Genomic DNA, 110682 nt, shown 5'->3' with positions numbered 1-110682 from the left:
CGTGGCGGCGGGCAAGGTCGTCTTTGCCGACTGGCTCCGCGGCTTCGGCAACCTGCTCATCATCGACCACGGCAGCGAGTACCTGTCGATATACGGCAACAATGAAGCGGTCCTGCGCCACGTGGGCGACGACGTCAAGAGCGGCGATATCGTCGCCAACGTCGGCGCCACGGGGGGCCAGTCCGAATCGGGCCTATACTTTGAATTGCGGCACCGCGGCGCGCCTTTCGATCCTCTCAAGTGGGCGTCGTTGCGCTGATCCACCGGACACGGATATCCTGATCACCCGGCGCGACCTATCCGCGTCATCATTCATCAATTCGATATATCGAGAACCCGAGCGGCCTCCAGGGTGTCAAACAGCCACCACCCTGCCAGGGCCCGGAGGAATACATGGGCAGCAAGAGTAAATTTCGCAGTATCGGCCTGATCAGCCTGGGCATCGTCGCCGGGGTGCTGATCAGCGTCGGCATCACCGCCGTCGCTCAGCGGGAAACCCGCGGTCCCCTGCCGCTCGAGGAAATCCGCCAGTTCTCGAATGTCTTCGCGACCATCAAGAGCAACTACGTCGAGCCGGTCGAGGACAAAAAACTCATCGACGGCGCGATCGCCGGCATGCTGTCCGATCTCGATCCGCATTCGGCCTATCTCGACGCCGAGGCCTACCGCGAGATGCAGACCGCCACCCAGGGCGAATTCGGCGGCCTGGGCATCGAGGTCGGCACCGAGGACGGGTTCGTCAAAGTCATCTCGCCCATCGAGGACACCCCGGCCGCGCGGGCGGGCGTGAAGGCGGGCGACCTGATCATCAGAATCGATGACAAGTCCACCAAGGGCCTGCTGCTCAATGACGCCGTCAAGCTGATGCGGGGCAAGCCCAAGACCTCGATCACGCTGACCCTGATCCGCAAGAACGAGGCGCAACCCATCGTCGTGACCATCGTCCGCGACATCATCAAGGTGCAGAGCGTCCGCAGCAAGATGCTGGACGACAACACGGCCTATGTGCGGATCGCCCAGTTCCAGGAACAGACCGGCGCCGATCTGGCGACCCACCTGGAGCGGCTGGCCAAGAGCGGCGCGCCCAAGGCACTGGTGCTCGACCTGCGCAACGATCCGGGCGGCCTGCTGCATAGCGCCATCGCGGTCTCGGCGGCCTTCCTGCCGCAGAATACGCTGGTGGTCTCGACCGACGGCCGCACGCCCGATGCCAAGCGCAAGTACCTGACGGTGCCGGCCGACTACCTGCGCAGCAGCGACGACTACATCAAGCGCCTGCCTTCGTGGACCAAGACGGTGCCCATGGTGGTGCTGGTCAACGCCGGTTCGGCCTCGGCCTCCGAAATCGTGGCGGGCGCCCTCCAGGACCAGAAGCGTGCGAAAGTGCTTGGCGCCCAGACCTTCGGCAAGGGCTCGGTCCAGGTCATCCTGCCCATCTCTCGGGACTCGGCCATCAAGCTGACCACCTCGCGCTACTACACGCCCAGCGGACGCTCGATCCAGGCCAAGGGCATCGTGCCGGACTATCCGGTGACCGACACACCCGAAGGCGACCTGTTCGACCGGCCGCGCGAGGCCGACCTGGCCAAGCACCTGCTCAACGACAAGGACCCGAACGGTGAAATCAAGTCGGGGGCGCATGACCCGGCCAAGGCCGCCGAACGCAAGGAAATCAAGCCTATCGAGTTCGGCAGCACGGACGACTTCCAGCTTGCCCAGGCGCTGAACCTGCTGGCGGGCCGGCCCGTCCAGCTGGCCAAGGCCGAGGAAGTCGCCAAGGACGCCGCCGAGGTTGCCGAACGCAACAAGACGCCGGCGGAAAAGGCCAAGGAAGGCACCAAGGACGAACAGCCGGCCACCCCGCCGGCACCGCCCGAGCAACCCGTGCCCGCGCCCGCCAAGTGAACGACGAGCAGTTACTGCGCTACTCGCGCCATGTGCTGCTCGACGAAATCGGCATCGAAGGGCAGCAAAGCCTCCTCGACGCCCGCGCCCTGATCGTAGGCGCGGGCGGGCTGGGCTCGCCGGCGGCGTTCTACCTTGCCTCCGCCGGCGTCGGCAGCCTGGTGCTGGCCGACAACGACACGGTAGACCTGACCAACCTGCAGCGCCAGATTCTCCATACCACCGACCGCGTCGGCCGCTACAAGGCAGAGTCCGGCAAGCAGACGCTGGGCGCGATCAATCCGGAAATCGCGGTCCAGGCACTGACCGAACGGCTCATGGGCGACGCCCTGGACAGCCAGGTAGCGGCAGCCGACGTGGTGCTCGACTGCACGGACAACTTCGCGACCCGGCATGCCATCAACCGCGCGTGCGTCAGGCACCGCAAGCCGCTCGTCTCCGGCGCCGCGATCCGGTTCGATGGCCAGGTCAGCGTCTTTGACTTGCGCCAGGATGACGCGCCCTGCTATCACTGCCTGTTTCCCGACGGCGAAGACGTGGACGAAGTCAATTGCGCCACCATGGGCGTATTCGCACCGCTGGTCGGCATCGTGGGCGCGACCGAAGCCGCCGAAGCCATCAAGCTGCTGGCCGGAGTGGGCACCAGCCTGTCGGGCCGGCTCCTGATGCTGGACGCGCTGGCCATGAAATGGCACGAAGTGCGCGTGGGCCGCGATGCCGGCTGCCCGGTGTGCGGCGGACACCGGCCCGGCGCTTGACCGCGGCGTAGGTGGCCGCCATGCCGCCTGGTTCAGGCGAGCATGATCTGGATCTGCACGTCGATGAATTCCGACGGCGATTTTTTCCAGCCGCTCTTGGCATAGCGCTGCCAGCGCCCCAGGATGAAGTGCAGGATGAGGCTGGCGCGTGCGTGGATGTCGTCGGTAGGTGGCAGTTCGTTCAACGCCAGCGCGTTGCGCAGGCACTGCCGCAGCGATGCTTCGATGCGGTCGATGAACTGGTTCATGCGCTCCTGCAGACGTTCGTCCTCGGATACCAGTGCGTCACCGATCAATACCCGCGTCATGCCCTTGTTGCGCTCGGCGAAGGTGAGCAGCATCAGGATGGCCTTGCGGGCCTGTATCAGGCCGCTGGTTTCCGATTCGGAAATGACGTTGAACAGACCGAACACCGAATTCTCGATGAACTCGATCAAGCCCTCGAACATCTGCGCCTTGCTGGCGAAATGCCGGTAGAGCGCGGCTTCGGAAACCTGGAGACGGGCGGCCAGCGCCGCCGTGGTGATACGTTCGCCCTTCGGATGCTCGAGCATTTCGGCGAGCATCTGGAGGATCTGGGTCTTGCGTTCACCCGACTTGCTAGCAGCCATGTGGCGGTTGAATTCCTTGCAAAGGGGACGAATCCCGAAAAGAGCCGCTCCCTCGGGCTGCCGCCCGGCGGACGGTCAACCGCGACGCAGAGAGCGACGCTGTAACAACAAGTGACTGACCGAGTTTACTTGAAGGTCGATAAAAAGCGGACGCCCCCGGTGTGACTTTGCAAAGGGAGTACCCGTATGCCGCACGTATACCGTGCGCATGCCGACCTTTCGTGCACCCCGCAGATTGGCCGAAGTGTCTTCGACGAGCACGGATCTGTGAGCGCTCACTCCTTCCATGGCCATTACGTGACGTAGTAGCGAGGGAGAGGGCTTGACCTTGAAATCGCCGTGGAAGTACATGTCCTCGACGGCCCAAAGGCTGTCGAAGCAATGAAGAATGCCCAGGTGGCTGAGAATCGTGCGCGCGTAATTGTGTGGCGCATTTGTCAGTAGGATCTTGCGGCCGGGGAGGCGTGACAATCGGTTACGCAGGTCCTTGTCGGCCCGCACGAGCGGCCGGATGTCGAAACTGTGGCTGCGATGCAGGAACTCGGACGGGGACACGCCATGGTGCTTGACCATGCCGATCAGCGTCGCCCCGTAGCGCTGCCAGTAGCGCTTGCGCAGCTCGTGGGCCTCTTCTTCGGACACGTCCAGGGTCTCCATGACCGCTTGGGTCATGGACAGGTCGATGTGCGAGAAAATCGCGTGCGACGCGTCGTGCAGCGTATTGTCGAGGTCGAAAAACCATACGGGCTCCGATCGGCCCGCCGCCGGCAAGGGCCTGCGCGTCGCCCGCACCCGGCTCAGGGGCCGCCGTATCTGCCGCCGCTGCGCCAGCGACGGCACCCCCGTCACCGCCGCCGCCACCTCACTGACATAAAGCGTACGTGCCATCGAATCCTCTAGGCACCAAAAAAATACGTGCCCCCGGACGGCCCCTGGCCGCGCCCAAGGAACACCGTAGACGAGACGGCCCGAACCACGATGTCGCGGTCCGGGATGCGGTGGACCCGGCTGCGCCGGTCCACCCGCATCGCCCCCTGGGGGGCGCGCGTCAGCGCGTAGGGGCAGGCCATCAGTGCGAGCGGATCATCGTGCCCACGCCCTGGGCGGTCAGGATTTCCAGCAGCAGGCAGTGCTCGACGCGGCCATCGACGATGTGCACGGAATTGACGCCGCTCTTGGCGGCCTCGAGCGCCGACGAGATCTTGGGCAACATGCCGCCCGAGATAGTGCCGTCGGCGAACAGCTCGTCGATCTTGGCGGCGGTCAGGCCGGTAAGCAGGTTGCCGTTCTTGTCGAGGACGCCCGGGGTATTGGTCATCATGATCAGCTTTTCGGCGCGCAGCACTTCGGCCACCTTGCCCGCCACGAGATCGGCGTTGATGTTGTAGGCCATGCCGTCCTCGCCGAAGCCGATAGGCGAAATCACGGGAATGAACTGGTCGTCCTGGAGCGCCTTGACCACCGAGGGGTCGATCGAGGCGATCTCGCCGACGAAGCCGAGGTCCAGGCTGGCGCCGGGATTGTTCTTGTCGGGCATCAGCATCTTGCGGGCGCGGATGAGTCCGCCGTCCTTGCCTGTCAGGCCGACCGCCTTGCCGCCGAACTCGTTGATCATCATCACGATGTCCTGCTGCACTTGGCCGCCCAGCACCCACTCCACCACTTCCATGGTTTCGGCATCGGTCACGCGCATGCCCTGCACGAAGGAGCCCTGCTTGCCCACGCGCTTGAGCGCGTCGTCGATCTGCGGACCGCCGCCATGGACCACGATGGGATTCAGCCCCACCAGCTTGAGCAGCACGACGTCGTGCGCGAAGCTGCGCTGCAGGCGCTCTTCCGTCATGGCGTTGCCGCCGTACTTGACCACGATGGTCTTGCCATGGAAACGGCGGATATACGGCAAAGCCTCTGCCAGCACGCCGGCCTTGATCCGCGGCGTGAGAGTGGCCAGCGGCCCCTGCTGATCGGAAGAAGAAGCTTCGGCTTGAGTGATGTCGGTCATGGCGGCGCGCCCGAAAAAATGGACAAACAGCCTCAATTGTAGCGACTGTGCGACGCGGCTTCCCAGATGGACTGCCTTGCGTTGTCCCCAGGCTTGCCCACCGGCTGTCCACGGCTTGCCCACATGCTGCGCACACCCTTGCCCACACGCTTGTACACAGTTTTTCCACTGCCTATCACGGGGTTTTCCACACGATATCCCCGCACCGTCCACAACGTTCCCACAGCTTGCCCACAGGGATGTCCACCGCTTCTCCACAGGCTTGTCCCCTGGGTATCCACATCCTTGCCCACAGATTTATCCACTCGGCCGGCGGACACGCGCTTGAAAAACGGGCCGTCCGCCTTGACATGATGTCAAGGCCTACAATGACGTAGGAACAAGGCGCAGCAGGAGAAGCCCATGCAGCCACTGAACATCGGACAGGCCGCCGATGCGTCCGGCGTATCGGCCAAGATGATCCGGCACTACGAATCGATAGGATTGATTCCGCCTGCCCATCGCACCGACGCGGGCTACCGGCTATATGGCGAAAGCGACGTGCACAGGCTGCAGTTCATCCGCAACGCTCGCGACCTGGGTTTCTCCATCCCGCAGATCGCCACATTGCTGGAACTGTGGAACGATCGCAGCCGTCCCAGCTCGGAGGTAAAGCGACTCGCTTGCGCGCACATCGCCGAGCTGGAGGAAAAGATACGGGGACTGCAGGCCATGAAGGCCACGCTGGAACAGTTGGCTTCGCACTGCCACGGCGATCACCGGCCCGACTGCCCCATCCTTACCGGCCTGGCGACGCCCGGCCTGGGAGGCAGGAGCGTGCATCCCTCATCCCATCTAACGCCGAACGTCCATCAATCATGAAGACCACGACCCCACCCAACCTGCGGCGCCGGAGCCTGCTGGCGTTGACCGGACTGGCCCTGCCCGCTTTCGCCGCGGCAAGACCGGATGCGCTGCCTCGCATCACCGTGTACAAGACTGAATTCTGCGGCTGCTGCAAGGCCTGGATCAGCCACCTCGAGCAGGCCGGTTTCCCGGTCGAGGCAATCAATGTGGCCGATACGTCGAGCTGGCGCGCCAAGCTGCGCATGCCGGACACCTACGGTTCGTGCCACACCGCCATCGTGGATGGTTACGCGGTCGAGGGACACGTTCCCGCAGCCGACATCAAGCGCCTGCTGGTTGAAAGGCCGCGCGCCATCGGGCTTGCAGTGCCCGGCATGCCGGTCGGTTCGCCGGGCATGGAAGCCGGCGGCCACAAAGACCCTTACGATGTGCTGCTGGTGACGGCCGACGGCCGCTCCAGCGTCTATCGCGCTTATCGCTAGAAGGAGAATGCAGTGAAACGTCTACTCGCCCTGACCGCCACGGTAGCCGGACTCGCGCTGACCGTGGGCGCCGCGCTTGCGCAGGCGCTCAACGCCGAAGGCGAGGTGCGCCGCATCGATACTGCCAACGGCAAGATCACGCTCAAGCACGGGCCCATCCCCAACCTCGACCTGCCCGCCATGACGCTGGTGTTCAAGGTAGCCGACCCGGCCATGCTGGGCCAGGTCAAGCCAGGGGACACCGTACGCTTCGCCGCCGCCCGGGTCGGCGGCCAGTACACGGTAACGGCAATACAGCCGAAATAGCGCCGCGCCCCCGCGGCCTTACAGCACGTAGCGCGCCAGATCCTGGTGCGCCGCGGCCTCTTCGAGCTGCTTGTTCACATACTCGGCGTCGATGCGTACCACGTCTCCGCTGCGGCGGGAGGCGTCGAACGACAGCTCTTCCAGCAGCTTTTCCATGACGGTATAAAGCCGGCGCGCGCCGATGTTCTCGGTCTTCTCGTTCACGGCGAAGGCCAGTTCCGCCAAGCGCTCGATACCGTCGTCGGTGAACTCCAGCTTCACGCCCTCGGTTTCGAGCAGCGCGGTGTACTGCTTGATCAGCGAGGCGTCGGTATCCGACAGGATGCGGACGAAGTCCTTGGCGGAAAGCGACTCCAGCTCGACCCGTATCGGAAAGCGCCCCTGCAACTCGGGAATCAGGTCGGAAGGCCGCGACAGGTGGAACGCGCCGGAAGCGATGAAGAGAATGTGGTCCGTGCGAACCATGCCGTACTTGGTGTTGACGGTCGTGCCCTCGACCAGCGGCAGCAGGTCGCGTTGCACCCCTTGGCGCGAGACGTCCGAGCCGCCCACTTCCTGCCGGGTCGCGATCTTGTCGACCTCGTCGAGGAAGACGATGCCGTTCTGCTCGAGGTTGGCCAGCGCCTTGGCCCGCAGCTCTTCTTCGTTGACGCGGCGGCCGGCTTCCTCGTCCACCAGCAGTTTGAATGCTTCCTTGACGCGCAGCTTGCGCGTTTTCTTCTTGCCCTGGGCCAGCCCGGCGAACATGCCGCGGATCTGCTCGGTCATCTCTTCCATGCCGGGCGGCGACATGATCTCCATCTGCGGCACGGGCTGGGCCACCTCGATCTCGATTTCCTTGTCGTCGAGCTGCCCTTCGCGCAGCCGCTTGCGGAAGGTCTGGCGGGCAGCGTTGTCTTCACGCTGCGGATTGCCCATGGCATCGCGCGCCGGCGGGACCAGGACGTCGAGGATGCGGTCTTCGGCGGCGTCCTCGGCCTGCGTGCGCACGCGCCGCATCTCGGCCTCGCGCACCTGCTTGACCGCCACTTCGGCCAGGTCGCGGATGATGGTGTCGACGTCGCGGCCCACGTATCCGACCTCGGTGAACTTGGTGGCCTCGACCTTTACGAACGGCGCGTCTGCCAGCTTGGCCAGACGGCGCGCGATTTCGGTCTTGCCGACACCGGTGGGGCCGATCATGAGAATGTTCTTGGGATGGATTTCCTGGCGCAGAGGATCGGGCACCTGCTGCCGGCGCCAGCGATTGCGCAGCGCAATCGCCACGGAACGCTTGGCCCGGTCCTGGCCGACGATGTATTTGTCCAGTTCGGAGACGATTTCACCCGGTGTCATCATGTTCATTCCAACACCTCGACGGTGTGATGCTGGTTGGTATAGATACAAAGATCGCCCGCGATCGAGAGCGACTTCCTGACGATGTCTTCGGGGGCCATGTCGGTGTTCTGCAGCAGCGCGAGCCCCGCGGCCTGGGCATAGGCGCCGCCCGAACCGATGGCGGCCAGGCCATGCTCGGGTTCAAGCACGTCGCCGTTGCCGGTCAGGACCAGCGTCGACTCGCGGTCGGCCACGATCAGCATGGCTTCGAGCCGGCGCAGCACGCGGTCGGTGCGCCAGTCGCGCGTGAGATCCACCGCCGCGCGCAGCAAATGCCCCTGGTGCTTCTCGAGCTTGCCCTCGAAACGTTCGATCAGCGTAAACGCATCGGCCGTGGCGCCGGCAAAACCGGCGAGGACCGAATCCTTGTAGAGGCGACGCACCTTGCGCGCGCTTCCCTTCATGACGATATTGCCGAGGGTGACCTGGCCATCGCCCCCCAGGGCGACCCGGTTGCCGCGGCGCACGCTGATGATGGTCGTGCCGTGAAACTGTTCCATGTGCTTTCCTGATAAGACTCGCCCACCGGCGGACGCCCGCCGGGGGCCGCGCTGCCGCACCGGCAGGGCCGGTTCCACTGGCCCGCAACGATTTGCCAGGCGGGGAGCGGGAGACGATTCTTGGAATAGTGGGGGCTGGACGTCCCCTCTTCAAGGGGCAGGGGGAGAAAATGGCAGGCCGTCGACACCGCGCGGCAGGCCTTCGACCCCCCTCCAAAAAAAACGGCGCCCGCAGGCGCCGCCGTTCGGTGAGCCTGGCGCTTCAGTCGCCGTAGAGCTTCTGCCTCAGCTCGCGCCGTTGCTGCGCTTCCAGCGACAAGGTCGCCGTGGGCCGTGCCAGCAGGCGCGCGATGCCGATGGGTTCACCGGTTTCCTCGCACCAGCCGTACTCTCCCGACTCGATGCGGGCCAGGGCCTGCTGGACCTTCTTGAGCAGCTTGCGCTCGCGGTCGCGCGTCCGCAATTCCAGCGCGTGCTCTTCCTCGATCGTGGCCCGGTCGGCAGGATCGGGCACGAAGGGCGTCTCGCGCAGATGCTCGGTGGTCTCGCCGGCATTCTGCAGGAGCTCGCGTTCGATTTCCTGAAGCCGGCTCTTGAAAAAGGCGAGCTGGGCTTCGTTCATATAGTCGGCCTCGGGCATGGCCAACAACTCTTGTTCAGAGAGCACGGCCCCGGCCGGCTTGGTCATCACGTTTTCCAACGCGTCCTCCTGAGTGACTCTTAAGGTTTTGCTTGACGCTTTCGTTGCCATGAAATGCTCCGCGCGAATCATAATTCCTAGCCGATGTTCCACAGCACCCATCAACCCACGATCAAGTCTCGCAAAAAGCGAGCCTTCTCTTCCCAGGGCAACGCGGGTCCGCCTTCGCCGGTCCGCCAGTGCCGCCCCCCGGGAGGCGCGCGCATGCGCGTAGGGGGGTTAACTGGCCAGGCATTGCTCCAGACCGTGCATGAACACGTCGCGGGGCAGGTTGCGGCCGATGAAGACCAGCTTGCTGCCGCGCTTTTCCCCCGGCGCCCACGCCCGGCCGGCATCGGCCCCCATGAGCATGTGTACGCCCTGGAACAACATTCGGCGGTTGACGCCACTCATGTACAGAATACCCTTGTACCTCAATAAATCGGTTCCGTACACCTGCACCACCCCCCCGAGGAATTCCTCCAGACGCATGGGATCGAACGGCTTGTCCGACTTGAAGACGAATGCCCCGATCGCGTCGTCGTGATGGTGGTGATGATGACCGTGGCCATGGTGATGGCTGGGGTCGGTGCACCCCTCGGCCTCGCAATGCTCGCCATGTTCGTGGCCATGACCGTGATCATGGTGTTCGTGATCATGATCATGCTTGTGGGCCGCCGCATCGGGATGCTCTTCAGCCAGGAATTCCGGATCGATGTCCAGGATGGCGTTCAGGTTGAAGCCATTGATGTCCAGGATTTCTTTGAGGTCGACCTCGCCGAAGTTGACGGGCGTGACCGGGGCGCGCGGGTTGATGTGCACCAGCCGCGACCGCAGCGACTGGTACTCGGCGTCGGTAACGAGGTCGACCTTGGATACCAGGATGCGGTCCGCAAAACCGACCTGGTTGAGCGCTTCGGGCTGCTCGTCCAGCGTCTGCATGCCATGCTTGGCGTCCACGACTGTAATGACGGCGTCCAGCTTGAAAAAGCTGGCGACTTCGTCTTCCATGAAGAAGGTCTGGCACACTGGGCCGGGGTTGGCCATCCCGGTGGTTTCGATAATGACGCGTTCGAAATTGAGCGCGCCGGCACGGCGCTTGTCCTTGAGGTCGATCAGGATGCGGACCAGGTCGCCGCGTACCGTGCAGCACACGCAGCCGTTGTTCATCTCGACGATTTGTTCGTCGCGATCCTGGATCAACAAGTCGTTGTCCACGCCTTCCGGCCCGAACTCGTTCTCGATGACCGCGATCCGGCGACCATGGTACTCGTTGAGGATACGGTTGAGGAGCGTGGTCTTGCCCGCGCCCAGGAACCCCGTCAGGACAGTTACCGGAATCTGCTTCGGTGTGGTATCCGCAGCCTTCATCTATACAACTCCTTGCACATGCGTCTTGGACGCGTCAATGCGTTTTGCGCCGCGTGTCGGCCTGCCGGCCGGAGCGAACGCAGGCGGGACAGCGCCCGCGCACAACCATTTCCACATCGCGCCCCTCGAACCCCTCGGGCAGGCGATCGAGATTCTGCTGGATGCCGACCGGCGCGTCGATGCAAAACATGCGGCGGCAGACATCGCACTGAAAATGCCCATGCGGATCGCCATTGTGGTGATGCGCATCGTGAGAGCCGGCATCGTCGCCGGACCGGGCGACACTGAAACGCCACACCCGGTCTTCCCCGGCGATGCGGTGCGCCAGCCCCGTCTGTACCAGCCACTCCAGCACCCGGTACACGGTGACCCGATCGACGGAGAACGACGATCCGATGCGGTCGAACAACTCCTGGTGCGACAACGCGCTCGCCGCCTCCATCAGGGTTGCCAACACATGCACCCGGGTGGCGGTGACTCGCGCTCCCTGGGCGCGTATCGCCTCGCGGGCCAAATCCTCCACGCGTCACTCCTTCTTGCGTCCGGCCGGACGAGCGGGGCCGGATTACAGCACAAGCCGCTTCCCCGGGGCAAACCCGGGCTTACCCCCGGTGGCCCTGAAGCCGGCAAAAAAACACCGGACGGTGTAACACGAATTGCCTTCGGCAAACGTGTCATATGGGCCCAATTTGGGGGAATTCAAGGCCCGGACGGGGTTTGGTAACCCTTTGTAGGCGATACGGCCCGCTATACCCGCTGCAGAAGCAGCCCCTTGAGGTATTCGCCCTCCGGGTGGGTCATACGCATGGGATGGTCTATTCCGGCCGCCAGGCGCTCCAGCAGCACGAAATCCTCGCGGGAATCGATGGCAGCTCCCGCGACGATCTTCTGGAACAAGTCCACGCCGATGGCACCCGAACACGAAAAGGTCAGCAGGTAGCCGCCGGGCTTGACCAGCTTCATACCCTTGAGGTTCACGTCCTTGTAGGCCCGCGCCGCCTTGTCTACATGGTGCGCCGACGGCGCGAACTTGGGCGGGTCCAGCACCACGATATCGAACAGCCGCCCCTCGGCGGCCAGCGCCTTCTGGGCGTCGGCCACCTTCGAGACCCGGCATTCGAAGGCGGTCGCAGCCAAGCCGTTGCGGGCGGCATTGCGGGCGGCCATCGCCAGCGCGTCGGCCGAGGAGTCGACCGACACGGCGTGCGCGGCCCCGGCGCGCAAGGCGGCGAGCGAAAACCCGCCCGTATACGAAAAGCAATTCAGGATAGTAGCGTCCGGCCCGCACAGCGCGGCAAGTTCGGCCACGCGCTTGCGGCTCTCGCGCTGGTCGAGGTAGAAACCGGTCTTGTGGCCGTGGATCACATCCACCCCATAGCGGACGCCGTCCTCGATGATCTCGACTTCGGCAGGGGGCTCGTCGCCGCGCAGCACGCCGGTACGCGCAGCCAAGCCTTCGCGTTCGCGAGCGGCGGCATCGGAGCGTTCGTAGACATTGCCGCAGCCCGTGGCGGCGACCAGCGCGTCGACCAGGGCTTCGCGCCAGCGCTCGACCCCGGCGGCCAGAAACTGGACCACCAGCTGGCCGGCATAGCGGTCAGCCACGAACCCCGGCAGCGCATCGGCTTCCCCAAACACCAGCCGGACAGCATCGGTGCGGGCGGCCAGGCTGGCACGGCGGGACACGGCGTCGGCGACGCGCGCCGCCATCCAGCCGGTATCGATGCGATCGCTTTCGTGGAAACTCCAGCACCGCACCCTTATCTGGGATTCGGGGCTATAGGCGCCCCACGCTAGAAAGTTGCCCTGGCTATCGACCACCCGGACGGTATCGCCGGCCAGCGGCCTGCCTACCGCCTGTGCGACCGCGGTTGCGTAGACCCAGGGGTGGCGCCGCAGCAGGGACTTTTCCTTGCCGGGCTTCAGTACTACATCGTTCATGACGTCCTTGGCCTGGACGCGGGCGGGTCCGCCGGCTCTCTGGTGCGTTTTGCGAATCCGAGAGTCTATGAAGAAAAGCCGCGGGCCGCAAATGCTGCCCGGGGCTGCGGTCCCTAGACGAACAGCACGGACTGCCCGGCAGCGCGGGTCGCCATGAACCATTCCAGCTTGCGCGTGAAGTAGTTCCAGGAATGCTCGATATGCACCGGCGTCATGATCTGCGCATTGCGCCGCGCGCGAATCGCCGGCCCCGGCATGCTTGCCCTGCCCCCGACCGCGCTGGCCTCGACATGGATGCGCGCGGCGCGCTCCAGGAAGACGCCCACGCATACGGCATGCTCGATGGACGTGCCGCAGAACGTCACGCCATGGTTGGCCATCAACACCGCAAAGGCGGAGCCGAGGCTGTGCGCGAGGGCTCGGCCCTCCTCTTTCGTGGTTACCAGGGCTACCTCGTCCTGGTGGCGGGGAATCTCGTGGAAATAGTCGGCGTCCAGCGTGAAGGGCAGTATCGGGCCGTCGATCGCCGACAGGATGCTCGCATATCTGGCATGGGTATGCGCCACCACCTGCACGTCGGCGCGCTCGCGCAATATCTCGGAATGAATGGGCCATTCCGAATGGCGGCCGCCTTCGCCGGCGAGCTTGTTGCCGTCGAAGTCCACCAGCACGAAGTCGCGGGCGTCGATGATTTCACCCAGGCCGACCCGGTTGCGCTTCATCCAGAAACCGCGCCCTTGCGGATCCCGCAGGGAGACATGCCCCAGCGACATGTCGCCGTGTCCCTCCAGCTCGAGGATGCGGCTGCCCACGGCCAATTTGTTCAACAATGCTTCGAGTTCGGGATCCATAATGTCACTTCTGTAAATCGGCCCAGCGCAGGATCCGGCGCCGCACTGCTGTCTGCAGCAGGTCCAGCGCCAGCCCGACCAGGCCTATCATTACGATGCCTGCGTACAGTTTGTCGGAACGGAAGGACGTCCCGGCATAACCGACATAGAAGCCCAGGCCGTGCGTGTCGCCGATCATCTCGGTCACGACCACTACGGTGATTCCGATCGGCAGCGCGATCCGCAATCCGCCCATGATGCCGGGGAGCGCCGCGGGAATCAGCACGTGGCGCAGCAGCGTCCAGCCGCGCAGGCCCATGTTCTGGCCGGCCCAGACGATCTCGCGCGCGGTCCCCCGGGTCGCCAGGTGGGTGGCGACCACGACCGGATACAGGCATTCGAGCGCGGCAAAGGCAATCTTGGATGGGGTTCCGATGCCGAAGATGAACGTGAAAATCGGAAACAGCGCGATCTTGGGAACGGGGTAGCCGGCGAAGAAGACCGGCTCGAACAGGAACTCGAACCAGCGCAGCCGCGCGAGCACAAAGCCTATCAGCACCCCCGCCGCCGAACCGATGGCAAAACCGATCAACACGCGGTAGATGGTGATGCCGGCGTGATAGAGCAGGTCGCCCGACAGCACATCCTGGACCAGCGCCGTCAGTACCAGGTCCAGCGAAGGCAGGACCCGCGGCGAGACGACGCCGGACATCGCGACCAGTTGCCAGACCACGAACGCCAGGGGCACCGAGTACCAGCTTGCCGCGGAGCGCAAGGACCGCTTGAGGATGTTCATTGATCCGCCTCCTGGGTACCCACCAGCGAACCCTTCAGCACGCGCTTGCGGACCTGCAGCAGCAACCTGTCTGCGATGAAGCCCAATATCGCATAGCCGACGATGCCGACCAGCATGATGTCATAGCGTATCCATTCTTCGCCCTCGACGATCAGGCGGCTCAGGCCGGTCTTGGCGCCGATCAGCTCGGCCGCGAACAGCACCACGAAACTGAGCGCGAGACCCACGCGCAAGCCGGCGAACACGCCCGGCAGCGCGGCAGGCAACACCACACGGAACAACAAGGCGGGCGAGGACATTTCGAAGTTGCGGGCCACCCATATCAAGTGGCGGTCCACCATCAGGACAGCCTGCTGGGTGCCAAGAAACACGGGAAAGGAAACGCTGAAGGCCACGATGGCGATCTGCGCGCTGCTGCTCAAGCCGAACAACAGCAGCACGATGGGCAGGAAGGCTATCTTGGGTACCGGATTGACGAAGGCCACCAGCGGATCGAGAAACCCCCGCGCGCCTCGGGACGTCCCGGCGACCAGCCCGGCGGCCACGCCGATAGCCGAGCCCAGCGCAAAGCCGCACACCAGGCGCAGCAGGGTATCGCGCAGGTGTACCCACAATTCGCCGTCGCCCGCGAGCTCGGCCGCGGCCTGCGCGATTTCGCCCGGATACGAGAGATAGTGGGGCAGCCGCAGCGAAGCGCCCAGCCATTGCCAGAGCAGCAACACCAGCACCGGAACCGCGGCGCGGCCCGCCCACCACAGGAGTGCGGATCCAAGGCCGCCTTGTGCACGCCGCTTCATGCGCCGGCGTCCTCCTGCCTCGCCTTGAGCACTTCCTCGCGCAACGCTTCCCACAGTCGGGTGCGCAGCTCGAAGAACTGCTGCGACTTCCTGAACGCCACATAATCGAGGTCGCCGCGGTCGACTCGCACGTCGAGCTTGATGCGGCCCGGCCGCGTCGTGAACACGACGATACGGGTGGCCAGCGCCACCGCTTCGTCGATATCGTGCGTGACGAACATGACGGTGCGGCGGTAGCGCGCCCAGATCTTGCCCAGTTCTTCCTGCAGCAGCTCCCGGTTCTGCGCGTCCAGTGCGCCGAAGGGCTCGTCCATCAGCATGACGCGGGGCTCGAGCGCCAGCATGCGCGCCAGCGCCACCCGCTGCTTCATGCCGCCGCTGAGCTGGCCAGGATAGAGATCGCCGCCGGCGGGCAGCCCGACCATGGACAGCAGCTCCTTCACGCGCTGCGCGCGGGTCGCTTCGTCCACGCCGCCCACGCGCATCGGCCAGGCGATGTTCTCCGCGACGGTGGCCCAGGGAAACAGGGAGTATCCCTGGAACATCATGCCGCGGTCGCGGCCCGGTCGGTTCACGACCTTGCCGTCCACCAGGATCTGGCCCGCGTTGAGCGGTTCGAAGCCGCCGACTATGTGAAGAAAGGTACTTTTGCCGCAACCCGAAGGTCCGAGGATGGCAAGAAACTCCCCCTCGTTTACCTCCAGGTCAAAACCGTCCAGCGCACGGATCTCGCCCGCCGGCGTGCGAAAGGCCTTGACGACGCCTGCCGCCTTCAAAATCGACATCGATCACTTCCCGGGCAAGTACGAGAGGTCCACCAGTTTTTCTACATCGACGGCCTTGCGCTGGAAGCCCTTCTCGACGAGGATCTTCTGCATGTCGCGCAAGGCGCCGACGTCGACCCGCGCCGAAGGATCGCGGTAGTAATCGGACATGGGCAGGTAGATATCGGGCGAGATGCGCACCAGCTTGGCGGAAATCAGCTCCTTGCGCGCGTCCTGAGGATGCTGGATGTAGTAGCGGGTCGAGGCAACCAGGTCGCCCAGCAAGCCCTTGATGGCATCGCCCTTGGACTTCAATGCATCGGGCGAGGCGATCAACACCATCAGTTCCTCGTCGAACGGTACGCCGTCCTTGGAGGTGAACAATTGCCGCACGCCGCCGCGCTTTTCCTCGGCGGTCGCGAAGGGCTGCGGAAACGCGCCGATATCTATCTTGCCCGACCGAAGCGCTTCGCCCTGCGCGGGAAAGCTGACGGGCGTGAAGGTCACGTCGCGATCGGGATTGAGGCCGTTCTTTTCCAGGACCATCCGGGCCCACAGGTGCGTGGAGCTGTTCAGCGCATTAATGCCGATGGTCTTGCCCTTCAGGTCCTGGACGGTCTTGATGGGCGAATCCTGCTTGACGAAGTACTTAGTCGCAAAACCTTGCAAGCTTTCCCGCGACAGCGAGGCGATGATACGGAAATCAGCGCCTTCGGACGCGGCCAGCATGGCCGAATTGGCGCTCGCGGTCGCGACATCCAGCGCGCTGGCCTCGAGCGCCTGGAACCGCTTCTCGGCTCCCGCAAAGCGCGTCACGTCCAGCGTATAGTGCTTGCCCTGGGCGGTCCCGACATCGGGCTTGGCCTGCAGCAGCCACAGCTGCTCCTCGGCAGCGCCCCCCGTACCCAGGCGCAGCGTCGTGGGCTGAGCCGCGACAGCGCCGCACGCCAGGGCGCCGCCGAGCAACGCGAACAGGGCCAGGCGACGGCGTGCCGCGTAGAAGATTCTTTCCAGCATGCGTTTCTCCAATCAGGCAAGCCTTCCCCAAAGGGACGGTCCAGTGGCAAAAGACGGCATTCTGTTGCAGCCCGCAGCCGTTGTCTAATATGGTTTTATCGGTCGATTAAGACGTTTTGGATATTATGGAACTTCGCCAGCTGCGCTATTTCGCGGTCGTCGCCGAAGAGCTGCACTTCAGCCGGGCCGCGGCGCGGCTCAACATGTCGCAGCCGCCGCTCAGCCAACAGATCAAGGCGCTCGAAGCGGAAATCGGCGCCGAACTGTTCCATAGGACCAAGCGGGTGGTCACGCTGACCGCGGCAGGCCGCGATTTGTACGAACACCTCCTGCCCTGGCTGGCGACGCTGGGCGACATGTGCGAGCGGGCACGGCGCATCGCCAGCGGGGAGGAAGGAAAGCTGAACGTCGCATGCAGCTTTTCCACCACGCAGACCTTGCTGCCCACTATCGTGCGCCGATTTCGGGAACGCTATCCCAAAATCACTTTGCGCCTGATCGAGATGGCTGCCGATCCACAACTCGATGCCCTGGCGCGCGGCATGATCGACCTTGGCATCATGCGGCTGCCGGTGGACGAATCCCGGTTGCGCGCCCACCCCCTGTACGACGAGGCGCTGATGGTGGCGCTGCCGACCGGCCACCGCCTGGCCCGCCGCAAGCAGCTCGGCCTGGGCGATCTGCGTACCGAGACCTTCCTGAAAGCCAGCCGCACGTCGGCTCGGCTATTCGAATCGATCGAGGCCACGTGCCGCCGTGCCGGGTTCGAAGCCCAGGTGATCGAGGTTTCTTGCAATCTCAATACGGCACTGGGACTCGTGGGCGAGAACCTGGGCATTGCGCTCGTACCCGAATCCATGAAATGGACTCGGCCTCGCAACGTCGTCTACCGCCCGCTGCGCGATTCGCCGCGGTCCACCGTGGGAACGGTATGGCGCCGCGACGACGATTCGCCGGTGGTCAGGATGTTCGTGGAACTGGCGCGCGAGCTGGCTGCCGGGCACTGAAAGCGGGGGCCGGGCGCGATAAGAACGAAGGAAGCGCCGGCGAAGAAAGAGGCGCCACTCTTTATATTAAGAGCCGCCGCTATTTACTATTTATTAAGAACCGCCGCTATTTCTTGCTGCGCCCGGCCCGCGGATGCGCCTTATCGTAGACCTTGGCCAGATGCTGGAAATCGAGCCGGGTATAGATCTGGGTTGTGGAAATGCTGGCGTGGCCGAGCATTTCCTGGACCGCGCGCAAATCCTCGGCGGATTGCAATACATGGCTGGCGAAGCTGTGCCGGAGTACGTGCGGATGCACGTGGGTAGGTACGTCGGCGGCCTGCCCGCGCTTGGCGAGCTGCGCCTGTACCACCCGGGCGGAAATGCGGCGTCCGCGCAAACCGAGAAAAAGCGCGTGCTTATCGGCTCCATCGCGGCCGGCCAACAGCACTGGCCTGGCGGCCAGCCATGCGCGCAGCGCCTCGCAGGCCTGGCTGCCGACCGGCACGGTCCGGCGCTTGTTCCCCTTGCCCAGCACGCTGACCTCGGCCTCGGCCAGATCCAGCCAGCTGGAGGACTCATAGCCGGCTTCGCGCACGTACGCCACGTCGAGACTGACCAGTTCAGACAGCCGCAGTCCGCTGGAATAGAACAACTCGAACATGGCCGTGTCGCGCAGCGCGATGGCGCGCCGCTGCTCGGCGCTCTGTCCGGACACTTCCGCCACCGGCGGGGCATGATCCAGCAAGGCCTGAGCCTGTTCGACCGACAGCGCCTTCGGCAGACCGCGGGGGGCTTTGGGTCCGCGCACACCCGCGGCCGGATTGCCGGGCATGCCCGCTTGCGGCGCCCACCATTGGTAGAAGCCGCGCCAGCTCGCCAATAGGCGGGCGAGGCTGCGCGGACTCATGCCCTGCCCATGCAGCAATCCCAGATAGCGCCGGACGTGGCCCTGCGATATGCGATCGATAGGCAGGCCGTCGGCGAGTTCGATCAAGTGGGCCAGGTCGCGTCGGTAGGCCGCCAGCGTGTGGGCGGAATAACGACGGCCCGAGTTCAGGTGCTGGAGCCACTCCAGCATGGGCGCCGGCAACGCCGCCGCCCGGGGAAGTCCCTCCGGCGCGGCGTGGAGATCGGCGGCCATGGCGGCACCTTCAGGCCTGAGGAGCCTCGGCCAGCAGGCGCGACAACGACGCGCTGGCCAGCTCGCCGATACGCGACAGGAAAGCCGTACCCATGGAAGGTGTAAAGCGTTCGGCGTCGGGCGAGGCCAGCACCAGCAGGCCGAATGCCTCGGGCGCGATGCCGACGCGCAGCGGGATCAAAGCCAGCGACCGGGCCTCGCCTTCCACCCAGCTGGCCGCTTCGAAGCCCGAATTGGGACCGCAATAGGGCGACATCAGGCCATTGGCGAAGGTACGTCCGTCCGCGGAGACCTCTCCGCGCCACGGCGCCTGGTCGTCGCCCTGCGCGGTATCGGCCCAGATGCGCAGCGCCACGTCGGGCACGCTGAAAATCTCGGCCAGCCCTTGCGTCACCGCGGCAGGCAGCGCCTGCGGGTCGCGCTCTTTGAGCAGGCTGCGGCTCCAGAGCAGGAGCCGGTCGGAGATGTGCTCGTTCTCGGACGCGGCCCGCACCAGTTCGGCGACCCGCAGCTCCATGCCGCGTACCCGGTCGCGCAGGGCCAGCACTTGGCGCTCGGCCAGGGACACCGCCTTGCCCTCATGGGGATGCGGCACCTTCATGGACACGAACAGCTCGGCGTGCCGCTCGAAAAAATCAGTGTTTTCCTTCAGGTATTGCGCGACTTCGTTAGCGTCCATGTGCTTGCGGATTTCCTCATTGCGTGGTTGGTGCCTGGGGACAGGCCGGCGGCGCGTTCAGCCCAGCAGGCGATCGACGTCGACCGTACCTTCGAATACGGTAACGGCAGGACCGGTCATCAGCAACTGCTCGCCGTCCCATGCGATGGTCAATACGCCTCCCCGGGTCTGGACGCGGACCGGGGAATCGAGCAGCCCCCGGCGTATGCCGGCGGCCACCGCCGCGCATGCGCCGGTCCCGCAGGCCAGCGTTTCCCCGGCGCCGCGCTCGTAGACGCGCAGGCGGATATTGTGCCGGTCGACGATTTGCATGAAACCGGCATTGACGCGGCGGGGAAAGCGCGGGTGGCTCTCGACCCGCGGCCCCACGCTGGCCACCGGCGCGGCGTCGACATCGTCGACCACCTGCACCGCATGCGGATTGGAAATGCCAACCACGGATACCCAGACGATGCGTTCCGGCTCGCCGGGCGCCGAGACATCCAGCGGCCACAGGCTGTCTTCGCCTTCGCGGCGAGGCGCGAGGCCGGCGGGATCGAACGGCACGGCGGCCGGATCGAAACTCGTCCGTCCCATGTCGACGCTGACCTCGCCATCCTCTTGTTCGTTCAGGACGATGATGCCGGTGCAAATCTCGGCGCGCACGGGATTGCGGTCGGTGAGCCCCTGTTCGTGTACGAAGCGCACGAAACAGCGGGCGCCGTTGCCGCAGTGCTCGACTTCGCCGCCATCGGCATTGAAGATGCGATAGCGGAAATCGGCGTCGGACCGCGTGGGTCGCTCGACCAGCAGGATTTGATCGGCCCCGATACCGAACTGGCGATGGGCGAGCTTGCGCGCCCGCTCGGGGGTGAGCCGGATATCTTGGCGCACGCCGTCGAGGACCACGAAATCGTTGCCCGCGCCGTGCATTTTGGTGAAGTGCCAGTTCATTGGAAGATTATAGCCGGGCAGCCGCGGCCGCCTTTCCGGCCGCTGCCCGGACGCCGCGGCAGGAAACCGGTGCCACCGGACCGGCAAGCGTCGATGCCTCGCTGCCTTGGTATCCTGAGGGCTCGCCGGTTTTCTGGATATTCCCATGGCACGCATCATCCCCGACGGCTGGCGCGAAATCAGCGCCACGGGCGCCGCCCGCCGCGAGATCGAAACCTTGGCGGTACTCGAACGCGGCCTGCCCGACTCCTATACCGTCTACCACGCGGTCCACTGGACCAACGTGGAACAGGGCTTTTCCGTTTACGGCGACATCGACTTCGCCATCGTCAATGCGGCCGGCGACCTGCTGCTGATCGAACAGCTCAGCGGCTTTCTGGAGGAAACGCCGGAAGGCCTGTGCAAGAAATACCCCAGCCACAGCACCAACGTGCCGGTGCAGATCGCCCGCCAGCTGGCGGTACTGCGCGCACGGCTGGCACGTCGCCCGCACCTGGATGCCATCCGCGTCGAATACCTGCTCTACTGCCCCGACTACACGGTACGACACCCCGAAACCGCCGGGCTGGCCCCCGAGCGCATCGTCGATGCGTCCGAACGAGACCGGCTATGCGCCGTCATCCAGCTGGCGCTGCCGCCAGCGCCGTCCACGCCGGCAGCGGCGACCGTGAAGCGCTTCCTGGACGACATCATCCAGCTCGAGCCCGACGCCAACGCCCTGGTGGGGCAGGCGCGAGCCCTGGTGACGCGCATCTCCGGCGGTCTTGCCCATTGGGCACGCCGGCTGGACTTCGAACCATTCCGCCTGCGCGTCATCGGCACGGCAGGATCAGGCAAGACCCAGCTCGCCCTTGCGGAATACCGGGCCGCTATCGACGCCGGCCGGCGGCCGCTCTACGTCTGCTTCAACCGTCCCCTGGCGGACCACTTCAACAGCATCGCTCCCGAAGGCGGCCTGGCCTGTACCTTTCATACCCTGTGCGACAAGGTCCTTCATGCAGCCGGCCAGCCGGTCGATTTCTCGGCGCCCGACGCCTTCGCCCGTCTCGTGGGGCGGGCGGCGCGGGAGGCCGTGCCCGACCACCTGCGCTTCGATACCATCATCGTCGACGAGGGCCAGGATTTTTCCGACGAATGGCGGGACCAGGTCTTGCGCCATGCCCGCGACCATGCACGGATGATCTGGCTCGAAGATCCCATGCAGAACCTGTATGGCAAGCCGGCCGTCGAGCTGCCCGGATGGGTGACGCTGCGGGCGCAAAGCAATTACCGCAGCCCGCGCAGCATCGTGAAACTGCTGGACAGGCTGGTGCCCGACGACCTGCACATCGAGCCGCGCGGCCCCATCGCTACAGGTGGCCTGTCGGTGCTGGTCTACAACGACGAAGCGGAACTGCTGGCCCACACCAAGAAGGCCATCTCGCAGTGCCTGGCGGCGGGCTTCAAGCGCGCCGACATCGCGGTGATCAGCTTCCGCGGCCGGGATAGCTCGGTCCTGCTCGGCCAGGCGCAGCTGGGACCGCATTCCATGCGCACGTTCACCGGCCGCTACGACTTGTTCGGCAAACCGGAGTTCTCGGCGGGCGAAGTGCTGATGGAATCGGTCTACCGCTTCAAGGGACAGGCCGCGCCCGCCGTGGTCCTGACCGAGATCGACTTCGACCAGCTCGACGAGAAAACGGCGCGCAAGCTCTTCGTCGGCGCGACGCGGGCCATGCTGCGGCTCGAACTGGTGGTGTCGCGCCACGCGATGGAGCATGGCCTGCAAGCCATACTGGAAGACGGCCGCTAGACTGCGCCACGAGACAGCCGGCGGGCATGACGAATCGCCCCGGCGCTGCGCGCGGCTTACTCGGCCGGCGCCTTGACACCGGCCCGCGCGATCACTTTCCCCCACTTGGCCGTATCGGCCGCGATAAGCGCCGCGAACGCCTCCGGCGTATTGGCGACGGTTTCCCCGCCGACTGCCGTCATGATCTGGCGCTTGACGTCGGGGTCGGCCAGTATCTTGGCAAGCGCCGCGTGCAGCGTCCCGATCGCCGCCTCCGGCGTGCCGCGGGGCGCGACCAGCCCATACCAGACGCTGGCCTCGAAGCCCGGCACGCCCGATTCGGCCACCGTGGGTATCGACGGATACCCGCTCAGGCGCTTCTGCGAGGTCACACCCAGCACGCGCGCCTTGCCGGCGTTGACGACAGGCATCACATCGTTACCGAAGGTCATCTGGATGACGCCTGCCGCCATCTCGTTGTTGCGCGTGGCAGTGGCCTTGTAGGGCACGTGGACGGTCTGCACGCCCGCCATGTCGTTGAACAGCTCGGCGGCAAGATGGGACGACGTGCCATTGCCCGAGGAACCGACATTCAGCGTACGCGGCTGCCGCTTGGCGAGATCGATCAGCTCGGTCACCGTGCGGGCCGGAACGGCTGCATTGACCGCCAAGAAGAAGGGCGTGGAGGCCACCACGGTGACCGGCGCGAAGTCCTGGACAGGGTCATACCGCAAGTGCCCGTACAGCGAGGGGTTGATCGACAAGGTCGTAACCGTGGCCATGAGCAGCGTATAGCCGTCGCCCGGCGCTCGCGCGACGTACTCGGCCGCCAGCATCGTACTGGCGCCGGGGCGGTTTTCGACGATGACGGTCTGGCGCAGCGCCTGGCCCAGCTTGTCGGCCACGATGCGCGAGAGTTGGTCGGCCGCTCCGCCGGGGGCATGGGCGCATACGATGCGCACCGGCTTGTCGGGATAGTCGGCACGGGCGGCGCCGGGGGAGACCAGCGCCAGACACGCCGCCAACGGAAATAGATACCGCGCAGGAGGATTGCAGCCCTTCATGATCGATGTCTCCGGTGGTTGCTGTTATAGTCGGTCGGTCCCCGCGCACCCGGCATGGCGAGATGCGCGGCAAGGCCTAATGTGTAAAAGAAGCGGCCCGCGCACAATGCATTTAATCTCATGAGGGTGTGAGTTTTCTTCATACGATGCGACGGCTTCCTCCCCTCAATGCCATCCGCGCCTTCGAAGCGGCGGCGCGGCATCTGAGCTTCACCAAGGCTGCCAATGAACTTTGCGTCACGCATGGCGCGGTCAGCCGCCAGGTCGCCGCGCTCGAAAGCCACCTGGGCCTGCCGCTGTTCCACCGCCTGAACCACCAGATCCAGCTCACCGACGAAGGCCGCGCGCTGCTGGCCGAGGTCGGGCCAGCGCTGGACCGTATCGCGCTGTCCACCTACTCCCTCACGCGCAAGGCCGGCCGGGTGGTGCTCGCCGTCAATGCGCCGCCCACTTTCACCATGAAGTGGCTCATCCCCCGGCTTTCGGGATTCCAGCGGCTGCATCCCGAGGTGGAGTTGCGCATGACGACCAGCATCGCGCCGGTGGAAACCATGGCGCTGCCGGAACTCGATGCGGTGATCCGCCGGCTTGGCGCGCCGCTGTCCCGGTATGAATGCCATGAATTCCTGCGCACCAATCTCATTGCCGTGTGCGCCCCCGAGATCCTGGAACGCGCACCGGTACGCGGCCCCGCGGACCTCAGACAACATACGCTCATCAATGCCTCGACTCATCCCCAGGCCTGGGAACAGTGGTTCGCGGCGGCTGGCCTGGAAGCGGTCGTACCGGCCGGCACGCTGATGTTCGAGGAGATGTACTTCGCACACCAGGCGGCCGTCGACGGCCTGGGCATCGCACTGGTGCCGGAGCCCCTGGCCATCGACGACATTGCAGCGGGGCGGCTGACCGCCCCGCTCGGTGCGCCGCGCGTATACGACCCCAGCTACTTCCTGATCGCTTCTCCCCACACCCGCCGCCATGCCTTGCTGGAAGACTTCACCGCGTGGCTGCGCCAGCAGGGAGAGGAGTCGGATCGCCTGTGTGCGGAGGTGCTAGGCCCGGTACGGCCCGATCAACGCGGATCGCCCCAAGACGCAGCCCGCTTGCCTGCGTAGTCGTCCGCCGCCCCTGCCCGCGCCGCCGCTGCCCGGCATCAGACCAGGCGCGCGTAGCCCACCAAAGTCTTGCCGAATTGCGACTCGCACTGCGCCTGGCCCGCGTCGTCCAGCGATACCTTCAACTCGTCGCCCGGGCAGACAGGAGCAATGAACTTGACCGAGATCTCGCCCCGGTAGTGCCAGTCCTTGCCGTACTTGCGCGCGGCCAGGTCGGCCACGTAGCCCAGGTACATCAGGCCGTGGCCCAGCGTGCCCCGGAATCCTCGCTTGCGGGCGTAGTCGTCGTCGTAATGGAGAATATCGTTGTCGCCGTTCAGGCGGCCGTAGGCATCGAACATTTCCTGGGTCTGCGGGATGACTCTTTCCATGGCGGTCCTCATTCGGGAAAAGCGGACGTGTGGAGAATGCGCGTGAGCTTCTGGCCATCGGCGCGGGCGAACTCCACGGAATAGCAGATGTACTTCCTGCCCTTTTTCTCGTATTTGTCTTCCAGCTTGCCGGTGCCGATCACCTCGGTGTCTTCGTCGGCCCAGATCGGATGATAGAAAGTAAAGGTGTTGCCTATCATGATGCCGCCTTGCTGCGGCGGGTACTTGCGGTACATCACCGCCATCAGGTAGACCGCCACCACATTGGGCGGTGCCGCCCGCCGGCCGTCGATCACATAGGCTTCGGGCGTCGCGCTCACCACCGACATGTATTCGTCGATGACGTCGGGCGTGATGGTGAAGCGCAACTCGGGAAACTCCGCCCCCACCTGCCAGTCCTTGTACAAGGCCGCCGGCAGGTCGCCTTCGCGCGGTTTCACTTCGCTGGGTCGCGTCATGTTCGTCCTCCTTCGTAAATGACACGTTGTCGAGCCAGGTTGTCGATCACGGCATCGTCATAGCCGCACAGTCGGCGCAACAGGTCTCGGGTGTCGGCCCCGAGTGCCGGCGGATAGGCCAGCGGCCGCGCGCCTTCATACTTGAATGGGTTCCCCAGGAATTTGAGCGACCGGCCCGAGCGCGGGTGCGGCACCTCTTCGACCATGGCGCGCAGCCGGGCCAGCGGCTGCTCGACGGCGTCCGCCACCGTATGGACGGGTGCCGCCGGCACGCGGGCCGCGAACAGGTGCTCGCCCCATTGGTCGGAAGTCCGCGAAGAGAACACCTCGTTCAGGATCCCGGTCAGGGCCTCGACGTTCTCGATGCGATCCTTCGCTTCCTTGAACCGTGGATCGGCGGCGAGGTCCTCGCGTCCGATCGCCTGGCAGAACGTGCGCCAGAACTGCTGGCCGGTGGGCGATACCGCGATATAGCGGCCGTCCAGGCAGGGATAGATGTCGCTGGGCGCGATGACCGGATGGCGCGCGCCGTTGGCGGCCGGCACCTCGCCGGACAGGAAGTAGTTCTGCGCCTGCCAGGTCAGCAAGGCCAGCTGGCAGTCGAGCAACGACACCTGAACCAGCTCGCCGCGCCCGTCGCGCAAGGCCTTGAGCATGCCGCCTACGCAGGCCAGGGCCAGATACAGGCCCCCTGCCAGGTCGGCGACCTGGTAGCCGGCTCGGACGGGCTTGCCGCCACGCTCGCCGGTGATGCTCATCAGGCCGCTGAGCGCCTGCACGATCAGGTCGAAGGCGGGCGCATTGGCAAAGGGGGGCTCGTCATGCAGTCCGATCAACTGCGCAATGCATAGCCGGGGATTGACCGCCAGCAACGAATCCTTGTCGAGCCCCAGGCGTTTGGGCACGTCCGGCGCGAAGCCATACAGCACGGCATGGCTGCGGCGGACCAGGTCGTAGAAGACATCGCGGCCCTGCGGATGCTTGAGGTCCAGGGCCAGGCTCGCCTTGCCACGATTGACCGAAAGGAAGAACCCCGGGTCGCCCTCGAACTCCAGCGCGTGGCGCGAGACCTGGCGCGCCAGGTCTCCTTCCAAGGGCTCGATCTTGACGACCTCCGCGCCCAGCTGGGCCAGCAGCTGGCCGGCAAAGGGTCCGCCCAGCACCCAGGTCAGGTCCAGTACGGTGAACGATGAAAGCATGGTCTCCTCGCGCTTGCATGATGGCTGGCCGGCACGCGGGCGTATCGGCCAGGGCAATCATGCGCAGCGGGAGACGTGCGCTCAATCGAAATAGTGAAGGAGGGCTGTGAGGGAAACTCACATGCTGGGCGGCGCTTCCCCGCGCGGGGCCTTGTACCGGTTGTAGCCCCACAGGTATTGCTCGGGGCAGCGGCGGATCATCTTTTCCATGCCGGCGCTGACCCAGGCCGCCTGGGCTTCGGGCGTCTCGGGCACGGGCCCCGGCAGGCGCGTGAAATGGATCTTCCAGCCCTGGGCATCGGGCAGCCGTTCGCCGGCCGCCAGGATCACCGCCGCGCCGGTCTGGAGCGCCAGCCGCCCCGGCAGCACCATGGTGAATGCGGGCCGCCCGAAGAACGGGGCCCAGACCCCTTCGCCGTTGCCCGGCACCTGGTCCGGCAGGATGCCTATCGCTTCGCCCTTGCGCAGTGCCCGCACCAGTTGTCGCACGCCCTGCAGGTTGGCCGGCGCGGTATCCAGGTTGGGCCCGCGCCGCCCGCCTTCGACCAATTGCGACACCCAGGCCTTGCGCGGCGGCCGGTACAGTACCGTGATGGGTCCGCCGCGATAGGCGTAGTAGCGGGCCGCGACTTCGAAGCACCCCAGGTGCGGCGTCAGGAACAGGATGCCCTTGCCCTCGTCGAGCGCGCCCTGCACGACGTCCCAGTCATCGGTACGGCATTCGGCCAGCGCCTGGCCCGGCTTGAACCATACTCTCGGAATCTCCAGCGCCCCCTCGCCGGCGGCCGCGGCCGCCCGCTTCGCGAACGCCTCGCCTTGGTATCCCGCGAGCGCCGCATTGGCGCGCAGCCTGTCGGCGTACTCCCGCGAGCAGCGATACACCAGCAGGCCCAGCCAGCGCCCCAATCGATGCAGCCAGCCCAAGGGCAGCCGCGCAAGCAGACGATAAAAAGCGAGAAGCATCGAACGATTCAGACCCCAAAAGACACACCGCGGACCGCCGCGCTGACTCCACGGCCCCCACCCCTTCGGGATTTTCCCCTAAAATAGCCTCGATCGCCGAGTTAACAGACAACTTGCGGGGCGATCGCGGTGCCGGGCTTCCGGTGCCCGCATAAATGCCGCTAAAGCGTCGCTGCTCGAAACAGGTCCATGACCCCTACGTGCAACACGCCGCGGAACCGATAGCCGGCGTGCCTGCCGGTCAGCTTTTAAAGGACTATCGAGTGGCCAATTCCTATCTCTTCACTTCGGAATCCGTCTCCGAAGGACACCCCGACAAAGTCGCCGACCAGATTTCCGACGCCATCCTGGACGCCATCCTGGCGCAGGACCCGACCTCGCGCGTGGCGGCCGAAACGCTGTGCAATACCGGCCTGGTCGTGCTGGCCGGAGAAATCACCACCCGCGCCAACGTGGATTACATCCAGGTGGCCCGCGATACCATCAAGCGCATCGGTTACGACAACACCGACTACGGCATCGACTACAAGGGCTGCGCGGTGCTGGTCGCCTACGACAAGCAGTCGCCCGACATTGCCCAGGGCGTGGACCGCGCGTCGGACGATTACCTGAACCAGGGCGCCGGCGACCAGGGCCTGATGTTCGGCTATGCATGCGACGAAACGCCGGATCTGATGCCCGCCCCGATCTGGTATTCGCACCGGCTGGTCCAGCGCCAGAGCGAACTGCGCAAGGACGGCCGCCTGCCGTGGCTGCGCCCCGACGCCAAGTCGCAGGTCACGTTCCGCTACGTGGACGGCAAGCCGGTCGAGGTCGACACCGTGGTGCTCTCGACCCAGCATTCGCCCGAGGTCAGCCAGGAAACGATCCGCGAGGCGGTCATCGAGGAAATCATCAAGAAGACCTTCCCTGACGATTTCATCACCGACAAGACCCGCTACCTGGTCAACCCCACCGGCCGCTTCGTCATCGGCGGGCCGCAGGGCGACTGCGGCCTGACCGGCCGCAAGATCATCGTCGACACCTATGGCGGCGCCTGCCCGCACGGCGGCGGCGCGTTCTCGGGCAAGGACCCGTCCAAGGTGGACCGGTCGGCCGCCTACGCCGCCCGCTACGTCGCCAAGAACATCGTTGCCGCCGGCCTGGCCACGCGCGCGCAGATCCAGGTCAGCTACGCCATCGGCGTGGCCGAGCCGATCAACATCACGGTCCATACCTTCGGTACCGGCGTCATCCCCGACGACCAGATCGCCAAACTGGTGCGTGAGCATTTCGACCTGCGGCCCAAGGGCATCGTCAACATGCTGGACCTGCTGCGTCCGATCTACCAGAAATCGGCCGCCTACGGCCATTTTGGCCGGTCCGAGCCCGAGTTCACCTGGGAAGCGACGGACAAGGCGGCGGCGCTGAAGAGGTAAGCCTGCGCGCCGGCGCGAGCTCCGAATGCCGGGCCCGGAGCGGTGCGGCGGGACTGGCCTGGCCTTCCCCGCCCCTTCCTGGCCCGGCCCGGCCGCCACGCGCTTTTTCAGTTCTTGGAGAGGTTCAGTACGGTGGGGTGGAAGAGCTCCTCCGGCGCGACCTGGCGCGGCGACAAGCCCTGCTCGTGGTGGTAACGGGTGAAAGTCTCCAGCACGTGCCGGTTGGCATCCAGGCCATAGCTCCAGAAATCGTCCCCCATCAATGCCCGCGACTCATGGTATTCGGCCACGCCCCAGGGCAGCGACGCATACAGGTGGCCGATCTGCGCGAGTTCTTCCATGGCCAGGCGCTTGGCTTCGACGAATGCCTTGAAGACGCTGACAGGCAGCCACGGATGCTTTTCGACCAGGGAACGGCGAATGCCCACGACGTGCATGATGGGAAAGATGCGCGTGCGTTCGAAGTAGCTACGCTCGACATCCTTGAACTTGGGAAACAGCAGGCCGACGTTCGGAGCACCGCGGGTGAAGCACGACGGCGCCTTGGCGCTGAATACCGCGTCCAGCTCGCCCGACTCGAGCAGGCTCGAGAGCGTCTCCGTATTGGGAATCTGCTGCAGGTCGATGTCGGGCGGCAGCTGAAGCGGGGCGCGCTCTTCGCGTCCCGGCTGCTCGACGCCGCCGCGCCGCCAATGGACTTCGTTGACCTTGACGCCATAGTCGTCCTGCAGCATGCCGCGTATCCATACATTGGCGGTAATCTGGTATTCAGGGACGCCTATTTTTTTCCCCCGAAGCGCTTCGGGCCGGTCGATGCCGCGGTCGGTGCGGATATAGATGCCGGAATGGCGGAAAACGCGGGATACGAAAGCCGGGATCGCCACGTAATCGGTCTGGCCCCGGGCCGTCATCACCGTGTGGCTGCTCAGCGAGAGCTCGCAAACATCGAACTCGTGCCCGTTGAAGGCGCGGTGGAAGATTTCCTCGGGGTGAAGGGCGAGCGGAACCACGTCGCATCCTTCGATGGCGACCCGGCCATCGAACAGGGCCCGGGTCCGATCGTAGTCGCAGCAACCGAGACTGAGTTGCAGTTTAGACATCGTGCGTCCTTGAAGGGGTAAAGAAAACAGACCGTCCCGAGGCCGCGACGGCCCGGGGACGGCAATACGGGCGGCAATGGCCGCAGGCCTTACTCCGCCTGGATACCGGCTTCCTTGGCGACCTTGGCGTACTTCTCGTAGTCGGCGCGGACCAGCTTCATCATGTCGGTCGAGTTCATCACCAGCATGTCCAGGCCGGCCTCGTTCAGCCTTTTGCGCACGTCCGGCATCATGGCGACCTGGCGCACGTCGGCCTCGATCTTCTTCAGTACCGCGGCCGGCGTTGCCGGAGGCGCCATGAAGCCGTAGTAGTTGTCCAGAGCAAAGTCCTTCAGCTCCGGAATGCCCGATTGGCGGATCGTGGGCACGCCCGGTGCCGAATCACCGGGTTCGCTCGAGAACAGGCCCAGCGCGTTCAAGCGGCCGTTCTTGGTGAAGGCGATGGCGGCCGGAGCGGATACCGCCGCGGCATGGACGTGGCCGGCCAGTACGTCGGCCACCGCGGGCGTGCAGCCGCGATAAGGAACATGCAACGCCTCGATGCCCATCGCATGCTTATACATTTCTAGGCCGAAGTGGTGAGGGCTGGCCACGTTGCAGCTGGCGATCTCGTACTTGCCCGGGTTCGCTTTCAGGAGCTCGGTGAATTCCTTCATGTTCTTCACCGGCAATGCGGGATTGGTGACCAGCATCATGGGCGACGAAGTCACCAGCCCCAGAGGCGCGAAGTCCTTGGTGAAGTTGAACGAGAGGTTGGGATACACCACCTGGTTGATGATGTGCGTATTGGTCGCAAGCAGCAGCGTGTAGCCATCGGCCGGCGAGCGCAGCACCGCTTCGGCGCCGATCGAGCCGCCCGCACCGGGACGGTTCTCGACCACCACGGCTTGCTTCCACAGCTCGGCCAGTTTTTCGGAGAAGATGCGCGCCGTGACATCGGCCGCACCGCCGGGCGTGAAGGTCACGACGACTTTCACGGGGCGGTTGGGATAGCTCTGAGCATGGGCGAGGCCGGGCGACAGCAATGCGGCGAGCGCCAGACAAAAGAATCGGAGGGAACGGCTCATGGTGACCTCTAAACGCGAACGTTGATGAATCCCGTCGTCTCTTTTTTTAGACAGAACGAGTCAAAAAAACCGCCCTATGCTGGCGCGTAACTATCACCAGACCAGGGCAGACCTGCATTCCAACACCCAGCGGGCGGGAATGCCGTGCAGAAACCAATACTGCAGCCTGTTGTGAAGCAATTGGCAGGCCAGGTCTTCCACGAGCGCTTCCGGCAACGCCGGACACCGGCTGCTAGTGGCCTGCCCTGGAAACGCCTTTGGTGCTGGCTTATTTCCGAGGCCGAAAACTAGGCCGGTTCTGTGTCGTTGCGGAATATGCCATAGATTTCGCGCGGATTGTTCACCAATATTTGTTGGCGCACCGCAGCATCGTCGCACCAGGTTTCCAGCAGGTCGAACAGGTCGCCGTCGTTCGGCATCTGCCTGCCCTGCATGTTGGTGTGCGGCCAGTCGCTGCCCCACAACAGGCGTTCCGGCGCATGCCGCACCAGCGCGCGCGCCACGGGCGTCACCGAGGCATAGGGATAGTTTTCGGCCGTGCAACGCATGGGCCCCGACATCTTGACCCATACCCGGCCGGTATCGAGCAAGGCGAGCAGGCGCTGGAAGGCCGGCTGCTCCACGCCTCCGCTGGCGGGAATGCAGGCGAAATGGTCCAGCACGATGCGATTGGGCAAGGCGATCAGCGCATCCGCATGGTCCAAGAGATCGGTGCCGTGGGGATAGAACTGCACGTGCCAGCCGAACTCCGCGATCAAGCCGGCGACGCGAGGCGAAAGCCGCGGCAGCGCGCCGGCATGGCCGGCGCTGACAAAGCGTGCGCCGCGCACGCCCAACGCGTCGAGCCTGGCCACGTGTTCGCGCTTGACATCGTCCGGCAGCAAGGCCACGCCGCGAAAGCGCGTGGGAAACCGTTGCAGGACCTCGGCCAGGTGATCGGTATTCGGGCCGTAGCCGGCGCCGCTGACCACCACCGCACCGGCCAGGCCCAGCGTGTCCTGCAACGCGATATTGGTTTCGGGCAGGGCATCGGCCGAACGGTACTTGCTGCCCGGATGAAAGGGATAACGGCTGACCGGCCCGAACAAATGGACGTGGCAGTCGATGGCGCCGGGCGGCGCCGCCAGCCTGGGACGGCGGGGGTGAGGGTCGGGGGGCGGCGTCAGCGGGGGCAAGCGGGAGTCGGGCATAGGTCGTTCTTTCAGTTGGCGGTGATGCGCGCGCGCCGCACCACGTCTTTCCATTGGGCGATCTCGGCCGCGATCATGGTGCCGAAGGCTTGCGGCGAAGTGGTGCGGGGTTCCACGCCGGCTGCCTCCAATTGACGTACCCATGCCGGATCGCGCCCCGTCTCCTCGACGGCACGATGCAAGGTATCGATCACCGCGGCAGGCGTACCCGCCGGGGCCAGCACGCCGAGCCACAGGATGCCCTCATAGCCGGGCAGGCCCGACTCGGCGATCGTCGGCACATTGGGCAACAACGGCGAGCGCTTCAGGCTGGCCACGGCCAGCGGCTTGATCCGGCCGCCGGCAAAGTGCGGCTGGGAGGTGGTGATGGTGTCCATCTTGAGCGCAATCTGGCCGCCCAGCAGGTCGTTGAGCGCGGGCGCCGCGCCCTTGTACGGGACGTGGACCACATCGAGCCCCAGTTTCAGCAGCAACAATTCCATGGTCACGTGGGGTAGCGTACCGTTGCCCGCCGAACCATACGTGAGCTTGCCGGGATGCCGGCGCGCGTAATCCACGAACCCCGGGAAATCGTCGAACGGCTGGCCGCCGCTTGCGACCAGCAGCTCGGGGACCTGCGCCACCAGGCCGATGGGCGCGAAATCCTTTTCGGTATCGAAGCTCAGGTTCTTGACGATGGCCGGATTGATGGTGTGGTTGGGCGTAGCGAAGAGCAAGGTGTGGCCATCCGGCGCCGCCCGTGCAACCCGCTGCGTGGAGATGACGCCGCCGGCGCCCGGAACGTTTTCGACCACCACCTGCGCCTGGAGCCGCTTGCCAAGCTGCGCGCCCAGCATGCGCGCCACGGCGTCGACCGACCCGCCCGCGGGAAACGGCACCACCAACGTGATGGGCTTGGCCGGATAGCCGGCGGCGGCGGCCGACGCCGCCAGCAGCAAACCTGCCGCCAGCGCCGGAACGACGCGCCAGCGCGGTCTCCGGACGGCAAATTCGAACAGCATGGTATGTGTCCCCTCCACGCAAGCAGGAAAAGCGTGGGACGAAGAGCTTAGGGGCTTGCCGGCATCGGGCTCAAATGATTGTTTTGCACCCTTTCATGAATACCTTGCATGTCCGCCGGCGGGTGCCGATCATGTCGGGCTGACCGCTTCTGGTGGAGGGACATTCATGCAAATCGACTTTCTCGGCATGCAGGCATTCCTGAGCATCGTCGAGCAGGGCGGCTTTCTGCCCGCCGCAGCGCATCTGAACCTGTCGCAGACGGCAATCAGCCACCGGCTGCGCAAGCTGGAAGACAGCCTCGGCATGAAGCTGCTGACTCGCACCACGCGCACGATCACCCTGACCGACGCGGGGCGTGCGCTGCTGCCGCGCGTGCGCAAGGCCATGCAAGAACTGGAGTTGTCGTACGACACCGTGCGCCAGCATGCCCAGGCCGCGCCGCGGTGGCTGGTGTTCGGCTGCCTGCCGACCCTGGCCGCCACGCAGCTGTCGCCGGCGCTGCGGCACTTTGCTGCGCAGTATCCCGACATGGCGGTGCGCGTGCTGGACGATTCCATCGGCGAAATCGCCGAGCACGTCAACAACGGCACCGCGGCCTTCGGCGTTTCGCTGGCAAGCTCCAACCGGTTCGGGCTCGACATGCAAGTCTTCGCCGAAGAGCCCTTCGTGCTGGTATGCCCGGCGCGGCACCGGCTCGCCCGGCACAAGCGGCTGGAATGGGAGCAATTGCGGAACGAAGCCTTGATCCGCATCAGCCTGCCCGCCGGCAACGCCGCCACGATCGACGATGCGCTGGGCGAGCGCCGCCTGCAGTTCCGCTGGACGTACGAGGCGCAACGCACCTCGATCGCGCTGGACCTGGTAGCCAACGGCCTGGGATTGACCGTGGTGCCGGCACTCTGCGCCCTCCATGCCCATGGGCTGGTCATGCGCCCCTTGCGCGGGCCGCGCGTCACCCGGCATCTGGCCATCGTAAGCCGCCGCGACACGGCACCGGCGCCCGCCGCGCAGGCGATGCGGGACATCCTGACCGATCAGATCCGCCAGCAGTTGGCGGTCATCGATGAACAAGGCGAATAAATCGACCAAACAATTCATTTGCCGCCCTGACGCCGGCTGCCTAGACTGGCGCCACATCGACGGCCTCCCCGCGCACCCGGCAGCGGTCCCGGCCGCGCCACGAGGAGACAGCCATGAAGCCGAGCGCCACACAGCCACGTTCCATCCGCGCCGGGCTGGCCATGCCGGCATGCGCCGCAGTCCTGGCGTTCGTGGCCGCCCCGCTCCAAGCCCAGGACGATAAATATCCCGAGCAGCCCATCCGGGTGGTGGTGCCGTTCGGGGTGGGAGGATTGGCCGATATTTCGCTGCGGCTGGTCACGCAGCGCCTGGCCGAGCGCCTGGGCCAGCAGGTCGTCGTCGAGAACAAGCCCGGCGCGGGAGGCGTAGTGGCGGCCAACGCCGTGCTCGCGGCGCCGCGCGACGGATACACGCTGGCCGTTTTCGCCAACGGAACAGCCATCAGCAAGACGCTGTTCAAACTGCCTTACGACCCGGAGGCGGACTTTGCGCCCATTTCCACCGTGGCCTATTTCGACCTGGTGCTGCTGACCCGCGCCAAGGGGCCGCTGCAGTCCCTGCCTGCCCTGCTGGCCGAAGGCAAGCGCCGCCAGTTGGTGCTGGGCACCATCAATCCGGGCAGCACGCAGAACCTGTCGGCGGAGCTGTTCAAATCCATGGCCGGCACCAACGCCATGATCGTCCCGTTCAAGAGTACGCCGGAAGTGCTGACGGCCCTGCTGCGCGGCGATGTCGACGTCATGTTCGAATCCTATGCCGCCCTCAAGGGCGCCATCACGGCGGGACAGGCAACCCCGATCGCAGCCACCGGAAAGAGCCGCTCGAGCTGGCTGCCCGACGTGCCGACGGTCGCGGAAAGCGGCGTACCGGACTACGAGGTGACCGGCTGGAATGCGCTGTTCGCGCCCGCCGGCACGCCGCCCGCCCGCATCGCCCGGCTGAACGCGGCCGTGAACGAGGTGCTGCGCGAACCGGCCATACGCCGGCGCCTGCAAGAGCTCGGGACCCAGGCCCAGGGCAGTACCACCGGCGAACTTGCGGCAGTGTTCAAGCGAGACATCGATAAATGGGCCGACGTGATCCGCAAAGCGGGCATCCCCATGCAACAGAACTAGGAGCCTCCCGTGACCCTTGCCTCCGCCCCGGCCGATACCGTGCTGGTCGATACCCACGTTCACGTTTTCAAGCAGGACATGCCGCTGGTCGCGAACCCGCGCCACCGTCCGGACTACAGCTTCACGGTCGAGCAGCTGCTCGGCACCATGGACCGGCATGGGGTGCACTACGCAGTCATCGCGGCCGCCAGTCCCTGGGGCGACTACAACGACTACGTCATCGAGTCCCTGGGGAAGTCGCCGCGCCTGCGGGGCACCATCATTGCCGACCCGTCCATAGAACGGCTGGTGCTCGACCACATGCATGCCGCCGGCATCCGGGGCGTGAGGCTGCCCTTCATCAGCCTGGACCGCCTGCCCGACCTGGAGTCCTGGGATTACCGCAAATTCCTGCGCCGCCTGGCCGACCTGGACTGGCACGTCCACCTGCATATCGAGGGGCCGCGCCTGCCCGAGGTCCTGCCCACGCTGGAGCGCTCCGGCGTGAAGATCGTGATCGACCACATCGGGCGTCCCGATCCGGTGGCCGGCGTCGACAGCGACGGCTTCCGCGCCATGCTGCGCTCCATCGAGAAAGGCCGCACGTGGGTCAAGCTTTCAGGCGCGTACCGGCTCGGCGCGAATGCCCGCGACTGTGCGCGGGCACTCTGCAAGGAAGCGGGATACGACCGCCTGATGTGGGCCAGCGATTGCCCCTTCGTCGGCGCCGAGTCGACCATGACCTACGCCGCCGCGATCGCCTGGCTGGAAGACACCATCGAAGATGCTGCGGCACGCCGCCGGGTGTTCGGCGCCAACGCGCTGTCTTTCTATTTCTCGTGACCGGCGTGCCGGGGTGCCGCCCCGGCACGGGCCTGGCCGAAGGCCCGAAGGTTGGCGCTACACTGGCGCCCTATGACCGCCAAGCTTTCCGACGCTCATCCGCTCCGCCCCGCCTCGGCCGCCGATTCTCCCTGCGTAGCCGTGTGCTCAACGCTGTTCGACGACATCTGTCGGGGCTGCGGGCGCACCGCGATGGAGGTAGCCAACTGGGTGTCCATGAGCGACGAAGAAAAACAGGCGGTATGGCAGCGCATCCGCGCCCAGGGGTATCCGCGCCGCAAAGGCTGACCGGCACCGGGGGCGTAACGGGCGGCCGGGCCCGTCATGACAGTCTTCAGCTTGTCATCTGCGCCGGGCTAAATAGCGCCATCGCACCGACCCGCAAGGCCCATGCGCATCGTCCTCGTCACGGATGCCTGGCATCCCCAGATCAACGGCGTCGTCCATACCTGGACGTATATGCAGAAAATGCTGACCGCATGGGGCCACGAGCTCATCGTGGTCAGTCCCGCCGGCAGCCGCACCATTCCCACACCCACCGAGCCCGACGTGCGCCTGTGCGTAGAGCCGCGGCGCCACCTGCTGCGCACGCTGGCCGGACGGGAGCCGGACACCCTCCATATCGCCACCGAAGGGCCGCTGGGCCTGGCGGCGCGCCGGCTGGCGCGGCAGCGGGGATGGCGCTACACCACCTCGTTCCATACGATGTTCCCCGACTACCTGCAGGCCCGGCTTGGCATCCCCGCCAGCTGGACCTGGCGCTTCATGCGCTGGTTCCATCGGCCTTCGCAGCGGGTGCTGGTGCCGACCCCAACCGTGCGCGACACCTTGGCGGCGCGGGGACTGCGCAACCTGCACATCTGGTCGCGCGGCGTGGACACCGAGCGCTTCCGGCCCGACGCCGGCGAACCGCTGCCTTATCCGCGCCCGGTTTTCCTGAGCATCGGGCGCCTGGCCAGGGAAAAGAACCTGGACGCCTTTCTGTCGCTGGACCTGCCCGGCACCAAGGTCGTGGTGGGCGGCGGCCCGGACGAGGCCCGGCTGCGCCGCAAGTTTCCCGACGCCGTGTTCCTCGGCATGAAGCCGCACGACGAACTGGCCCGCTACTACGCCGGCGCCGACGTGTTCGTCTTTCCCAGCCTGACGGACACATTCGGACTGGTGATGCTCGAGGCCATCGCCTGCGGGACGCCCGTGGCCGCCTATCGCAGCGAGGCACCGCTGGCGGTGGTGAGCGACGGCCGCACCGGTATCCTGCACGATGACCTGCGGGTAGCCTGCCTGAAGGCCCTGGAACTGTCGCGCGTCGATATCCGCGAGTCCGCGCTCGAGCACGGCTGGGCGGCCATCGCGTACCGGCTGCTGGACCTGCAGGTGCCGGCCGATCCGCGCCGGCAGAAGGCCGACCTGGACTGGTATCCGCGCGACGTGCCCCAGCCCGGCATCTGAAACATCGGCATGCCCCCGGCCAGAGCCTCCACGGCTTGGGAGCGCGGCCTGGAACGGCTACAATGCGACGACCTGAGGAGCGTTGCGACAGCCGGCGTCATGCCCGGCTGCCAGGCTCAGGTAACAGATCGGCCGCGAACCTCGGCGGGCCGGTCCGCGACAACGGCGCTCGCCCCACATCCTGCCCCTTGCAGGCCACGCGGCGAGCCCTCCGGGCTCACGCCGCGGCGTCACAGGGCAAGCACTTTGGAGTCCCCATGAACGCTGTACCGAACGCCCAGACCACCGACTACCGCATCGCCGACATCGCGCTGGCCGACTGGGGCCGCCGCGAGATCAGCATCGCCGAAACCGAAATGCCCGGCCTGATGGCGATCCGCGAGGAATTCGCCGCCTCCCAGCCCTTGAAGGGCGCCCGCATCGCCGGCAGCCTGCACATGACCATCCAGACCGCGGTGCTGATCGAGACGCTCAAGGCGCTCGGCGCCGATGTCCGCTGGGCCTCGTGCAACATCTACTCGACCCAGGACCACGCCGCCGCCGCCATCGCTGCCTCGGGCACGCCGGTATTCGCCATCAAGGGCGAATCGCTGGCCGACTACTGGGAATACACCCACCGCATCTTCGACTGGCCGGCCGGCGGCTACGCCAACATGATCCTGGACGACGGCGGCGACGCGACGCTGCTGTTGCACCTGGGCACCAAGGCCGAACAGGACGCCTCCGTGCTGGCCAACCCCGGCAGCGAAGAGGAAGTCGCGCTGTTCGATTCGATCCGGGCCACGCTCAAGCGCGATCCCAAGTGGTATTCGACCCGTCTCGCCCAGATCAGGGGCGTGACCGAGGAAACCACGACCGGCGTGCACCGCCTCTACCAGATGTCCAAGAAGGGCGAGTTGGCCTTTGCCGCCATCAACGTCAACGACTCGGTCACCAAGTCCAAGTTCGACAACCTGTACGGCTGCCGCGAATCGCTGGTGGATGGCATCAAGCGCGCCACCGACGTGATGGTTGCCGGCAAGATCGCCGTCGTGTGCGGCTACGGCGACGTCGGCAAGGGCTGCGCCCAGGCGCTCTCCGCGCTGAGGGCGCAGGTGTGGGTGACGGAAATCGACCCCATCTGCGCGCTGCAGGCCGCCATGGAAGGCTACAAGGTCGTGACCATGGACTATGCGGCCGACAAGGCCGACATCTTCGTCACCGCCACCGGCAACTACCATGTGATCACCCACGATCACCTGGTGGCCATGAAGGATGAAGCCATCGTCTGCAACATCGGCCACTTCGACAACGAAATCGACGTCGCTTCGCTGCGCCAGTACCAGTGGGAAGAGATCAAGCCCCAGGTCGACCACATCATCCTGCCCTCGGGCAAGCGGATCATCCTGCTGGCGCAGGGCCGGCTGGTGAACCTGGGCTGCGCGACCGGCCACCCGTCGTTCGTGATGTCGTCCTCGTTCGCCAACCAGACCATCGCGCAGATCGAGCTCTGGTGCCACAACGACAAGTACACCAAGGGACAGGTCTACGTGCTGCCCAAGCATCTCGACGAAAAAGTGGCGCGCCTGCACCTGAAGAAGCTGGGCGCCGAGCTCACCGAGCTGCGTGCCGACCAGGCTGCCTACATCAACGTTCCGGTCGAAGGGCCCTACAAGCCCGAGCATTACCGCTACTAATCGTCCCGCCCCGTGCCCGGGCGGTTCCGCCCGGGCCTTCACCCCCATCCTGTCAAGGAGTTCGCGATGACCCTGTTACTCGTCTGGTTGCTCAACGCCGTGGCGCTTCTCGTGGTGGCATATCTGCTGCCCGGCATCACGGTAGCGAGCTTCGGCTCGGCGCTGATCGCGGCGCTGGTGCTCGGCCTGCTGAACTCCTTGGTCAAGCCGGTCCTGGTGCTGCTGACGCTGCCGATTACCGTGGTCACGCTCGGACTGTTCCTGATTGTGCTGAACGCGCTGCTGTTCTGGTTCGCGGGCTCCATCCTGAAGGGATTCCAGGTCAACGGTTTCTGGTGGGCGGTCATCGGGGCGCTGCTCTACAGTCTGATTTCGGGTCTGCTGTCGGCCCTCGTGCCGAACTGACCCGCCCACACCCCTAAGGTGGCCCCCAAGTGAGTTTGTCTGCTCCCCTCGTCCCGGCGCCCGCCGAATCCGCCCCCGTCTTCAGCGTGGAGTTCTTCCCGCCGCGCGATATCGCGGCGCAGGAAAAGCTGGTGCGCACCGCCAAGCAATTGCACGGTCTGCACCCCCACTTCGCCAGCGTCACCTTCGGTGCCGGCGGCTCTACCCGCGATGGCACCATGCTGGCGGTATCGCTGCTGCAGAAGCTGGGCTATGAAGCGGCGCCGCATCTGTCGTGCATTGGCTCGACCTCCGAAAGCCTGCGCGACATCCTCCAGGCCTACCGCCAGGCCGGCATACGCCGGCTGGTCGCATTGCGGGGCGACATGCCCTCCGGCATGGGCGATATGGGCGAACTGCGCTATGCGCGCGATCTCGTCCGGTTCGTTCGCGAAGAGACCGGCGACTGGTTCCACATCGAAGTAGCGGCCTATCCCGAAATGCATCCGCAGGCCCATGACCCCGAAGCGGACCTGAACCATTTCGTGGAGAAAATGCGGGCCGGCGCCAATAGCGCGATCACGCAGTATTTCTTCAACGCCGATGCGTATTTCGACTTCGTGGACCGTGCCGTGGCCAAGGGCGTGACGGCCCCCATCGTGCCGGGCATCATGCCTATCACCAATTACACGCAACTGGCCCGGTTTTCCGATATGTGCGGCGCGGAAATCCCCCGCTGGATACGGTTGCGCCTGGCCTCCTACGGGGACGACAAGGCCTCTATCCGGGCGTTCGGGCACGATGTCGTGGCAGCGTTGTGCCAGACGCTGCTGGATGGCGGAGCGCCCGGCCTGCATTTCTACACCATGAACCAGGCCGAGGCGACACAGGCCATCTGGAAAGAACTGGAGTGCTGAGCCCTCAGCGGGAAGAAGGCGCCACGACTCCCGCGTCGGTCACGATGGCGTCCAACCGCATGTCGTGCGGTTCCGGGACGTGCACGTCGGGCGGCAGTTGCCCGCAGGCATAGGACACGCCCAGGGCCAGGAGCGGCCGGCCGGTGGCGCGCAAGGCGGCCAGCGTGCGGTCGTAATAGCCGCCGCCGTAGCCGATGCGGTCGCCATCGACAGTGAAGCCCAGGGTAGGCACCAGGACGATGTCGGGCGTCCGCGGCGGCGCATCCTGCGGTTCGGGTATCCGGTAGGCGCCGGGCGCCATGTCCGTGGCCGGCGTCCAGAGCCGGAACTCCAGCGGTGCGGCGACGGTCGAGACGACGGGCAAGGCAAGCTCCAGCCGCGCGTCCCCCGACCACCGCGCCAATGCCGGCCGCAGGTCCGGTTCGTCCCCGATGGGCCAGAAGGCCGCCAGCACGACCCGCCGATTTCCCCAACGGCCGCCGGCAAGCGACTCGTGTATTCTGCTTTCCAGCAGATCGGCGATACGGACGTCGGCGGCGGCACGCGCGGCGGCCGGCATGGCGGCACGCACGGCGCGCAATTGCGGGCGCAAGGCCGCCGCGGTGGGGGCGCCGCCTTCTTTGGGTTCTCTGGGTTTACCCGATGCTATTCTTGCTGCCATGGCCTATTCAGCTCTCCTCGATCGACTCCGCATTACAGCATTTGCTGCCGTCATGGCAAGCGCCGCCATCGGCCCGGCGTGCGCGCAGGTTTCTGCGCCCGCCTCCGACGAAGCGCTGGTAGCGGCCCGCACGGCAGCGCAGACCGGAAACTGGGACATCGTCCGTTCCCTGCTCCCCCGCGTCCAGAGCCATGTGCTGGCGGCCTACCCCCACTACTGGTGGCTGCGGCGGCAGCTGAACGACCCCGACAAGCCGCTGCCCGAAGCCGAATTGAACGAGTTCGTCAGCACGCACCGCGGCACCTACCTGGCTGAACGGCTGCGCGGCGAATGGCTGCTGGCCGCCGCCAAGCAAGCCGACTATGCCACCGTGCGGACGCTGGCCGATACCACCGTCAATACCCCGCAGGTCGATTGCGCCGTGCTGCTGGCCATGCACGCACGAGGCGAACGGGTCACGCCACAGCAGGCCATCGGCAAGTTCTCGCCCGGCGAAAGCTGCTGGGCGCTGTATGACCGCCTCCAGGCCGACGGCGTCATGCCGTGGGAGATGTTTGCCGCGCAAATGCGCGACCTGCTGGAAACCAACTCGCTCGCCAATGCGCAGCGCATGGCGCGTTACGTATTCGACACCGACCAGCTCAAGACGCTCAACCGTGTGCTCAACCAGCCCATGGTGTGGCTCGCCAGGCAGAACGGCGTGCCGCGCGACCGGGCCGAGCGCGAGCTGGTCGTGGTCGCGTTGACCCGGCTGGCGCGCAACGACATGCAGGTCGGCTACGACTATTTCGAACGCAACTGGGCGCGGCAATTACCCGCGGCCGACGCCGGCTGGGTACGCAACCAGTTCGCCCTGCAGGCCGCGTTCAAGCTCGATCCCATTGCCGCGGCCTGGTATCGCGCGGGCGAAGGCGGCCGGCTCACCGAATACAACCAGGCTTGGCGGGCGCGCATGGTGTTGCGCCAGCAGCCCGTCGATTGGCGCACGCTGAACCGCTACATCGAACAGATGCCGCCATCCATGCGCAGCGAACCCGCTTGGGTCTATTGGCATTCGCGCGGCCTGGTGGCCCTGGGCGCGGAGCAAGCCGGGCAGGAAGGCTTCCGCAGCATCGCCAGCCAGTTCAATTTCTACGGCCAGCTGGCGGCCGAGGAACTAGGCATCGCGACCACCATTCCCACCTCGAGCGCCCCGGTTACGCCCGAGGAGCTGGCCCAGGCGCAATACAACCCGGGGCTGCAACGCGCCATCGCGCTTTTCCGCCTGGGTTGGCGCACGGAGGGCGTGCGCGAATGGAACTACGCGCTGCGTGGGATGAGCGACCGGCAGTTGCTGGCAGCCGCCCAGCTCGCGCACCGCGAGAACCTGTACGACCGCGCCGTCAATACGGCCGAGCGCACGCGTGAACAGCACGACTTCAATCTGCGCTTTCTGTCCCCCTTCCGCGACCAGCTGGTGGACAAGGCGCGGGAAATCGGCGTGGATCCGACCTGGGTCTACGGCCTGATCCGCCAGGAATCCCGCTTCGTCATGGATGCCCGCTCCAGCGCCGGGGCGTCGGGACTGATGCAGCTGATGCCAGCCACAGCCAAGTGGGTGGCGCGCCGCATCGGGATGAGCGATTATGCCCAGCACCGGGTCAACGACATGGACACCAACCTGACCCTGGGCACGAGCTACCTGCGTATCGTGCTGGACGACCTGGGCGGCTCGCCGCTGCTGGCGTCGGCGGGCTACAACGCCGGCCCCCGGCGGCCCCACGCGTGGCGTTCGACGCTGGCCGGCCCCATAGAAGGCGCCATCTTCGCCGAAACCATTCCTTTTACGGAAACCCGCGATTACGTCCAGAAGGTCCTGTCCAACGCCACGTACTACGCGGCCTTGTTCACAGGCCAGCCGCAGTCGCTCAAGGCCAGGCTGGGAACGGTCGTCCCGCAGGCGGTGGAGACCACCGCCATTCCCTGAGGAAGTACAACGCCATGTCCATGATCTACCCGCGCATACTCGTACTAGGCGGTTCGGGCTTCATAGGCAGCCACTTGGTGGCGCGTCTTGCGGCCCAGGGCCGCAAGCTGCTGGTTCCTACCCGGCGCTACATCAACGCCCGCCACCTGTTGCCGCTGCCGACCGTGGATATCGTCGAAGCCGACCTGTTCGACGATGCCGCGCTGGCGCGGCTGCTGCAGGAGCAGGACGCGGTCATCAACCTGGTCGGCGTCTTGCACGGCGACCGCGGCACGCCCTATGGCAAGACGTTCCGCAAGCTGCACGTCGAACTCCCGGAACGCATCGCCCAGGCGTGCGTGGCCAAGGGGGTGACCCGGTTCCTGCACATGAGCGCGCTGGGCGCGGACTCCAAGGGCGCAAGCATGTACCAGCGGTCCAAGGGCGATGGCGAAGCCGCCGTGCGGCGCGTGTTCGATGCCTGGCCGGATGGCGCGCTGACCATCTTCCGGCCGTCGGTCGTATTCGGGCCGGACGATCGCTTCCTCAACATGTTCGCCTCGCTGGCCCGGTGGCTGCCCGCACTGCCGGTTGCGGGTGCCTCGGCGCGGCTGCAACCCATTTATGTCGGTGACCTTACCGAAGCGATGGCCAATGCGCTCGACGATCGCCGCACCTACGGCAAAGCGTATCCGTTGGCCGGGCCGCAGGCCTATACGCTACGGGAGCTGATCGAAAAAGCGGCGGCCTGGAGCGGTCACCGGCGGCGAGTGGTGCCGCTGCCCATGGGACTGGGCAAGCTGCAGGCGGCGTTCATGGAAATGCTGCCCGGCACACCGCTGATCTCGCGCGACAACCTCGATTCGCTCGCGACGGACAACGTGCTGGAGAGCCCGCTGGCCCCCGAGCTGGGCGTCCACCCCAGTTCGCTGGAGGCGCTCGCGCCCGATTACCTGGCCCGGGGGGAACATACCCGGTTCGATCTTTTCCGCATGCGCCATGGCAGACGCTGACGGCGGAAAACCGATCCCGGACCGCCCCCTGCCCGCCCCAGGCAAGGATCCGGCCACGGACGGGCTGGCGGTTTTCGTGGTCGGCGGCGCTGTCCGCGATGCGCTATTGGGCCTGCCGGCGGGGGACCGCGACTGGGTCGTGGTGGGCGCCGCCCCGGAAGAAATGTCCGCGCGCGGGTTCGTTCCCGTAGGGGGGGACTTTCCGGTGTTTCTCCACCCGGTCACTCGCGAGGAATACGCGCTGGCCCGCACCGAGCGCAAATCGGGCCGCGGCTACAAGGGCTTCACCTTCCATACCGGCCCGGACGTCACGCTGGAAGACGACCTGAGACGGCGCGACCTGACCATCAACGCCATTGCACAGGCACCCGACGGCCGGCTGATCGATCCGTATGGCGGCGCGGCCGATCTGCGTGCCAGGCGCTTCCGGCATGTCGGCCCGGCATTTGCCGAAGATCCGGTGCGTATCCTGCGGCTGGCGCGTTTTGCTGCGCGTTTTCACGACTTCAGCGTGGCCCCCGAGACCTTGGAGCTATGCCGCCATATGGTCGAGCAAGGCGAAGTCGATGCCCTCGTGCCGGAACGCGTATGGCGGGAAATATCGCGCGGACTGATGCAGGCCGCCCCGTCGCGCATGCTGGAAGTCCTCGCCGAGACCGGGGCCCTGCCGCGCATCGCGCCCGGCCTGGAGGTCGACGCAGGCATCCGCGCGCTCGTTGATGAAGCCGCGCGCGCCGATTTGCCGCTGGCCTCTCGCTATGCGCTGCTATGCTCGGCCAGCCCGGCCTGCGAAGAACTGAGCAAGCGGCTGCGGGCCCCCAACGACTGCGCCGACCTGGCACGGCTGCTGCAGGCGGCCCTGCCCGACTTGTCCCAGGCCACGCTCGACACCGATCGGACCCTTGCCCTGTTGGAGCGGTCCGATGCGCTGCGCAAGCCGGCCCGTTTCGGCCAGCTGATCCGCGCCGCGCAACTGCTCGCGCCGATTGATCCGGCCCCCTGGCACGCATGGCTGGAGGCGGTCCGGTCGATCGACGCCGGCGCTATTGCCAAGCGCCATGCCGATCGGCCGCAAGCCATCAAACAAGCTGTGCGGCAAGCCCGGCTGGCCGCCCTGGAAGAGGCGCGCGCCGGTTGAGCCGGCCTCGGCCTTCGAACTGAGAACACCATGAAAGAAACTGCTCGCGTCTACATCGGCTTCGACTATAAAGAAGTGATCGCTTACCACGTCCTATGCCACAGCATCCTGGAAAAGAGCTCCATCCCGGTCACCTTCACGCCCATCGCCCTCAATAACATCAAGGACGTTTTCACCCGGGAAAGAAACCCGCTGCAATCGACCGAATTTTCGTTTACGCGATTCCTGGTGCCCTACCTGAGCGGCTACGAAGGCTGGTCCCTGTTCATCGATTGCGACATGCTGATGCGCACCGACATCGCCAAGCTCTGGGCCTTGAGGGACGACCGCTATGCCGCGATGTGCGTCAAGCACGACTACGTTCCCAAGACCGACACCAAGTTCCTCGGGCAGGTCCAGACCAAGTACGAGAAGAAGAACTGGTCGAGCGTCATCCTCTTCAACAACAAAAAGTGCCGCAAGCTCGACCCGGGCTATGTGAACACCGCGAGCGGCCTGGAACTGCACCAGTTCAAGTGGCTCGAATCGGACGACCTCATCGGCGAGCTGCCCGCCAGCTGGAACTGGCTGGTCAACGAGTACGACTACTTGCCGAACGCTGACCTGGTCCATTTCACCGACGGCGGCCCCTATTTCGACGAATACAAGGACGACGACTATGCCGAGGAATGGTTGGCCACGCGCGATCGCGTCCTGAAGGTCACGCAGCGGACGAAGTAGGCGCGCCGGGGACGGTCGACGGCGGGCGAGCCTCCCACTGCGTTGCTGTCCAGAGCGGGATGCCGGTTTCTTCGGCAACCATCGGGTCGGCGGTAAAGATGGGCTGGCCGGCCGCGAGCAAGCGTTGCAGAATGGTCTTGTCCATGTGTACATGCAGCCGCGCGAGACCGGTATCGTTATACGCGTGCCCGGAAGAATTGGGATTGATGCCGCTGATGATGACGGCCGGCGCGTGGTGGTAGAGGGCGAACAGCACCGCATAGACGCCGTTGGAACATTTGGACTCGGCATTGAGCTCCAGCGAACGCACGCCGGCCACCTTGTCGAGCAGCGCCATCCGCTCGTAGCGGTCCACGATATAGAGATGTTCGTAGCCGTAGTCGAACGCCTTCAGTCCGCGCTCCAGACGCGCGCGCTCTTCTTTGCGCCACAGCAGTACGAAAAGGGCGCGCGTGCGCTGCCCGGACAGCACGCGCCGCACCTCGCGCGCATTGTGCGTGGTCCCCTCGATCTGGTTGAACATCATCATCGTGATGTCGGGCACCGTGATGCCCCATTTCGCCGTCACGGACTGGGAGCCGTTCACGGTGATCACGGAGAAACGGTGGTCGAGGCCCGCCGGAGGATGGGATACCGGCGCGGATCCGACCACGACGACAGGTCCCGCCAGGTCAAAGGGCGCGGGGGGCGGCAGCGGGCGTGTCAGGCGGAACTTGATCCATCGGTACACACCCTTTTTCGTATCCGTAAGCAATCGCCCCCACTCGGACATAGCCTGCACCCACCTCATCCGTACTTCCGACATGTCGTTTAAACTCCGGGGCATGGCGCTAGAGCGCGCCGCTCCGGTCGCCCCGGCTGAATCCGGCCAGCGGTTGCCGCAGCCCCCGGCCGACCGCGAGAACCTTGAACAATTCGCCCATTTCGGCCGGCGACAACAGCTTTTGCACCGGCCCCACCGCCCGAGCATACGACGCGGCATCAATGCCGGGATCGAGCGGGGCAAGCAGGTCCGCCAGCCCTGCGTTCATGAGGAACACGGCCTGCGAGGCATACCCCAGCACCTCCAGTCCGCCTTCCACCGCTGCTTCGGCCATGGCGGTGAAATCGACGTGCGCGGTGATGTCCTGCACACCGGCCGCAACCAGCGGATCGGCGTGGGCGACGTGCCGCAAATGGCACATCAGCGTGCCTTCCATCCGTTGCGGATGGTAGTACTCGCGGCGCGTGAAGCCATAATCGACCAGCAGTGCCGCACCCGCCTTCAACCATTGGCCCATGCCGCGCATGAAGGCCTCGGCCTGCAAATTGACTTCCGACACATAGCCCGGCAGCGCAGGCATGCGGGCAGATACCGCATCGACGAGGTCCTGCGGCGCGGGACGGTCTTCCCACACGAAGCGCTGGTCCGCGGCCAATGCCACGCCGCGCTCGAGCAAACCGGAACCGGTCCAGCGGAATAGCCGGACCGGCATGGCGTCCAGCACTTCGTTGCCCAGCACGCAGCCCACGAACGAGGCGGGCAGCGTATCGAGCCAGGCCACGCGGCCGCCATAGGAGGCGAGCCGGGTGCGCTGCCGCTCGCGCAAGTCTGCCGAAACCTCGACGATGCGATAGGACGCCGGAATGCCGGCTTCGTCCAAGGCGGCGAGCAGGCCCTCGGCCAGCGCCCCGGTGCCCGCGCCGAACTCCAGCACCTCGGTGCTGCCGCAGTCCTCCAGCACCTGCGCCACCTGGCGCGCCAAGGTACGGGCGAACAAGGGAGTGAGTTCCGGCGCGGTCACGAAATCGCCCGCGGGCGCAGCCCCGCCCGCCGCCAGTTTCTGGTTGCCGGCCGCGTAGTAGCCCAGGCCGGGCGCATACAGGGCGAGCGACATCCAGCGCTCGAACGGCAGCCAGCCTCCGGCCTTGCGGATCTCGTCGGCGATGAAGCCGGCCACGCGCCGGGAATGGGCGCTCGATTCCGGATCGAGTTCAGGCAGATTGGTCATAATGGAATTGTCCCACGTCCAGCCTGCCGTCTGCCTACCCGAACGGCCGGCCTTGCTAAACTTGAGGTCTTTGCCGCCACCCGGATTTCGTGCCGCCATGAGCGAAACGAACCCTGCCGCTTCCCGCCCCGTCGCGCTCGTTACCGGTGCCGCCCGCCGCATCGGGCGCGAGATCGCGCTCGCCCTGGCGCGGGCCGGCTGGAACGTGGCGGTGCATTATGGCACCTCCCGCGATGCGGCCCAGGAAACGCGCGAGGCGCTCCGCGCGCAGGGAGCCGAGGCGGAAATCTTCGCTTGCGACCTCGCCGATCCGGCCGCGGTGGCGGACCTGGTGCCCGCCGTCCTGGCGCATTTCGGCCGCATCGACGCCGTGGTGAACAACGCGTCGACCTTCGAGTACGACGACGCCCGCACTTTCGATGCCGGCATGCTGCAGGCGCACATGCTTCCCAACCTGGCCGCGCCGGTGCTGCTGGCGCGCGGGCTGGACGCCGCCCTATCGGCCCGGGGCCCCGGGGCGCGAGGGGTGGTGGTCAACCTGCTGGACCAGAAGCTCTGGAACTACAATCCGGACTTCTTTTCCTACACGCTGAGCAAGGCCGCGCTGGAAGCTGCCACGACCATGCTGGCGCAAGCGCTGGCCCCCACCGTACGGGTGGTGGGCGTCGCCCCGGGCCTGACCATGATCAGCCACCTGCAGACTCCCCAGCAATTCGCCCGCACCCACGCCATGGCGCCGCTGGGGCATGCCAGCCACCCCGAGGACATTGCGCACGCGGTCTTGTTCGCCGTGCAGAACCGCTCGATCACGGGCACCACCGTGTTGGTCGATGGCGGCCAGCACCTGGTGGGCTTCGAGCGCGATTTCAGCCTGATGAACCCGCCGTCGGACCCCGGGTCCGGCGGCACCTCTTGAGCACAATCATGGGCACACGCCGCATTTTCTTCAACCGCCTGGCCATCGATGCGCAAATAGGCATACTCGATCACGAGCGCGGCGCCACCCAACCGTTGCACGTCGATGCCGAAATCGACCTCGTGGACGTGGAACGGCCCCGCCACGACGGCATCCAGGAAGTCCTCGACTACCGGCGCCTGCGCGAATGCATCATCGACGAATGCACGCGCACCCACGTCAACCTGATCGAGACCCTGTGCGACCGCCTTGCCGCGCGCCTGCTCGCGCAGTTTCCCGAGATCCGCGACGTGCGGCTGCGCGTGTCCAAACCCCAGGCATTCGCCGACTGCGCCGCCGTCGGCATCGAGGTCTCGGCAAGCCGCAGCATGGAAGCCTGACATGAACGCGATCGTTTCCCCCCACGTCCACGAACGGGATGCCGGCCGCGCCCGGCTCAGGCTCGAGCGCGAACGCAACAAGCTGGACAAGCGCCTGATGCGCGAGGCCGGCCGCGCCATCGCCGACTTCAACATGATCGAGGCCGGCGACCGCGTCATGGTATGCCTGTCGGGCGGCAAGGATTCCTACGGGATGCTCGACATCCTGCTGAAGCTGCGCGAACGGGCCCCCATCGATTTCGAGATCGTGGCGGTCAACCTCGACCAGAAGCAGCCAGGCTTCCCGGACGACGTGCTGCCCCGCTACCTGGAAGGGCGCGGCGTGCCCTTCCATATCGAAACGCAGGACACCTATTCCATCGTCACCCGGGTCATTCCCGAGGGCAAGACGATGTGCTCGCTGTGTTCGCGCTTGCGGCGCGGCATCCTGTACCGGGTCGCCGACGAGCTCAAGGCCACCAAGATCGCGCTGGGCCATCATCGCGACGACATCCTCGCCACCTTCTTCCTGAATCTGTTCTACGGCGGCCAGTTGAAAAGCATGCCGCCCAAGCTGGTCTCGGACGACGGGCGCCACACGGTGATCCGGCCGCTGGCCTATATCAAGGAGGAGGATCTCATCGCCTATGCGCAATGGAAAGCCTTCCCCATCATTCCGTGCAACCTGTGCGGATCGCAGGAAAACCTCAAGCGCCAGGAGGTCGGCCGCCTGATCGACGAATGGGAGCGCGCCTTCCCCGGGCGGGTCGAAAACATCTTCAATGCCTTGTCGCGCGTGACGCCCTCGCATCTGCTCGACCGCGGCCTGTTCGATTTCGTGAACCTGCGGCCGACCGGCGTGCCCGATCCCGACGGCGATACCGCATTCGACCAGGTCGATCCGCAGCCCGCCGGTGCCGGATGCAGCGACGCGGACGAACAGCCCGCCGAACGCACGGTCCGGTTCTTCCGCGACGACACGGTCCGTTGAGCACGCCGCCGGTCCTGCAAGCGCAAGGCGTCGGGCGGCGCTTTCCCAACGGCGTGGAAGCACTGTCGCCCCTCGATCTTGCAGTGCATGAAGGCGAATTCGTCACGCTGCTGGGCCCGTCCGGCTGCGGCAAGACGACGCTGCTGCGCATCTTCGCGGGGCTGGATACGCCCAGTTCGGGCGTGCTGCGCCGGCAAGGGGACATCGACCGCTTGTCGTACGTCTTCCAGGACGCCACGCTCATGCCCTGGGCATCGGTGGCCGCCAATGTGCGGCTGCCGCTGGACCTGGAACGCGGCCGGCCGGGCATGGACATCCGGCGGCAGAAAGTCCGGCACGCGCTCGAACGCGTCGGCCTGGCCGACTTCGCCGACGCCTATCCACGCGAGCTGTCCGGCGGCATGCGCATGCGGGTCTCCATTGCGCGCGCGCTGGTTACCGAGCCCACGCTGCTCCTGATGGACGAGCCCTTCGGCGCGCTCGACGACATCACACGCCAGCACCTCGACGATGAACTGCTGGGCCTGGCCGCGACACAGAAACTGACCGTGGTCTTTGTCACGCACAGCATCTTCGAAGCCGTGTACCTGTCCGACCGCGTCGTGGTCATGTCGGCCCGGCCCGGGCGCATCGTGGCCGACATCCCGATCAAAGCGCCGCGCCGCGACGCCTCCTTCCGGGTATCGCCGGAATTCGCCATGCAGGCGGCGCGGCTGCAGGCCGCCCTGCTGGAGGGCCGGCAATGAGGCGGGGCACCTCCATGAACGCCGGCCTGCGCCTGGGCGCGCCGGTGCTGGTCGCGCTGCTGCTGATCGCGCTCTGGCAGGGGCTGGTCCGGTTCTTCGACGTGCCGGTCTACCTCGTCCCGTCGCCGGTCGATGTGGCGCACACGCTGGTCCGGGACTGGGACCTGCTGTCCGGATCGCTATGGGTCACGCTCGAGATCACCGGCCTCGCCCTGCTGGCAGCCACGGTCGCCGGCGTCCTGCTGGCCTTCCTGTTCGTGCAGAGCCGCGTCATCGAGGCCAGCCTCTTTCCCTATGCCGTGCTGCTGCAGGTCACACCCATCGTGGCGATTGCGCCGCTCATCATCATCTGGGTCAAGAACACGCTGGCGGCCTTGACCCTGTGCGCCACCATCGTGGCCATATTCCCCATCATCAGCAATACCGTGCTGGGCCTGCGCAGCATCGATCCCGGACTGCTCGACTTCTTCCGGCTCAAACGTGCCACGCGCTGGCAGATCCTCTGGCGGCTACGCCTGCCCTCGGCCCTGCCCGCCTTCTTCGGCGGCCTGCGCATCGCCTGCGGCCTGGCGCTGATAGGCGCGGTGGTTGCCGAGTTCGTCGCCGGCACCGGCGGCTCCCAGACCGGCCTCGCCTACCAGATCCTGCAGGCGGGCTACCAGATCAACATTCCGCGCCTGTTCGCCGCGCTGTTCCTGATCACCGTCGCGGGCGTGGTCCTGTTCGCCGCGATGACGCTGCTGTCCCGCCTGGCTCTCTCCCGCTGGCACGAAATGCGCTAGCGCCGCGCCAGGCTCCAACCGCCGCGGGCCCGCGGCCCTGTGGCGACGACCGGCATCCGCCGCTACCATGAGCGACATCCCGTTTTTTCCTACGCCCGGAGCACGCAACATGCGTAACGCCCCCTCCTTCGCGCGGCCGCTGCTCAGCGCCGCCTCGCTGGTCCTGGCCCTGGCCGGCGCCGCCCACGCACAGTCGTCCGGCGGGGCCCCCGTCAAGCTGGTATTCGGATCGAACTGGTACGCCCAGGCCGAGCACGGCGGCTTCTACCAGGCGGTTGCCGAAGGTCTCTACAAGAAGCACGGCCTGGACGTCACGATCAAGATGGGCGGCCCGCAGATCAACGTATTGCAGCTACTACTGGCCGGCCAGTACGACGTCGCCATGGGCGACGACCTGCAGACCTATAAAGCCGTCGAGCAAGGCCTGCCCCTGGTCACCGTCGCGACGACGTTCCAGCAGTCGCCCACGGTGCTGGTGTCCCACCCCGGCCCCAAGACCCTGGGCGACCTGAAAGGCAAGACGCTCTATATCGGGCAGGCGAGCGAAACCACGTACTGGCCGTGGCTCAAGAGCAAGTACGGCTTTACCGATGCCCAGAAAAAACCCTACACCTTCTCCGTCCAGCCATTCCTGATCGACAAGAACTCCGCCGTGCAAGGCTACTTGGCCTCCGAACCCTACACGGTCGAAACCCAGGGCGGCTTCAAGCCCACGGTGTTCCTGTTGGGAACCTACGGCTACCCGCCTTATGCACAGACCATCGTGGCAACCAAGGCCGGGCTGGACGCCAAGAAGGACGCTATCCGGCGTTTCGTGCAGGCCAGTGCGGAAGGATGGAAGAGCTACCTGCAGAATCCGGCGCCGGGCAACGCCCTGATCATGAAGGACAATCCCCAAATGACGCAGGCGCTGCTGGACTACGGCGTGAAAGCGCTGCGCGACGCGCGCCTGGTCGACGGGGGCGACGCCCGCACCCGGGGATTGCTGACCATGACGGACACGCGCTGGAAGCGCACCTACGATTTCATGGTGCGCGAAAAACTGCTCGATCCCAAGGTCGATTACCGGTCGGCGTTCACGACCGAGATCGTCGACCAGGTCCGCGTCCTGCCCTGACGACCGCGGACTCGCCATGCACAGCGACGAACTGGACTGCTTCTACCAGGTCGCCCTTTGCGGCGGCATACGCAAGGCGTCGGAACGGCTGGATCTGGCGCCCTCGGTGGTAAGCCGGCAGATCGGCCGCCTGGAAGCGGAGTTGCAGATCAAACTGTTCGACCGCAACAGCCGCAGCATGACGCTGACCGCCGCCGGCGAGGTCTACCTGAATTACGTCGAGAGCATCCGGCAAAGCCGGCAGCTTGCGCTGGAAGAACTGGATGCCCTCAAGGGGCTGCGCACCGGGCACGTGCGCATCAGGACCATCGAGGGCTACGCCGCTGAGCTCGCCGCTTCCACCATCGTCGCGTTTCGCCGCGAACATCCCGGCATTACCTTCGAGCTGGCCATGGACGGCAGCGACGAGATCATGGCCGCCGTCGAATCGGGGCAGGCCGACATCGGCATCGCGCTGTCCCCGCGCGCCGCCAGCGGCGTCGAATGTGCGCTGCGCATGCCGGCGCCGCTGTGCGCCGTGGTCTGGCCGGGACATCCGCTGGCGCACCGGCCTTCGGTGTCGCTGGCCGAGCTGCTGGCCTATCCCATGGTCCTGCCCGCGCCCGATACGGGCATCCGGCACCTGCTCGATACGGTAGCGCGGATCGAGAAACTGCAGCTCGCGCCGGCGCTGGTCACCAGCTCCATTGCCGCCATGCAAGCTTTCGTACGGGGCCAGGGCGGCGTCGCCATCCTGCTGAGCGTATCGCTGCACCGGCAGGGCGAAGCGGAACACGTCGTCGGCGTGCCCTTGGCCGATCCGCTGCTGGGCCGGACCACGCTGGACATCTGCGTACTCGGACGGCGGCGCCTCGCGCCCGCGGTCAACGCCTATCTACGCCACCTGCGCGGGCAGGCCGCCGCCGGCGCGCGCTGATCAGTCCAGCGTCACCCCGGCGCGCTTGATGAAACCGCGCCACTTCTCGGTGTCCTTGCGCACGAACTCCGCCAACTCTTCGGGCGAACTGGTTGCCAGCTGAGCACCCTGCTCCGAAAGACGCCGCATGACTTCCGGAGACTGCAGGCTCGCCACGACCGTGTCGTGCAAGACCTTGACCACCGGCTGCGGAATGCCCGCCGGCCCCATGACGGCGTACCACAGCGAAGCATCGAATCCCGTCAGCCCTGCCTCGGCCAGGGTCGGCAACTCGGGCAACACCTCCGACCGGACGGGCGTGGTCACCCCAATCGCGCGCAGGGCACCGCTGCGTATGTGCGGCAGCATGGTCGGCAAGCTCTCGAAAGCCATCTGGACGCGCCCGGCCAGCAGGTCGACGACGGCCGGCGCCGTTCCCTTGTAGGGCACGTGCGCAGTCTGCACGCCGGCCAGCTGGTTGAACATCACGCCGGACAGGTGCTGGATAGACCCCGCGCCGACCGACGAGAAATTGAGCTTGTTGGGATTGGCCTTGGCGTACGCGACCAGCTCCTTGAGGTCGGTGGCGGGCACCGAGGGGTGCACCACGAGCACGTTGGCTACGGTCGCCACCAGCGTGATGGGCGTGAAGTCGGCGACGGGATCGTACGAGAGCTTGCTGTAGATGGCCGGCGCGGTGGCGTGAGTCGCCGCGCTGGCCAGCGTCAGCGTATGGCCATCCGGCGCGGCGCGCGCGACCTGGGCGGTTCCTATGGTGCCGGTGGCGCCCGGGCGGTTTTCCACCACCACCGGCTGGCCGAGCCGGCTGGACAACTGTTCGGCCAGGGCGCGCGACAGGATGTCGTTGCCGCCCCCTGCGGTCCATGGCGAGACCCACTGGATGGGCTTGGCGGGGAAAGCCTGTGCACCCGCGCGCTGCCCGGCGCCCAGGCCGGCCGCCATCACCAGCAAGGCAATCAGCGCCCGGGTTGCCACGGTGGAGAATTTTCCTGCTTGGTCCATGATCGGCTCCTCAGTCGGCATCAAGCGCCCGCCGCACGAAATCCAGGCGATCCTGCCCGAAGAACAGCTCGCCGTCGATGATGAAACCCGGTACGCCGAATACCCCCTGGTCGAGGGCTTCCCGGGTATGGCGTTCGAAAAGCTCCCGGCAAGCCGCGCTCTCGCCGGCGGCGACCAGTTCGCGGCCGGGGTATCCCGCTTCGTCGGCGATGTCCACCAGCGTGCCGGGATCGGAAATATCCAGGTCCCGTACCCAGACCCCCGCGAGGATGGCCTGGGCCAGGGGCCAGACGGGCTGGTCCGCGCGCTCGGCGGCCAGTACCGTGCAGGCCGCGTGGGTTTCGTCGACAGGATGATGCCGCGGCTGCTCGCTGATCGGCATCCCCAGGTGCGCGGCCCAGCGGCGGCGCTCGACGGCACGGTAGGCGCGGCGCGACGGATGGAGGCTGGCCAGCGGCGCGCCCCCCGTTTCCCGGAAAACGCGCAGCAAGTCGATGGGCCGATAGATGATGCGTGCATCCGCCTCGGCCGCCAGCGCGTGCAGCCGCGGACCGGCCATATAGACCCAGGGCGACAGCAGGGAAAAATAGAACGTCAGGCTCTTCACGCCCGTTCCCCTTCGCCGGCTCCGGGCCGGGCGATCAGCACGGCATCAAGCGCCGCGGCGCCGCGGCCCGCCTCGAATACCCGGAAAGGATTGATGTCGATGGACTCGACGCAATCGGCATGGACGTCGGCGAAAACCGACAGCCGCACGATGGCGTCCACCAAGGCGTCCAGATCGGCGCGAGGCCGGCCGCGCGCCCCAGCGAGCAGCGGAAAGGCTTTCAGCTCGCGGATCATCTGCCGGGCCGTCCGTTCGTCGACCGGCGCGATACGCAGCGCCACGTCATCGAACACTTCTACATAGATCCCGCCCAACCCCACCAGCACCACCGGCCCGAACACCGGGTCGCGCTGCACGCCCAGGATCATCTCCACGCCTGGGGCAGCCATGGGCGCCACCAGCATGCCCTCGATCCGCGTCCGGGGCGCCGCATGCGCCACGCGGTCGAGAATGGCCGGCCAAGCGGTCCGCAGCGCCGCTTCGTCCGGAATATCGAGCACGACCGCGCCCAACTCGCTCTTGTGCACGATATCCGGCGACAGCGCCTTGAGCACGACCGGGTAGCCCACTTCTTGCGCCGCGCGGCATGCCGCCTCCACGTCGCGCACGGCGCGTTCCGGCAGCATCGGGATGCCGGCCCGCGCCAGTGCCTGTTTGGCTGCGTGCTCGTTGTCCGATGCCAGCCGCGGCAGGCGCGGAACCGACGGCAGGCGCGAGCGGTCCACCGGGCCGGGGCTGGGCAGGGACAGCACGCGCAAGGCCGCCAGTGCGCGGATGGCGCGCGAGGCGTCCTCGATCAGCAGATAGCCCTGCTCGGCCAAGGTCTCCTGCAACGCGGGCGGCGCCAGCATCGACAGCACCAGCGCCGGTTCGGGAAACTCGCGGCGGAGCTCGCCGAAGATCTCGACCAGCGGCTGTTGCAGCGGCGGCGAATAGGGCATGGCCGTGAGGAAGAACACCACGGCCTCATAGCGGCCTTCCCGCAGCATGGTCTGCAGGAAGCGCCGGAACAGTCCCAGGTCGCTCCATATCTGCGCCGTGCCATCGACCGGGTTGCGCACGGCGGCCAGCGGCAGCATGGCGCGCAAGCTTTCCTGCGCCGGCTGCGGCAGCGGCGCAAGGTCCAGCCCGCTATGTTCGGCCACGTCGGCCATCAGCACGCCTACGCCACCGGACACGGTGAAGACGCCGACCCGGCCCTCGGTCATGCGTACTCCGCTGCCGGCGGCATACGCGGCGTCGAAGAAGGATTCGATGGAATCGGCGCGATAGACGCCGTATTGCCGGAACAGGCTGTCGAAAACGAAATCGTTTCCGGCCAGCGCGCCGGTGTGCGACTGCGCCGCAACCTGGCCGATAGCCGAACTGCCCGCCTTGACCATGACCACCCGCTTGCCGCGTTCGCGCGCCAGCGCCAGCGCGTGCACAAGCTTGTCCGGGCTGCGGCAGCCCTCCATGTATCCCATGATGACGTCGGTCTGGTCGTCGCGCGCGAAATACGCCAGGCAATCGGCCATCTCCACATCGCATTCATTGCCGGTGGTCACCCAGGCGCCCAACGGCAGGCCGCGCCGCCGGGCCATTACCAGGGCCTGCCCGCCGAACGCGCCGCTCTGGCTGACCAGGGCCGTCCGCCCCACCCGGGGCAGGCCCAGGTCCACCATGAAGGCAAAGCTGGCGATCATGCCCAGGCGGAGATTCATCACGCCCATGCAATTCGGGCCGATGATGCGCATGCCGCTTTCCTGCGCCAGTGCCGACAACTGCGCCTGCACCGCCGCGCCCTCCAGGCCCACTTCGGCAAAGCCGGCGCTAAATATGGTCATGGCCCGGACGCCCCGATCGGCGCATGCGCGCGCGGCGCTGAGCACCGCCGGCGCGGGCAGCGCGAGGATGGCGTGATCGACGCCCTCGGGTAACTCATCCACGCTCCGCAAAGCGGGCAAGCCCTGGATGTCTCCTCCCTTAGGATTCACGGGGTAGATCGATCCGGCGTAACCGTGCGCCTTGAGGAACTTGATCGGGCGGCCGCCTATCTTGAGCGGGTCGGCCGACGCGCCCAGCACCGCGATCGATGCAGGCGCGAAAAGCGGGTCCAGGGAGTCGGCCGCGCGCGCGCGGACCGGCGACTCAATGCTGTCCAGCATGATGCAAGGGTCCTCCGAGCAGAGCGGGATAGCCGCAATCCTTGACGGCGATAACGTCGATGAACTCGGCGCGCGTGGCCCAGCCTTCCGCCAGGCAGGCGCGCGCGGCCGCGGTCCAGGCGCTGCCCATAGACGCCGCGGCACCGGCCGCGCGCAGCCTCGCGGCTATGCGCGCCCGAGTCGCGGCATCGGGCGCGTCGGGCGCCTTGGCCAGCGCGCGTTCGGCGAAGAACAGATACAACAGCGCCCGCGCCTGGGAACTGGCGGCAAGCCGGGCAAAGCACGCGCGCTCCGCTGCGCATCCGTGCTCGAAGGCCAAGGTGCTGGCGGAAACGATGAGGTCGACCGCTTCGCGTGCGGCCAGCCTGCCGGGAAAGCATTGTTCGGCCACGGCCAAGTAGCGGTTGCGAAGGGCTGCGCGGACCGGCTCGGCAAGCTGCAGGGGCAATTCGGAGGTTCGTCGCCACGGCAGCCTGCCGCCGGCGATATCGAGCGCGCGGCGCGACGCATCGGCCACCGGGTCGACGCCTACCTCATCGAGCAATCCCTGACGCAGCGCCTCGCCGGCTTCCAGCGCCCGGGCCCGCACCACCATGTCGAGCGCCGCCTCCACCCCGACCAGCCTCGGCAGGCGCTGTGTTCCGCCTGCGCCGGGCACCAGGCCGAGGTTCAACTCCGGCAGCATCAACAGCGCGTCATCCGACGCGACGCGGGCATGGCAACCCATGGCCAGCAACACCCCGCCACCGATGCATTTGCCGTGCATGGCCATCACGGCAGGCTTGGCGCCGGTTTCTATGCGCCGGGCCAGATCGGCCATGCTGACCGCTCCCGGCGGGTCCAGCCGTCCGATCTCGCGTAGGTCGCCGCCGCCGGAGAACATCTTGCCCGCGCCCGCGATCACTACGGCACGCACCTGCGGGGCGCGCTCCGCCTCGTCGAGCGCCCGCGCCAGGGCGGCACGGACGTCGGCGCCGATGGCGTTGACCGGAGGATGATCGATCGTCAGGACCGCGACACCATCGCGGTGGACGGAAGAAACCAAGGAAGATTGCACGGGACCGCCGCGAAAAATTCACGGGCTCATTCTGGCCGGGCGTGCGCACCCGGACAATGACCGGCGGCGGAACACCGCGTTGCTGCCGGCGCAACAGCGGCAGCAACGTTGGATGGGCTAGCTTGCCGGCCGTTCGATCTTCGCCACGACCTGGTCGAGGAAATCGCCGTCGGCTTCGTTCGACAACACCCGCACTGGCAGCCAATCGTGGCCGGGCGCCAGCCAGACCTCGACCTTCTGGCCATCGTCGTGATCGCGCTCACGCACGAGGTGCACGGCTTCCATATTGCCCATGGGCGTGGACAGCGTCTCCTTGCCTACGACCCGGAAACGCCAGTTGTCGGACCGGCTGGATCCGGCCACCCGGAACGGCAGCACCTTGCCCGCCGCGAACGCGCCGGCATCGGCCCGCCCGATGGCGGCCAGCTGCAGCAGCACCGACATGCGGTCCTGGGTGCCGGGCTCCAAGGTTTCCTCGTCGCCGCTGGGCAGGCGCAGGCGTCCCCCCGCGGCGTCGAACTCGGCGGTCTTGACGCGCTTGTTGCGCGTTTCCTGGTAGCGGACCGGCTGCAAACCGCCGGCGCCGACCTTGCCGGTGCTTTCCCAGACGAAGCTGAAGAACATGAAGCTGCCGCGGTTCACCAGTTTGTAGTCGCTACCGGTGCGCAGCCACTCCAGCGTGCTGTCGACATTGATCTTGAAACCTTTGGCCGAGGCGTTGAGCTTGTAGGTCAGCACCGCGGAGGCAGGCGGCGAATAGCGCTCGGCGGCCTGAAGCGGCAGCGCGCCCGCGGCAAGCGCAAGAGCGGCGCAGCCATGGAGGAACGCGCGGCGGGCGGGACGGAAAGAGGCATGCATGATGGACCTTGCCGGCCTGGACGCCGGGCTTCGATACGATGACGTCCTCTATCGTACCGGAGGCGGCCTGCCCGGCTGTTAGCGACTGCTACGCTTCCAGGGCTGGCCCGTTCCGCGTCATGTTACTGTTTGGCATCGTATTTCTTTTCGGTAGCCATGAAACTTGCCACCTATCGCGACGGCTCGCGCGACGGCCAGTTGACCGTTGTGTCGCGGGATCTGCAGTACGCCCATTTCGCCACGGAGATCGCCCCCACCCTCCAGCGGGCGCTGGACGACTGGAACTTCATTGCGCCGCAATTGCAGGACCTGTATGACGCGCTGAACGCCGGCCGGGCGCCCCGGCCCTTCGAGTTTTCGCCGGAGCGCTGCGCGGCGCCCCTGCCGCGCGCCTACCAATGGGCGGACGGCTCGGCCTACGTCAACCACGTCGAACTGGTGCGCAAGGCGCGCAACGCCGAGATGCCCGAAACCTTCTGGACCGACCCGCTGATGTACCAGGGCGGCAGCGACGATTTCCTCGGCCCCACCGACGACATCGTATGCGGCGCCGAAGCGTTCGGCATCGACTTCGAAGGCGAGGTGGCGGTCATCACGGGCGATGTGTCCATGGGCGCGACGCCGGCCGAAGCAGCCGACGCCATCCGGCTCGTCATGCTGGCCAACGACGTGTCGCTGCGCAACCTGATTCCGAACGAACTGGCCAAGGGCTTCGGCTTCTTCCAAAGCAAGCCGGCTACGTCTTTCTCGCCGGTGGCCGTCACGCCCGACGAACTGGGCGAGGCCTGGCGCGACGGCATGGTGCACCTGCCGCTGGTGGTCACCTGGAACGGCAAGGTCGTCGGCCGCCCTCACGCCGGCACCGATATGGTGTTCAATTTCCCGCGCCTCATTTCGCATATCTGCAAGACCCGCAACTGCCGCGCGGGAAGTATCGTCGGCTCGGGTACTATTTCCAACAAGGACCCTGACGCCGGCTACGCGTGCATCGCCGAACAGCGGTGCCGCGAAATCATCGCCAGCGGCTCGGCCAGCACCGAGTTCATGAAATTCGGCGACACTATCCGGATCGAGATGTTCGACCAGGCGGGCGCCAGCCTGTTCGGCGCCATCGAGCAGGTCGTCGCCGCGCCCGCATAGCGCTCCCGACCAAGGAAACTGCCATGGCTTCTCAATCCGCCAACGCTTCGGGCCCCGGCAATCCGTTCGGCATTCCGGGCATGCAGCTTCCCGGCGGCGACGCCAACATCGCCAATCCCGTGCTGCAGAGCATGGAGATGATGCGGCAGGTCTGGAACAGCCTGACCACGCTGTCCCAGACCGCGCCGGTTTCGCCTTCCATGGGGCTGGACGAGCTCGACCGGCGCATCACCGACCTGCGCGCCATCGAGAACTGGCTGAACCTGAACCTGGCCATGTTGCGCGGGAGCATACAGGGCCTGGAAGTGCAGCGTGCGACCATCTCGACGCTGCGCTCCTTCGTCCAGACCGCAAACGTTGCCCAGGGAGACACGAGCGCCCCCGCAGCCCCGCCCTCGCCCCTGGAAGTCGCGCTGGGCTTGCGTCGCCCCCCGGCCGGCGACGCAGCGGCCGACGCAGCAGGCACGCAGGCAGAAAAGCAAGGCGCGTCCTCCGGCGAACAGGATGAGTCGGCTGCCGCGGGCACGCGGCAGCCGGACCCGTCCGCCGCCGGCCTGTGGTGGAATCTGCTGCAGGACCAGTTCCAGCGCATGGCCGCAGCCGCATCGTCGATGCCGGGCGCGCCGCGGCCCGCCGACCCGGCGCCCGCCCCGCAAAACAAGAAAACGGCCCGGGCCCCATCGAACACGCGCAAAGCGGCGGCCAAGCGCACCGCTAATGGCCGGCGCAGCCCCAAGCCCAAGGCCTAGCCATGAGCCGGCAGTTCCCCTGGGCCCATGCCACCCATCCGGACTGGCGGATGTCGGCTGCGCTCTGCCTGGCTCAGATAGAACGGGCCAGCCGCGTCGGCGCGGGTGCCGGTGCCACGCTTGGCTTCCTCTACTTGACGGACCACCACGCCGGCGACGCGGCCGACATACTGGCCTTCCTGCGCGACCGCACCGGCGTCACCCATTGGACCGGCGCCATCGGCGTGGGCATTGCGGCCGGCATGGCCGAATACATCGACGAACCGGCCATGGCGCTCATGCTGGCCGACTTCCCGCCCGACGACTTCCAGGTGTTCTCCGGCGCCGCGCGTCCGCCCGACCGGACGGCACGGACACCCGACGGCCGCCGCGCCGCCTGGACCGCGCTGGTCCATGCCGATGCGGCGACCCCCGACCTGCCTGACCTGATCCACGACATGCAAGGCAAGCTCGCGGGCGCCGCCGTCTTCGGCGGCGTCTCGAGCAGCCGGCATCCGCAGACCATGATTGCCGATACGGTGCTCTCCGGCGGCTTGTCGGGCGTGGTGCTGTCGGAAAACGTCACCGTCGTGAGCCGCGTCAGCCAAAGCTGCCAGCCCATCGGGCCGGTCCACCGCATCACGGAATCCACGGGGCATCGCCTGAACCGCCTCGACGGCGAACCGGCACTGGACGTGCTGCTGCACGACATGGGCATGCCGGCCGACATCCGCCAACGGCGGCCTGCCTCCGGCGACGCGCCTGCCAACCTCGCCGCGGTCCTGCTGCAGGGAACCTTCGTCGGCATGGGCACGGGCGACGCCTTCATGCACGGCGACTACCTCGTCCGCCCGTTGATCGGGGTCGATCCGCATGAACGCGCCCTGGCCATCGGGACCGACCTGGAGTCCGCCGACCACGTGGTCTTCTGCCGGCGCGACCGCGCGGCGGCGCAAGCCGACCTGGTCCGCACCTGCACCGCGTTGCGCGAGCACATCGAATCCCGGCATGGCGGCATGGAGCGCGTCCGCGGCGCCCTCTACATTTCCTGTCTAGGGCGCACCGGCACGTTGTTCGGCGGTCCGTCGGCCGAAATGCAGCTCGTCCAGCAGCAATTGGGCGACCTGCCGTTGATCGGCCTTTATGCCAACGGCGAGATCTGCAAAGACCGGCTATATTGGTATGCGGGCGTACTGGCCGTCTTCCTCTGACCACGCCGCACCCATCGGGAGTCTCATCATGAAGCCATCCCACCGCGTCCTGTCCCGCCCGGTACGAAGCTCATGGCAAGGGCCGGCCTTTGCGCTGGCCGCCGCCCTCGCGGCAGCGGCATGGGCGGTCCAGCCCTCTCCCGCCCGCGCAGCCGATCCGGCCGGCGGCTCCCCAGCTGGCGCGGGCCCGGCTGCCAGCTGCCCGGCGCTGCTCGACGTGAGCTTCCCCAGGCTGCAGGACGAATCTCCGCAGAATCTTTGCCAGTACCGCGGCAAAGTCCTGCTGGTGGTCAATACCGCCAGCTATTGCGGCTACACGCGCCAGTATGAAGGGCTGGAGAAGATCTATTCCCGCTACCGCGACCGCGGGCTGGTCGTGCTGGCCTTCCCCTCCAACGATTTCGGCCAGCAGGAGCCAGGCAGCAAGGAACAGATCGCCGACCTCTGCTTCAACACCTACGGCGTCAAGTTCCCGATCTTCTCGAAGTCGGTGGTCTCGGGCGCCCAGGCCAATCCGCTGTTCGCCACACTGGCCAAGGCGACGGGGCAGGCGCCGAAATGGAACTTCCACAAGTACCTCATCGACCGCAATGGCAAGCCGATAGCGGCGTTCCCGAGCGCGGTCGAACCTACCGACACGCGCCTGACCCGGGCAATAGAAAAACTGCTGGCCGGCTGAGTCCGACGGCCCACCTACGATGCGGCGCGCTGTTTCGACAGCGCCAGGAAGTCGGCCGCCAGCGCGCGCAGGCGTTCCCGCGCCCTTTCCCGCTGGGCCGCGGTTGCCAGGTTGAACAGATCGGCCGTCAATTGGGCCCGGGCATGCATCCCGTCTTCGTGGCGCGTACGGACCTGCGTGGCGGCGGGCCGATCCAGCTCGGCGAAGAACGCGCGCAACCTGGCAGCTGTCTGCGGCGCCGACCGGTCCCGGATCGCGGCATCCACAATGCCGACAAAGACGCGTTGGCGCTCCTGCCGCCGTCCCAGCCACGAAGCCGCGTCCGAGCTCCCCGCATCCACCCATTGCTCGATGCGGTCCCGCTGCGAGGGCGCCAGCGGACCGAGCCAGAACGCATAGCGATCCACCAGGCGATCGATGCGGCGCTGGCGTATCCGGGCCGGATCCGCCTCGAGGTACTCCTCGCGGAACTCCTCGTTGTCCTCCTCCAGGCGCGCCAGCAGGCGCGTCCGCTGGGCCGGCCCGAGCTGCACCAGGATGTCCGCGAAACCGTCCGCCACCCGGTCTCCCAGCCGCAGCAGTCGCTCGGACACTTGTTGTTGCAAATCCAGCAGCTCCGCCGCGCGCAGGGGCGCGGACTCGGCCAACCGCTGCTCGGCCTGGGCCAAAAGGCGGGCATAGCGCGGCAATTCCTCGCTCCGGTGCCAGGCGAGGACACGGCGCAGGCGTTCCCGCGCGGGTTCCCGCATGGCCTCGGGCAGGCCGAACCAGTCTTCCAGGCGATAGGCCAGCAGCTTATCGGCGCTGTTGTAGCCCAGCCTCACGCCGCTGCAGGCGGCCAGCAAGCCCAGCATGACAACGATCAATACACTTCGCATCATGTGTTCGTCTCGAAGCTGCCTTAAACTGCCACGCTTTCACCATTCTCCAACCGGAGTCGTGTCGCAATGCTCAACATCGTGATCCTGGCCGCCGGCATGGGCAAGCGCATGAAGTCCGACCTGCCCAAGGTCTTGCACGGGCTGGCCGGCCGCCCCATGCTTACTCACGTACTCGGCGCCGCACGGGCGCTGGACCCGGCCCGCATCATCGTCGTGGTGGGCCACGGCGCGGAAGCGGTCAAGCGCCATTATGCGGGCGACACCGACTTGCGATTCGTTTTACAACAACCGCAGTTGGGAACGGGGCACGCTGTGCAACAAGCGGTGCCGGAACTGGCGGGCAGCGACACCGGCGACGGCGTCACACTGGTGCTTTACGGCGACGTTCCCCTGGTGGGGAGCGCCACGCTCAAGCGCCTGCTCGACGCCCGCGCGTCCCAGCCGGGGGCGGTGGCCGTACTGACGGTCGAACTGCCGGACGCCACGGGCTACGGCCGCATCGTCCGCAACGCGGCCGGGTCGATAGACCGGGTGGTCGAACACAAGGACGCCTCGGCCAGCGAGTTGGCCATACGCGAGGTCAACACCGGCATCCTGGCGGTACCCACCGCCGCCCTCAAACGGTGGCTGTCGGCGCTCAGGAACGACAACGCGCAAGGCGAGTACTACCTGACCGACATCATTGCCATGGCGGTGGCCGATGGCGCGCCGGTCCTGGCCGCATCCCCGGACCACGACTGGGAAACGCTGGGCGTGAACAGCCGCAGCCAGCAAGCCGAGCTCGAACGCATCTTCCAGCGCGCCCAGGCGGAGCGCCAGCTGGAAGCGGGCGTTACGCTGGCCGATCCGTCCCGCTTCGACGTACGCGGCACGCTGACCTGCGGCCGCGACGTTTTCATCGACGTCGGCTGCGTGTTCGAGGGAACGGTGGAACTGGCCGACGGCGTCTCCGTGGGCCCTCATTGCGTGCTGCGCGACGTGCGCGTCGGCCGGGGCACCCGCATCTCGGCCTTCAGCCACCTGGACGGCGCCAGCATAGGCGAAGATGCACGCATCGGACCCTACGCCCGTCTGCGCCCGGGAACCGAGCTGGGCAACGAAACCCACGTCGGCAACTTCGTCGAAATCAAGAACAGCAGCTTCGATGCCGGCTCCAAGGCCAATCACCTGAGCTACGTCGGCGACGCGACCGTCGGCGCACGGGTCAATATCGGCGCCGGGACCATTACCTGCAACTACGACGGCGCCAACAAATTCCGTACCGTCATCGAGGACGACGCCTTCATCGGTTCGGACACGCAGCTCGTGGCGCCCGTCACCGTCGGCAAGGGCGCCACCCTGGGCGCCGGCACCACCCTTACCCGCGATGCGCCCGCCGGCAAGCTCACGCTGTCCCGCCCCCGGCAGACCACCGTGGAAAGCTGGCAGCGTCCGGTCAAGAAAAAGTAAATTGACTGATCAAAATTCCCCGGCCTTGGCAGGCCGGGGATGGGTGAATCAGTGCTCGCCCGCCGTCGGCGTATAGCTGCCGGTATAGGCTTTGTGCCACACCTGGAACGCGCGATAGACGGCCTTGCGCTCGTCCTCGTCCAGCATCAGCAGCAGCTCGGCCTGCATCTTCCGCGCCACCGCGAGCACGCGTTCGACCACCCGCGTTCCTTCCGCCGTGATCATGCTGGTCAGCTTCTTGCGGCCGACATTGCCCCGGTCCTTGATCATGACCAGGTTACGCGCTTCAAGACGACGCAGCGTCCGGCTCACCAGGGCCTTGTCGGTGCAGGACAACACTTCGATCTCGGCGAACGAACGGATCACGCCCGGCTCCAGCACCGACAGGATCTTCCATTCCGGTACCGTCAGGCCCTCGGCCTCGATATAGGGAACGGTGATTTCACGCCGCAGCACTGCGCCGACCATGCTCATCAGCGTTGTCGGAAAGTTGTAGACGTTCAGGCTGCCGCCGTCCTTGGATAGGTCTACCCAAGGGCATTCGAGCCCGGGATCGAAAGCATGCTTCTTTGACTTGCCAGACATCGATCTGCCTTCTCCGCTTCGTGTCGTTTGCCGGGGCATTGTAAAGCGCACTACGCGCTTACCCTAATTGGAAACACTATTTTGACAAATCAAAATTGATATTCCAATAGTTGATCAAGGCCGCCCAGGCGACACGGGAGTAGCACCATGAAGTTTCTGAAGAACATTGCATGCCTGGGCGCGCTCTGCGCCAGCCTGGGCATGGCGTCGGCATACGCTCAATCGGGCGGCGGTCCGCTGGTCCGCTTCGTCGTGGGCTTTCCCGCCGGGGGCGGGGTCGATGCGGTGGCGCGCGCAGTGGCCCAGCGCGTGCAGCAACAGACGGGCAGGACGGTCGTGGTCGAGAACCGCGCGGGCGCCGGCTCCCGGATTGCCGCCGAACATGTCAAGAGTGCGCGGGCGGATGGCAATACCGTCTTCATTGCCCCGGGATCGATCATGACCCTGTATCCGTCCACCTATAAAGACCTGGGCTATGACCCCATGACCGACTTCGTGCCGGTGACCACGCTCATCGACGTGCAGTCCGCGCTGTTTGCCAATGCCAACGTCCCGGTGCGCAACATCCAGGAGTTCAAGGCCTGGGTCGCAGCCGACGCCGCCAAGCGGTCGTCCCTGGGATCACCGGCCGACGGCAGCGGACCGCACTTCCTGGGCATGACCATCATGCACGGGCTGGGGCTGCCCGTCACGCCCATTGTCTATAAAGGCACGGCACCCATGGTCGCGGACGTCCTCGGGGGCCACATTCCCGCCGCGGTCAACCCCATTGCCGACCTGATCGAATATCACCGCGCCGGCAAGCTCCGCATCCTGGCCGTCGGCGGCAATGCCCGCTCGCCGCTCCTGCCCGACGTCCCCACCTTCCAGGAAGCGGGGCTGAAGGTGGTGGGCGGCGAAGAATGGTATGGCGTCTTCCTGCCCAAGGGCACGCCCGTCGACAGGCAGCGCGAACTGGCCCAGGCCATCCAGGTGGCGCTGAAAGATCCCACCCTCATCCAGCCCTTCGCCGAACGCGGCTGGAGCGTGCACTTCAGGCAGCCGGGCCAGGTCGCCGACCTGCTCAAAGCGGAAGCCGCCACGTGGCGCGCGGTAGTCAAAAGCCTGAACTATCAACCGCAGTAACGGGCCGGACATGCTCTACACGAATTTCATCCGTCCCTTGCTGTTCCGGCTGCCGCCGGAAGCGGCCCACGACCTGGCCAAGGCTACGCTGAAGGTCGGCGCGCCGTGGGCCGCGCTTGCCGGCGCGGGTCCGGCATCGCCTCGTCTGCGCTGCCGCCTGGGCGGACTGACCGTGGACAATCCCATCGGCCTGTCCGCGGGCTTCGACAAGAACGCCGAAGCGCTGGCCGGCCTCTCGCAGCTCGGCTTGGGCTACATCATCGTCGGCTCCATCCTTCCGGCGCCCAGGACAGGCAATCCCAAGCCGCGCCTGCTGCGCCTGGAAAAAGAAGAGTCCCTGCTCAATTGCTACGGCCTGCCCAGCCACGGCCTGCAACGCTGCCTGGCCCGCCTCGAGCGCTGGAGCCGGGGCCCGCGGAAGGTCCCGGTCATCGCCAATATCGATTGTCCGGACGTCGATACCTATGCCGCGACGCTGGCCAGGATAGAGCCGTTCGTATCGGCCGTCGAAATCGGTACGCAATGTCCGAACAATCGCGATGACCACGGCGAATTCAACACCCGGCGGCCCCTGGAACAGTTGCTCGGCAAAGTCGCCAAGACCCGCAGCAAGCCGCTGTTCGTCAAGCTGCTGGCCTACAACAACGAAAAAGAACGCCAGGACCGGCTCGAACTGGCCGAAGTCGCTGCGCACTACGGCGTGGACGGCATCACGATGCCCGGCACCTGGCGGGTCGCGACCGACCGGCTCTCGATCGGTTATGGCCAGAACAGCGGCAGGATGGCCCTGGATAAAACCATAGAAACCGTCAGGGACCTGGCGCACATTACGCGCGGCCGCATCGCCATCAAGGCCAACGGCGGGATCTCCACCGGCGAAGACGTCTTCCGCGCCCTGGCCGCCGGCGCCAGTTCGGTGGACGTTCTCACGGGCCTCGTCTATCGCGGCTGGCGCATGCCCCGCCAGATCCAGGCGGAACTGATCGAGCAACTGGACCGGCACAAGCTGCGTTCGATTGCCGACATCGGCCCTCACCTTTCCTCGTGAACCCGAGCACAACGCCATGCATACAGACACCACGCCTACCGATCCGCAATCGACCGTCCGGATCACGCTGTTGCTCAAGCACCATGCGGGACTCGTCCTCGATGACGTGCAAAGCCGGCTCAAGGCCTCCAACTGGTGGTTCGACTTCCCGCCGCCAGGCGTGAAGATCGTCTCGTGGGAGGTCGTCATGGGATTCGCCCAGATCTGCATTCTCGAAGTGCCTGCGCACCGGCTCGCCGAAGTAAACGTCGAGCTGGAACGGCGCGCCTGGGGCGTGTTCAAGGTCGAGGTCCATCCTTCCTACGACTTCGTCCCGGTACGCGAACGCATCAAGCAGCGCGTGCTGGCAGGGGGGCAATGATGGAGCACGCCTGCTACTTGAGCGCGCACCAGACCTTGTCGCGCCCACCGACCCACTACGAAAGCCTGCTGGCCGATGCGCTGTGCGCTGCCTTCGGCTCGGGCGTCGAAGACCTGGCCGGGCTGGTCCGCCACCTGGCTGAACACGGACCGTCCGCACCGTTTGCGGAAGGCTGGACCGAAAGCAATCTGCGCCAGGAACTGGACCGCCTGGCGGCGATATAGCCAACCGACATCATGAGCGACCACATCGACGAGTACCTGAAGACGGGGCTGAAGGATCTTTGGTTTCCGATATGCCCGAGCACCTTCATCGCCGAGACGCCCGTCTCGCTGCGCCGCCTTGGCATCAAGCTGGTGCTGTGGCGGGATGGCGGCGGCCGGCTGCATGCCCTGGAAGATCATTGCCCGCACCGCGGCGCGCCGCTGTCGGCTGGCATCGTGCTGAACGACCGCATCGCCTGTCCGTACCATGGCGTGGAGGTCCGCAGCGACGGAATGGTCGTCAAGGTGCCCGGTTCGCCGGGATGCAAGCTGGAAGGCAGCCGCGCCGCCCGTGCCTTTCACGTGCAGGAGCGCGCCGGATACGTGTTCATCTTCAACCACGCCCGGCCCACGGATACGCCTCCCCCCTTGCGGCTGCCTGAAGAGCTGGAGTCGGACGAATACGCGGCCTTTCCCTGCTATGCCGAATGGCGCACCGACTATCGCTATATCCAGGACAACGTGATGGACCCGATGCACGGCACCTTCGTGCACAAGCAGTCGCACTCCATGTTCCAAGGGACTATCGAAGCGAAGTTCCGGCTGCGCGATACCGACACCGGCTTCATATTCGAGAAGACCAACCAGCAGAATGTGAACTTCGACTGGGCCGAATTCGGGGACACCGGCTTCCATTGGCAGCGCCTGTCCATCCCCTATCCCAAAACGGCCGGGCCCGGCGGGCCCTTCACCATCATCGGCAGCTTCACGCCGATCTCGGACAACCTGTCGGCCGTCGTCCACTGGCGCTGCCGCAAGGTCTCGGGCTGGCAGCGCAGCGCCTGGCAGTTCCTGTTCAAGGCCAAGCTGGAAGCGCTGCATTGGGGCGTGCTGGAGCAGGACCGCGCGCTGCTGGAAAAAATGGACCCCGCCGCCAACCAACGCGAGAGCCTGTACGATCACGACCTCGGCCTGGTGCGCCTGCGCCGCCACCTGCGGCAACTCGCGCAGCAGCGGCTCGCGGCGGGATGAGGGCAGGCAGGCCGGGCTTATTACCCTGCCAGCCCCGCACGGTGGCGCCGCGCCAGCTCGGCGGCGGCCGCTACCAGCAGGCGGCTGTCGAAACCGACCGAGATGAAGTTGGCACCGGCCTGCACATAGCGTTCGGCCGCTGCCGCATCGCGGGCGATCACGCCGGCGGCCTTCCCGGCGCGGCGGACGACGGCGATGGACTTCAAGATCACCTCATCCACCGAGGGGTGACCGAGGTCGTGAATCAGGCCCATGGAGGCCGCCAGGTCGGCGGGACCGAACAGCACCCCGTCGAGCTCGGGCACCGCGGCGATTGCCTCCAGATTCGCCACCCCCTGCAGGCTTTCTATCTGCGCCAGGAAACACATCTGCGCGTTGGCGGCGCGCGTATAGTCGGCCACCTGCCCCCACTTCGACGCTCGCGCCAGCGCGGCCCCCATGCCGCGCGTGCCGCCGGGGGGATAGCGCATGGCGCGTCCCATCTCCTGCGCCTGACCGGCCGATTCGATCATCGGCGCCAGCACGGTTTGCACCCCTATGTCGAGATACTGCTTCATCGTGCTGTAGTCGGCCTGCAGCAGGCGCACGACCGGCGCCGGACCCGCGCTGCCGATCGCGCGCAACTGCGCCAGTACCGAACGCACGTCGTTCGGCGCATGCTCGGTGTCGATCAACAGCCAGTCGAAGCCTGTCCCCGCCAGGGCTTCGGCCACATTGGGGTCGGTCAACGTCAGCCACAAACCCAGTTGGGCACTGGAGCGCGAAAGCTTTTGCAGAAAGCGGTTTTCTTGAAGATCCATGATCCACCTCAGATCGGCACACGTGTATCGAACTTGCTCCGGTGCACCGAGAAAAACGTCCGGACGTTGCGCACATTGCCCTGAGCGGTAAAGGCCCGATGCACGAGCGCGTGATAGGCCGCCATGTCGGGGACCTGCACCACCAGCACGAAATCCGGGCCGGTCGATACGCGGTAGCACTGGGTAACCGCGGGCTCGGCCGCCATCGCCGCCTCGAATTCGGCCAGCCGTTCGGCTGCCTGGACGTCCAGCGTCACTTCGATGATGCCGGTCAGGCCTGCGCCGACCTTTTCGGGCGAGACAATGGCGACCTGCTTTTCGATCACGCCCTGCTCCACCAGCCGCCTCACGCGCCGCAGGCAAGTAGGCGGCGACACGTGGACCCGGGCCGCCAATTCCTGGTTGGTCAGGGTGGCATCGTTCTGCAGTACGGAAAGGATGCGCCGGTCCAGTTCGTCCAGGGCAAGGGAAGCCGTCATGCCAACACGCTCTGAAATATATGAACTATCAGCCGTCATTTTTTCACAAAAAATTCTATCTTTCAAAGAAATGAAATTTTTGACAAAACTAATGTGGGAATAGCAATTACATTTCCCTGGCAAAGCGCCAGAATTTGGCGAACCTTTCCCGAAAGAGCAAACCATCATGTGTGGCATTGTCGGCGCCGTCGCGCAACGCAACATCGTTCCCGTCCTGATCGAAGGCCTGAAACGCCTGGAATATCGGGGCTATGACTCCTGCGGCGTCGCCGTCCACCTGGATGGCGAACTGCGGCGGACCCGCAGCACCTCGCGCGTGGCGGAGCTCGAATCGCTGGTCGCCAGCGAAAAACTCGCCGGCTTCACCGGCATCGCGCATACCCGGTGGGCGACCCACGGCGCGCCCGCCACCAATAATGCGCACCCGCATTTCTCGGCCGACCGCAGCGGCCGCGGCCGGGTGGCCCTGGTGCACAACGGCATCATCGAAAACTACGAAGAACTGCGCGCGGAGCTGCAGGGATTCGGCTATGAATTCGAGAGCCAGACCGACACCGAAGTCATCGCCCACCTGCTCAACCACCTCTACGACGGCGACCTGTTCGCCGCCGTTCAGCAGACCGTCAAGCGCCTGCAAGGCGCCTACGCCATCGCCGCGTTCTGCCGCGACGAACCGCATCGCGTGGTCGGTGCCCGCCACGGCTCGCCGCTCATCGTGGGCCTGGGCGAAGGCGAGAACTTCCTGGCCTCCGACGCACTGGCGCTGACTGGCACGACCAGCAACATCGTCTACCTCGAAGATGGCGACGTGGTCGACCTGCAGCTGGGCCGGGTGTGGATCGTCGATGGCGAAGGCCAGCCGGTCGAGCGGCCGGCGCGCACCGTAGTGGCCCATACCGCGGAGGCCGAGCTCGGCCCCTACCGGCACTACATGCAGAAAGAGATCTTCGAGCAGCCGCGCGCCATCGGCGACACGCTGCAAGACGTGGAAACCGTAGGCCCCGAGCTGTTCGGCCCCGAAGCGGCGGGAATTTTCGCGGGTGTCGATTCGCTGCTGATCCTGGCGTGCGGCACGAGCTACTACGCCGGCCTCACTGCGAAGTACTGGATCGAAGCCATCGCGCAGATCCCGGTCGCCGTGGAAATCGCCAGCGAGTACCGCTACCGGACCAGCGTGCCCAACCCGCGCACCCTGGTCGTGACGATTTCCCAATCCGGCGAGACCGCCGATACGCTGGCCGCGCTCAAACATGCGCAACAGCAGGGAATGACGCAGACGCTGACCATCTGCAACGTCGCGACCAGCGCCATGGTGCGCGAGTGCAAGCTGGCCTTCGTCACGCGCGCGGGAGTGGAAATCGGTGTCGCCTCGACCAAGGCCTTTACGACCCAGCTCGCCGGCCTCTTCCTGTTGACACTGACCTTGGCAAAGATGCGAGGCCGGCTAAGCGAAGACCAGGAAGCTGACCACATCCGTTCGCTCCGCCACTTGCCCGTCGCCATCCAGGCGGTACTGGCACTCGAGCCGCAGATCATTTCCTGGGCCGAAGAATTCGTGCGCAAGGAAAACGCCTTGTTCCTCGGCCGCGGCATGCACTACCCGATCGCGCTGGAAGGCGCCCTCAAGCTCAAGGAAATCAGCTACATACACGCCGAGGCCTACCCGGCCGGGGAGCTCAAGCATGGCCCGCTCGCGCTGGTCACCGACCAGATGCCCGTCATCACGGTGGCCCCGCAGGACGCCCTGCTCAAGAAGCTGCAGTCCAACATGCAGGAAGTGCGGGCACGCGGCGGCCACCTTTACGTGTTCGCCGACGCCGGCAGCAACATCCGCACCGAACCGGGCGTGCACGTCATCCGCATGCCGGAGCACTACGGCTGGCTCTCGCCCATCCTGCACGTGGTGCCGATGCAACTGCTGGCGTATCACACGGCTTGCGCGCGCGGCACCGACGTGGACAAGCCGCGCAACCTCGCCAAGAGCGTAACGGTGGAGTAAGGCGGGCCTCAGTTGAACTTTTCCTTGTTGGTGCCGATCAGTTTTTGCCAGCGTGCCCGGTCTGCCTGGTAAAGCGCGGCGAACTCCGCGGGCGTTTTCACCAGCGGCTCGGCGCCCAGCTTGGCCATCTCGTCCTTGAAAGCATCGGTCTTGGCGATGGTGGCCATGGCTGTGGCAATGCGGTCGACCACCGCTGGGGGCAGCCCGGCAGGCCCCAGGATACCGAACCAGTTCGACGCCGACACGCCGTCGAAGCCCGCCTCCTTGACGGTAGGCAGGTCGGGCTTGAACACCGAACGCTCGGCCTCCGCAGTTGCCAGCAACCGCAGCGTGCCCTTCTGGATATACGGGGCAGTGGCCGGCAAGCCGACGAACATGACCTGCACCTGTCCGGCTGCCAGGTCGACCACCGCGGGTCCCGTCCCCTTGTATGGCACGTGCAGCAGCTCGGTGCCCGTGGCGGCCTGGAACAACTCGCCCACCAGGTGGGGCGTGCCGCCTTTGCCGGAGGACCCGAACGCGATTTCGCCCGGCCGCTGTTTCGCCAGCTTGATCAGGTCCGCCACCGAATGCACCGGCAACTGGCCATTGACGATGACGAAGTACGGCGTGGAGGCGACCAGCGCGACCGGCGTCAGGTCGGTCATGGCGTTATAGGTCGGCTTCTCGTACAGGAACTCATTGAGGATGACCGAGTTCGCGGTCAGCAGCAGCGTGTAGCCGTCGTGCGGCGCGCGGGCCACCTGGGCCGTGCCTATCATGGAGTTGGCGCCGGGCTTGTTCTCGACCACGACCGGTTGGCCGAGCAGGACCGAAAGTTTCTCGCCCACGACGCGGCCCAGTATGTCGGTCGTGCCGCCCGCCGCATACGGAATGATCAGCCGTATCGGCTTGTCGGGATAGGTCGCGGCCCCTGCCTGCGCCGTGACGGCGAGGGCAAGCATGGCCCCCATGAACAACTTCGCTATTTTTCCCATGGTCTCCTCCTGGGTGGTTCTCGGTATGGGTATGTGTGCTAGGCCAGCTCGAACTGCGCAAGCGGCACCTCGCGCGTGGTATCGATCGCCAGCCTGACGGGTGCGCCGACGGCGAGCCGGTCCTGGCCGCCGACGATGTTGGTGATCAGCCGCGGCCCCTCCTCCAACGCCACGATGGCAACGTTGTAGGGCAGGCGGTTCTTGAACTCCGGATGGTAGGCAACGTGATAGACCACCCAGCTGACCAGCTCTCCATTGCCGCTCGCCTGCTTCCAGGTCCAGTCCGTGCCGAGGCACTTCGGGCAGAGCGCGCGCGGAGGCAGCCAGGCATGGCCGCACGAGCAGTATTGATAGACGAGCCGGCCCTGCTTGATCTCGTCCCAGTAGGTGGTGTTGACGGCGTCATAGACGGGAATGAGTTCCGTAGCCATGGTCAATTGCCCAGGATCAAAGTGGAGTGGGTATGCATGACACCGCCCTGGTTGCTGACCAGCGCCACGTCCGCATGGGGTACCTGCAGCCTTGCCGTACCCCGTATCTGGCGCACCCCTTCCAGCACCAGCTGCATGCCGGGCATGCCGGTCTCGGAAAGCAGGCCGCCGCTCGTGTTGACCGGCAGGCGGCCGCCGAATTCGATCTGTCCGTCGCGCACGAAGTCGGCCACCTGCCCCTTGGTACAGAAACCGTAATCCTCCAGCGTCATGAGGACGGTGATGGTGAAGCAGTCGTAGATCTGCGCCACATCCACGTCCTCGGGCCCCAGGCCCGCCATCTCGAAGGCCTGTTTGCCCGCGCGCACGGCTTCCGTGGTCGTCAATGAATCGCGCAGCGGTAGATCGTAGGAAGTCTGCGCGCCCCCTATGCCGAGAATAGGCACGGGCTGCGGCACTTGGAGCTCCGCCGCGCGGCGGGCGCTCATGACCACCACGGCTGCCGCGCCGTCCGACACCAGGCAGCAGTCGTCGCGGCGCAAGGGTTCGACCACCCATGGAGAGTTCAGATAATCGTCGTAGCTGATGGCCTTGCGGAGCTGGGCACCGGGATTGCCGGCCCCATGCTTTCTTGCCGCCATCGCGACAGCGGCGAAAGCTTCGGGCGGGGTGCCGTACTCCGCCATGTGCCGCCGCTGGATCATTCCATAGCCGGCCGCGGTCGAGAACCATCCATAGGGCGCGTCGTTGCCGCGCGGCCGGGCATAGACCTGGCGCGATCCGCTGCGCGGATTGTCGGCGTACGACACCAGGGCGATGTCGCACTGCCCTGTTTCGATGGCCATCATGGCGATGTTGATAAGCGTGATGTTCGCCGCGCCGCCCTGGTCCCAGGCCCCGCCCCAACGCGGCTGCAGGCCCAGGGCCTCGGCCACCTTCTGGCCGTACAGCAGCTCCCGCGAAGAGGTCGGCGTCTTGAGGAACAAGCCGTCCACCCTGTCCTTGTCCACGCCGGCGTCCTGCAGCGCGCGGCTGCACGCGATCGTGTTCAAGGTGACCGTGTCCATTCCCAGCTTGCCGTAGCCGGTATGGCCGATGCCCGCGATGACATAACGGCCGCGCATGCTTGCTGTATGCATGACGATGCTCCGATGTCTCAGCGCCCGGTGAACCGGGGTGCGCGCTTGTCGGCGAACGCGGCCTTGCCTTCCCGTACGTCGGCCGTGCCCGACAGTACCTTGTTGACGAACTGCTCCATGCGCAGCCCCATGGTCAGGCCCATCTCCGGCGCCCGTACCGCCAGCTCCTTGGCCGCCTGTACCGCGAGCGGCGCATTGGCGGCGATGCGGCGGGCGAACGCCATGGCCTCGTCCAGCAGACGCTCGGGCGGCACGATGCGGTTCACCAGGCCCCAGCGCTCGGCCGTCTGGGCATCGATGCTGTCCCCCGTCAGCAATAGCTCCATGGCTACGGCGTACGGAAGCTGGGCCGCCGTTCGTTGCGTTCCCCCGTTTGCCGCGATGATTCCCCGCTTGACTTCGGCCAGGCCGAACGTGGCGTGGGGGACGGCTATCCGTATGTCGGTGGCAAGCATCAGCGTCATGCCGCCGGCCAGGCAGTAGCCATTGACTGCCGCAATGACGGGCTTCCAGATTTCCAGCCCCCGGTTCAGCAGCTGGCCTTTCTGGGTCAGCCACAGGTCGGCAAGCTCCGCTTCCCGGCCGATGAAGGTCTTGAGGTCGGCGCCCGAGCTGAAGGCCTTGTCACCAGCGCCCGTGATGATGGCGACCCGGATCGCGGGATCGTCGCGCACGGTTTCCCAGCATCGCGACAACCCGGCATAGTGCTCGGCGTCGAGCGCGTTGCGCTTTTCAGGACGGTTGATGGTGATCAGGGCAATACCGCCCCCGTGCACGTCGAGATCGATGGACATGGCGCGCCCTCCTATCGGCCGAGGCTGAGAAGTTCGCGGGCGAGCACCATGCGGTGCACTTCGGATGGTCCTTCGCCGATGCGCTTGATGCGCAGCTCCCGGTACCAGCGCTCCAGCGGCAGCTCTTTCGAGACGCCCATGCCGCCCAGGATCTGGATGCAGCGGTCGACCACCCGGCCGGCGGTCTCGGTGGCGACCACCTTGGCGATCGAGGCTTCGGTCTTGAAGTTGAGCCCGGCGTCGCCCCGCTGCGCCGCTTCCAGGACCAGCAGGCGCGCCTGGCGCAGCTCCATCTCGCTATCGGCGATCATCCACTGGATGGCCTGCTTCTCGGCAAGCTTGGTACGGAATAGCTCGCGCTCCTTGGCCCAGTCGATGGCGATTTGCAAGGCCTCCTGCGCAATGCCTATGGTGCCGGCGGCATACGGCACGCGGCCCTCCACCAGCCACTTCTCGCACAGCGCAAAGCCCTGGCCCTCCTCGCCCAGCCGGTGCTCGACGGGGACTTCCACGTCTTCCAGGCTGACCTCATAGGGCGACCACGAGCGGATGACCGGAATCTCGCGGCACGTCATGCCCTTGGGCTTGCCCTCGATGATGAAGCAGGTGATGCCGTTGCGCTGTCCCTGCTCGCCGGTGCGCGCGAATACCAGGCCCCAGTCGGCATCGGCGGCGCCGGTGATCCACATCTTGGCGCCATTGAGAATATAGCGGTCTCCCTTGCGCACCGCACGCGTGCGGATGGAGCGGGCCGGGTCCGATCCGCCGGAAGCCTCGCTAATGGCCACGAACGCCTTTTTTCCGTCGCGGATAGCCGGAACCGCGAACTTCTCGATCTGCTCCCGCGTGCCGAGCAGGATGGGCGCGGGAGGATTGGAACCCACCGCGCCGCAAGCCGGCACATAAGCCCCCATGCGGCAACGCGCCGTTTCTTCAGCAATGACCGCCGTCGCGAGCAGGCTCATGCCGCCGCCGCCATACTCGGCAGGTGCGCGCACCGCCCACAGTCCCATCCGCTTGGCCTGCTCCTGCAGGGGTTTGAGCAGTTCCGGGGGCAGCGAATAGGCATCATGCGGCACCTTCTCTTCGGCCGGCCGCACTTGTTCGCGCATGAAGCGCCGCGTCGTCTCGCGTATCTGCAGCATCTCTTCCGGCAAACCGGCAGTGTGGGTCGTCATCAATAGCTCCTCATGTAATCAGGATGTGTGAATTCAGATGAATTCAGCCGGATCAGGGACCGAACGCTCCATCCGCTTCCAAGGCCTGGATGTCGTCGGCCGACATGCCGAACATGTCGTGCAGGATGTCGCGCGTATCGCTGCCCAGGGCAGGACTGGGGCGATAGGCCGGCGTTTCATGTCCGTCGAAGACCAGCGGGCTGCCATGCGCGAGGACCTCGCCATAGGCAGGGTGCCGGACCCACTTCAGCATCCCGGTCGCATGCAGATGCGGGTCGTGCACGACTTCGTCGAGCTCGCGCACCGGCGCGCACGGCACCCTATGGCGCACCAGCAGGTCGAACAGCCGGTCCCGGTCCATGCGGCCGGTGATCCGGCCCAACTCGTGGTCCAGTTCGTCCATGTGGGCGATCCGCGCCGCACGCGTCGCAAAGCGCGGGTCAGCCAGCCACTGCTCGCAATCCAGGGCCTGGGCCAGCGACGTCCAATGCGCGTCGCTGACCGTGAGGATGGCGATTGCGCCATCGGCTGCCGGATAGACGTTGTACGGCGCCATGGTCAGGCCGCCGTGCCGGTTGCCGGTCCGCTTGCAACTGCGGTCGCCCCGGCGATGCAGGCCCAGGCTGGACAGCAGGCTGGGATAGACGGAGCTCAGCATGGAAACTTCCACCGTAGCGGCATGGCCGGTCCGCGCCCGTTCATACAGCGCGGTAACGATGCCGCCATAAAGGTGCACGCCTGCGAAGAAGTCGCACACCGCCGGCCCTGCCTTCAGCGGCGGTCCGTCTGGCATGCCGGTGACGCTCATCACGCCTGACATGGCCTGCACGGTCAGGTCCATCGCAGGGTAGTCGCGATAGGGTCCGGTGCTGCCGTAGCCCGAACTGCTGGCGATGATGAGCCGGGGATTCGCCTGCCGCAGGGTGTCGCGATCCAGGCCCAGGCGGTCCATCACTCCCGGCGCGAAGTTCTCGACGATCACGTCGGCGCCTGCCGCCATGCGCAGCAAGGCCCGGCGCGCGCCAGGCTGCCGCAGGTTCATCGCGATGCTTTTCTTGTTGGCGTTGAGCACCGCGAACGGCTCGGCCACGCCCGGCGAGCGGGGGCGCCGGCGCAAGTGTTCGCCGTCGGGCGGCTCGATCTTGATCACGGTCGCGCCGGCCTGGGCCAGCAGGAACGTGGCATAGGGTCCGTTGTAGATCTGGGTCAGGTCCAGGACCACGACCCCGGCAAGCGGCGGTACAGCCAGACTGCTCATGAAGGATTCCGTTCTAGGTTTATCGGCGTTCCAGTCCCAGGCGCGCGGCGTCCCGGCTGAACTTGTCGGCGGTCTCCCGCACTTCCTTGGCATAGTCGGCAAGAGAGCCTTGATAGGGTTCGAGGGATAGCGACGCGATGCTGGACTTCATCGCATCGGACGCCAGCACCTTCTTCATTGCCTGCTCCAGCGTCCGCTGGATGGGCTCCGGCGTCTCGGCGCGTACATACAGCCCATAGAGGCTGCTGCCCTGTACGTCCGGGTAGCCCAGTTCGGCAAAGGTCGGGATGTCGGGCAAGTAGAGGCTGCGCTGCCGGTCAGTGACTGCCAGCAGCTTCAGGCCCGGCTGGCGCCGTTGCGATACCGCCAGCGACACCGTGGCGAAGTAGGCCTGGATCTCGCCGGAGAGGACGGCTTGTATGCCTTCCATGCCTCCCTTGTAGGGAATGTCGGTCCACTTGATGCCGGCTGCCGACGCGAGAGCGTCGCCCATGACCTTGTAGATGCTGGCGCCGCCGCCGAGCGTGCCGTGATTCATGCTTGCCTGGTGCGCCCGGGCGTATGTCAGGAACCCGTCCAGGTTGGCCGAGGGCACCCCGGCGGGCACCGTCAGCACAAAAGGCGTCTTGGTGAGCGGGCTTACCGGCACGAAGTCCTGCAAGGCGTAGCCGGGATGCTTGAGCGCATAGAGCGCCGTCATCAGGCTGCCAGTGTGGAACATGAGGGTATAGCCATCGGCCCGTGCCCGCTTGACCGCCAGCGTGGCGATGGTGGTCTCTCCCCCCGGGCGGTTTTCCACCACGATGGTCTGGCCCAGCACCTTGCCCAGTTCGGTTGCCGTCACGCGCGCCAGGCTGTCCGTCGACGCGCCGGGAGGATAGGGAACGATGAGCGTGATGGGACGCTCCGGATAGTCGGCGGCGGCCGGTGCCGCCCACCAGGCAAAAAGCAGCGTCATCAACGCCGCGGCCACCTTGCCTGCCACATTGCTTGTCATCGGGCCTCCTCTCCACCGTGTCGCGGCGGTCGTTCCTTTATTATGTACATCGTTCTATTATTTAGAATAACGTATACATACTAACGGATGCAACTCCCGATTTTTAGAACACCTGTCTAAGTATTTTCCCTAGATAGCGCGTCCCGCATAACGCTTTTCCGGCAGGTACTATGGCTGCGCCAACAAGCCAGGCAGCAACAGACCCATGAGAGGAAAGAGTTGAAGCAACGAGCCGCTTCCCCCCCCAGCGGTGATACGCCATCGATCGGGCCGGACGCATCCGCGTCTGCGGGCCGCCCGCCCGTCCTGGACCGGACCATCGTCAAGGTGTTTTCTTTGATGGAACTGCTTGCCAGCTCCGAACAGCCGCTCGGGGTATCGGCCATCGCGCAGCAGCTCGGCCTGCAGAAAAGCAACGTCCACCGGCTGCTGCGGACGCTCAAGGTCCTGGGGTACGTGCAGCAGCATCCCGAGACCAGCCGCTACTCCCCCACGCTCAAGACCTGGGAGTTCGGCATGAAGGTGGCCGGCCGCAACGTGATCAAGCGCGTCGCCCTGCCATTCATGCGCATGCTGCAGCAACAGCACCACGAGAACGTGCACCTTTCCGTACTGGTGGGGACCGATATCCTGTACCTGGAGTCGATCAACTCCAACTTTCCGCTGCGTGCCACCACCCAGGCGGGCGGCCGGATTCCCGCCATCTTCCCGGCGTCCGGCAAGGCGCTTCTGGCGTACCGGCCGGATGCGCGCGAGATCGTCGCCGAAGTGATCCGGACCCACCCCCAGGCGGCGGGGCTGGCCGTGGACGATGTCCTGTCGGAACTGGAAGAGATACGCCGCCGCGGCTATGCGACGTCCATCAGCGGCTGGCGGGTCAACGTCAATTCAGTCTCGGCGCCGATACTGTCCAGCGACACCGCGGCCGTGGCCGCCGTCGGGATCAGCGGACCGACCGAGCGTATGCCGCCGGAACAGCTGGAGTCATTGGCCGCCATCGTGATGAACACGGCGGCCCAGATCAGCGAGGTGCTGAGCAGTAGCGGGGCCTTCAACGAGGGCTGACTTCACACTTCCTGGCCCGCCACCTTCTTCCTGGCCGAAGCACCCGCCGTATCCGGGGACTTGATCCGCGCAGCGCGACTTTTTTGCCGCGCCGCCTGCTCCGACACGCGCCGCGACAATTCCCGCGTCGACGGAATGCGCAGGCTGCGCTCTTCGGCCATCGCTTCGTCTTCCGCCAGGTTCTCGATGATGCCCAGCAGGACCTTGCGCGCCACCACGACTTCGTCGGCGGTGAGGCCGCGCACGCCTATCCGGTTCACTTCCTCGGCCAGCGGGATCAAGACCCGCTCGAGCGCCCGCCCCTTCGGCGTGAGATAGACATGCACGTTCTTCTTGTTGCCCGGCAGATGCTTGCGCTCGACATAGCCCAGCGCTTCCATGGCCTTGAGGGCGCTGTAGGTGGTGGGCTCCATCACGCCCGCCTCTTCGCTGAGCTCGCGCTGGGTGAGTCCGTCCTGCACCCACAGTATGCGCAGGAACGCCCAGTGGCCGAACGATACGTGGCGTTCGTTCAACCTCATCTGCAGCGCCCGCACGAAGGCGCGCGTCGCATCCTTGACGAGGTGGGCCAGGCGGTCATTGGGGGCTGCGCTTTGCCAATGCTCGAGGATCTTTCGGGTGTCTTCGGGAGAACTCATCGCTGTCCAGGGGCCTCTGCTCGAGCCAATGATACTCGCGCGGCCTGCGGCGGCCGGGCTTGAAAAATACTTAGAGCTTTAATATTATTATCTTAGAGCTCTAACAAAAAGGCCAATTGTGCCGCTTTTCCCGGCCGGCCTGGAGCGCCACGCGCCAAGACAAGGCGCGGTCCATCAAAGGAGACGATCCATGAATCCTCGCACTTGCCGCCTCACCCGGGGCACGACCACCCTTCTCGCCCGCGCGGGCATGGCTGCCTTGCTGGGCTGTGCGCCAGCGCTGGCCGCCGCGGAAGACATCGCCGACTATCCCTCGCGGCCTGTCCGCTTCATCGTTCCCTACGCCACCGGCGGTCTGCCGGACACGGTGGCGCGCGTGATCGGCCAACGCCTTACCGAAAGCCTGGGCAAGTCGTTCGTGGTCGAGAACAAGCCTGGCGCCAACGGCGTCGTGGCCGCCCAGACGCTGATGGGCAGCCCGCGCGACGGCTACACCTTCCTGGTGACGGACGGCTCGATGATGTCCATCAACCCCTCGCTTTATAAAGACCTCGCGTACGAGCCCAAGCGCGATTTCGTGCCGGTATCGCTGGTGGCGACCTCGCCGCTGTTCATCGCCGCGCGCCCGGACTTCCCGGCCAATACGCTGAAAGAGTTCGTGGAACTGGCCAAGAAAACACCTACGGGATTCACCTATGGGTCTTCCGGGGTCGGCAGCAGCCACCACCTGACGATGGAAGCCATGAAAAGCGCGCTGAACCTGCGGCTCGACCATGTGCCCTTCCGCGGGTCCGGCCAGGCCGTGCCGGCGCTGGTAGGCAAGCAGGTAGATCTCGTGGTCGCCGCGCTGCCGTCCTTGTCGGGCTTTGCCCAGAAAGGCCAGGCCAAGATCCTCGCGACGAACTCGCTCAAGCGCTCCTCGCTGGCCCCGGACATCCCGGCCGTCTCGGAAATCATTCCCGATTTCAACTTCGCGGTGACCGTGGGCGTGCTGGCGCCGGCCGGGACCCCCGACGCGATCGTGCAGAAGGTCAGCGCGGAGGTCGCCAAGGCGGTGAAGAAGCCCGAGGTCATCAAGCAGCTGCAGGGCCTGGGGATCGAACCCGTCGGCGGCTCCGCCGAAGAATACGCACGTGCCATCGATGATGAAGCCCGCCGCTATGCCGTCCCGATCAAGGCCGCCGGCATCAAGGCGGAGAATTGAAGGAGAAGCAGTATGTTGACCCCTGAAAAGAACGAGCGATTGTGCCGGGTGGAAGGCGACGCGCCCATGGGCGCGCTGATGCGCAAATTCTGGCTCCCGCTATGCCTGCTCGAAGAAGTGGCCGAACCGGACGGCGACCCGGTGCATGCGCGGGTACTGGGCCAGGACCTGGTCGTTTTCCGCGACAGCGAAGGCCGCATCGGCGCGCTGGACGAGAAGTGCCCGCATCGCCGGGTGTCGCTGGTCTACGGGCGCAACGAGGAAGGCGGGCTGCGCTGCCTCTACCACGGCTGGAAGATGGACGTGCAGGGCCGGGTCCTGGAGATGGCGTCCGAACCCGAGGCTAGCCCCATGGCCTCGAAGGTGCGCACCACGGCCTACCCCACGCGCGAGTGGGGCGGCATGGTATGGGTCTTCCTGGGCAAGGAGGAAGAAGCGCCCGAGTTCGTGCCGCCGCCCTGGGCGCCGACCAAGGACGCCAAGGTCAGCATCGCCAAGATCCTGCTGCCCTGTAACTGGGCGCAGATCCTGGAAGGCGCGATCGATTCGGCGCACAGCTCCAGCCTGCATTCGTCGGACTTCGTGCCGGCCAAGGTCACCGGCGCCGAGGCAACCGACAAGAACTGGCTGCGCCCGTCCACCGACAAGGCGCCGCGGCTGCAGGTGGAGCGCACGCCCTACGGTTTTCGCTATGCCGCCATCCGGCGTCCGATCTTCGAGCCCGAGACACAGGACTATGTGCGCACGACGGTATTCGTCGCGCCGTTCACCGTGCTGGTGCCGCCCAACAATCTCTATAACGTGGCCAACGTGAACGTGCCCATGGACGACACGAACACGGCCTTCTATTTCCTGGCCTGGGGCCATCCGGCGAAAACGCCGGATACCGAGACCTGGCGCAAGTTCCTGCGCGCCCAGGTCGGCCCGGACGTGGACGAGCGCTACCGGCCCCACCGCAACCACGAGAACCGCTTCTGGCAGGATCGCCAGGCCATGAAGGCCGGTAACTTCACGGGCATCAAAGGCTTCCCCAACCAGGACATCGCGATGTGGGTGACCATGGGCGCGATTGCCGACCGCTCGGAAGAACGCCTGGGAACCAGCGACCTGGCCATCGTCGAATTCCGCCGCCGCATGCTGGATGCGCTGGACAAGTTCGGCGCGGGCGAAGAACCCGTGGGCCTGGGCCAGAATGCCATTCCGAAGGAGGTCTGCTCGTTCCAGGCTATCGTTCCCAAGTCCATCGACTGGCGCGAGTACCGGACCAGTTATGTCTGGGAAGATGCTCCGGCCTCGGCCCAGCTCGATAGCAACTACCAGACCGGCACCCGGTAGCCGGCGAACGGAGGCTCCATGTCATCACGACCGCTGCGGTTGGGCATCGTCGGCCTGGGCCGCGCCTTTTCGCTGATGCTGCCGACCTTCCTGCGGGACGAGCGCATCGTGCTGGCGGGGGCCTGCGACCCCCGCCCTGCGGCGCGCGCGCAGTTTGCGCGGGATTTCTCGGCGCCGGTCTACGACGACATCCCGGCGCTGGCGGCCGACCCCGCGCTGGATGCGCTCTATATCGCCAGTCCGCACCAATTCCATGCGCGGCACACCGAGATCGCGGCGGCCCATGGCAAGCATGTGCTGGTCGAGAAGCCCATGGCGCTGGCGATGGAGGAATGCGACCGCATGATCGCGGCGTGCGAACGCGCCGGCGTGCACCTGATCGTGGGTCACTGCCACAGCTTCGACATGCCTTACCTGAAAACGCGCGAGCTGATAGACAGCGGCGAGTTCGGCCGGGTGCGCATGATCCACGCGTTGAACTACACCGACTATCTATACCGTCCGCGGCGGCCGGAAGAATTGGTCACCGCCGAGGGCGGCGGCGCCATTTTCAGCCAGGCCGCGCACCAGGTCGATATCGTGCGGCTGCTGGCGGGGGCCCGGCCGGTGCGCCTGCGCGCGGCAGTCGGCAACTGGGACCCGCGCCGGGCGACCGAGGGCGCCTATTCGACGATGCTGTGGTTCGACTCGGGCGCCTATGCCTCGCTGTCCTACAACGGCTATGGGCACTTCGATTCCGATGAATGGACAGGCTGGATCGGCGAAATGGGCCAGCGCAAGTCGCCCGACGACTATGGCGCCGCCCGCCGCAAGCTCGCTGCAGTCGCCTCGCCCGAAGCCGAGGCGCAAGCCAAGGCGGATGCCACGTACGGCGGGGCGGCCTACCAACCTCCCGCCGGCGACGGCCCGCTGCCGCACTACCAGCACTTCGGTCCCATCATCGTGTCATGTGAACATGCGGACCTGCGGCCGCTGCCGGAGGGCATCGCCATCTACGCGGACGACGCCAGGCGCTGGCATCCCTTGGACCCGCCCGCGGTGCCGCGCCATGAGGTCCTCGATGAACTGGTGCGGGCGGTGCACGTCGGCACGCGTCCCCGCCACGACGGGCACTGGGCCAAGGCCACGCTGGAAATCTGCCTGGCGATGCTGGCATCCGCCCAGGCCAACGCGGACGTCGCCCTGCAGCATCAGCCGGCTTGAGCGTCCTGGTAATCGCCCGCCGGGTCGTCCAGGAAATCGCCGATGTAGACCAGGTGCTCGAACGGCAGCGGCTGCCGGCCCGCGACCTCTACCAAGGTATCGAGCGTAGCCCGCATCACTCGCTGGCGGCCGTCGCTGCCCGCGTGGCAGACGATGGCCGCCGGGGTATCCCCGGGATACCCGGCACGCAGTTCGTGCACCACGCGGGCGAGGTCCGTCTTCATCGTGAACAACACCAAGGCGCTGCGGCTCTGGGCCAATACCGGCAGGCGGTCCGAGCCGGCGTAGCCTTCGCCGGCGTTCTTGCCCAGGCTCAGGATCACGGACTGGCTGGTGCGGCCGCCGGTTACCGCCATACCCAGCGCCGCATTGGCTGCCGCAAAGCTCGAGATGCCTGGCACGACCACCGGATGCAGGTCGCGGAATTCGCGAAGATAGCCGATCTGCGGGCCGTACAGGGTGGGGTCGCCGAGGCTGAGAACCGCCACCGTGCCGCCGTGACCGATGCACTCCCGGATTGCCTTGCGCCGCAGCGCCTCTTCCGCCTCGACCATCTCGCGCGGGCTATGGCGCCGGGCCATGGGTGTGTAGAAACCATGGCCGGCTTCGATAAAGCGCTTGCCATTCAATTGCGCGGCGTAGCGCGACGGCGCATCGGCCGGGCCGAGCACCAGATCGGCTGCGCGCATGACACGATCGGCGCGCAGGGTCAGGTTGTCCGGGTCGCCCACGCCCAGGCTGACGAGATACAGTTTGCCGGCACCGGCCGGCGTGCGGGTTCGGGTCACCGGTGAGTCCTCCACATTCCGTCGCGCGCCATGGCCTGGACGATTTCGCCGATCAGGGCTGCAATGGCCGATACGGCCTTGCCGGGCCCCTTGGTCTTGGCGAAGACCAGCGCCACGGTCCGCTGGAACGGCGGGTCGACGATGCGCGACGCCTGGACCTCGCCTTGGTTGACCTCGCTCCATACCGCATGCAGGGGCAATACCGTATAGAGGCGCTCGCGCGCCACCAGCGAAGTCTGCAGCGGCAGCGAATCGGCCTCGATGACCGGCGCCAGCGTGATGTGTTCCTGCCGCGCCATGGAATCGAGCGCGGTGCGCAGGCCATTGGGCGCACTGGGCAGGATGAAGGGCAGCTCATGCAAGTGGCGGAACGGCACTTCCTCGCCCATGGTAAGGCGGTCGCCGGCGGGTCCGATCAGGTAGCTGTCCACGGTGGCAAGGCACTGTTCGTGTTCCGGCAGCGTGCTGCCATACCGGTAAAGAATGCCGATGTCGACGCGTGCATCGGCCAGCCATTCCTCGACCTGGCCGCTCGAGCCTTCGAGCACTTTCAGGTTCACCCCCGGGTAGCGCGCACGGACCTCGGTGAACAGCTGGCCCACCAGATGATGGCCGATGGACGGCAAGGTTCCCAGCGTGACGCGCCCACTCGCATCGCGCGCCTGTTCGCGGATCTCGTTTTCCAGTTGTTCGGCGTCCGTCAGCAGTGCGCGCACTTGCGGAAAAATGCGCTGCCCGACGTCCGACAGCTCAACGCCCCGGCCGGTGCGGACGAACAGGCGCGTGCCGCACTCGCGCTCCAGGGCGTTGAGCTGCCGGCTCAGCAGCGACTGGTTGCTGTTGAGGAACAGGGCCGCGCGTGTCAGGCTGCCCAGTTCGCCGATGGCGAGAAATGCCCGCCATTTGTGCAGGCTGGCGGTAACGTCCAGCTGGATGCTGGTTGCTTTCGGATGCTGCATCGCAGACGGCACTCGTCAGGGAGGGGAAGACGAGTTTATACCTGCCCGGACGGCGCGTCGCCCGGGGTGCCGCCAGCTTCCGCTATCGGCCGCGGAACACCGGTGCGCGCTTTTCCCTGAAGGCAGCCTGGGCCTCGGCCGCATCCTCGGTCGTCGCGATGAGGGCAGTCATGTCCTGTTCGTAGCGATAACCATCCCGCAGGCTCATGTCCTCGATCGTATTGAGCGTGTGCTTGCCCAGCCGGGTGGAGACCGGGCTCTTGGACGCGATGGCGCCCGCCAGTTCCATGGCGGTGGGCAGCAAGGCCTCGGGCGCGGTACACGCTTCGACGATGCCCAGCCGGTACAGTTCGGCGGCGGGCACGCGATGACCGGTCAGCATCATGCGGCGCAGCAGGGAATGGGGAAACAGCCGCATGGCGTGGCGGCATCCGCCCAGCAGACCGACATCCACTTCCGGCAGCCCCAGCATCGCCCGCTCGGAGGCTACCAGCACATCGGCCGATGCCACCATCGCCAGGCCGGAGCCCAGCGCCGGCCCATTGATGGCCGCCACCACCGGCTTGGCGCATTCGCGGATGGCATGGAAACACTCGCGCGTGCGGCGCAAATGCGCCGGCAGGTCGCCGGGCCCCTTGATCACGTCCGCCCGGCCTTTCAGGTCGGCGCCGGCGCAGAACACCTTGCCCGCGCCGGTCAGCACCACGACGCGGACCTCGGGCGTTTCCGAAATCCAGTCGAGCGCCGAGGTCAGTTCGTCGTTCAAGACGCGGGTCAGGGCGTTGACCGGCGGGCTGTCGAGCGTCAGCACGGCGATGTGGCCGTCTATCCGCAGCTGCAATTGCGTGTAGTCATTCATGGGCGTCGTGGTTCCGGATGGCAGGGCCCGCATGGCGGGCACCCAGGGAGTCTAGGAGCGCCGGGACGCTGGGCAAAGACGGCGGCGCGCAAGGCAGTTATGCACCTGCGGCCATAGCGGCCGTAGGCTGCCCGCCCGATAATGCCGGCACCACGAGCGAGAAGACCATGCCCAGAATCCACCTGCCCACGCCTGACACCATGACCCCCGACCAGCGCCGGGTCTACGACCAGGTCGTCGCCGGCAAGCGCGGCAAGCTGCGCGGACCGCTGCGGGCGGCGCTCCACAACCCGGAACTGGCCGACCGCTGGCAGGCCTTGGGAGCGCTGCTGCGCTACGACACGACGCTGCCGCCACGGCTTTCGGAACTCGCGATCCTCGTCACAGCGCGCGCCTGCAACTCGCCTTTCGAGTGGGATGCCCACCGCGTCGAAGCGGAAAAAGCGGGTGTGGAAGCCGAGATCATCGAGGCGCTGCGCGAATGCCGCATGCCGGCGGCATTGGGGCCGGACGATGCGCTGGTCGTGCGGTTCGCGGCCGAACTGAATGCGTACAACTCGGTTTCGAAGGCCACCTACACTGCGGCGCTGGCCCGCTTCGGCCCGAGGGCCATCGTGGAGCTCACGGCCCTGGTCGGCTACTACACCATGGTCGCCATGACCTTGAATACGCACGAAATCCCGTTGGATGAAGGCGTGGCGCCCGCTTTTCCGCTGCCGCAGCACGGCGGCTCGACCGCGCAGCCGGAACATGCGGCGCTGTTCCCGGGCCGCCTCGTTGACGAAACCGCGCAGCAGCCATGAGCACTGCCCCGCTTGCGCCGCCCATCACGGGCTGGGACTGCCATACCCATCTGCTCGGCCCCTACGACCGCTTTCCGCTCGCGGCCTCGCGCAGCTACACGCCACCCGAAGCGCTGGAAGACCAGCATGCCGCCATGCTGGCGCGCCAAGGCTTGTCGCATGCCGTGCTGGTGCACCCCAGCGCCTATGGCGATGACTATGCGCTGCTGTTCCATGCGCTGTCGCGGCATCCTCACCTGCGCGGCGTCATCGTGGCGCGTCCCGACTCACCGGTGGATCTCGCGGCCCTGCGCGAGCGCGGCGTACGCGCCGCCCGCTACAGCCACCGCAGCGGCAGCGGCGGCAACTTCGCGGGCAGCGCCTCGATCGACGACTTGCGGCAGATGGCCAGCACCGTGGCGGATGCCGGCCTGCACGTCGAATTGTGGACCGACTGCCGGGTGCTGCCCGACATCGCGCCGCTGTTGGCCAGCCTGCCGTGCCCCGTGGTGATCGACCACATGGGCGACTTCGACGTGGCGGCCGGCGTGGACGATCCGGGCTTCCGGCAGCTGCTGCGCCTGTTGGAACGCGGCCATGCCTGGGTGAAGCTCTCGGCCTACCGCAGCCTGCGGAACTGTCCGGATCCCGAGGCGGGCCGGCCCTTCCACCAACGGCTGGTCGAGGCCAATCCGGAACAATTGGTCTGGGGCAGCGACTGGCCCCACATACGCGTCGATCCGGCTCCCGATACGCGCCAGCTCTTCGAGACCTTCGAGCGGTGGACGGACGACGAGCCACTGCGGCGCAGAATCCTCATCGACAACCCGACGCGCCTGTATGCCTGACCGCGGACGTCAGCCCTCCAGCAAGGGCTCCGTACGTATGAAGGAGGGGCGGGATGCCACGGCGCCGTACCAGCCGGCGAGCCGCGGTACCTGGCTCCGCCAGTCCAGCGAGGCGAAGCGGAAGTCGAGATAGCCCAAGGCGCAACCCACCGTGATGTGGCCAATGGCGAACGGCGCATCATCGAGCGCGGGCGTCTCGTCGTCGAGCCGGCGCAGCGCGGCCTAGGTCTTGGCGCGGAAGGCCTGGGCCAGCGGCTCCAGGCGCTGGGCCTGCGCGCGCTCGTTTTCGTTGCGCCAGAGGATGAGCGCATCCAGCAGGCCATCGCCCAGGGCATGCCAGCGCAAGGCCTGCCACTTGCGGGCACCGCGGGGCGGAAACAGCGTGCCGCCTGCCAGCGTGTCGAAGTACTCGCAGATCACGACGGAATCGAACAAGGCCGAGCCGTCCTCCAGTACCAGCGTAGGAATCTTGCTGAGCGGATTGTCCCGCATGATCTGCGGGTTGGGCCGCAGCATGGCCGCCACCGACCGCACGAGTTGCAGGCGATCCGCCAGTTGCAGTTCGTGCGCGCAGACCATGACCTTGCGCACATAGGGAGACTTGGGCGACCAATGCAGCTTCATGCGCCGTTCCTCAGATGACGCCCGCTCCGCGCAGCGCTTCGATGGCCGCGGCGTCATAGCCGAGTTCGGCCAGGATCTCGGCGCTGTGCTGGCCCAGCAGGGGCGGGGCCGCAAGCGGGGATGGCACGGCATCGGCAAACCGCATCGGACTGGCGACCTGCGGCACCCGTCCCCCGCCGGGATGTTCCGTATAGCGCAGCATCCCGCGCGCGGCCGTTTGCGGTTCTTCGAACACTTCGGCTACCGAATTGATGGGTCCGCACGGCACGCCTGCCTGGTCGAGCAAGGCAATCAACGCCGCGCGCCGGTAGCGGCCGAACGCCTCGTGCAACAACGGCGACAGCTCGTCGATGTGGCGCACCCGTTCTGCATTGGTGGCAAAGCGTTGGTCCTGCGCCCACTCCGGCCGGCCGAGCGCCTCGCATAGTTTCCGGAACTGGCCATCGTTGCCCACCACGAGGATGATCTCGCCATCGGCGCAGCGGTAGACGTCCTGCGGCTGGATATTGGGATGGGCATTGCCGTTGCGCCGGGGCGTCTTGCCCGAAACGAGATAATTCATGGCCTGGTTGGCCAGCGTAGCCACCTGCACATCGAACATCCCGATGTCGATGTATTCGCCCTGGCCGGTCTCGTTCCGCCTGGCCAGCGCGGCCAGCACGGCCACCGCTGTGTACATGCCGGTCATCAGGTCGACAATGGGTACGCCCACCTTCTGCGGACCGCCGCCCGGCCGGTCATCGCGCTCGCCGGTCACGCTCATGAGCCCGCCCATGGCCTGGATCAGGAAATCGTAGGCCGGCTGGTCGCGCCGCGGGCCGGTCTGGCCGAAGCCCGTCACCGAGCAATAGATCAGGCGCGGGTTCAGCGCCCGCAGCGATGCCTGATCCAGGCCATAGCGCGCCAGCGTACCGACCTTGTAGTTCTCCAGCAGGATGTCCGCGCGGGACGCCAGCTCGCGCACGATGCGCTGGCCCTCCGGCGTGTCCAGCCGCACGGTAATCGAGCGCTTGCCGCGGTTGACCGCAAGGAAATAGCCGGCCTCCCGCGTGTCCCGTCCCTGCGCATCCTTGAGAAACGGGGGCCCCCACGTACGGGTATCGTCGCCGCAACCTGGCCTCTCCACCTTGACGACCTCGGCGCCCAGATCGGCCAGGGTCTGGCTGGCCCATGGCGCGGCCAGGATGCGGCTCAGGTCCAGGACTTTGACGTGCGACAGCGGGCCCGTCGATCGATGCATACATTCCTCCGCGTGGCGCGATGGCCGGTCGGCCAGGCCGCCGCCCGCGACATCGCCGCAGTCCCGGACTCTAGGGGCGGGACGCGCGCTTGCCTACTGCCTGCCCCGGCAAGGCTGCAATGCGTCCGCGCGCATAACGCCGGCGCGCCGCCGGTATATCCCGCGCGCACAAGCAGAAATGCGCAATCGGTATGCGTCGCGCATCGCGCCGGCCGGGATAATGCCCAGGCAAAGGGGATCCGGCCCATATCGCCCAGGCCCCGTCAGGACAAGGAGACCGGCCCGATGGAGCAAGCGCGGCAGCAAGCGGGACAGGGGTCCCGCCTCAGGATAGGCGTGGCAGGCGCCGGCGCCATCGGCGGCTTTCTGGCGGCGCGCCTGGCCCTGGCTGGCCACGAGGTAAGCGTGCTGGCCCGCGGCGCCACACTGGCGGCCATACGTACCCGGGGCATCCTGCTCGACAGCGGAGGTACCCGCGTCGAAGCTAACGTGCGCGCCAGCGACGACCCGGCGCAACTGGGCGTCCAGGACGTCGTGATCCTGGCCGTGAAGGCGCCGTCGCTTCCCGGCCTCGCGCCGGCGATCGCGCCGCTGCTGGGTCCCGGCACCATCGTGCTGCCCGCGTTGAACGGCGTGCCGTGGTGGTTCTTCCCGCCCGGCGCGGGCGGCCCGCTGGCCGGACGCCAGCTGCGCACGGTGGATCCGGATGGCCGGCTCGAACGCGCCTTGCCCGCGGCCCATATCCTCGGCCTGGTCGTATTCCCGTCGTGCTCCTGCCCGGAGCCCGGCACGGTGGTCCACGCCTCGGGATCGCGCCTGGTGGTGGGCGAACCGGCCGGCGGCATGACCCTGCGCGCGCAAGCGATGGCGCGGCTGCTGGCCGACGCCCGCTTCGAGGCATCGGCCAGTCCCGATATCCGCCGCATCGTATGGGAAAAACTCCTGGGCAACGCCTGCTTCAATCCGGTCAGCCTGCTCACCGGCTCGCATACGGATCTGTTGATCGACGATGCCGGCGTCAACCGATTGTTCCAGGCCATGATGCACGAACTGCTGACCATCGGCCGCGAGCTTGGCATAGCGCTGGACATAGAGCCGGCCGACCGGCTCGCCGTCACCCGCAAGCTGGGGCACATCAAGACCTCGATGCTCCAGGACGTGGAAGCGGGCCGGGCGGTAGAGCTCGACGCCATCCTTGGCGCCGCCGTAGAGATAGCCGCCGAGCTGCGCGTGCCGGCGCCCCTGCTGGATACCGTCTACGCGCTTGCGCGGGTACGGGCTCAGCGGCTGGGCCTGTATCCCGTGGCCCGAAGTTGACGGCCAGGCCATAGCAGCTTTGCACGCGGGTGCCTATCGACGTGCCGGGGCGCCCGCTACCATCGCTCGAAATTGAAAAATGCCCTCACGCCAGGCCCCGCGCTCAAGAGGCGCCTTTGGCTGGGGGCGGCCGATGGCAAAAAAACCGGCGGCCCGAGCCGCCCGAGAGGAAACCTCCATGCGCGTCCGACTTCTTGCGGCATGCCTGACCTTGACCGGCGCCTTCGCGAGCTACGCGATGCCGGCGCACGCGCAGTCCGATGCGTGGCCCAACCGGCCGATCCGCTTCATCGTTCCTTTCCCAGCAGGCGGCCCTACCGATGCCTATGTGCGAACGATCGCGGGTCCGCTGGGCGACGCGCTCAAGCAGCCGGTCGTCGTCGAGAATCGCGCCGGTGCCGGCGGCTCGATCGGCATGGCCGCCGTGGCCAAGGCGCCGCCCGACGGCTATACCGTGGGCCTGGGCGCGGGCGGCGCGCTGATGGTGCTGCCGCACCTGATGAAGATCGGCTACTCCGTGCAGCAGGACTTTGCCTATGTATCCAGTCTCGCGCAGGTACCGGCCGTCATCGCGGTCAATGCCAGGTCCGGCATCTCCGACATGGCCCGGTTCCTGGAACGGGCCAGGCGCGCGCCGGGCAAGATGAACTACGCCAGCGCGGGAACCGGCACGCTGGTCCACCTGGCCGGCGAGCGCTTCAAGCGCGAGACCGGCGTCGACATCGTCCATGTGCCCTACGCCGGCGCCGCGCCCGCCATCACCGACCTGCTCGGCGGACAGGTGGAATCCATCGTGTCGGACCTGACGCCGGTGCTGCCGCACGTGCAATCGGGCGCGATCCGGATACTGGCCGTCACCAGCGAAAAACGTTCGCCGCTGCTGCCCGATACGCCCACCATGGTGGAGCTCGGCTACCCCGGTGTCGTACACGCGACCGAGTACGGGGTCGTGATGCCGGCCGGCACCCCCGCTCCCATCATCGAGCGGCTGCAGCGCGAACTGGCCAGGATCCAGGCCACGCCGGCCGTGCAACGGGCATACGCGCAAATGGGCACGCTTGCGGTCTCCAGCACCCCCGAGCAATATCGCAAGAACGTCCTGGCGAGCTACGACACCTGGGGACGATTCATCAAGGAAACCGGCATCTCGCTCAACTGAATCGGATGTACCCAGGAGGATCCTTCATGCCGCACCCCGCTTCCACCGGCCAGACCATTGCCCAGAAAATCCTCGCCCGCGCGGCGGGCCGCGATGCCGTCACCGTCGGCGAGTACGTCAACTGCGTGCCGGACCACGTCGTCACGCAGGAGATGGTCTGGCCCATGCATAAGCGCAACCTCGACAAGATCGGTGCAAGGCGCTTCGCGCGGCCCGAGAAGGCCATCATCGTCATCGACCATACGCCGGCGGCCGCGACGGGCTCGCCCCATGCGGCGACGCACCACATGCTCAAGCAACTGACGCAGGATTACGGCGTCGAGAACTTCTATGGTCCCAATACCGGGCTGCGCCACCTGGTGCTGGTCGAGCGGGGCTACGCGCGACCCGGCTCGCTGGTCTTTTCCGATGAAGGCAACATCGCTTCCATCGGCGCGGTAGGCGCGCTGAACATTCCCATGTCGACCGACGTGCTGGCGCCGCTGCTCAAGGACCAGCATTGGGTCTGCGTGCCCAAGACCATCCGCATCGAGCTGGCGGGCAGCCTGCCCTTCGGCGTGACCGGACGCGACCTGGTCCAGACCATCATCCGCGACCACGAGGAAAAGGGCACCTTCCTGCAATGCTGCGTGGAATACGGCGGACCGGCGCTGGCCGGCCTGAGCCTGGACGACCGCCAGGCCATCCTGGCCTCCACCTTCCACACCGGCGCCGACACGGCCATCATGGACGTCGACGACCGCGCGCTGGCCTATGTCGAGGAGCGGGCCGGCGGCCGGCCCTACCAGCCGGTGCGCAGCGATCCGGACGCGGAGTATGCGGCGGTCTTTGCCTACGACCTGTCGCAGTTGACGCCCATGGTCACGATTCCACCGACCCAGAGCGGCGCAGTGGACATCGCCCAGGCGGCGGGCCGGCGCATAGACCAGGCAACCGTGGGATCCTGCGCCAACAACCGGCTTGACGACATGCGCGCCGCGGCAGCCGTGCTGCGGGGCAGGAAAATTGCGCCGCACGTGACCATGTACATCTCGCCGGGAAGCCAGAACGTCTACGCGGCGGCGGCACGCGAGGGCCTGCTCGAAATCTTCGCGCAGGCCGGCGCCGCAGTGCTGTCGCCGGGCTGCAATACCTGCTGGGGCTACCTCGGCGTGCTGAGCGGCGAAGAAGTCTCGATCACGACCCACCAGTTCAACTACCAGGGCAGGAACGGCAGCACGGCGGCCTCGGTCTACCTGGCCTCTCCCTACACCGTCGCGGCTTCGGCCGTGGCCGGCGAAATTACGGACCCGCGCCCCCTGCTCGCGGGCCGCATCTGATACCCGGGCACGATCATGGACAAGAACGCTTCTTCGGCCCGCACCTTGCGGGGACGGGTCTGGAAATTCGGCGACCAGGTGTGCGGCGACGACGGCATCATCGAATTCGCAGCCGTGCGCGACGGATTCGGCAAGCCGTTCGACCTCGACCTGCTCCGGCAGATGTGCTTTCGCAAATTGCGCCTCGAATTCCCCTCGCAGGTGCAGGCGGGCGATCTCGTCGTGGGGGGCAGGAATTTCGCCCACCACAATCACGTGGAAGTCAGCGTCGCGCTCAAGGCATCGGGCATTGCGGCGGTACTGGTGGAATCGTGCGAGTCGGGATTCATACGCCGCGCACTGAGCCAGGGCCTGCCGGTATTGATCGCGCCAGGCATCACCGACGCGGTCGCCGACGGCGACATCATTGCAGTGACACCGGCCAGCGGTGCCATCGAACTGGCCGATGGCCGCATCCTCCAGTCGCCCGCGTTTTCGCCGCAGATGGTGGAAATCTGGGAAAGCGGCGGGCTGGTCAATGCGCTGGCGCGGGAGTTCGCCGGCGCCTAGGCACCGGCCGCGGGGATGTACTGGACCGTCCGCTTGAAGGATGCCCGCTCGCCCATGCGGTCGGCCCAGTCGCTCAGCCTGGGACGGGAAGCTCGCCAAGCGAGGTCGCCAAAGCGGAAATCGGCATGGCCGAGGGCGATGGCAACCCCTATGTGCCCGATATCGAAAGGCCGGCGCTCCAGTTGCTGAATCGAAGCTTCAAGGGCGTCCAGCGTGGCTTGCGTCTTGGCATGGTAGGCGGAAAGATGGGCTTGCGACTGCAAGGCCGGATCGCGCTGCCGTTCGTTGTTCCACAAGATGAGGATGTCGGTCAGGCCATTGCCCAGCGCATGCCAGCGCAAAGCCTGCAGCCGCTCCGGAAATTCCGGCGGGAACAGCCCGCCCTTGCCGAGATGATCCAGATACTCGCAAATCACGAGCGAATCGTAGAGGCATTGGCCGTCGTCGGTCACCAGGGTGGGGATCTTGCCGAGCGGGTTGTCGCGCAGCACGTCGGGATTCACGCTCGAGAGCGAGACGATGGAGAGCTGAGTCTCGATGGAGGCCTCCAGCCCTGTCTCGATGGCCGTCACCATGACCTTGCGGACGTACGGCGAGCGGGTGGACCAATGCAGTTTCATCTTCTTTCCGTGACGGGCGATGTCGTGCGGGGCAGTATATCGCCACGAAGCCGGACCCACGCACCGCCAGGCCACCCAAGCGCGCCGCATAGCTGCTGTGCCGGGATGGTGATAGCAACGGCCGCCGCGGATGGTTATAGTCCGAGCCAGAGCCGCCCATGGAGGAGCGGCCCGCGCCGCCGCAGGGGAGACACATGCCTATCAGCTACGACCTGGTCCGGTCGGTCAGCGCGCAGCTCTACGAGCGGGCGTTGAAGAAAATCCCGGAAGACACCAAGAAGGCGCTGCGCGAAGCCAGCGGGCTCGAGCGCAACGACGTGGCGCGAGGGACCCTGCGCATCATGCTCGAAAGCGCGGACGCGGCCGAAGCCAGCAATCACTTCGTCTGCTCGGACGCGGGAATACCCGTGTATTTCGTCGGCATAGGCACACGGGCCAGGCTGGACGGCGACATCAAGCGTGCGTTCTCGGACGGCTTCGACGACCTGGTGGCGAACATCCAGCCGCCGCTGCTGGCCCACGTGACCAATCCGCTGACCAACGAACGCGGCTACAAGGGCAAGGACATGCCCATCGTCACCTTCGACCTGATCGACGGGGCGGACTACGTCGATATCACCTGTTCACCCAAGGCCTTGGGTTCGGGCCGCTGGGCGGCGCTGGAGATATTCACTTTCCCCAGCCTCGAAACCATAGAGCGCTATGTGATGGAAGTCATCCTCAAGGCCGGCTCCCAGCACTGCCCGCCCGTCGTCATCGGGGTAGGCATAGGCGGCACCTTCGACTATGCCGCCAAGCTCGCCAAGCAGGCCACGCTGCGGCCGATCGGAACGGCCAACCCCGAGCCGGTGCTGGCAGCAATGGAAAGCCGGTTGAAAGAGGCAGCCAACGCTACGGGCTTCGGCCCCATGGGCACGGGCGGCGACAGCACCGCCATGGCGGTGCACGTGGACTATGCCGCCGGCCACGGCTTCACGCCCGTGGCGGTGTGCTTCAACTGCTGGATCAATCGCCGTACCCGGGCGCGCCTGCATGACAGCGGCCAGGTCGAAACGATCGAATGACCTCGACGCCGCACGAAAAGGAAGCGTAGCCGTGAACACGATACGAGCGCTGGAACTGCCGTTGGCCGAAGACCAGGTGCGCTCGCTCCGGGTGGGCGAGCAGGTCCGCCTGTACGGTGAAATCGTGCTGACCGCCGGGATGCCGACCCACGAACGGATCATCGACCTGCTCGAGCGGAAAGCGCCGCTGCCGACCGACCTGCAAGGCGCGGCGCTGCTGCACCTGGGCAGCTACAGCCGCGAAGTGGACGGCCGGTTCGAAGTCCTCTACCTGAACCCGACCACGAGCACGCGGTTCAACGGTTTCATGCCGCGCCTGATCCGCGGCCTGGGTCTGAGGGTGGTCGGCGGCAAGGGCGGCCTGGACGCAGCCGGCGTGCAAGCCATGCGGGAAACCGGCTGCGTCTACCTGTCGTTCCTGGGCGGCGGCTGTACGCTGCTGTCCGAGGCGATACGGGAAGTGGTGTCGGTGCACTGGAACGACCTGGTGCACCATTACCGGCTGGTGAAACTGCGGGTGGAGGGCCTGGGGCCGGCGACGGTAGGGATCGACGCCCAGGGCAACAGCCTGTATGGGCATCTTGCCGAAGACGCGCGCGCAAGGCTGCCTGGAATCCTGGCCCGGCTGGACGCCAGACGGGCGCAAGCACCGTCCTGAGGATGCGCCGGCGGCGGTAGCCGCGCGCCATGGCCAGGCTCCTTTCACGCCGGATCGAAGATCTTGCCGCACGCGAGCCATATGAATATGATGCGGGCCACAGCCCACGGATGAGCTCGAGATCGCAATGAGAACAGCAGTCCGCGCCCGAGCCGCCTTGCTCGCATGTCCCGCCTTGATCGCTGCACTCCTATCGGCCGGTTGCGGCGGCGGTGATGATCCGGTTGACCGGAAAAACCAGGCTGCGACGACCGTACCGGTTGCAGCGCCGGATTGGCAGGCATGCGAGACCCTATTCCCCGGCAGCGGGGTCAGTTCGCAGGTCGACGGCGATCGTTACGAATGCGCCGTCATCAAGGTCCCGCTCGATTATGCCGATCCCGGCGGCAAGACCGTCGACCTGGCATTGCGACGGCGGCCTGCCGGCGATGCCGCGGGAAAGATCGGATCGCTCGTCATCGAGCCCGGCGGTCCCGGTGGCTCCGGTGTGGCGGCCGTGCCCGATTTCGTCAGCAAGCTTTCGGAAGAGGTGCGGCGCAAATTCGACATCGTCGGATTCGACCCCCGGGGCGTCGGCCTCACCCGGCCATCCGGCGCCCCGCCCGGCTCCGCCGCCTTGCCCTGCGGTGGGGCGCTGGCCGAATATTTTTCCCACGACCTGGCCGATACCGGCGCCGCGGCGTCCCAAGCACTGGACGCGGCAGCAGCCGGCTACGCCGAGACGTGCCGTGACGATGCGATTTTCCCGTTCATGGGTACGATGAACGTGGTCCGCGACGTGGAAGTACTGCGCCGCACCGTGGGCGACGCCAAGCTGACTTATCTCGGCGTCTCTTACGGCACCGAAGTGGGCATCGTCTATGCCGACATGTACCCGTCCCATGTCCGGGCCATGATCATCGACGGCGTGGTCAACCCCGCGCAATCCGGGGACACCATACTCGTGAACCAGGCGATTTCCTGGGAAAGGGGCTTGAGGGAGTTCTTCTCATGGTGCGCCGCCCAGGCGGACGTGAACGCATGCGCCATCCGGGACGACCCGGAAGGCAAGTTCAAGACCATGCTGGCGCAGGCGCATGCGGCACCGGCAAACATGGACTACCACGGCCGGCCGATACCGCTCTCGACCGGTTGGCTGACCCTGATTTCCGCATTGAGCATGTATGGCGGCGATCCGGCCGGGTACCAGGGAATCGCGACCGCGATCGGCGCGGCGGTGCAAACGCCGCCCGACTGGACGGTGCTGGCGGCGGCGGCCTCTGCCCAGGCGAACACCGATTCGCTGGGGCCGGCCGTATGGACGACGTGCATGGACCAGCCCTTGCCGGGCGGTATCGCTTTCGAAAGTATCGTCGCGCGGGCAGCCGCAGAAGCGCCCCTGACCGGCGCGGTGCAAGCCAACATCAACCGACCGTGCGCCCATCTGCCCGTGCCTGCGGACCCGGTCCCCACGAACTACAAGGCGGCCGGCTCGCCACCGATCATGGTCTGGGGAACGACCGGCGACCCGGCCACGCCCCTGCAAAGCTCCATAGACGTGGTGGCCCAGTTGGACAACGCATCGCTGTTCGTCTTCGAGGCCAACCAGCACGTAGCGATGGGCGGCGGACCGGGCAAGAAAGCGTGCGTGGTCGACGTCCAGTCCGATTATCTTCTTACGGCCAAGCTGGTGCCCCAGGCCAGCCCTTGCGACGGCCGCTAGGACGCGGCCTGCTCAGCGCGGGGAACCGGATCCGGAAGGCGGCTCGGCGCCCGGCTGCCGTTGCAGCATGGGGCGGTGGAAGATCTCGCCCAGCGCGGCATAGAACGGGCCGCCGAGCCGGGCGATGGGACGCATCGCGGCGCTGTTGACGCGGCGGCCGTCGTAGATGTCGGGCGAGAGATGGAAGGCCACGACCTGCCCGATGTACAGGGTGTTGACGCCCTCCCCCAATGCAATGGCCTGGTCCAGGCGGCACTCCATCTGCACCGGCGTCGAAGCGATGCGCGGGGGCTGGACGTGGTGGCTGGGAATGAGCGGGATACCCAGCGCTTCGGGCTCGCTGATCTCGGGCGGATACTCCGCCGCACTGGCATGCATGATCTCGAGATCGGCCTCGGTGGCGACGTTGACCACGAACTCCCGCGTTTCCACGATGTTGCGCGCGGTGTCCTTGAGTTCCCCGTCCAGGGTCGAGATGTTGACCGCCAGCATGGGCGGCCGGGTTGCGACGTAGTTGTACGAGCTGAAAGGGGCGGCATTGACCCGGCCGCCTGCGTCGCGCGTGGTGATCCAAGCGACAGGCCGCGGGACGACACAGCCGACGACAAGCCGGTAGGCATCGGCGGGGTCCAGTCCTTCGCCGTCTACTCGAATGAATTCTTTCATGTTCTCTGTTTCCGGTACCGGCGCCGGCCAAGCCGGGCCGGCAGTCATTATTTGACCAGCATTTCCAGCGCGCCGAGCAATTCCGTCATCGCGGCCTTGTCCTTCTGCGCGAAGGCGGTGACCTCTGCCGGCGTCATGTTTTCAATGCTACCGTCCTGCTGGGCGAGGAATTGCCGGTGCGCGGGCTCGGCGTTGATCGCCGTGAGCGCCGCGCTGAGCTTCTGGATGATAACCGCCGGCGTGCCGCGCGGGGCGACCAGCGCATACCACGTCGAGATCTCGTTCCAGTTCTCGACCCCGGCCTCGCTCATGGTCGGCACCTCGGGCAGCAACGACGAGCGGCGCATTCCCGTATAGGCCAGCGGCTTTAGGCGGCCGTCCTTGATGAAAGGCAGGGCGGGCGACACGCTCAGCATCCCGAGTTCGACCTGGCCGCCGAGCAAGTCTTGCAACGCGGGCGCGGCACCCTTGTAAGGCACATGGGTGATGTCGATGTTGGCCCGCCGGCGCAGCATCTCTCCGGCCAGATGCGTCGGCCCGCCCGTTCCCGCGGAGGCGAAATTGAACTTGCCGGGCTGCTTGCGTGCCCGTTCGACCAGGTCCTGCAAGTTGTCGATGCCCAGCTTGGCATTGGCCACCAGCACCACCGGCTGGTTCGCCACCAGGCCGATGAAATCGAAGTCCTTCAAGCCGTCATAGGTGGTGCGTTCGATCAGCGGCCCGACGACGATGCCGGGCGACGTGCCCATCAGCAGGGTATAACCGTCGGGCTTGGCGCGCGCCACATAGCCCGTGCCGACCATTGCCGCACTGCCGGCCTTGTTTTCGACCACCACCGGCTGGCCCAAACGCTCTTTCAGCCGCGCAGCCAGTTCCCGGGCCAGCGTGTCGGCCGGGCCGCCCGGCGCGTAGGGGTTGACGAGGGTGATGGGACGATTGGGATAGTCCGACTGGGCATGGGCGGCAGGCAGCAGGCATAGTGCGGTCGCCAGACAGCCCAACAGGCGTGCAAGAGCGCGTTTCAAGGTCGTCTCCATAGGTTGTTTATGGTTATCGCCATGGAGCCGTAGCCGGCATGGCGTTGCGACCTACTATAGAAGCGCGCCTCCCGCCTTCCCAGGACTGCGAAAGGCAAAGCTGATATGTGCGGCAGCGCAAGCGGCGCAGGCGCTTATCCGCCCGGCTCCTGCAGCCGCAGCGACTTGGCGAGTTCGCTGATCCGCCCTTTGGTTTCCTCCACCAGCCCGCCGATTTCCCCGGCCGACTTGGACGACCGCATCGCCAGCTTGCGGACCTCGTCGGCCACCACCGCAAACCCGCGGCCGGCGTCGCCCGCCCTGGCGGCCTCGATGGCCGCGTTCAGGGACAACAGGTTGGTCTGGGCCGCCATTTCGTTGATTACCGCCACAATCTGGCCGATCTGCTCGCTCGAGGCAAGCACCGAGTCCATCGCGCTGTGGGTCGTTTCGCGTTCCTCATGCTCGGCCTGCACGTTCTTGACGAACGCGGTGTAGGCAATCTTGTCGTCGAGCCGGATCTTCGAGAGCGACAACAGCGCCCACACGCGGGTGCCATCCTTGCGTTCGATGGACACTTCGCGGCGGGTGCCGACGATCTTGTCCACGCCGGTATCGCGATTGGCGTTCACCAGGCGGTCGTGATCGCCCTGGATGGCCTGCGGCACCAGCATCTTGACGTTCTGGCCGATCACTTCGTCGCGACGGTAGCCCCACAGCTGTTCGGCCGCCTCGTTGAAGAACGTGACGCGGTTGTGCTGGTCTATCGTGACGACAGCGTCCAGCGCCTGCTCCAGCGCCTGGTTCATCATCTCGCGCGCTTCTCTTTCGCCGGTAATATCCTTGACGAAAGCGGTGTACGTGATGCGATCGCCCACCCGCACCCGCGACAGCGACAGGTTGCCCCAGACCGTAGAGCCATCCTTGCGCTCGATGAGGACATCGCGGCTGGTCCCCACGATCTTGTCGACGCCGGTGCGCCGGTTGGCATCGACATAGCCGTCGTGCAGCGCCTGGATAGCCTGCGGCACCAGCATCTTCACATTGCGGCCGATCACCTCGGAACGCGCGTAGCCCCATAGGCGTTCCGCGGCCGAATTGAAGAAGGTGACTTTGTTGTCGCCGTCGATGGAAACCACCGCGTCGAGCGCCTGCTCCAGCGTCTGGTTGATGACTTCCCGGACTTCGCGCTCACGCGAAATGTCCTTCACGAAGGCCGTGTAGAGGATGCGGTCTCCCACCCGTATCTTGGACAACGAGAGACTGCCCCAGACGCGCGTGCCGTCCTTGCGCTCGACCTCGACCTCGCGGCTGGTGCCCACGATCTTGTCGTTGCCCGTCCGGCGATTGGCGTCCACGTACTGGTCGTGCTCGGCCTGTATGCCTCGGGGGACCAGCATCTTCACGTTGCGGCCCAGTACTTCCTCCCGCGCATAGCCCCAGAATCGCTCGGCGGCGGCATTGAAGAAGGTAATGTTGTTGTGCTCGTCGATCGAGACGACGGCATCGAGCGCCTGCTCCAGCGTCTGGTTGATGGTTTGCCGCGCCTCGTACTCGGCGGTGATATCCCGCACGAAGGCGGTGTAGGTCACGCGCTTGCCGATACGCACACAGGACAAGGACAGGCTCGCCCAGACCTTGCCGCCGCCCTTGCGTTCAAGCTGCACTTCCCGGCTGGTGCCCACGATCTTGTTGCGGCCGGTTTCCCGGTGCGCGTTCACGTAACCGTCGTGCGCGGCGCGGATCGCCTGCGGCACGAGCATCTTCACGTTGCGGCCCATCACCTCGGCCCGGGTGTAACCCCACAGCTTTTCCGCCGCGGCGTTGAAGAAGGTCACATTATTGTTCTCATCGATGCTGACCACCGCGTCCACGGCCTGCTCCAGCACCTGGGTCGAACGATCCGAACGAAATTCCAATACACGCGCCAAACGATTGCCGGATCCCGACACACCGATCTCCTGTCGACCACTGTTTCAACATGACGATTGTCGACCCGCGATGCTCGACAATCGGTCCCATGCGTTGCCGCCGCGAAGCGCCGGCAACGCAACTCGTTCTCGGCGGTGGCGGGGCGCGGAAGGACCCGGGGAAACCCTGGTAGGCCGGGGGCCAGCTCAGCCAGGCTGCGCAGGACGCAACACCCTGGCGGCGAAACGTTTTGCAGGCGCAGCATTTCACAGGAGGAGCACCGGCGACGAGCGGACGCCACGGTAGCGGGTGGCGCAAAAAAAACCGGCTGGGATGCCGGCTTTTTCTGAAGCGTGGGCGCCGGCAGGGCCGGCTCCCGTATTACGCGAGCTTGGCGAGGGCGGCGTTGAATGTCGCGCTGGGACGCATTGCCTTGCTGGTCAGCTCGGGGCTGGGACGGAAGTAGCCGCCGATATCGTTCGGCTTGCCCTGCACCGCGCCCAGTTCGGCCACGATCTTGGCTTCGTTGTCCGCCAGCTCCTTGGCTATCGGCGCAAACGCGGCCTGCAGGTCCTTGTCCTGGGTCTGCTCGGCCAACGCCTGCGCCCAATACAAGGCCAGGTAGAAATGGCTGCCCCGGTTGTCCAGGCCGCCGACTTTGCGGGCGGGCGACTTGTCCTGGTCGAGGAACTTGCCGGTGGCCTCGTCCAGCGTGGTAGCCAGGACCTTGGCCTTGGGGTTCTTGTAGGCGTCGGCCAGGTGCTCGATAGAGGCGGCCAGGGCCAGGAACTCGCCCAGCGAATCCCAGCGCAGGAAGCCTTCCTCCAGGAATTGCTGGACGTGCTTGGGCGCCGAACCGCCGGCACCGGTCTCGAACAGGCCGCCGCCCGCCATCAGCGGAACGACGGACAGCATCTTGGCGCTGGTGCCCAGTTCCATGATGGGGAAGAGGTCGGTCAGGTAATCGCGCAACACGTTGCCGGTGACCGAGATGGTATCCAGCCCCTGGCGTATGCGCTCGACCGACAGCTTGGTGGCTTCGACCGGCGAGAGGATCCGGATGTCGAGACCGCTGGTGTCGTGGTTCTTCAGGTACGTGTTGACCTTGGCGATGATCTGCGCGTCGTGGGCGCGGTTGGCGTCCAGCCAGAACACGGCCGGCACGCCGGTCGCGCGGGCGCGCGTCACGGCCAGCTTGACCCAGTCCTGGATCGGCGCGTCCTTGGTCTGGCACATGCGGAAGATGTCGCCGGCTTCCACCGACTGCTCGATCAGCACCTTGCCGGCCTCGTCGACCACGCGCACCGTGCCGTCGGCGGGGATCTGGAAGGTCTTGTCGTGCGAACCGTATTCCTCGGCGGCCTGCGCCATCAGGCCGACGTTGGGCACGGAGCCCATCGTGACCGGATCGAACGGGCCGTTCTTCTTGCAGTCTTCGATCACGGCCTGGTAGACGCCGGCATAGCTGCGATCGGGAATCACGGCCTTGGCGTCGTGCAGCTGGCCATCGGGACCCCACATCTTGCCGGACTCGCGGATCATCGCGGGCATGGAGGCGTCGATGATGACATCGCTGGGCACGTGCAGGTTGGTGATGCCCTTGTCGGAATTCACCATGGCCAATTCCGGACGCTTGGCGTATTCGGCCTTGATGTCGGCCTCGATCTCGGCCTGCTTGTCGGCCGGCAGTTCCTTGATCTTGGCGTAGAGATCACCCAGGCCGTTGTTGGCGTCGAAGCCCACCTGCTTGAGCGCATCGGCGTGCTTGGCCAGCACGTCGGCAAAGAATACCGACACCACGTGGCCGAAGATGATGGGATCGGAGACCTTCATCATCGTGGCCTTCAGGTGCACCGAGAACAGCACGCCCTGCTTCTTGGCTTCCTCGACCTGCGCGGCCAGGAAGCTGCGCAGCGCCTTCTTGCTCATGACGGCGGCGTCGACGATCTCGCCGTCCTTGACTGCGGTCTTCTCTTTGAGCACCTTGGTCGCGCCATCCTTGCCGACCAGCTCGATGCGGACGTTGCCGGCCTTCTCGATCAGGGCCGACTTCTCGCTGCCGTAGAAGTCGCCGCCATCCATGTGGGCCACGTGCGACTTCGAGTCGGCGCTCCAGGGCCCCATGCGGTGCGGATGCTTGCGGGCGTAGTTCTTGACCGACAGCGGCGCGCGGCGATCGGAATTGCCCTCGCGCAGCACCGGGTTCACCGCGCTGCCCTTGATCTTGTCGTAGCGGGCCTTGACGTCCTTGTCGGTGTCGTTCCTGACCTCGTCCGGATAGTCGGGAAGCTTGTAGCCCTTCTGCTGGAGCTCCTTGATCGCGGCCTTGAGCTGCGGGATCGAGGCGCTGATGTTGGGCAGCTTGATGATGTTGGCTTCGGGCTTGGTCGCCAGCTGGCCCAGGTAGGCCAGGTCGTCCGAGATCTTCTGCTCGTCGGTCAGGTAGTCGGGAAAGGTCGCGATGATGCGCCCGGACAGCGAGATGTCGCGGGTCTCGACGTCGATGCCGGCGGAACGGGTGAAAGCCTGGACGATGGGCAGCAGCGAGTACGTCGCCAGTGCCGGCGCTTCGTCAGTGAGGGTGTAGATGATCTTCGACGGTGTAGACATTCTTTATTGAATCTCACTCGATAACGGAAGTAGCAGAAACTCTCGGGCAACTCGGGCGGGGCGGCATCGCGCCGGCCCGGGCGGCGCCACCCTGCGGCACCCCTTGCTCGAAGAATCGCGTCCTCGCGAATGCCGGACGGGCCGGGCCGCGAACGAGCCGGCCCCGGGGCTTTCACAAATGTGGGTAGAGATTTTAGCACCGCCTCCGCGGCTCGACCGGCGGGCACGGCGCTTGCGCAGGGCAGCGCCGGCGGGCGCGGCAGCGCATCCGCCTCCAAGTATCCACTTTCCGGGAGATCTTCTATGCGCGCCATTCTGCTCTGGCTCTTGGGCGTTCCCATTCCCATCATCATCCTGCTCGCCTTGTTCTGGAACTAGCGCGTAACTCAAACCACAAAAAAGGCCACGTCATGGAAAACGCTACGTCCGTTGGTAATTCTTACGTCTCAGGACCCGCCGGCGCGCGGGTCCAGGAGTCCCCCGCCTCGGCGGTGTCCTGGGGCGCCGTCATTGCGGGCGCCGTCATTGCCTCTGCGGTTTCGTTCATGCTGCTCGCCGGCGGCTCCGGACTGGGCTTCGTGTCGATGTCCCCCTGGTCCGGCGAAGGCGTGTCGGCCGCCACCCTCGGCATCGGCGCCGTCATCTGGATGATTCTGACCCACATCATTTCGTTCGGGCTGGGCGGCTACATCGCCGGCCGGCTGCGCACGAAATGGGTGGGCATCCATAACGACGAGACCTACTTCCGCGATACCGCGCACGGTTTCCTGGTCTGGGCCCTGAGCGCCGTCGTCAGCGCCATCCTCATCGGCTCGGCCCTGATATCGGCCGCGGCCGGCACTGCCCGGATGGGCGCGTCCATCGCCGCGGGCACCGGCACAGCGGCTGCCGCGGCCGCCGGCCAGGCGGTCCCCGACGGCGGCCAGGGACTGCCGACGGAATACTTCGCCGACCTGCTGCTGCGGGCCGAACAGCCCAATCCGGCCGGTGACCCCGCGGCGGCCCGGGCCGAGGTAGGCCGTATCGTGGCCGCCAGTCTCGGCCGCGGCGAGATCAGCCCCGAGGACCGCAGCTACGTGGCACGGGTGGTATCGGCCCAGACGGGTGTCGACCAGCCTACCGCCGAAAAAAGGGTGGACGAGATCATCAATCGCGCCCGGCAGGCGGCCGAACAGGCACGGCAAACAGCCCGCGAAGCGGCCGACACTGCGCGCAAGGCGGCCGCCGGCTTTGCCCTGTGGGCGTTCGCCTCCATGCTGATCGGCGCCTTCGTCGCCAGCTGGATGGCCATGGTGGGCGGCCGCGGCCGGGACGACATCGTCTAGCCGGGCCTTGGGGGCGCGGGCTTGAAGCTCAATCCAGCTTGATATTGAGCGTCGCTATCCACCTGCCCGCCTGCTCGTAGTCGGCGCGGGTCCGCTCTGCGAATGCCTGCGCCGATCCGCCGACGGGGATCTCCCATTGGGAGCGGAACTCGTCCCGGACGCGGGGCTCCGCCAGGATGGCGTTGATCTCACGATTCAGCTTCTCGACGATGGCGGGAGGCGTGCCGGCCGGCGCGAATACGCCATACCAGGTCTGCACGTCGATCCCGGCCACGCCCTGCTCCGCGAGCGTCGGTACATCGGGCAGCAAGGGCGAGCGGTTCGTCTGGGCGAGGCCCAGGGGCACCATTTTGCCGGCGGCCACGTGCGGCCAGAGCGAGCCGGGCACGCCATAGATCAGGTCTATGTGGCCACCCAGCATGTCGGTTATGGCGGGGGCCGTCCCGCGATAGGGAACGTGAGTCAGCCGGACTCCCGCCTCGCGATTGAACAACTCCCCCGCGATGTGCATAGGCGAACCGCTGCCCGGGCTGCCGTAGGTCAGGGCCCGCCCCTCGCGGGCCTGGGCGACCAGCCCCCGCACGTCCTTGACGTTCAGCGACGGCCTGGCGGCCAGGATCAGCGATCCTTGCGATAACTGGATGATGGGCGCGTAGTCCTTGACGACATCGGGCATCGTCGCCTTGGGCAGCAGCCGGGCCGCGATGAACAAGGTGTTGGGCGCGACCAGCAGCGTATAGCCGTCGGGCTGAGCCCGGGCAACGTGCCCGGCCCCTATCATGCCACTGGCTCCCGGCTGGTTCTCCACCACGAAGGGCTTGCCCAGGCGGCTCGCCAGCCGGCCCGCGATGACGCGGCCGAGAACATCCGTGCCGGCGCCTGCGGGATAGCCGATTACCACCGTCACCGGCCGGGCGGGAAAATCGGCCGCAGACGGCGCCTGCGCGTGGCCCAGGGGCGCGAAGACGCAACAGAGCAATGCGATGAATCCATAACGTTTCACGGGCACCTCCGGCCGGGACAAGAAAAAGCGGACGCCTCTCATGCAGGCTCCAGTGCACGATCGACATCCGGCGCCCGCCGGGCCAGGATGTCCTGCTCCATTTCATTCGCATAGGCCTGCTTGGCTTGGCTGTCCTCCTCGGCAGGCAATGCCGGGGCCGGCCGCGTCAGAGCATAACCATAGGTGTGACAGGTGCCATCCCCTTCGCGTCGCGCGCCCTTGGGCTTTTCGCCAACCTGGACCGCCCGTATGCCTGCCCGCAGCTGGCGGCGGAACAGCGCGATGCCGGCATCGGCCGCGGTGAGGTTTTCATTGTCGTGGATGGCCATCGGCCCCTGGCCCACCCAGGCATCCCAGTCGCCGGGCACCCGGTGACGTTCCTCGTAGCTGCGTTCGCCGGTCTGGCCGAAGGTGATCGTGGCCAAGTAATCGGCGCGCGCCTTCTCGCTCCACTTGGGCGAAAGGTGCAACCACCCCATGTGCATGGCGTTGAAATCGTCATTGGGAACGATCCAGGTCGACAAGCCCAGGCCGTGGCTGGACGGTAACTGGCGGCGATAGCGCAATTCGACCGACTCCCGCTGGCCGGGCGCCCCCGCCATGTTCTCCGGAATGGCATCGCCCAGCCGGATGCCATCGGGAACCCGCGCCATATTGGGCAGAATGAGTTCGTTGACACGGCAGTAGTAGAGATCGTGCACGCGGCGGACACTGGTGGTAATTTGCCCGATCGGTGTCTCGCAGGCCTGGATCACGGGCAGGTCGTAGGCATAGTCGCCGAACTGCTGCACCTCGAACATGGAATGCAGGAAGGTCAGGTGGATGGGATCCTGTGTGTTCTCGCGCAATTGGAGCCAGTTGCACGGGTTGTGCCAGCAGAACGGCAGGTACTCTTCCTCGTCGCGGTGCATGAAGTCGTAGTCGGGGAACGGCGGCTTTTCGTCGGGCGGTCCCATGTACGCGAAAACCAGTCCGCGGAATTCCTGCACGGGATAGGCTCCATGCCACATGCGCTGGGCCAGCGTGCCCGGAACGCGCTCCCCCGGCACATCAAGCAGCGCGCCATCCACGCCGTAGTGCCAGCCATGGTAGGCGCAGCGCAGGCCATGGTCCACGATCAGCCCGAACTCCAGCGAGGTACGGCGATGGCTGCAATAGCGCTCCAGGAGTCCCAAGTGACCGGTCTTGTCGCGGAACAGGACCAGGTCCTCGCCCAGTATCCGGATCGGCACCGGCAGGTCCCGCACGTCGCGCGCCAATGCCACGGGGTGCCAAAAGCGGCGCAGGTACTCACCGCAAGGCGTTCCCCGCCCGATCTCGGCCAGCTCGCGGTCGGGGGCGGACGACGCCTGGCGCTCGTAGCCGCCATAAGGCCGGGTGGCATTGCGGACGGAATGCTTGCTCATGTTCTCCTCGACGATCGGAATGGCGTGGAAGTATTGTCAAATCCGGCACTAGTAGGCACAAGGCAGGCACGGGTCAATAGTGCTGTAGGCAAACGTGGCGTAATGGCGCGATATCGCAATGGACCAGACCAAGCAGTTGGAATCTTTCGTTGCCTCGGTTGCCCTGGGCAGCTTCTCGGCGGCCGCGCGCGCAGAAGGCGTGGCCGCCAATGTGGTGCGGGAACGAATCGACGCCCTCGAATCGCGCCTGGGCGCCAAGCTCCTGCACCGCAACACGCGTGGCTTGCGGCTGACGGACAACGGCGCGCGCTTCTATGAGGCGTGCCGGGCGATCCTGGCCGACCTCGAGCAGGCCGAGACGGCCGTTTCGGCCCACGCATCCGCACCTAACAGGCCGTTGAAAAAGTGGGCATCGAACGCATCAGGGACGCTGTTTTCGAAGAAACGAGTGGCCCAGACGCGTCTGC

General features: G+C 66.2%; 114 protein-coding genes and 1 riboswitch (1 of these 115 only partly in view). Of the genes, 55 read left to right on the top strand and 59 right to left on the bottom strand.

Annotation, left to right across the window (positions count from 1 at the left end; genetic code table 11):
* From QHC78_RS15610 to QHC78_RS15600, 3 genes are all read left to right on the top strand, one after another.
* A protein-coding gene (locus QHC78_RS15610; protein ID WP_319746127.1) for a murein hydrolase activator EnvC family protein crosses the window boundary here: on the top strand, positions 1–259 show its final stretch. Its footprint begins 1052 nt before the window's first position; the window shows 259 of its 1311 coding nt (coding positions 1053–1311); its start codon lies beyond the left edge, outside the window; its stop codon occupies positions 257–259.
* Positions 260–393: 134 nt separating this feature from the next.
* Entirely contained in the window at positions 394–1905 is a 1512-nt protein-coding gene (locus QHC78_RS15605) for a S41 family peptidase (protein ID WP_319746125.1), read from the top strand.
* Positions 1902–2663: a HesA/MoeB/ThiF family protein gene (locus QHC78_RS15600; protein WP_319746123.1), complete on the top strand. Its 762-nt coding sequence runs from the start codon at positions 1902–1904 to the stop codon at positions 2661–2663. The genes QHC78_RS15605 and QHC78_RS15600 overlap by 4 nt, the downstream gene beginning before the upstream one ends.
* A gap of 32 nt (positions 2664–2695) precedes the next feature.
* Here the strand turns inward: QHC78_RS15600 and slmA are convergent, their stop codons facing one another.
* From slmA to argB, 3 genes are all read right to left on the bottom strand, one after another.
* On the bottom strand, positions 2696–3274 hold the full coding sequence (gene slmA / locus QHC78_RS15595) for a nucleoid occlusion factor SlmA (protein WP_319746121.1): 579 nt from the start codon (positions 3272–3274) through the stop codon (positions 2696–2698).
* A gap of 75 nt (positions 3275–3349) precedes the next feature.
* The gene (locus tag QHC78_RS15590) at positions 3350–4105 is read right to left on the bottom strand and encodes a pyrimidine 5'-nucleotidase (RefSeq protein WP_319746182.1); all 756 of its coding nucleotides are present in this window, start codon (positions 4103–4105) and stop codon (positions 3350–3352) included.
* A 238-nt stretch (positions 4106–4343) separates the two neighbouring features.
* Entirely contained in the window at positions 4344–5276 is a 933-nt protein-coding gene (gene argB, locus QHC78_RS15585) for an acetylglutamate kinase (RefSeq protein WP_319746119.1), read from the bottom strand.
* Positions 5277–5687: 411 nt separating this feature from the next.
* Here argB and cueR point away from each other — a divergent pair, with 411 nt between their 5' ends.
* From cueR to QHC78_RS15570, 3 genes are read left to right on the top strand one after another with little or no spacing between them, the layout of a single operon-like run.
* Positions 5688–6137 (top strand): Cu(I)-responsive transcriptional regulator, encoded by a 450-nt coding sequence (gene cueR, locus QHC78_RS15580; RefSeq protein WP_319746181.1) that lies wholly within the window; start codon positions 5688–5690, stop codon positions 6135–6137.
* Positions 6134–6604, top strand: coding sequence for a DUF411 domain-containing protein (locus tag QHC78_RS15575; RefSeq protein ID WP_319746117.1), 471 nt, complete (start codon positions 6134–6136; stop codon positions 6602–6604). The genes cueR and QHC78_RS15575 overlap by 4 nt, the downstream gene beginning before the upstream one ends.
* 12 nt (positions 6605–6616) lie before the next feature.
* Positions 6617–6910: a copper-binding protein gene (locus QHC78_RS15570; RefSeq protein ID WP_319746115.1), complete on the top strand. Its 294-nt coding sequence runs from the start codon at positions 6617–6619 to the stop codon at positions 6908–6910.
* Between the two features lie 18 nt (positions 6911–6928).
* Here the strand turns inward: QHC78_RS15570 and hslU are convergent, their stop codons facing one another.
* The 11 genes from hslU to QHC78_RS15515 all read right to left on the bottom strand — a co-directional run bounded on the left by hslU (position 6929) and on the right by QHC78_RS15515 (position 16982).
* Positions 6929–8245 carry an ATP-dependent protease ATPase subunit HslU gene (hslU, locus tag QHC78_RS15565; protein WP_319746179.1) on the bottom strand — a complete coding sequence of 439 codons (1317 nt, stop codon included), beginning with the start codon at positions 8243–8245 and terminating at the stop codon, positions 6929–6931.
* A 5-nt stretch (positions 8246–8250) separates the two neighbouring features.
* Entirely contained in the window at positions 8251–8787 is a 537-nt protein-coding gene (gene hslV, locus QHC78_RS15560; protein ID WP_319746113.1) for an ATP-dependent protease subunit HslV, read from the bottom strand.
* Positions 8788–9049: 262 nt separating this feature from the next.
* Positions 9050–9475 carry an RNA polymerase-binding protein DksA gene (dksA, locus tag QHC78_RS15555; RefSeq protein ID WP_413816472.1) on the bottom strand — a complete coding sequence of 142 codons (426 nt, stop codon included), beginning with the start codon at positions 9473–9475 and terminating at the stop codon, positions 9050–9052.
* 231 nt (positions 9476–9706) lie between these two features.
* Positions 9707–10837, bottom strand: a complete 1131-nt coding sequence (locus QHC78_RS15550) for a CobW family GTP-binding protein (RefSeq protein WP_319746110.1) — start codon at positions 10835–10837, stop codon at positions 9707–9709.
* A gap of 34 nt (positions 10838–10871) precedes the next feature.
* The gene (locus tag QHC78_RS15545) at positions 10872–11360 is read right to left on the bottom strand and encodes a Fur family transcriptional regulator (RefSeq protein WP_319746109.1); all 489 of its coding nucleotides are present in this window, start codon (positions 11358–11360) and stop codon (positions 10872–10874) included.
* Positions 11361–11584: 224 nt separating this feature from the next.
* The gene (locus tag QHC78_RS15540) at positions 11585–12778 is read right to left on the bottom strand and encodes a class I SAM-dependent rRNA methyltransferase (protein ID WP_319746108.1); all 1194 of its coding nucleotides are present in this window, start codon (positions 12776–12778) and stop codon (positions 11585–11587) included.
* A 113-nt stretch (positions 12779–12891) separates the two neighbouring features.
* Entirely contained in the window at positions 12892–13629 is a 738-nt protein-coding gene (locus QHC78_RS15535; RefSeq protein ID WP_319746107.1) for a class II aldolase/adducin family protein, read from the bottom strand.
* A 4-nt stretch (positions 13630–13633) separates the two neighbouring features.
* Complete coding sequence (locus QHC78_RS15530; protein WP_319746106.1) at positions 13634–14404, bottom strand: ABC transporter permease; 771 nt, start codon at positions 14402–14404, stop codon at positions 13634–13636.
* Positions 14401–15201: an ABC transporter permease gene (locus QHC78_RS15525; protein WP_319746104.1), complete on the bottom strand. Its 801-nt coding sequence runs from the start codon at positions 15199–15201 to the stop codon at positions 14401–14403. Before QHC78_RS15525 ends, QHC78_RS15530 begins: the two co-directional genes overlap by 4 nt.
* On the bottom strand, positions 15198–15986 hold the full coding sequence (locus QHC78_RS15520; RefSeq protein ID WP_319746102.1) for an ABC transporter ATP-binding protein: 789 nt from the start codon (positions 15984–15986) through the stop codon (positions 15198–15200). Before QHC78_RS15520 ends, QHC78_RS15525 begins: the two co-directional genes overlap by 4 nt.
* A gap of 3 nt (positions 15987–15989) precedes the next feature.
* Positions 15990–16982: an ABC transporter substrate-binding protein gene (locus QHC78_RS15515; protein WP_319746100.1), complete on the bottom strand. Its 993-nt coding sequence runs from the start codon at positions 16980–16982 to the stop codon at positions 15990–15992.
* 125 nt (positions 16983–17107) lie between these two features.
* Between QHC78_RS15515 and QHC78_RS15510 the strand changes: the two genes are divergently transcribed.
* Entirely contained in the window at positions 17108–17989 is an 882-nt protein-coding gene (locus QHC78_RS15510; RefSeq protein ID WP_319746098.1) for a LysR family transcriptional regulator, read from the top strand.
* A 106-nt stretch (positions 17990–18095) separates the two neighbouring features.
* On the opposite strand, the gene xerC is transcribed toward QHC78_RS15510, so the two are convergent.
* The 3 genes from xerC to dapF are packed head-to-tail and all read right to left on the bottom strand — an operon-like array spanning position 18096 to position 20724.
* Positions 18096–19112: a tyrosine recombinase XerC gene (xerC, locus tag QHC78_RS15505; RefSeq protein ID WP_319746096.1), complete on the bottom strand. Its 1017-nt coding sequence runs from the start codon at positions 19110–19112 to the stop codon at positions 18096–18098.
* A gap of 10 nt (positions 19113–19122) precedes the next feature.
* Positions 19123–19791 (bottom strand): DUF484 family protein, encoded by a 669-nt coding sequence (locus QHC78_RS15500; RefSeq protein ID WP_319746094.1) that lies wholly within the window; start codon positions 19789–19791, stop codon positions 19123–19125.
* A gap of 57 nt (positions 19792–19848) precedes the next feature.
* Positions 19849–20724 (bottom strand): diaminopimelate epimerase, encoded by an 876-nt coding sequence (gene dapF / locus QHC78_RS15495; RefSeq protein ID WP_319746092.1) that lies wholly within the window; start codon positions 20722–20724, stop codon positions 19849–19851.
* A gap of 145 nt (positions 20725–20869) precedes the next feature.
* Here dapF and QHC78_RS15490 point away from each other — a divergent pair, with 145 nt between their 5' ends.
* Positions 20870–22516, top strand: coding sequence for a DEAD/DEAH box helicase (locus QHC78_RS15490; RefSeq protein ID WP_319746089.1), 1647 nt, complete (start codon positions 20870–20872; stop codon positions 22514–22516).
* A gap of 56 nt (positions 22517–22572) precedes the next feature.
* On the opposite strand, the gene QHC78_RS15485 is transcribed toward QHC78_RS15490, so the two are convergent.
* Complete coding sequence (locus QHC78_RS15485; protein ID WP_319746086.1) at positions 22573–23559, bottom strand: Bug family tripartite tricarboxylate transporter substrate binding protein; 987 nt, start codon at positions 23557–23559, stop codon at positions 22573–22575.
* A 146-nt stretch (positions 23560–23705) separates the two neighbouring features.
* Here QHC78_RS15485 and gcvA point away from each other — a divergent pair, with 146 nt between their 5' ends.
* Entirely contained in the window at positions 23706–24674 is a 969-nt protein-coding gene (gene gcvA / locus QHC78_RS15480) for a transcriptional regulator GcvA (protein ID WP_319746084.1), read from the top strand.
* 38 nt (positions 24675–24712) lie between these two features.
* Here gcvA and QHC78_RS15475 read toward each other — a convergent pair whose 3' ends face one another.
* From QHC78_RS15475 to QHC78_RS15460, 4 genes are all read right to left on the bottom strand, one after another.
* Positions 24713–25045, bottom strand: coding sequence for a MaoC family dehydratase (locus QHC78_RS15475; RefSeq protein ID WP_319746081.1), 333 nt, complete (start codon positions 25043–25045; stop codon positions 24713–24715).
* 8 nt (positions 25046–25053) lie between these two features.
* Positions 25054–25503 carry a hypothetical protein gene (locus QHC78_RS15470; protein WP_319746079.1) on the bottom strand — a complete coding sequence of 150 codons (450 nt, stop codon included), beginning with the start codon at positions 25501–25503 and terminating at the stop codon, positions 25054–25056.
* Positions 25500–26702: a CaiB/BaiF CoA transferase family protein gene (locus QHC78_RS15465; RefSeq protein WP_319746077.1), complete on the bottom strand. Its 1203-nt coding sequence runs from the start codon at positions 26700–26702 to the stop codon at positions 25500–25502. Before QHC78_RS15465 ends, QHC78_RS15470 begins: the two co-directional genes overlap by 4 nt.
* Before the next feature lie 117 nt (positions 26703–26819).
* Complete coding sequence (locus tag QHC78_RS15460) at positions 26820–27665, bottom strand: lysophospholipid acyltransferase family protein (protein ID WP_319746075.1); 846 nt, start codon at positions 27663–27665, stop codon at positions 26820–26822.
* Between the two features lie 263 nt (positions 27666–27928).
* Here QHC78_RS15460 and metK point away from each other — a divergent pair, with 263 nt between their 5' ends.
* Positions 27929–29083: a methionine adenosyltransferase gene (metK, locus tag QHC78_RS15455; RefSeq protein ID WP_319746074.1), complete on the top strand. Its 1155-nt coding sequence runs from the start codon at positions 27929–27931 to the stop codon at positions 29081–29083.
* A 107-nt stretch (positions 29084–29190) separates the two neighbouring features.
* Here metK and QHC78_RS15450 read toward each other — a convergent pair whose 3' ends face one another.
* The 4 genes from QHC78_RS15450 to QHC78_RS15435 all read right to left on the bottom strand — a co-directional run bounded on the left by QHC78_RS15450 (position 29191) and on the right by QHC78_RS15435 (position 33441).
* The gene (locus QHC78_RS15450) at positions 29191–30183 is read right to left on the bottom strand and encodes a substrate-binding domain-containing protein (RefSeq protein WP_319746072.1); all 993 of its coding nucleotides are present in this window, start codon (positions 30181–30183) and stop codon (positions 29191–29193) included.
* 89 nt (positions 30184–30272) lie between these two features.
* On the bottom strand, positions 30273–31250 hold the full coding sequence (locus tag QHC78_RS15445) for a Bug family tripartite tricarboxylate transporter substrate binding protein (RefSeq protein ID WP_319746069.1): 978 nt from the start codon (positions 31248–31250) through the stop codon (positions 30273–30275).
* A 287-nt stretch (positions 31251–31537) separates the two neighbouring features.
* A complete protein-coding gene (locus QHC78_RS15440; protein WP_319746067.1) occupies positions 31538–32440 on the bottom strand; it encodes an amidohydrolase family protein in 903 nt (300 codons plus the stop codon).
* Positions 32441–32451: 11 nt separating this feature from the next.
* Positions 32452–33441 (bottom strand): tripartite tricarboxylate transporter substrate binding protein, encoded by a 990-nt coding sequence (locus QHC78_RS15435; protein ID WP_319746066.1) that lies wholly within the window; start codon positions 33439–33441, stop codon positions 32452–32454.
* Between the two features lie 166 nt (positions 33442–33607).
* On the opposite strand from QHC78_RS15435, the gene QHC78_RS15430 reads away from it, so the two are divergent.
* From QHC78_RS15430 to metF, 8 genes are all read left to right on the top strand, one after another.
* Complete coding sequence (locus QHC78_RS15430; protein ID WP_319746064.1) at positions 33608–34522, top strand: LysR family transcriptional regulator; 915 nt, start codon at positions 33608–33610, stop codon at positions 34520–34522.
* 113 nt (positions 34523–34635) lie between these two features.
* Positions 34636–35637: a Bug family tripartite tricarboxylate transporter substrate binding protein gene (locus QHC78_RS15425; RefSeq protein ID WP_319746062.1), complete on the top strand. Its 1002-nt coding sequence runs from the start codon at positions 34636–34638 to the stop codon at positions 35635–35637.
* Positions 35638–35646: 9 nt separating this feature from the next.
* Positions 35647–36459 carry an amidohydrolase family protein gene (locus QHC78_RS15420; RefSeq protein ID WP_319746060.1) on the top strand — a complete coding sequence of 271 codons (813 nt, stop codon included), beginning with the start codon at positions 35647–35649 and terminating at the stop codon, positions 36457–36459.
* A 72-nt stretch (positions 36460–36531) separates the two neighbouring features.
* A complete protein-coding gene (locus tag QHC78_RS15415) occupies positions 36532–36747 on the top strand; it encodes a DUF1289 domain-containing protein (RefSeq protein ID WP_319746058.1) in 216 nt (71 codons plus the stop codon).
* Between the two features lie 102 nt (positions 36748–36849).
* Entirely contained in the window at positions 36850–37908 is a 1059-nt protein-coding gene (locus QHC78_RS15410) for a glycosyltransferase family 4 protein (RefSeq protein ID WP_319746056.1), read from the top strand.
* Between the two features lie 68 nt (positions 37909–37976).
* Positions 37977–38086, top strand: a riboswitch (S-adenosyl-L-homocysteine riboswitch).
* Positions 38087–38165: 79 nt separating this feature from the next.
* Positions 38166–39584 (top strand): adenosylhomocysteinase, encoded by a 1419-nt coding sequence (gene ahcY, locus QHC78_RS15405; RefSeq protein ID WP_319746055.1) that lies wholly within the window; start codon positions 38166–38168, stop codon positions 39582–39584.
* A 66-nt stretch (positions 39585–39650) separates the two neighbouring features.
* Positions 39651–39989, top strand: a complete 339-nt coding sequence (locus tag QHC78_RS15400) for a phage holin family protein (RefSeq protein WP_319746053.1) — start codon at positions 39651–39653, stop codon at positions 39987–39989.
* Between the two features lie 29 nt (positions 39990–40018).
* Positions 40019–40885 carry a methylenetetrahydrofolate reductase [NAD(P)H] gene (metF, locus tag QHC78_RS15395; RefSeq protein WP_319746051.1) on the top strand — a complete coding sequence of 289 codons (867 nt, stop codon included), beginning with the start codon at positions 40019–40021 and terminating at the stop codon, positions 40883–40885.
* Between the two features lie 4 nt (positions 40886–40889).
* Here the strand turns inward: metF and QHC78_RS15390 are convergent, their stop codons facing one another.
* Positions 40890–41546 (bottom strand): 5-formyltetrahydrofolate cyclo-ligase, encoded by a 657-nt coding sequence (locus tag QHC78_RS15390; RefSeq protein ID WP_319746049.1) that lies wholly within the window; start codon positions 41544–41546, stop codon positions 40890–40892.
* Between the two features lie 52 nt (positions 41547–41598).
* On the opposite strand from QHC78_RS15390, the gene QHC78_RS15385 reads away from it, so the two are divergent.
* The 4 genes from QHC78_RS15385 to QHC78_RS15370 are packed head-to-tail and all read left to right on the top strand — an operon-like array spanning position 41599 to position 46362.
* The gene (locus QHC78_RS15385; protein ID WP_319746047.1) at positions 41599–43512 is read left to right on the top strand and encodes a lytic transglycosylase domain-containing protein; all 1914 of its coding nucleotides are present in this window, start codon (positions 41599–41601) and stop codon (positions 43510–43512) included.
* Positions 43513–43526: 14 nt separating this feature from the next.
* A complete protein-coding gene (locus tag QHC78_RS15380; RefSeq protein WP_319746045.1) occupies positions 43527–44504 on the top strand; it encodes a complex I NDUFA9 subunit family protein in 978 nt (325 codons plus the stop codon).
* Positions 44491–45642 (top strand): tRNA nucleotidyltransferase/poly(A) polymerase-related protein, encoded by a 1152-nt coding sequence (locus QHC78_RS15375; protein ID WP_319746043.1) that lies wholly within the window; start codon positions 44491–44493, stop codon positions 45640–45642. The genes QHC78_RS15380 and QHC78_RS15375 overlap by 14 nt, the downstream gene beginning before the upstream one ends.
* Positions 45643–45672: 30 nt before the next feature.
* Positions 45673–46362, top strand: coding sequence for a glycosyltransferase family protein (locus tag QHC78_RS15370; protein ID WP_319746041.1), 690 nt, complete (start codon positions 45673–45675; stop codon positions 46360–46362).
* On the opposite strand, the gene QHC78_RS15365 is transcribed toward QHC78_RS15370, so the two are convergent.
* The gene (locus QHC78_RS15365; RefSeq protein ID WP_319746039.1) at positions 46343–47092 is read right to left on the bottom strand and encodes a hypothetical protein; all 750 of its coding nucleotides are present in this window, start codon (positions 47090–47092) and stop codon (positions 46343–46345) included. The two genes, QHC78_RS15370 and QHC78_RS15365, sit on opposite strands and share 20 nt — an antisense overlap.
* Before the next feature lie 100 nt (positions 47093–47192).
* On the bottom strand, positions 47193–48353 hold the full coding sequence (locus tag QHC78_RS15360) for a class I SAM-dependent methyltransferase (RefSeq protein ID WP_319746037.1): 1161 nt from the start codon (positions 48351–48353) through the stop codon (positions 47193–47195).
* 97 nt (positions 48354–48450) lie between these two features.
* Here QHC78_RS15360 and QHC78_RS15355 point away from each other — a divergent pair, with 97 nt between their 5' ends.
* The 7 genes from QHC78_RS15355 to QHC78_RS15325 all read left to right on the top strand — a co-directional run bounded on the left by QHC78_RS15355 (position 48451) and on the right by QHC78_RS15325 (position 54180).
* Positions 48451–49269 (top strand): SDR family oxidoreductase, encoded by an 819-nt coding sequence (locus QHC78_RS15355; RefSeq protein WP_319746035.1) that lies wholly within the window; start codon positions 48451–48453, stop codon positions 49267–49269.
* Between the two features lie 8 nt (positions 49270–49277).
* The gene (gene folB, locus QHC78_RS15350) at positions 49278–49649 is read left to right on the top strand and encodes a dihydroneopterin aldolase (RefSeq protein ID WP_319746033.1); all 372 of its coding nucleotides are present in this window, start codon (positions 49278–49280) and stop codon (positions 49647–49649) included.
* A 1-nt stretch (position 49650) separates the two neighbouring features.
* A complete protein-coding gene (ttcA, locus tag QHC78_RS15345; RefSeq protein WP_319746032.1) occupies positions 49651–50619 on the top strand; it encodes a tRNA 2-thiocytidine(32) synthetase TtcA in 969 nt (322 codons plus the stop codon).
* Entirely contained in the window at positions 50550–51365 is an 816-nt protein-coding gene (locus QHC78_RS15340; protein ID WP_413816471.1) for an ABC transporter ATP-binding protein, read from the top strand. Before ttcA ends, QHC78_RS15340 begins: the two co-directional genes overlap by 70 nt.
* Entirely contained in the window at positions 51362–52147 is a 786-nt protein-coding gene (locus tag QHC78_RS15335; RefSeq protein WP_319746028.1) for an ABC transporter permease, read from the top strand. The genes QHC78_RS15340 and QHC78_RS15335 overlap by 4 nt, the downstream gene beginning before the upstream one ends.
* A gap of 109 nt (positions 52148–52256) precedes the next feature.
* Positions 52257–53264 (top strand): ABC transporter substrate-binding protein, encoded by a 1008-nt coding sequence (locus tag QHC78_RS15330; protein WP_319746026.1) that lies wholly within the window; start codon positions 52257–52259, stop codon positions 53262–53264.
* A 16-nt stretch (positions 53265–53280) separates the two neighbouring features.
* Positions 53281–54180 carry a LysR family transcriptional regulator gene (locus QHC78_RS15325; protein WP_319746025.1) on the top strand — a complete coding sequence of 300 codons (900 nt, stop codon included), beginning with the start codon at positions 53281–53283 and terminating at the stop codon, positions 54178–54180.
* Here the strand turns inward: QHC78_RS15325 and QHC78_RS15320 are convergent, their stop codons facing one another.
* The 5 genes from QHC78_RS15320 to QHC78_RS15300 all read right to left on the bottom strand — a co-directional run bounded on the left by QHC78_RS15320 (position 54181) and on the right by QHC78_RS15300 (position 59851).
* Positions 54181–55182 carry a Bug family tripartite tricarboxylate transporter substrate binding protein gene (locus QHC78_RS15320; RefSeq protein ID WP_319746023.1) on the bottom strand — a complete coding sequence of 334 codons (1002 nt, stop codon included), beginning with the start codon at positions 55180–55182 and terminating at the stop codon, positions 54181–54183.
* 10 nt (positions 55183–55192) lie between these two features.
* Entirely contained in the window at positions 55193–55789 is a 597-nt protein-coding gene (locus QHC78_RS15315) for a 2-hydroxychromene-2-carboxylate isomerase (protein ID WP_319746021.1), read from the bottom strand.
* Entirely contained in the window at positions 55786–57936 is a 2151-nt protein-coding gene (locus tag QHC78_RS15310) for an acetate--CoA ligase family protein (RefSeq protein ID WP_319746019.1), read from the bottom strand. Before QHC78_RS15310 ends, QHC78_RS15315 begins: the two co-directional genes overlap by 4 nt.
* Positions 57920–58981 (bottom strand): enoyl-CoA hydratase/isomerase family protein, encoded by a 1062-nt coding sequence (locus QHC78_RS15305; protein WP_319746017.1) that lies wholly within the window; start codon positions 58979–58981, stop codon positions 57920–57922. The genes QHC78_RS15310 and QHC78_RS15305 overlap by 17 nt, the downstream gene beginning before the upstream one ends.
* Positions 58982–59110: 129 nt before the next feature.
* Positions 59111–59851, bottom strand: coding sequence for a DUF3108 domain-containing protein (locus QHC78_RS15300; RefSeq protein ID WP_319746015.1), 741 nt, complete (start codon positions 59849–59851; stop codon positions 59111–59113).
* Between the two features lie 156 nt (positions 59852–60007).
* On the opposite strand from QHC78_RS15300, the gene QHC78_RS15295 reads away from it, so the two are divergent.
* The 4 genes from QHC78_RS15295 to QHC78_RS15280 are packed head-to-tail and all read left to right on the top strand — an operon-like array spanning position 60008 to position 63609.
* Entirely contained in the window at positions 60008–60991 is a 984-nt protein-coding gene (locus QHC78_RS15295) for a fumarylacetoacetate hydrolase family protein (RefSeq protein WP_319746013.1), read from the top strand.
* Positions 60992–61014: 23 nt separating this feature from the next.
* Positions 61015–61740 (top strand): PhaM family polyhydroxyalkanoate granule multifunctional regulatory protein, encoded by a 726-nt coding sequence (locus QHC78_RS15290; protein ID WP_319746011.1) that lies wholly within the window; start codon positions 61015–61017, stop codon positions 61738–61740.
* Positions 61741–61742: 2 nt separating this feature from the next.
* On the top strand, positions 61743–62930 hold the full coding sequence (locus QHC78_RS15285) for an FIST signal transduction protein (RefSeq protein ID WP_319746008.1): 1188 nt from the start codon (positions 61743–61745) through the stop codon (positions 62928–62930).
* Positions 62931–62958: 28 nt separating this feature from the next.
* Positions 62959–63609, top strand: a complete 651-nt coding sequence (locus QHC78_RS15280; RefSeq protein WP_319746007.1) for a glutathione peroxidase — start codon at positions 62959–62961, stop codon at positions 63607–63609.
* 14 nt (positions 63610–63623) lie between these two features.
* On the opposite strand, the gene QHC78_RS15275 is transcribed toward QHC78_RS15280, so the two are convergent.
* Positions 63624–64490, bottom strand: coding sequence for a DUF6279 family lipoprotein (locus tag QHC78_RS15275; RefSeq protein ID WP_319746005.1), 867 nt, complete (start codon positions 64488–64490; stop codon positions 63624–63626).
* A gap of 66 nt (positions 64491–64556) precedes the next feature.
* On the opposite strand from QHC78_RS15275, the gene glmU reads away from it, so the two are divergent.
* Positions 64557–65939: a bifunctional UDP-N-acetylglucosamine diphosphorylase/glucosamine-1-phosphate N-acetyltransferase GlmU gene (gene glmU, locus QHC78_RS15270; RefSeq protein WP_319746003.1), complete on the top strand. Its 1383-nt coding sequence runs from the start codon at positions 64557–64559 to the stop codon at positions 65937–65939.
* Between the two features lie 48 nt (positions 65940–65987).
* Here the strand turns inward: glmU and QHC78_RS15265 are convergent, their stop codons facing one another.
* Positions 65988–66524: a MarR family winged helix-turn-helix transcriptional regulator gene (locus QHC78_RS15265; RefSeq protein ID WP_319746002.1), complete on the bottom strand. Its 537-nt coding sequence runs from the start codon at positions 66522–66524 to the stop codon at positions 65988–65990.
* 147 nt (positions 66525–66671) lie between these two features.
* Here QHC78_RS15265 and QHC78_RS15260 point away from each other — a divergent pair, with 147 nt between their 5' ends.
* The 5 genes from QHC78_RS15260 to QHC78_RS15240 are packed head-to-tail and all read left to right on the top strand — an operon-like array spanning position 66672 to position 70293.
* On the top strand, positions 66672–67649 hold the full coding sequence (locus QHC78_RS15260; RefSeq protein WP_319746000.1) for a tripartite tricarboxylate transporter substrate-binding protein: 978 nt from the start codon (positions 66672–66674) through the stop codon (positions 67647–67649).
* Between the two features lie 10 nt (positions 67650–67659).
* Positions 67660–68697 carry a dihydroorotate dehydrogenase 2 gene (locus tag QHC78_RS15255; protein ID WP_319745999.1) on the top strand — a complete coding sequence of 346 codons (1038 nt, stop codon included), beginning with the start codon at positions 67660–67662 and terminating at the stop codon, positions 68695–68697.
* Between the two features lie 16 nt (positions 68698–68713).
* Positions 68714–69058, top strand: coding sequence for a hypothetical protein (locus QHC78_RS15250; protein ID WP_319745997.1), 345 nt, complete (start codon positions 68714–68716; stop codon positions 69056–69058).
* Entirely contained in the window at positions 69055–69282 is a 228-nt protein-coding gene (locus tag QHC78_RS15245) for a recombinase-like helix-turn-helix domain-containing protein (RefSeq protein ID WP_319745996.1), read from the top strand. Before QHC78_RS15250 ends, QHC78_RS15245 begins: the two co-directional genes overlap by 4 nt.
* Before the next feature lie 12 nt (positions 69283–69294).
* A complete protein-coding gene (locus QHC78_RS15240) occupies positions 69295–70293 on the top strand; it encodes an aromatic ring-hydroxylating dioxygenase subunit alpha (RefSeq protein WP_319745994.1) in 999 nt (332 codons plus the stop codon).
* Between the two features lie 20 nt (positions 70294–70313).
* Here the strand turns inward: QHC78_RS15240 and QHC78_RS15235 are convergent, their stop codons facing one another.
* Positions 70314–71093: an HpcH/HpaI aldolase family protein gene (locus QHC78_RS15235; protein WP_319745993.1), complete on the bottom strand. Its 780-nt coding sequence runs from the start codon at positions 71091–71093 to the stop codon at positions 70314–70316.
* Between the two features lie 8 nt (positions 71094–71101).
* Positions 71102–71572, bottom strand: coding sequence for an Lrp/AsnC family transcriptional regulator (locus QHC78_RS15230; RefSeq protein ID WP_319745991.1), 471 nt, complete (start codon positions 71570–71572; stop codon positions 71102–71104).
* Between the two features lie 166 nt (positions 71573–71738).
* On the opposite strand from QHC78_RS15230, the gene glmS reads away from it, so the two are divergent.
* Entirely contained in the window at positions 71739–73571 is a 1833-nt protein-coding gene (glmS, locus tag QHC78_RS15225; protein WP_319745990.1) for a glutamine--fructose-6-phosphate transaminase (isomerizing), read from the top strand.
* An 8-nt stretch (positions 73572–73579) separates the two neighbouring features.
* On the opposite strand, the gene QHC78_RS15220 is transcribed toward glmS, so the two are convergent.
* From QHC78_RS15220 to QHC78_RS15190, 7 genes are read right to left on the bottom strand one after another with little or no spacing between them, the layout of a single operon-like run.
* Positions 73580–74548, bottom strand: coding sequence for a Bug family tripartite tricarboxylate transporter substrate binding protein (locus QHC78_RS15220; RefSeq protein WP_319745989.1), 969 nt, complete (start codon positions 74546–74548; stop codon positions 73580–73582).
* Between the two features lie 38 nt (positions 74549–74586).
* Positions 74587–74979: a Zn-ribbon domain-containing OB-fold protein gene (locus QHC78_RS15215; protein WP_319745987.1), complete on the bottom strand. Its 393-nt coding sequence runs from the start codon at positions 74977–74979 to the stop codon at positions 74587–74589.
* Between the two features lie 2 nt (positions 74980–74981).
* Complete coding sequence (locus QHC78_RS15210) at positions 74982–76118, bottom strand: thiolase family protein (RefSeq protein WP_319745986.1); 1137 nt, start codon at positions 76116–76118, stop codon at positions 74982–74984.
* A gap of 17 nt (positions 76119–76135) precedes the next feature.
* Positions 76136–76912: an enoyl-CoA hydratase/isomerase family protein gene (locus tag QHC78_RS15205; protein WP_319745984.1), complete on the bottom strand. Its 777-nt coding sequence runs from the start codon at positions 76910–76912 to the stop codon at positions 76136–76138.
* An 11-nt stretch (positions 76913–76923) separates the two neighbouring features.
* The gene (locus tag QHC78_RS15200; protein WP_319745983.1) at positions 76924–78090 is read right to left on the bottom strand and encodes an acyl-CoA dehydrogenase family protein; all 1167 of its coding nucleotides are present in this window, start codon (positions 78088–78090) and stop codon (positions 76924–76926) included.
* 52 nt (positions 78091–78142) lie between these two features.
* A complete protein-coding gene (locus QHC78_RS15195) occupies positions 78143–79348 on the bottom strand; it encodes a CaiB/BaiF CoA transferase family protein (RefSeq protein WP_319745980.1) in 1206 nt (401 codons plus the stop codon).
* Between the two features lie 19 nt (positions 79349–79367).
* Positions 79368–80345, bottom strand: a complete 978-nt coding sequence (locus tag QHC78_RS15190) for a tripartite tricarboxylate transporter substrate binding protein (protein WP_319745979.1) — start codon at positions 80343–80345, stop codon at positions 79368–79370.
* A gap of 219 nt (positions 80346–80564) precedes the next feature.
* On the opposite strand from QHC78_RS15190, the gene QHC78_RS15185 reads away from it, so the two are divergent.
* Positions 80565–81410, top strand: a complete 846-nt coding sequence (locus QHC78_RS15185) for an IclR family transcriptional regulator (protein WP_319745977.1) — start codon at positions 80565–80567, stop codon at positions 81408–81410.
* A gap of 2 nt (positions 81411–81412) precedes the next feature.
* Here the strand turns inward: QHC78_RS15185 and QHC78_RS15180 are convergent, their stop codons facing one another.
* The gene (locus tag QHC78_RS15180; protein ID WP_319745976.1) at positions 81413–82048 is read right to left on the bottom strand and encodes a MarR family winged helix-turn-helix transcriptional regulator; all 636 of its coding nucleotides are present in this window, start codon (positions 82046–82048) and stop codon (positions 81413–81415) included.
* Positions 82049–82238: 190 nt separating this feature from the next.
* On the opposite strand from QHC78_RS15180, the gene QHC78_RS15175 reads away from it, so the two are divergent.
* The 3 genes from QHC78_RS15175 to QHC78_RS15165 are packed head-to-tail and all read left to right on the top strand — an operon-like array spanning position 82239 to position 85790.
* Entirely contained in the window at positions 82239–83252 is a 1014-nt protein-coding gene (locus tag QHC78_RS15175; protein ID WP_319745974.1) for a Bug family tripartite tricarboxylate transporter substrate binding protein, read from the top strand.
* A 12-nt stretch (positions 83253–83264) separates the two neighbouring features.
* On the top strand, positions 83265–84587 hold the full coding sequence (locus tag QHC78_RS15170) for a Rieske 2Fe-2S domain-containing protein (RefSeq protein ID WP_319745973.1): 1323 nt from the start codon (positions 83265–83267) through the stop codon (positions 84585–84587).
* An 18-nt stretch (positions 84588–84605) separates the two neighbouring features.
* Positions 84606–85790, top strand: coding sequence for a Gfo/Idh/MocA family protein (locus QHC78_RS15165; RefSeq protein WP_319745972.1), 1185 nt, complete (start codon positions 84606–84608; stop codon positions 85788–85790).
* Here the strand turns inward: QHC78_RS15165 and QHC78_RS15160 are convergent.
* The 3 genes from QHC78_RS15160 to QHC78_RS15150 form a co-directional block, all read right to left on the bottom strand.
* Complete coding sequence (locus QHC78_RS15160) at positions 85778–86578, bottom strand: SAM-dependent methyltransferase (RefSeq protein ID WP_319745970.1); 801 nt, start codon at positions 86576–86578, stop codon at positions 85778–85780. The genes QHC78_RS15165 and QHC78_RS15160 overlap by 13 nt on opposite strands.
* Complete coding sequence (locus QHC78_RS15155; RefSeq protein ID WP_319745967.1) at positions 86575–87537, bottom strand: LysR family transcriptional regulator; 963 nt, start codon at positions 87535–87537, stop codon at positions 86575–86577. Before QHC78_RS15155 ends, QHC78_RS15160 begins: the two co-directional genes overlap by 4 nt.
* Positions 87538–87619: 82 nt before the next feature.
* Entirely contained in the window at positions 87620–88396 is a 777-nt protein-coding gene (locus QHC78_RS15150) for an enoyl-CoA hydratase/isomerase family protein (protein ID WP_319745965.1), read from the bottom strand.
* A gap of 167 nt (positions 88397–88563) precedes the next feature.
* On the opposite strand from QHC78_RS15150, the gene QHC78_RS15145 reads away from it, so the two are divergent.
* Positions 88564–89199 (top strand): carboxymuconolactone decarboxylase family protein, encoded by a 636-nt coding sequence (locus tag QHC78_RS15145; RefSeq protein ID WP_319745964.1) that lies wholly within the window; start codon positions 88564–88566, stop codon positions 89197–89199.
* Positions 89196–90026: an amidohydrolase family protein gene (locus QHC78_RS15140; RefSeq protein ID WP_319745962.1), complete on the top strand. Its 831-nt coding sequence runs from the start codon at positions 89196–89198 to the stop codon at positions 90024–90026. The genes QHC78_RS15145 and QHC78_RS15140 overlap by 4 nt, the downstream gene beginning before the upstream one ends.
* A gap of 9 nt (positions 90027–90035) precedes the next feature.
* Here QHC78_RS15140 and QHC78_RS21155 read toward each other — a convergent pair whose 3' ends face one another.
* From QHC78_RS21155 to QHC78_RS15130, 3 genes are read right to left on the bottom strand one after another with little or no spacing between them, the layout of a single operon-like run.
* Entirely contained in the window at positions 90036–90242 is a 207-nt protein-coding gene (locus QHC78_RS21155; RefSeq protein WP_413816473.1) for a glutathione S-transferase C-terminal domain-containing protein, read from the bottom strand.
* A 6-nt stretch (positions 90243–90248) separates the two neighbouring features.
* Complete coding sequence (locus QHC78_RS15135) at positions 90249–90650, bottom strand: glutathione S-transferase N-terminal domain-containing protein (protein ID WP_319745960.1); 402 nt, start codon at positions 90648–90650, stop codon at positions 90249–90251.
* Between the two features lie 10 nt (positions 90651–90660).
* On the bottom strand, positions 90661–91890 hold the full coding sequence (locus tag QHC78_RS15130; protein WP_319745958.1) for a CaiB/BaiF CoA transferase family protein: 1230 nt from the start codon (positions 91888–91890) through the stop codon (positions 90661–90663).
* 285 nt (positions 91891–92175) lie between these two features.
* On the opposite strand from QHC78_RS15130, the gene QHC78_RS15125 reads away from it, so the two are divergent.
* The 4 genes from QHC78_RS15125 to QHC78_RS15110 all read left to right on the top strand — a co-directional run bounded on the left by QHC78_RS15125 (position 92176) and on the right by QHC78_RS15110 (position 96234).
* Positions 92176–93207, top strand: coding sequence for a ketopantoate reductase family protein (locus tag QHC78_RS15125; RefSeq protein WP_319745956.1), 1032 nt, complete (start codon positions 92176–92178; stop codon positions 93205–93207).
* 178 nt (positions 93208–93385) lie between these two features.
* Positions 93386–94366, top strand: a complete 981-nt coding sequence (locus QHC78_RS15120) for a Bug family tripartite tricarboxylate transporter substrate binding protein (protein ID WP_319745954.1) — start codon at positions 93386–93388, stop codon at positions 94364–94366.
* Positions 94367–94392: 26 nt separating this feature from the next.
* Positions 94393–95685, top strand: coding sequence for a 3-isopropylmalate dehydratase large subunit (locus QHC78_RS15115; protein ID WP_319745952.1), 1293 nt, complete (start codon positions 94393–94395; stop codon positions 95683–95685).
* A 15-nt stretch (positions 95686–95700) separates the two neighbouring features.
* Positions 95701–96234: a 3-isopropylmalate dehydratase small subunit gene (locus tag QHC78_RS15110; RefSeq protein ID WP_319745951.1), complete on the top strand. Its 534-nt coding sequence runs from the start codon at positions 95701–95703 to the stop codon at positions 96232–96234.
* On the opposite strand, the gene QHC78_RS15105 is transcribed toward QHC78_RS15110, so the two are convergent.
* The gene (locus tag QHC78_RS15105; RefSeq protein ID WP_319745949.1) at positions 96231–96854 is read right to left on the bottom strand and encodes a glutathione S-transferase family protein; all 624 of its coding nucleotides are present in this window, start codon (positions 96852–96854) and stop codon (positions 96231–96233) included. The two genes, QHC78_RS15110 and QHC78_RS15105, sit on opposite strands and share 4 nt — an antisense overlap.
* Before the next feature lie 194 nt (positions 96855–97048).
* On the opposite strand from QHC78_RS15105, the gene QHC78_RS15100 reads away from it, so the two are divergent.
* From QHC78_RS15100 to QHC78_RS15090, 3 genes are all read left to right on the top strand, one after another.
* Positions 97049–97918, top strand: coding sequence for a fumarate hydratase (locus tag QHC78_RS15100; protein WP_319745947.1), 870 nt, complete (start codon positions 97049–97051; stop codon positions 97916–97918).
* 31 nt (positions 97919–97949) lie between these two features.
* Entirely contained in the window at positions 97950–98576 is a 627-nt protein-coding gene (locus QHC78_RS15095; RefSeq protein WP_319745945.1) for a fumarate hydratase C-terminal domain-containing protein, read from the top strand.
* 127 nt (positions 98577–98703) lie between these two features.
* Positions 98704–100278: an alpha/beta fold hydrolase gene (locus tag QHC78_RS15090; protein WP_319745943.1), complete on the top strand. Its 1575-nt coding sequence runs from the start codon at positions 98704–98706 to the stop codon at positions 100276–100278.
* A gap of 12 nt (positions 100279–100290) precedes the next feature.
* Here the strand turns inward: QHC78_RS15090 and QHC78_RS15085 are convergent, their stop codons facing one another.
* The 4 genes from QHC78_RS15085 to QHC78_RS15070 form a co-directional block, all read right to left on the bottom strand.
* On the bottom strand, positions 100291–100944 hold the full coding sequence (locus QHC78_RS15085; RefSeq protein ID WP_319745941.1) for a flavin reductase family protein: 654 nt from the start codon (positions 100942–100944) through the stop codon (positions 100291–100293).
* Between the two features lie 47 nt (positions 100945–100991).
* Positions 100992–101969 carry a Bug family tripartite tricarboxylate transporter substrate binding protein gene (locus QHC78_RS15080; RefSeq protein WP_319745939.1) on the bottom strand — a complete coding sequence of 326 codons (978 nt, stop codon included), beginning with the start codon at positions 101967–101969 and terminating at the stop codon, positions 100992–100994.
* A gap of 146 nt (positions 101970–102115) precedes the next feature.
* Complete coding sequence (locus QHC78_RS15075; RefSeq protein ID WP_319745937.1) at positions 102116–103879, bottom strand: PAS domain S-box protein; 1764 nt, start codon at positions 103877–103879, stop codon at positions 102116–102118.
* A gap of 373 nt (positions 103880–104252) precedes the next feature.
* On the bottom strand, positions 104253–106481 hold the full coding sequence (locus QHC78_RS15070; protein WP_319745935.1) for an NADP-dependent isocitrate dehydrogenase: 2229 nt from the start codon (positions 106479–106481) through the stop codon (positions 104253–104255).
* A 410-nt stretch (positions 106482–106891) separates the two neighbouring features.
* Here QHC78_RS15070 and QHC78_RS15065 point away from each other — a divergent pair, with 410 nt between their 5' ends.
* Positions 106892–107806, top strand: a complete 915-nt coding sequence (locus QHC78_RS15065) for a hypothetical protein (protein ID WP_319745934.1) — start codon at positions 106892–106894, stop codon at positions 107804–107806.
* Between the two features lie 28 nt (positions 107807–107834).
* On the opposite strand, the gene QHC78_RS15060 is transcribed toward QHC78_RS15065, so the two are convergent.
* Entirely contained in the window at positions 107835–108809 is a 975-nt protein-coding gene (locus tag QHC78_RS15060) for a Bug family tripartite tricarboxylate transporter substrate binding protein (protein WP_319745932.1), read from the bottom strand.
* Positions 108810–108847: 38 nt separating this feature from the next.
* Positions 108848–110215 carry a Rieske 2Fe-2S domain-containing protein gene (locus tag QHC78_RS15055; RefSeq protein ID WP_319745930.1) on the bottom strand — a complete coding sequence of 456 codons (1368 nt, stop codon included), beginning with the start codon at positions 110213–110215 and terminating at the stop codon, positions 108848–108850.
* A 118-nt stretch (positions 110216–110333) separates the two neighbouring features.
* Here QHC78_RS15055 and QHC78_RS15050 point away from each other — a divergent pair.
* A partial coding sequence (locus QHC78_RS15050; RefSeq protein ID WP_319745928.1) for a LysR family transcriptional regulator occupies positions 110334–110682 on the top strand: 349 nt, incomplete at its 3' end.

This window comes from Pigmentiphaga sp. (assembly GCF_033795525.1).
In the GTDB taxonomy this organism is placed as follows: Bacteria; Pseudomonadota; Gammaproteobacteria; order Burkholderiales; family Burkholderiaceae_B; genus Pigmentiphaga.
The sequence above is the reverse complement of the archived record's forward strand: the minus strand, read 5'-3'. Positions and strand labels throughout refer to the sequence as shown.

What these genes read in the sequence shown, in the direction of transcription:
- QHC78_RS15605 (WP_319746125.1), top strand. Translation starts at nt 394, where the DNA reads ATGGGCAGCAAGAGTAAATTTCGCAGTATCGGCCTGATCAGCCTGGGC.
- slmA (WP_319746121.1), bottom strand. Translation starts at nt 3,274, where the DNA reads ATGGCTGCTAGCAAGTCGGGTGAACGCAAGACCCAGATCCTCCAGATG.
- argB (WP_319746119.1), bottom strand. Translation starts at nt 5,276, where the DNA reads ATGACCGACATCACTCAAGCCGAAGCTTCTTCTTCCGATCAGCAGGGG.
- QHC78_RS15575 (WP_319746117.1), top strand. Translation starts at nt 6,134, where the DNA reads ATGAAGACCACGACCCCACCCAACCTGCGGCGCCGGAGCCTGCTGGCG.
- hslU (WP_319746179.1), bottom strand. Translation starts at nt 8,245, where the DNA reads ATGACACCGGGTGAAATCGTCTCCGAACTGGACAAATACATCGTCGGC.
- hslV (WP_319746113.1), bottom strand. Translation starts at nt 8,787, where the DNA reads ATGGAACAGTTTCACGGCACGACCATCATCAGCGTGCGCCGCGGCAAC.
- dksA (WP_413816472.1), bottom strand. Translation starts at nt 9,475, where the DNA reads ATGACCAAGCCGGCCGGGGCCGTGCTCTCTGAACAAGAGTTGTTGGCC.
- QHC78_RS15550 (WP_319746110.1), bottom strand. Translation starts at nt 10,837, where the DNA reads ATGAAGGCTGCGGATACCACACCGAAGCAGATTCCGGTAACTGTCCTG.
- QHC78_RS15540 (WP_319746108.1), bottom strand. Translation starts at nt 12,778, where the DNA reads ATGAACGATGTAGTACTGAAGCCCGGCAAGGAAAAGTCCCTGCTGCGG.
- QHC78_RS15535 (WP_319746107.1), bottom strand. Translation starts at nt 13,629, where the DNA reads ATGGATCCCGAACTCGAAGCATTGTTGAACAAATTGGCCGTGGGCAGC.
- QHC78_RS15530 (WP_319746106.1), bottom strand. Translation starts at nt 14,404, where the DNA reads ATGAACATCCTCAAGCGGTCCTTGCGCTCCGCGGCAAGCTGGTACTCG.
- QHC78_RS15525 (WP_319746104.1), bottom strand. Translation starts at nt 15,201, where the DNA reads ATGAAGCGGCGTGCACAAGGCGGCCTTGGATCCGCACTCCTGTGGTGG.
- QHC78_RS15520 (WP_319746102.1), bottom strand. Translation starts at nt 15,986, where the DNA reads ATGTCGATTTTGAAGGCGGCAGGCGTCGTCAAGGCCTTTCGCACGCCG.
- QHC78_RS15515 (WP_319746100.1), bottom strand. Translation starts at nt 16,982, where the DNA reads ATGCTGGAAAGAATCTTCTACGCGGCACGCCGTCGCCTGGCCCTGTTC.
- QHC78_RS15510 (WP_319746098.1), top strand. Translation starts at nt 17,108, where the DNA reads ATGGAACTTCGCCAGCTGCGCTATTTCGCGGTCGTCGCCGAAGAGCTG.
- xerC (WP_319746096.1), bottom strand. Translation starts at nt 19,112, where the DNA reads ATGGCCGCCGATCTCCACGCCGCGCCGGAGGGACTTCCCCGGGCGGCG.
- QHC78_RS15500 (WP_319746094.1), bottom strand. Translation starts at nt 19,791, where the DNA reads ATGGACGCTAACGAAGTCGCGCAATACCTGAAGGAAAACACTGATTTT.
- dapF (WP_319746092.1), bottom strand. Translation starts at nt 20,724, where the DNA reads ATGAACTGGCACTTCACCAAAATGCACGGCGCGGGCAACGATTTCGTG.
- QHC78_RS15490 (WP_319746089.1), top strand. Translation starts at nt 20,870, where the DNA reads ATGGCACGCATCATCCCCGACGGCTGGCGCGAAATCAGCGCCACGGGC.
- QHC78_RS15485 (WP_319746086.1), bottom strand. Translation starts at nt 23,559, where the DNA reads ATGAAGGGCTGCAATCCTCCTGCGCGGTATCTATTTCCGTTGGCGGCG.
- gcvA (WP_319746084.1), top strand. Translation starts at nt 23,706, where the DNA reads ATGCGACGGCTTCCTCCCCTCAATGCCATCCGCGCCTTCGAAGCGGCG.
- QHC78_RS15475 (WP_319746081.1), bottom strand. Translation starts at nt 25,045, where the DNA reads ATGGAAAGAGTCATCCCGCAGACCCAGGAAATGTTCGATGCCTACGGC.
- QHC78_RS15470 (WP_319746079.1), bottom strand. Translation starts at nt 25,503, where the DNA reads ATGACGCGACCCAGCGAAGTGAAACCGCGCGAAGGCGACCTGCCGGCG.
- QHC78_RS15465 (WP_319746077.1), bottom strand. Translation starts at nt 26,702, where the DNA reads ATGCTTTCATCGTTCACCGTACTGGACCTGACCTGGGTGCTGGGCGGA.
- QHC78_RS15460 (WP_319746075.1), bottom strand. Translation starts at nt 27,665, where the DNA reads ATGCTTCTCGCTTTTTATCGTCTGCTTGCGCGGCTGCCCTTGGGCTGG.
- QHC78_RS15450 (WP_319746072.1), bottom strand. Translation starts at nt 30,183, where the DNA reads ATGTCTAAACTGCAACTCAGTCTCGGTTGCTGCGACTACGATCGGACC.
- QHC78_RS15445 (WP_319746069.1), bottom strand. Translation starts at nt 31,250, where the DNA reads ATGAGCCGTTCCCTCCGATTCTTTTGTCTGGCGCTCGCCGCATTGCTG.
- QHC78_RS15440 (WP_319746067.1), bottom strand. Translation starts at nt 32,440, where the DNA reads ATGCCCGACTCCCGCTTGCCCCCGCTGACGCCGCCCCCCGACCCTCAC.
- QHC78_RS15435 (WP_319746066.1), bottom strand. Translation starts at nt 33,441, where the DNA reads ATGCTGTTCGAATTTGCCGTCCGGAGACCGCGCTGGCGCGTCGTTCCG.
- QHC78_RS15430 (WP_319746064.1), top strand. Translation starts at nt 33,608, where the DNA reads ATGCAAATCGACTTTCTCGGCATGCAGGCATTCCTGAGCATCGTCGAG.
- QHC78_RS15425 (WP_319746062.1), top strand. Translation starts at nt 34,636, where the DNA reads ATGAAGCCGAGCGCCACACAGCCACGTTCCATCCGCGCCGGGCTGGCC.
- QHC78_RS15415 (WP_319746058.1), top strand. Translation starts at nt 36,532, where the DNA reads ATGACCGCCAAGCTTTCCGACGCTCATCCGCTCCGCCCCGCCTCGGCC.
- QHC78_RS15410 (WP_319746056.1), top strand. Translation starts at nt 36,850, where the DNA reads ATGCGCATCGTCCTCGTCACGGATGCCTGGCATCCCCAGATCAACGGC.
- ahcY (WP_319746055.1), top strand. Translation starts at nt 38,166, where the DNA reads ATGAACGCTGTACCGAACGCCCAGACCACCGACTACCGCATCGCCGAC.
- QHC78_RS15400 (WP_319746053.1), top strand. Translation starts at nt 39,651, where the DNA reads ATGACCCTGTTACTCGTCTGGTTGCTCAACGCCGTGGCGCTTCTCGTG.
- QHC78_RS15390 (WP_319746049.1), bottom strand. Translation starts at nt 41,546, where the DNA reads ATGGCAGCAAGAATAGCATCGGGTAAACCCAGAGAACCCAAAGAAGGC.
- QHC78_RS15385 (WP_319746047.1), top strand. Translation starts at nt 41,599, where the DNA reads ATGGCAAGCGCCGCCATCGGCCCGGCGTGCGCGCAGGTTTCTGCGCCC.
- QHC78_RS15380 (WP_319746045.1), top strand. Translation starts at nt 43,527, where the DNA reads ATGTCCATGATCTACCCGCGCATACTCGTACTAGGCGGTTCGGGCTTC.
- QHC78_RS15375 (WP_319746043.1), top strand. Translation starts at nt 44,491, where the DNA reads ATGGCAGACGCTGACGGCGGAAAACCGATCCCGGACCGCCCCCTGCCC.
- QHC78_RS15370 (WP_319746041.1), top strand. Translation starts at nt 45,673, where the DNA reads ATGAAAGAAACTGCTCGCGTCTACATCGGCTTCGACTATAAAGAAGTG.
- QHC78_RS15360 (WP_319746037.1), bottom strand. Translation starts at nt 48,353, where the DNA reads ATGACCAATCTGCCTGAACTCGATCCGGAATCGAGCGCCCATTCCCGG.
- QHC78_RS15355 (WP_319746035.1), top strand. Translation starts at nt 48,451, where the DNA reads ATGAGCGAAACGAACCCTGCCGCTTCCCGCCCCGTCGCGCTCGTTACC.
- folB (WP_319746033.1), top strand. Translation starts at nt 49,278, where the DNA reads ATGGGCACACGCCGCATTTTCTTCAACCGCCTGGCCATCGATGCGCAA.
- ttcA (WP_319746032.1), top strand. Translation starts at nt 49,651, where the DNA reads ATGAACGCGATCGTTTCCCCCCACGTCCACGAACGGGATGCCGGCCGC.
- QHC78_RS15340 (WP_413816471.1), top strand. Translation starts at nt 50,550, where the DNA reads ATGCAGCGACGCGGACGAACAGCCCGCCGAACGCACGGTCCGGTTCTT.
- QHC78_RS15335 (WP_319746028.1), top strand. Translation starts at nt 51,362, where the DNA reads ATGAGGCGGGGCACCTCCATGAACGCCGGCCTGCGCCTGGGCGCGCCG.
- QHC78_RS15330 (WP_319746026.1), top strand. Translation starts at nt 52,257, where the DNA reads ATGCGTAACGCCCCCTCCTTCGCGCGGCCGCTGCTCAGCGCCGCCTCG.
- QHC78_RS15325 (WP_319746025.1), top strand. Translation starts at nt 53,281, where the DNA reads ATGCACAGCGACGAACTGGACTGCTTCTACCAGGTCGCCCTTTGCGGC.
- QHC78_RS15320 (WP_319746023.1), bottom strand. Translation starts at nt 55,182, where the DNA reads ATGGACCAAGCAGGAAAATTCTCCACCGTGGCAACCCGGGCGCTGATT.
- QHC78_RS15310 (WP_319746019.1), bottom strand. Translation starts at nt 57,936, where the DNA reads ATGCTGGACAGCATTGAGTCGCCGGTCCGCGCGCGCGCGGCCGACTCC.
- QHC78_RS15300 (WP_319746015.1), bottom strand. Translation starts at nt 59,851, where the DNA reads ATGCATGCCTCTTTCCGTCCCGCCCGCCGCGCGTTCCTCCATGGCTGC.
- QHC78_RS15295 (WP_319746013.1), top strand. Translation starts at nt 60,008, where the DNA reads ATGAAACTTGCCACCTATCGCGACGGCTCGCGCGACGGCCAGTTGACC.
- QHC78_RS15290 (WP_319746011.1), top strand. Translation starts at nt 61,015, where the DNA reads ATGGCTTCTCAATCCGCCAACGCTTCGGGCCCCGGCAATCCGTTCGGC.
- QHC78_RS15285 (WP_319746008.1), top strand. Translation starts at nt 61,743, where the DNA reads ATGAGCCGGCAGTTCCCCTGGGCCCATGCCACCCATCCGGACTGGCGG.
- QHC78_RS15280 (WP_319746007.1), top strand. Translation starts at nt 62,959, where the DNA reads ATGAAGCCATCCCACCGCGTCCTGTCCCGCCCGGTACGAAGCTCATGG.
- QHC78_RS15275 (WP_319746005.1), bottom strand. Translation starts at nt 64,490, where the DNA reads ATGATGCGAAGTGTATTGATCGTTGTCATGCTGGGCTTGCTGGCCGCC.
- glmU (WP_319746003.1), top strand. Translation starts at nt 64,557, where the DNA reads ATGCTCAACATCGTGATCCTGGCCGCCGGCATGGGCAAGCGCATGAAG.
- QHC78_RS15265 (WP_319746002.1), bottom strand. Translation starts at nt 66,524, where the DNA reads ATGTCTGGCAAGTCAAAGAAGCATGCTTTCGATCCCGGGCTCGAATGC.
- QHC78_RS15260 (WP_319746000.1), top strand. Translation starts at nt 66,672, where the DNA reads ATGAAGTTTCTGAAGAACATTGCATGCCTGGGCGCGCTCTGCGCCAGC.
- QHC78_RS15255 (WP_319745999.1), top strand. Translation starts at nt 67,660, where the DNA reads ATGCTCTACACGAATTTCATCCGTCCCTTGCTGTTCCGGCTGCCGCCG.
- QHC78_RS15250 (WP_319745997.1), top strand. Translation starts at nt 68,714, where the DNA reads ATGCATACAGACACCACGCCTACCGATCCGCAATCGACCGTCCGGATC.
- QHC78_RS15245 (WP_319745996.1), top strand. Translation starts at nt 69,055, where the DNA reads ATGATGGAGCACGCCTGCTACTTGAGCGCGCACCAGACCTTGTCGCGC.
- QHC78_RS15240 (WP_319745994.1), top strand. Translation starts at nt 69,295, where the DNA reads ATGAGCGACCACATCGACGAGTACCTGAAGACGGGGCTGAAGGATCTT.
- QHC78_RS15235 (WP_319745993.1), bottom strand. Translation starts at nt 71,093, where the DNA reads ATGGATCTTCAAGAAAACCGCTTTCTGCAAAAGCTTTCGCGCTCCAGT.
- QHC78_RS15230 (WP_319745991.1), bottom strand. Translation starts at nt 71,572, where the DNA reads ATGACGGCTTCCCTTGCCCTGGACGAACTGGACCGGCGCATCCTTTCC.
- glmS (WP_319745990.1), top strand. Translation starts at nt 71,739, where the DNA reads ATGTGTGGCATTGTCGGCGCCGTCGCGCAACGCAACATCGTTCCCGTC.
- QHC78_RS15220 (WP_319745989.1), bottom strand. Translation starts at nt 74,548, where the DNA reads ATGGGAAAAATAGCGAAGTTGTTCATGGGGGCCATGCTTGCCCTCGCC.
- QHC78_RS15215 (WP_319745987.1), bottom strand. Translation starts at nt 74,979, where the DNA reads ATGGCTACGGAACTCATTCCCGTCTATGACGCCGTCAACACCACCTAC.
- QHC78_RS15210 (WP_319745986.1), bottom strand. Translation starts at nt 76,118, where the DNA reads ATGCATACAGCAAGCATGCGCGGCCGTTATGTCATCGCGGGCATCGGC.
- QHC78_RS15205 (WP_319745984.1), bottom strand. Translation starts at nt 76,912, where the DNA reads ATGTCCATCGATCTCGACGTGCACGGGGGCGGTATTGCCCTGATCACC.
- QHC78_RS15200 (WP_319745983.1), bottom strand. Translation starts at nt 78,090, where the DNA reads ATGACGACCCACACTGCCGGTTTGCCGGAAGAGATGCTGCAGATACGC.
- QHC78_RS15195 (WP_319745980.1), bottom strand. Translation starts at nt 79,348, where the DNA reads ATGAGCAGTCTGGCTGTACCGCCGCTTGCCGGGGTCGTGGTCCTGGAC.
- QHC78_RS15190 (WP_319745979.1), bottom strand. Translation starts at nt 80,345, where the DNA reads ATGACAAGCAATGTGGCAGGCAAGGTGGCCGCGGCGTTGATGACGCTG.
- QHC78_RS15180 (WP_319745976.1), bottom strand. Translation starts at nt 82,048, where the DNA reads ATGAGTTCTCCCGAAGACACCCGAAAGATCCTCGAGCATTGGCAAAGC.
- QHC78_RS15175 (WP_319745974.1), top strand. Translation starts at nt 82,239, where the DNA reads ATGAATCCTCGCACTTGCCGCCTCACCCGGGGCACGACCACCCTTCTC.
- QHC78_RS15170 (WP_319745973.1), top strand. Translation starts at nt 83,265, where the DNA reads ATGTTGACCCCTGAAAAGAACGAGCGATTGTGCCGGGTGGAAGGCGAC.
- QHC78_RS15165 (WP_319745972.1), top strand. Translation starts at nt 84,606, where the DNA reads ATGTCATCACGACCGCTGCGGTTGGGCATCGTCGGCCTGGGCCGCGCC.
- QHC78_RS15155 (WP_319745967.1), bottom strand. Translation starts at nt 87,537, where the DNA reads ATGCAGCATCCGAAAGCAACCAGCATCCAGCTGGACGTTACCGCCAGC.
- QHC78_RS15150 (WP_319745965.1), bottom strand. Translation starts at nt 88,396, where the DNA reads ATGAATGACTACACGCAATTGCAGCTGCGGATAGACGGCCACATCGCC.
- QHC78_RS15145 (WP_319745964.1), top strand. Translation starts at nt 88,564, where the DNA reads ATGCCCAGAATCCACCTGCCCACGCCTGACACCATGACCCCCGACCAG.
- QHC78_RS15140 (WP_319745962.1), top strand. Translation starts at nt 89,196, where the DNA reads ATGAGCACTGCCCCGCTTGCGCCGCCCATCACGGGCTGGGACTGCCAT.
- QHC78_RS15135 (WP_319745960.1), bottom strand. Translation starts at nt 90,650, where the DNA reads ATGAAGCTGCATTGGTCGCCCAAGTCTCCCTATGTGCGCAAGGTCATG.
- QHC78_RS15130 (WP_319745958.1), bottom strand. Translation starts at nt 91,890, where the DNA reads ATGCATCGATCGACGGGCCCGCTGTCGCACGTCAAAGTCCTGGACCTG.
- QHC78_RS15125 (WP_319745956.1), top strand. Translation starts at nt 92,176, where the DNA reads ATGGAGCAAGCGCGGCAGCAAGCGGGACAGGGGTCCCGCCTCAGGATA.
- QHC78_RS15120 (WP_319745954.1), top strand. Translation starts at nt 93,386, where the DNA reads ATGCGCGTCCGACTTCTTGCGGCATGCCTGACCTTGACCGGCGCCTTC.
- QHC78_RS15115 (WP_319745952.1), top strand. Translation starts at nt 94,393, where the DNA reads ATGCCGCACCCCGCTTCCACCGGCCAGACCATTGCCCAGAAAATCCTC.
- QHC78_RS15110 (WP_319745951.1), top strand. Translation starts at nt 95,701, where the DNA reads ATGGACAAGAACGCTTCTTCGGCCCGCACCTTGCGGGGACGGGTCTGG.
- QHC78_RS15105 (WP_319745949.1), bottom strand. Translation starts at nt 96,854, where the DNA reads ATGAAACTGCATTGGTCCACCCGCTCGCCGTACGTCCGCAAGGTCATG.
- QHC78_RS15100 (WP_319745947.1), top strand. Translation starts at nt 97,049, where the DNA reads ATGCCTATCAGCTACGACCTGGTCCGGTCGGTCAGCGCGCAGCTCTAC.
- QHC78_RS15090 (WP_319745943.1), top strand. Translation starts at nt 98,704, where the DNA reads ATGAGAACAGCAGTCCGCGCCCGAGCCGCCTTGCTCGCATGTCCCGCC.
- QHC78_RS15085 (WP_319745941.1), bottom strand. Translation starts at nt 100,944, where the DNA reads ATGAAAGAATTCATTCGAGTAGACGGCGAAGGACTGGACCCCGCCGAT.
- QHC78_RS15070 (WP_319745935.1), bottom strand. Translation starts at nt 106,481, where the DNA reads ATGTCTACACCGTCGAAGATCATCTACACCCTCACTGACGAAGCGCCG.
- QHC78_RS15065 (WP_319745934.1), top strand. Translation starts at nt 106,892, where the DNA reads ATGGAAAACGCTACGTCCGTTGGTAATTCTTACGTCTCAGGACCCGCC.
- QHC78_RS15055 (WP_319745930.1), bottom strand. Translation starts at nt 110,215, where the DNA reads ATGAGCAAGCATTCCGTCCGCAATGCCACCCGGCCTTATGGCGGCTAC.